At 59.5% G+C, this 110051-nt stretch carries 98 protein-coding genes, 3 tRNA genes and 1 other RNA gene; 38 read left to right on the top strand and 64 right to left on the bottom strand.

Annotated elements, in window-relative coordinates; genetic code table 11:
• Window positions 1–176 precede the first annotated feature (176 nt).
• Complete coding sequence (gene tyrS, locus MHM37_RS12110) at window positions 177–1376, bottom strand: tyrosine--tRNA ligase (protein WP_239296745.1); 1200 nt, start codon at window positions 1374–1376, stop codon at window positions 177–179.
• A gap of 116 nt (window positions 1377–1492) precedes the next feature.
• Between tyrS and MHM37_RS12105 the strand changes: the two genes are divergently transcribed.
• Window positions 1493–2635, top strand: a complete 1143-nt coding sequence (locus MHM37_RS12105; protein WP_239296795.1) for an anhydro-N-acetylmuramic acid kinase — start codon at window positions 1493–1495, stop codon at window positions 2633–2635.
• Window positions 2636–2701: 66 nt separating this feature from the next.
• Here MHM37_RS12105 and MHM37_RS12100 read toward each other — a convergent pair whose 3' ends face one another.
• Window positions 2702–3745: a type IV pilus twitching motility protein PilT gene (locus MHM37_RS12100; RefSeq protein WP_153843140.1), complete on the bottom strand. Its 1044-nt coding sequence runs from the start codon at window positions 3743–3745 to the stop codon at window positions 2702–2704.
• A 33-nt stretch (window positions 3746–3778) separates the two neighbouring features.
• On the opposite strand from MHM37_RS12100, the gene MHM37_RS12095 reads away from it, so the two are divergent.
• The 6 genes from MHM37_RS12095 to MHM37_RS12070 all read left to right on the top strand — a co-directional run bounded on the left by MHM37_RS12095 (window position 3779) and on the right by MHM37_RS12070 (window position 8396).
• Entirely contained in the window at window positions 3779–4477 is a 699-nt protein-coding gene (locus MHM37_RS12095; RefSeq protein ID WP_239296746.1) for a YggS family pyridoxal phosphate-dependent enzyme, read from the top strand.
• A 72-nt stretch (window positions 4478–4549) separates the two neighbouring features.
• Complete coding sequence (gene proC, locus MHM37_RS12090; RefSeq protein WP_239296747.1) at window positions 4550–5377, top strand: pyrroline-5-carboxylate reductase; 828 nt, start codon at window positions 4550–4552, stop codon at window positions 5375–5377.
• Between the two features lie 60 nt (window positions 5378–5437).
• Window positions 5438–6031, top strand: coding sequence for a YggT family protein (locus MHM37_RS12085; protein ID WP_153843143.1), 594 nt, complete (start codon window positions 5438–5440; stop codon window positions 6029–6031).
• 74 nt (window positions 6032–6105) lie between these two features.
• Window positions 6106–7302 (top strand): homoserine O-acetyltransferase, encoded by a 1197-nt coding sequence (locus MHM37_RS12080; protein ID WP_139527992.1) that lies wholly within the window; start codon window positions 6106–6108, stop codon window positions 7300–7302.
• Window positions 7302–7898, top strand: a complete 597-nt coding sequence (metW, locus tag MHM37_RS12075) for a methionine biosynthesis protein MetW (protein WP_139527991.1) — start codon at window positions 7302–7304, stop codon at window positions 7896–7898. The genes MHM37_RS12080 and metW overlap by 1 nt, the downstream gene beginning before the upstream one ends.
• Before the next feature lie 36 nt (window positions 7899–7934).
• Complete coding sequence (locus MHM37_RS12070) at window positions 7935–8396, top strand: DUF4426 domain-containing protein (protein WP_139527990.1); 462 nt, start codon at window positions 7935–7937, stop codon at window positions 8394–8396.
• On the opposite strand, the gene sfsA is transcribed toward MHM37_RS12070, so the two are convergent.
• Window positions 8393–9121: a DNA/RNA nuclease SfsA gene (gene sfsA / locus MHM37_RS12065; RefSeq protein ID WP_139527989.1), complete on the bottom strand. Its 729-nt coding sequence runs from the start codon at window positions 9119–9121 to the stop codon at window positions 8393–8395. The genes MHM37_RS12070 and sfsA overlap by 4 nt on opposite strands.
• Entirely contained in the window at window positions 9118–10278 is a 1161-nt protein-coding gene (locus MHM37_RS12060) for an aminotransferase class I/II-fold pyridoxal phosphate-dependent enzyme (RefSeq protein ID WP_239286465.1), read from the bottom strand. Before MHM37_RS12060 ends, sfsA begins: the two co-directional genes overlap by 4 nt.
• A 186-nt stretch (window positions 10279–10464) precedes the next feature.
• On the opposite strand from MHM37_RS12060, the gene dksA reads away from it, so the two are divergent.
• The 11 genes from dksA to MHM37_RS12005 all read left to right on the top strand — a co-directional run bounded on the left by dksA (window position 10465) and on the right by MHM37_RS12005 (window position 22786).
• Window positions 10465–10902 (top strand): RNA polymerase-binding protein DksA, encoded by a 438-nt coding sequence (gene dksA, locus MHM37_RS12055; protein WP_139527987.1) that lies wholly within the window; start codon window positions 10465–10467, stop codon window positions 10900–10902.
• A 112-nt stretch (window positions 10903–11014) separates the two neighbouring features.
• The gene (gluQRS, locus tag MHM37_RS12050; RefSeq protein WP_239296748.1) at window positions 11015–11914 is read left to right on the top strand and encodes a tRNA glutamyl-Q(34) synthetase GluQRS; all 900 of its coding nucleotides are present in this window, start codon (window positions 11015–11017) and stop codon (window positions 11912–11914) included.
• 1 nt (window position 11915) lies between these two features.
• Complete coding sequence (locus MHM37_RS12045; protein ID WP_167520868.1) at window positions 11916–12092, top strand: hypothetical protein; 177 nt, start codon at window positions 11916–11918, stop codon at window positions 12090–12092.
• Complete coding sequence (locus MHM37_RS12040; RefSeq protein ID WP_239296749.1) at window positions 12082–15027, top strand: ATP-binding protein; 2946 nt, start codon at window positions 12082–12084, stop codon at window positions 15025–15027. The genes MHM37_RS12045 and MHM37_RS12040 overlap by 11 nt, the downstream gene beginning before the upstream one ends.
• Entirely contained in the window at window positions 15005–16375 is a 1371-nt protein-coding gene (locus MHM37_RS12035) for a sigma-54 dependent transcriptional regulator (RefSeq protein ID WP_139527984.1), read from the top strand. Before MHM37_RS12040 ends, MHM37_RS12035 begins: the two co-directional genes overlap by 23 nt.
• An 865-nt stretch (window positions 16376–17240) precedes the next feature.
• Window positions 17241–18629: a polynucleotide adenylyltransferase PcnB gene (pcnB, locus tag MHM37_RS12030; RefSeq protein WP_139527983.1), complete on the top strand. Its 1389-nt coding sequence runs from the start codon at window positions 17241–17243 to the stop codon at window positions 18627–18629.
• Window positions 18622–19149 carry a 2-amino-4-hydroxy-6-hydroxymethyldihydropteridine diphosphokinase gene (gene folK / locus MHM37_RS12025; RefSeq protein WP_239286467.1) on the top strand — a complete coding sequence of 176 codons (528 nt, stop codon included), beginning with the start codon at window positions 18622–18624 and terminating at the stop codon, window positions 19147–19149. The genes pcnB and folK overlap by 8 nt, the downstream gene beginning before the upstream one ends.
• A 156-nt stretch (window positions 19150–19305) precedes the next feature.
• Window positions 19306–20097 (top strand): 3-methyl-2-oxobutanoate hydroxymethyltransferase, encoded by a 792-nt coding sequence (gene panB / locus MHM37_RS12020; protein ID WP_239296750.1) that lies wholly within the window; start codon window positions 19306–19308, stop codon window positions 20095–20097.
• Between the two features lie 35 nt (window positions 20098–20132).
• Window positions 20133–20993, top strand: a complete 861-nt coding sequence (panC, locus tag MHM37_RS12015; protein ID WP_239296751.1) for a pantoate--beta-alanine ligase — start codon at window positions 20133–20135, stop codon at window positions 20991–20993.
• Window positions 20994–21026: 33 nt separating this feature from the next.
• Window positions 21027–21407 (top strand): aspartate 1-decarboxylase, encoded by a 381-nt coding sequence (gene panD / locus MHM37_RS12010; RefSeq protein ID WP_027337660.1) that lies wholly within the window; start codon window positions 21027–21029, stop codon window positions 21405–21407.
• Between the two features lie 200 nt (window positions 21408–21607).
• A complete protein-coding gene (locus MHM37_RS12005; protein WP_239296752.1) occupies window positions 21608–22786 on the top strand; it encodes an acetyl-CoA C-acetyltransferase in 1179 nt (392 codons plus the stop codon).
• A gap of 61 nt (window positions 22787–22847) precedes the next feature.
• On the opposite strand, the gene MHM37_RS12000 is transcribed toward MHM37_RS12005, so the two are convergent.
• The 16 genes from MHM37_RS12000 to rlmE all read right to left on the bottom strand — a co-directional run bounded on the left by MHM37_RS12000 (window position 22848) and on the right by rlmE (window position 39884).
• Window positions 22848–24017: an MFS transporter gene (locus MHM37_RS12000; protein ID WP_239296754.1), complete on the bottom strand. Its 1170-nt coding sequence runs from the start codon at window positions 24015–24017 to the stop codon at window positions 22848–22850.
• A gap of 89 nt (window positions 24018–24106) precedes the next feature.
• Window positions 24107–26272: a polyribonucleotide nucleotidyltransferase gene (pnp, locus tag MHM37_RS11995; RefSeq protein ID WP_139527977.1), complete on the bottom strand. Its 2166-nt coding sequence runs from the start codon at window positions 26270–26272 to the stop codon at window positions 24107–24109.
• A 137-nt stretch (window positions 26273–26409) separates the two neighbouring features.
• Window positions 26410–26679 (bottom strand): 30S ribosomal protein S15, encoded by a 270-nt coding sequence (gene rpsO, locus MHM37_RS11990; RefSeq protein ID WP_009723734.1) that lies wholly within the window; start codon window positions 26677–26679, stop codon window positions 26410–26412.
• A gap of 117 nt (window positions 26680–26796) precedes the next feature.
• Window positions 26797–27717: a tRNA pseudouridine(55) synthase TruB gene (gene truB, locus MHM37_RS11985; protein WP_239296755.1), complete on the bottom strand. Its 921-nt coding sequence runs from the start codon at window positions 27715–27717 to the stop codon at window positions 26797–26799.
• Window positions 27717–28124 carry a 30S ribosome-binding factor RbfA gene (rbfA, locus tag MHM37_RS11980; RefSeq protein WP_219862522.1) on the bottom strand — a complete coding sequence of 136 codons (408 nt, stop codon included), beginning with the start codon at window positions 28122–28124 and terminating at the stop codon, window positions 27717–27719. The genes truB and rbfA overlap by 1 nt, the downstream gene beginning before the upstream one ends.
• 19 nt (window positions 28125–28143) lie before the next feature.
• Window positions 28144–30684: a translation initiation factor IF-2 gene (gene infB, locus MHM37_RS11975; RefSeq protein ID WP_153843153.1), complete on the bottom strand. Its 2541-nt coding sequence runs from the start codon at window positions 30682–30684 to the stop codon at window positions 28144–28146.
• Window positions 30685–30711: 27 nt separating this feature from the next.
• The gene (gene nusA / locus MHM37_RS11970; RefSeq protein WP_139527973.1) at window positions 30712–32226 is read right to left on the bottom strand and encodes a transcription termination factor NusA; all 1515 of its coding nucleotides are present in this window, start codon (window positions 32224–32226) and stop codon (window positions 30712–30714) included.
• 70 nt (window positions 32227–32296) lie between these two features.
• On the bottom strand, window positions 32297–32758 hold the full coding sequence (gene rimP, locus MHM37_RS11965) for a ribosome maturation factor RimP (protein WP_139527972.1): 462 nt from the start codon (window positions 32756–32758) through the stop codon (window positions 32297–32299).
• A 325-nt stretch (window positions 32759–33083) separates the two neighbouring features.
• Window positions 33084–33160: transfer RNA gene (locus MHM37_RS11960), tRNA-Met, on the bottom strand.
• Between the two features lie 134 nt (window positions 33161–33294).
• Window positions 33295–33381, bottom strand: a tRNA-Leu gene (locus MHM37_RS11955).
• A gap of 34 nt (window positions 33382–33415) precedes the next feature.
• Window positions 33416–33775, bottom strand: coding sequence for a preprotein translocase subunit SecG (gene secG / locus MHM37_RS11950; RefSeq protein WP_239296756.1), 360 nt, complete (start codon window positions 33773–33775; stop codon window positions 33416–33418).
• 4 nt (window positions 33776–33779) lie between these two features.
• A complete protein-coding gene (tpiA, locus tag MHM37_RS11945) occupies window positions 33780–34529 on the bottom strand; it encodes a triose-phosphate isomerase (protein WP_153843156.1) in 750 nt (249 codons plus the stop codon).
• 128 nt (window positions 34530–34657) lie between these two features.
• Window positions 34658–36007 carry a phosphoglucosamine mutase gene (glmM, locus tag MHM37_RS11940; protein WP_139527969.1) on the bottom strand — a complete coding sequence of 450 codons (1350 nt, stop codon included), beginning with the start codon at window positions 36005–36007 and terminating at the stop codon, window positions 34658–34660.
• A 2-nt stretch (window positions 36008–36009) separates the two neighbouring features.
• Complete coding sequence (gene folP / locus MHM37_RS11935; RefSeq protein ID WP_239296757.1) at window positions 36010–36921, bottom strand: dihydropteroate synthase; 912 nt, start codon at window positions 36919–36921, stop codon at window positions 36010–36012.
• 103 nt (window positions 36922–37024) lie between these two features.
• Window positions 37025–39022 (bottom strand): ATP-dependent zinc metalloprotease FtsH, encoded by a 1998-nt coding sequence (ftsH, locus tag MHM37_RS11930; protein WP_239296758.1) that lies wholly within the window; start codon window positions 39020–39022, stop codon window positions 37025–37027.
• 214 nt (window positions 39023–39236) lie between these two features.
• Complete coding sequence (gene rlmE, locus MHM37_RS11925; protein WP_239296759.1) at window positions 39237–39884, bottom strand: 23S rRNA (uridine(2552)-2'-O)-methyltransferase RlmE; 648 nt, start codon at window positions 39882–39884, stop codon at window positions 39237–39239.
• A 114-nt stretch (window positions 39885–39998) separates the two neighbouring features.
• Here rlmE and yhbY point away from each other — a divergent pair, with 114 nt between their 5' ends.
• Window positions 39999–40325, top strand: a complete 327-nt coding sequence (gene yhbY, locus MHM37_RS11920; protein WP_239296760.1) for a ribosome assembly RNA-binding protein YhbY — start codon at window positions 39999–40001, stop codon at window positions 40323–40325.
• Window positions 40326–40454: 129 nt separating this feature from the next.
• Here yhbY and greA read toward each other — a convergent pair whose 3' ends face one another.
• From greA to MHM37_RS11895, 5 genes are all read right to left on the bottom strand, one after another.
• Window positions 40455–40931, bottom strand: a complete 477-nt coding sequence (greA, locus tag MHM37_RS11915) for a transcription elongation factor GreA (protein WP_139527965.1) — start codon at window positions 40929–40931, stop codon at window positions 40455–40457.
• Complete coding sequence (carB, locus tag MHM37_RS11910; protein WP_239296761.1) at window positions 40928–44158, bottom strand: carbamoyl-phosphate synthase large subunit; 3231 nt, start codon at window positions 44156–44158, stop codon at window positions 40928–40930. The genes greA and carB overlap by 4 nt, the downstream gene beginning before the upstream one ends.
• Window positions 44159–44233: 75 nt before the next feature.
• Window positions 44234–45379 carry a glutamine-hydrolyzing carbamoyl-phosphate synthase small subunit gene (gene carA / locus MHM37_RS11905; protein WP_239296796.1) on the bottom strand — a complete coding sequence of 382 codons (1146 nt, stop codon included), beginning with the start codon at window positions 45377–45379 and terminating at the stop codon, window positions 44234–44236.
• A 415-nt stretch (window positions 45380–45794) separates the two neighbouring features.
• Window positions 45795–46601, bottom strand: a complete 807-nt coding sequence (gene dapB / locus MHM37_RS11900; protein ID WP_219862518.1) for a 4-hydroxy-tetrahydrodipicolinate reductase — start codon at window positions 46599–46601, stop codon at window positions 45795–45797.
• A 112-nt stretch (window positions 46602–46713) separates the two neighbouring features.
• Entirely contained in the window at window positions 46714–46995 is a 282-nt protein-coding gene (locus MHM37_RS11895; RefSeq protein ID WP_219862516.1) for a DUF2218 domain-containing protein, read from the bottom strand.
• Window positions 46996–47247: 252 nt separating this feature from the next.
• Here MHM37_RS11895 and MHM37_RS11890 point away from each other — a divergent pair, with 252 nt between their 5' ends.
• Genes MHM37_RS11890 through MHM37_RS11880 form a run of 3 tightly spaced genes read left to right on the top strand, consistent with a single transcriptional unit; the run spans window position 47248 to window position 50175 of the window.
• Window positions 47248–48375 (top strand): ABC transporter substrate-binding protein, encoded by a 1128-nt coding sequence (locus tag MHM37_RS11890; protein WP_219862514.1) that lies wholly within the window; start codon window positions 47248–47250, stop codon window positions 48373–48375.
• A complete protein-coding gene (locus tag MHM37_RS11885; RefSeq protein ID WP_139527959.1) occupies window positions 48365–49432 on the top strand; it encodes an iron ABC transporter permease in 1068 nt (355 codons plus the stop codon). Before MHM37_RS11890 ends, MHM37_RS11885 begins: the two co-directional genes overlap by 11 nt.
• Complete coding sequence (locus MHM37_RS11880; protein WP_239296762.1) at window positions 49426–50175, top strand: ABC transporter ATP-binding protein; 750 nt, start codon at window positions 49426–49428, stop codon at window positions 50173–50175. Before MHM37_RS11885 ends, MHM37_RS11880 begins: the two co-directional genes overlap by 7 nt.
• Here MHM37_RS11880 and MHM37_RS11875 read toward each other — a convergent pair.
• The 4 genes from MHM37_RS11875 to grpE form a co-directional block, all read right to left on the bottom strand.
• Window positions 50153–51055, bottom strand: a complete 903-nt coding sequence (locus MHM37_RS11875) for a DMT family transporter (RefSeq protein ID WP_239296763.1) — start codon at window positions 51053–51055, stop codon at window positions 50153–50155. The two genes, MHM37_RS11880 and MHM37_RS11875, sit on opposite strands and share 23 nt — an antisense overlap.
• Before the next feature lie 217 nt (window positions 51056–51272).
• Complete coding sequence (gene dnaJ / locus MHM37_RS11870; RefSeq protein ID WP_139527956.1) at window positions 51273–52427, bottom strand: molecular chaperone DnaJ; 1155 nt, start codon at window positions 52425–52427, stop codon at window positions 51273–51275.
• 109 nt (window positions 52428–52536) lie between these two features.
• Window positions 52537–54468 (bottom strand): molecular chaperone DnaK, encoded by a 1932-nt coding sequence (gene dnaK / locus MHM37_RS11865; protein WP_139527955.1) that lies wholly within the window; start codon window positions 54466–54468, stop codon window positions 52537–52539.
• A 152-nt stretch (window positions 54469–54620) separates the two neighbouring features.
• Window positions 54621–55250 (bottom strand): nucleotide exchange factor GrpE, encoded by a 630-nt coding sequence (gene grpE, locus MHM37_RS11860; RefSeq protein ID WP_239296765.1) that lies wholly within the window; start codon window positions 55248–55250, stop codon window positions 54621–54623.
• Between the two features lie 199 nt (window positions 55251–55449).
• Between grpE and recN the strand changes: the two genes are divergently transcribed.
• Window positions 55450–57123 (top strand): DNA repair protein RecN, encoded by a 1674-nt coding sequence (recN, locus tag MHM37_RS11855; RefSeq protein ID WP_239296767.1) that lies wholly within the window; start codon window positions 55450–55452, stop codon window positions 57121–57123.
• A gap of 130 nt (window positions 57124–57253) precedes the next feature.
• On the opposite strand, the gene fur is transcribed toward recN, so the two are convergent.
• Window positions 57254–57706 (bottom strand): ferric iron uptake transcriptional regulator, encoded by a 453-nt coding sequence (gene fur / locus MHM37_RS11850; protein WP_016915905.1) that lies wholly within the window; start codon window positions 57704–57706, stop codon window positions 57254–57256.
• 72 nt (window positions 57707–57778) lie between these two features.
• Between fur and bamE the strand changes: the two genes are divergently transcribed.
• A complete protein-coding gene (gene bamE / locus MHM37_RS11845; RefSeq protein ID WP_139527952.1) occupies window positions 57779–58243 on the top strand; it encodes an outer membrane protein assembly factor BamE in 465 nt (154 codons plus the stop codon).
• A gap of 7 nt (window positions 58244–58250) precedes the next feature.
• On the opposite strand, the gene MHM37_RS11840 is transcribed toward bamE, so the two are convergent.
• Window positions 58251–58562 (bottom strand): RnfH family protein, encoded by a 312-nt coding sequence (locus tag MHM37_RS11840; protein WP_139527951.1) that lies wholly within the window; start codon window positions 58560–58562, stop codon window positions 58251–58253.
• Window positions 58552–58986 (bottom strand): type II toxin-antitoxin system RatA family toxin, encoded by a 435-nt coding sequence (locus MHM37_RS11835; RefSeq protein ID WP_139527950.1) that lies wholly within the window; start codon window positions 58984–58986, stop codon window positions 58552–58554. Before MHM37_RS11835 ends, MHM37_RS11840 begins: the two co-directional genes overlap by 11 nt.
• Window positions 58987–59111: 125 nt before the next feature.
• Between MHM37_RS11835 and smpB the strand changes: the two genes are divergently transcribed.
• Together smpB and ssrA are read left to right on the top strand one after the other, a co-directional pair.
• Window positions 59112–59603, top strand: coding sequence for an SsrA-binding protein SmpB (smpB, locus tag MHM37_RS11830; RefSeq protein ID WP_062360527.1), 492 nt, complete (start codon window positions 59112–59114; stop codon window positions 59601–59603).
• A 44-nt stretch (window positions 59604–59647) separates the two neighbouring features.
• Window positions 59648–60027, top strand: a transfer-messenger RNA (tmRNA) gene (gene ssrA / locus MHM37_RS11825).
• 82 nt (window positions 60028–60109) lie between these two features.
• On the opposite strand, the gene MHM37_RS11820 is transcribed toward ssrA, so the two are convergent.
• Window positions 60110–61051: a sodium-dependent bicarbonate transport family permease gene (locus MHM37_RS11820; RefSeq protein ID WP_153843168.1), complete on the bottom strand. Its 942-nt coding sequence runs from the start codon at window positions 61049–61051 to the stop codon at window positions 60110–60112.
• A gap of 316 nt (window positions 61052–61367) precedes the next feature.
• Between MHM37_RS11820 and MHM37_RS11815 the strand changes: the two genes are divergently transcribed.
• Window positions 61368–62324, top strand: coding sequence for a calcium/sodium antiporter (locus MHM37_RS11815; protein WP_139527947.1), 957 nt, complete (start codon window positions 61368–61370; stop codon window positions 62322–62324).
• On the opposite strand, the gene MHM37_RS11810 is transcribed toward MHM37_RS11815, so the two are convergent.
• Complete coding sequence (locus MHM37_RS11810) at window positions 62321–63298, bottom strand: TAXI family TRAP transporter solute-binding subunit (RefSeq protein WP_239296769.1); 978 nt, start codon at window positions 63296–63298, stop codon at window positions 62321–62323. The two genes, MHM37_RS11815 and MHM37_RS11810, sit on opposite strands and share 4 nt — an antisense overlap.
• Before the next feature lie 303 nt (window positions 63299–63601).
• On the opposite strand from MHM37_RS11810, the gene MHM37_RS11805 reads away from it, so the two are divergent.
• From MHM37_RS11805 to nhaD, 6 genes are all read left to right on the top strand, one after another.
• A complete protein-coding gene (locus MHM37_RS11805) occupies window positions 63602–64381 on the top strand; it encodes an HAD family phosphatase (RefSeq protein ID WP_239296771.1) in 780 nt (259 codons plus the stop codon).
• Between the two features lie 21 nt (window positions 64382–64402).
• On the top strand, window positions 64403–66031 hold the full coding sequence (locus MHM37_RS11800; protein ID WP_239296773.1) for an ABC transporter substrate-binding protein: 1629 nt from the start codon (window positions 64403–64405) through the stop codon (window positions 66029–66031).
• A 13-nt stretch (window positions 66032–66044) separates the two neighbouring features.
• Window positions 66045–67004, top strand: a complete 960-nt coding sequence (locus tag MHM37_RS11795; protein ID WP_139527944.1) for an ABC transporter permease — start codon at window positions 66045–66047, stop codon at window positions 67002–67004.
• 37 nt (window positions 67005–67041) lie between these two features.
• Window positions 67042–67881 (top strand): ABC transporter permease, encoded by an 840-nt coding sequence (locus MHM37_RS11790; protein WP_153843172.1) that lies wholly within the window; start codon window positions 67042–67044, stop codon window positions 67879–67881.
• On the top strand, window positions 67874–69493 hold the full coding sequence (locus MHM37_RS11785) for an ABC transporter ATP-binding protein (protein ID WP_239296775.1): 1620 nt from the start codon (window positions 67874–67876) through the stop codon (window positions 69491–69493). The genes MHM37_RS11790 and MHM37_RS11785 overlap by 8 nt, the downstream gene beginning before the upstream one ends.
• Before the next feature lie 284 nt (window positions 69494–69777).
• Window positions 69778–71256: a sodium:proton antiporter NhaD gene (gene nhaD / locus MHM37_RS11780; protein ID WP_139527941.1), complete on the top strand. Its 1479-nt coding sequence runs from the start codon at window positions 69778–69780 to the stop codon at window positions 71254–71256.
• A gap of 90 nt (window positions 71257–71346) precedes the next feature.
• On the opposite strand, the gene MHM37_RS11775 is transcribed toward nhaD, so the two are convergent.
• The 5 genes from MHM37_RS11775 to MHM37_RS11755 all read right to left on the bottom strand — a co-directional run bounded on the left by MHM37_RS11775 (window position 71347) and on the right by MHM37_RS11755 (window position 76184).
• Window positions 71347–73866 (bottom strand): EAL domain-containing protein, encoded by a 2520-nt coding sequence (locus MHM37_RS11775; RefSeq protein ID WP_239286476.1) that lies wholly within the window; start codon window positions 73864–73866, stop codon window positions 71347–71349.
• A gap of 92 nt (window positions 73867–73958) precedes the next feature.
• Window positions 73959–74630 (bottom strand): glutathione S-transferase, encoded by a 672-nt coding sequence (locus MHM37_RS11770; protein WP_153843174.1) that lies wholly within the window; start codon window positions 74628–74630, stop codon window positions 73959–73961.
• 240 nt (window positions 74631–74870) lie between these two features.
• Entirely contained in the window at window positions 74871–75449 is a 579-nt protein-coding gene (locus MHM37_RS11765; RefSeq protein WP_139527939.1) for an antibiotic biosynthesis monooxygenase, read from the bottom strand.
• Window positions 75450–75563: 114 nt separating this feature from the next.
• A complete protein-coding gene (locus tag MHM37_RS11760) occupies window positions 75564–75926 on the bottom strand; it encodes a hypothetical protein (RefSeq protein ID WP_239296777.1) in 363 nt (120 codons plus the stop codon).
• A 30-nt stretch (window positions 75927–75956) separates the two neighbouring features.
• Window positions 75957–76184, bottom strand: coding sequence for a DUF2835 family protein (locus MHM37_RS11755; RefSeq protein ID WP_139527937.1), 228 nt, complete (start codon window positions 76182–76184; stop codon window positions 75957–75959).
• A gap of 73 nt (window positions 76185–76257) precedes the next feature.
• Here MHM37_RS11755 and MHM37_RS11750 point away from each other — a divergent pair, with 73 nt between their 5' ends.
• The gene (locus MHM37_RS11750) at window positions 76258–76893 is read left to right on the top strand and encodes a putative metalloprotease CJM1_0395 family protein (protein ID WP_239296779.1); all 636 of its coding nucleotides are present in this window, start codon (window positions 76258–76260) and stop codon (window positions 76891–76893) included.
• A 12-nt stretch (window positions 76894–76905) separates the two neighbouring features.
• Here MHM37_RS11750 and MHM37_RS11745 read toward each other — a convergent pair whose 3' ends face one another.
• The 13 genes from MHM37_RS11745 to MHM37_RS11685 all read right to left on the bottom strand — a co-directional run bounded on the left by MHM37_RS11745 (window position 76906) and on the right by MHM37_RS11685 (window position 92258).
• Window positions 76906–78708, bottom strand: coding sequence for a GGDEF domain-containing phosphodiesterase (locus MHM37_RS11745; protein WP_219862490.1), 1803 nt, complete (start codon window positions 78706–78708; stop codon window positions 76906–76908).
• Between the two features lie 191 nt (window positions 78709–78899).
• Window positions 78900–80846 (bottom strand): methyl-accepting chemotaxis protein, encoded by a 1947-nt coding sequence (locus MHM37_RS11740; RefSeq protein WP_239296780.1) that lies wholly within the window; start codon window positions 80844–80846, stop codon window positions 78900–78902.
• A gap of 196 nt (window positions 80847–81042) precedes the next feature.
• Entirely contained in the window at window positions 81043–81522 is a 480-nt protein-coding gene (locus MHM37_RS11735; RefSeq protein ID WP_139527934.1) for a C40 family peptidase, read from the bottom strand.
• A gap of 73 nt (window positions 81523–81595) precedes the next feature.
• Window positions 81596–82225: a histidine phosphatase family protein gene (locus MHM37_RS11730; RefSeq protein ID WP_239296781.1), complete on the bottom strand. Its 630-nt coding sequence runs from the start codon at window positions 82223–82225 to the stop codon at window positions 81596–81598.
• A 24-nt stretch (window positions 82226–82249) separates the two neighbouring features.
• On the bottom strand, window positions 82250–83065 hold the full coding sequence (gene phnE, locus MHM37_RS11725) for a phosphonate ABC transporter, permease protein PhnE (RefSeq protein WP_239296782.1): 816 nt from the start codon (window positions 83063–83065) through the stop codon (window positions 82250–82252).
• 60 nt (window positions 83066–83125) lie between these two features.
• The gene (gene phnE / locus MHM37_RS11720) at window positions 83126–83953 is read right to left on the bottom strand and encodes a phosphonate ABC transporter, permease protein PhnE (RefSeq protein WP_139527931.1); all 828 of its coding nucleotides are present in this window, start codon (window positions 83951–83953) and stop codon (window positions 83126–83128) included.
• The gene (phnC, locus tag MHM37_RS11715; RefSeq protein WP_239296783.1) at window positions 83950–84825 is read right to left on the bottom strand and encodes a phosphonate ABC transporter ATP-binding protein; all 876 of its coding nucleotides are present in this window, start codon (window positions 84823–84825) and stop codon (window positions 83950–83952) included. Before phnC ends, phnE (MHM37_RS11720) begins: the two co-directional genes overlap by 4 nt.
• 125 nt (window positions 84826–84950) lie before the next feature.
• Window positions 84951–85916 (bottom strand): phosphate/phosphite/phosphonate ABC transporter substrate-binding protein, encoded by a 966-nt coding sequence (gene phnD, locus MHM37_RS11710; RefSeq protein ID WP_239286502.1) that lies wholly within the window; start codon window positions 85914–85916, stop codon window positions 84951–84953.
• A 109-nt stretch (window positions 85917–86025) separates the two neighbouring features.
• Window positions 86026–87780 carry a bifunctional diguanylate cyclase/phosphodiesterase gene (locus tag MHM37_RS11705; RefSeq protein ID WP_239296784.1) on the bottom strand — a complete coding sequence of 585 codons (1755 nt, stop codon included), beginning with the start codon at window positions 87778–87780 and terminating at the stop codon, window positions 86026–86028.
• Window positions 87781–87899: 119 nt separating this feature from the next.
• Window positions 87900–89822 (bottom strand): alkaline phosphatase D family protein, encoded by a 1923-nt coding sequence (locus MHM37_RS11700; protein WP_239296785.1) that lies wholly within the window; start codon window positions 89820–89822, stop codon window positions 87900–87902.
• 47 nt (window positions 89823–89869) lie between these two features.
• Window positions 89870–91234, bottom strand: a complete 1365-nt coding sequence (locus tag MHM37_RS11695) for a HAMP domain-containing sensor histidine kinase (RefSeq protein ID WP_239296786.1) — start codon at window positions 91232–91234, stop codon at window positions 89870–89872.
• Window positions 91231–91905 carry a response regulator transcription factor gene (locus MHM37_RS11690; protein WP_239296787.1) on the bottom strand — a complete coding sequence of 225 codons (675 nt, stop codon included), beginning with the start codon at window positions 91903–91905 and terminating at the stop codon, window positions 91231–91233. Before MHM37_RS11690 ends, MHM37_RS11695 begins: the two co-directional genes overlap by 4 nt.
• 26 nt (window positions 91906–91931) lie before the next feature.
• Window positions 91932–92258 (bottom strand): hypothetical protein, encoded by a 327-nt coding sequence (locus MHM37_RS11685; protein ID WP_231125601.1) that lies wholly within the window; start codon window positions 92256–92258, stop codon window positions 91932–91934.
• A gap of 195 nt (window positions 92259–92453) precedes the next feature.
• Here MHM37_RS11685 and MHM37_RS11680 point away from each other — a divergent pair, with 195 nt between their 5' ends.
• Window positions 92454–92930 (top strand): PepSY domain-containing protein, encoded by a 477-nt coding sequence (locus tag MHM37_RS11680; RefSeq protein ID WP_139527925.1) that lies wholly within the window; start codon window positions 92454–92456, stop codon window positions 92928–92930.
• A gap of 103 nt (window positions 92931–93033) precedes the next feature.
• On the opposite strand, the gene MHM37_RS11675 is transcribed toward MHM37_RS11680, so the two are convergent.
• Window positions 93034–94383 carry a Glu/Leu/Phe/Val dehydrogenase gene (locus MHM37_RS11675; RefSeq protein WP_239286487.1) on the bottom strand — a complete coding sequence of 450 codons (1350 nt, stop codon included), beginning with the start codon at window positions 94381–94383 and terminating at the stop codon, window positions 93034–93036.
• Between the two features lie 113 nt (window positions 94384–94496).
• Here MHM37_RS11675 and MHM37_RS11670 point away from each other — a divergent pair, with 113 nt between their 5' ends.
• On the top strand, window positions 94497–95492 hold the full coding sequence (locus MHM37_RS11670) for a DUF1853 family protein (protein WP_343218252.1): 996 nt from the start codon (window positions 94497–94499) through the stop codon (window positions 95490–95492).
• A gap of 8 nt (window positions 95493–95500) precedes the next feature.
• On the opposite strand, the gene proB is transcribed toward MHM37_RS11670, so the two are convergent.
• From proB to rplU, 4 genes are all read right to left on the bottom strand, one after another.
• Window positions 95501–96661 carry a glutamate 5-kinase gene (gene proB, locus MHM37_RS11665; RefSeq protein ID WP_239296798.1) on the bottom strand — a complete coding sequence of 387 codons (1161 nt, stop codon included), beginning with the start codon at window positions 96659–96661 and terminating at the stop codon, window positions 95501–95503.
• 39 nt (window positions 96662–96700) lie between these two features.
• Window positions 96701–97891 carry an Obg family GTPase CgtA gene (gene cgtA, locus MHM37_RS11660; RefSeq protein WP_139527923.1) on the bottom strand — a complete coding sequence of 397 codons (1191 nt, stop codon included), beginning with the start codon at window positions 97889–97891 and terminating at the stop codon, window positions 96701–96703.
• Window positions 97892–98065: 174 nt separating this feature from the next.
• Window positions 98066–98323: a 50S ribosomal protein L27 gene (gene rpmA / locus MHM37_RS11655; RefSeq protein ID WP_139527922.1), complete on the bottom strand. Its 258-nt coding sequence runs from the start codon at window positions 98321–98323 to the stop codon at window positions 98066–98068.
• Between the two features lie 30 nt (window positions 98324–98353).
• A complete protein-coding gene (gene rplU / locus MHM37_RS11650) occupies window positions 98354–98665 on the bottom strand; it encodes a 50S ribosomal protein L21 (protein WP_139527921.1) in 312 nt (103 codons plus the stop codon).
• A gap of 284 nt (window positions 98666–98949) precedes the next feature.
• Here rplU and ispB point away from each other — a divergent pair, with 284 nt between their 5' ends.
• Both ispB and MHM37_RS11640 read left to right on the top strand, forming a co-directional pair.
• Window positions 98950–99954, top strand: coding sequence for an octaprenyl diphosphate synthase (ispB, locus tag MHM37_RS11645; RefSeq protein ID WP_239296789.1), 1005 nt, complete (start codon window positions 98950–98952; stop codon window positions 99952–99954).
• 104 nt (window positions 99955–100058) lie between these two features.
• Window positions 100059–100135 (top strand) — tRNA-Pro (locus MHM37_RS11640).
• Between the two features lie 99 nt (window positions 100136–100234).
• On the opposite strand, the gene MHM37_RS17130 is transcribed toward MHM37_RS11640, so the two are convergent.
• The 7 genes from MHM37_RS17130 to MHM37_RS11600 all read right to left on the bottom strand — a co-directional run bounded on the left by MHM37_RS17130 (window position 100235) and on the right by MHM37_RS11600 (window position 109958).
• Entirely contained in the window at window positions 100235–101908 is a 1674-nt protein-coding gene (locus MHM37_RS17130; protein WP_343218251.1) for a methyl-accepting chemotaxis protein, read from the bottom strand.
• Window positions 101909–102206: 298 nt separating this feature from the next.
• Window positions 102207–104468 carry an ATP-dependent DNA helicase gene (locus MHM37_RS11625; RefSeq protein WP_239296791.1) on the bottom strand — a complete coding sequence of 754 codons (2262 nt, stop codon included), beginning with the start codon at window positions 104466–104468 and terminating at the stop codon, window positions 102207–102209.
• Window positions 104465–106144, bottom strand: coding sequence for a VRR-NUC domain-containing protein (locus MHM37_RS11620; protein ID WP_139527918.1), 1680 nt, complete (start codon window positions 106142–106144; stop codon window positions 104465–104467). Before MHM37_RS11620 ends, MHM37_RS11625 begins: the two co-directional genes overlap by 4 nt.
• A gap of 32 nt (window positions 106145–106176) precedes the next feature.
• Window positions 106177–106533, bottom strand: a complete 357-nt coding sequence (locus MHM37_RS11615; protein WP_239296792.1) for a hypothetical protein — start codon at window positions 106531–106533, stop codon at window positions 106177–106179.
• A gap of 110 nt (window positions 106534–106643) precedes the next feature.
• Window positions 106644–107687: a histone deacetylase family protein gene (locus MHM37_RS11610; RefSeq protein WP_153843211.1), complete on the bottom strand. Its 1044-nt coding sequence runs from the start codon at window positions 107685–107687 to the stop codon at window positions 106644–106646.
• A 9-nt stretch (window positions 107688–107696) separates the two neighbouring features.
• Window positions 107697–107975 carry a GIY-YIG nuclease family protein gene (locus MHM37_RS11605; protein ID WP_239296793.1) on the bottom strand — a complete coding sequence of 93 codons (279 nt, stop codon included), beginning with the start codon at window positions 107973–107975 and terminating at the stop codon, window positions 107697–107699.
• Window positions 107976–107981: 6 nt separating this feature from the next.
• Complete coding sequence (locus MHM37_RS11600; protein WP_343218253.1) at window positions 107982–109958, bottom strand: EAL domain-containing protein; 1977 nt, start codon at window positions 109956–109958, stop codon at window positions 107982–107984.
• Window positions 109959–110051: the final 93 nt, after the last annotated feature.

The following is a 110051-nucleotide window of genomic DNA, read 5'->3' as shown; positions in this document are numbered from 1 at the left end:
AGCGGGCGAAGCGAGCGATCTGACCAACCTACCACAGAGCTCTAACTTCCTGACAAACAAGAGGTTTTTCAACCTCATCACCGCTGGTAACGCTGGGCGTCCCCGGCAGCGGATGCGTACTTTACGGATTCTATGCCGGGTTGGCAAGGGCTAATGTGAAAAAGTTTTCAAAAAGTTCAAGCAAGCGTCACACGGGCGTAACGCTTCTTGCCTGCCTGGATGACGTACACCTTACCGGTGGCCAGCATGGTGTCCTGAGCAACGACCTCGCCATCGACCTTGACGCTGCCATTTTTCAGCATGTCCTTGGCCTGGGCACTGTTCTTTGTCAGGCCGGAGCGATTCAGAACAGCGGCGATGGGCGCTTGCTCGCTGTCTTCGAAGTCTACCTTCACTTCCGGCAGATCTTCCGGCAGCTCACCATCGGCCAGCTGGTTACCCGCCGACTTGTGCGCATTGGCCGCTGCCTCGTCGCCGTGATAGCGGGCGATCAGCTCGCGGGCCAGTTCCATTTTCACATCGCGCGGGTTGGCGCCCTGCTCGACACTTTGCTTTAGCGCGTCGAGCTCTTCGTTCGATTTGAGCGAGAGCAGTTCGAAGTAACGCCACATCAAGCTGTCGGGCATGGAGACCAGTTTATTGAACATGGAGCCCGGTGCTTCATCCACGCCGACGTAGTTGCCAAGCGACTTTGACATTTTCTGCACGCCGTCCAAACCTTCCAGCAGCGGCATGGTAATGACCACCTGGGGCTCTTGCCCGAAGTGCTTCTGAATCTCGCGCCCCATGAGCAGATTGAATTTCTGGTCGGTACCGCCCAACTCCACGTCGGCCTCCAGTGCGACCGAGTCGTACCCCTGTACGAGCGGATAGAGGAATTCATGAATGGCGATGGATTGGTTGGCTTTATAGCGCTTTTCAAAGTCGTCGCGCTCCAGCATCCGGGCGACGGTGCTTTGCGCGGCCAGCTCGATCATCTTGGCGGCACTTAGCTCGCCAAACCATTCGGCGTTGAAGCGCACCTCGGTCTTTTCCGGATCGAGGATCTTGAACACCTGCTCTTTGTAGGTTTCCGCGTTCGCTTTGACATCCGCTTCCGTCAATGGCTTACGAGTGACGTTTTTACCGGTCGGATCGCCAATGCGGCCAGTGAAGTCACCAATCAAAAAGATGACGGTGTGGCCAAGCTCTTGGAACTGGCGCATTTTGGTCAGCAGTACGCTGTGCCCCAGGTGCAGATCAGGTGCCGTCGGATCGAACCCTGCCTTGATACGCAGTTTACGACCGGACGCGAGCTTTTTGCGCAGCTCGTCTTCTACCAGGATTTCATGCGTCCCCCGCGACAGCAGCGCTAACGCCTGATCCACCTCACTCATTGCCTCTCTCCATGTACTATGTGCCGTTAAAGGCGTTTAAATGATCGATAGTGGGCGATGTTATCACGCTCCACCGCCTTGGTTGAGCCTTCCTCCCGTTTTGGACGACACGCATGATGAAAACCTCTACCGCCACATCGACGGCCTACTATATCGGGCTCATGTCAGGCACCAGCTTGGACGGCATCGATGCCGCCTTGGTGTCACTCACTCCCGGCACGCCGCCCATACTCATAGCCACGGCCGCCGTTGCCATGCCCGATAGGCTGCATACGCAGCTCTTGCACCTATGCCACACACCCTCCGCGAGCTTTGCCGAGCTGGCCGCCGCCGAGGATGCTTTTTGCCGCCTCCAGGCCCAGGCCGTCACGGCACTATTAACGAACCAAGGGCTCGCCGCGGCTCAGATTACGGCGATTGGCAGCCACGGTCAGACGATAGAGCACGCGCCCCAAGGCCATCAGGGCGGCCCGGCCTATACGCTGCAGCTGGATAACCCAAGCCTGCTAGCCGAATTGACGGGATGCACGGTCGTCGCCGACTTTCGCCGACGGGATCTCGCCGCTGGTGGACAAGCAGCGCCTTTAGCACCCGCTTTCCACCAAGCGCTATTTGGGCAGCGGCCAGGCGAAAAGCTCGTGCTCAACCTGGGCGGCTTTGCCAATCTCACCTGGCTCCCCCAGGATCAAGAGCGCGCCGTGGTGGGCTTCGATACTGGACCGGCTAACGTGCTGCTCGATGCCTGGTTTGCCAAGCATCACACTGGACGATTCGATGAGAACGGCACGTGGGCGGCCAGCGGTCAGGTCGACCAATCGCTGCTCGCCAGCCTGCTTAAAGAACCCTTTTTTCACCAGCCGCCGCCACGCAGTACTGGACGCGAGCTATTTCACTTAGCGTGGTTGAACGACCACCTCACCGGCAACGAAGCTCCAAGCGACGTCCAGGCAACGCTGGCCGAACTGACGGCGGTGAGCGTTGCGCAAGGGGTGGCCCAACTGCCGCTAAGCCAGTCCAGCGCCACGCTGCTGGTGGGTGGCGGCGGTGCTCATAATGCCTATTTGATGGAAAGGTTAGCAGCGCATCTACCCAAGGTGACGCTGCTCTCCCCCGCCACGCTGGGCTGGCCGGAAGATTGGATCGAAGCAGGAGCCTTTGCCTGGCTCGCCCATCAGCGGCTTCACGGGTTACCCGGCAATTTGCCTTCCGTGACTGGCGCTAGCGGCCCGAGGGTGCTCGGCGGCATTTACGCTCCCTAGCGGCGCCTACACATTTATCGGTGCACCGCTGGGTAGCTCACCCATCGCACTACCCTCCCGCTGCGGTTACTCGTCTTTTAACGTCAGCGTGCCTTTTGCGCGTGCCTGGGCGTCGTCCATACTCACCACGCCCTCCTTGACCAACTTGGCGAGCGACGCATTGAGTGTCTGCATCCCCAGGGCGCCGCCAGTCTGAATGGCCGAGTAGATCTGTGCCACTTTATCTTCACGGATCAGATTACGAACCGCCGACGTGGCGATCAGGATCTCGTGGGCTGCCACGCGTCCGCCACCCTGGCGTTTCAGCAACGTTTGCGAAACGACCGCCTGGAGCGATTCGGAGAGCATCGAGCGCACCATGGATTTCTCATCGCCGGGAAACACATCGATGATCCTGTCAATGGTTTTCGCCGCAGAGGTGGTGTGCAGCGTCCCAAATACCAAGTGTCCCGTTTCAGCCGCGGTCAGCGCCAGGCGGATCGTTTCGAGATCACGAAGCTCGCCGACCAAAATCACGTCCGGATCTTCGCGCAGCGCGCTACGTAACGCCCCCGAAAAGCTATGGGTATCGCGATGAACCTCTCGCTGGTTGATCAGGCAGCGCTTGCTGGTGTGCACAAACTCCACCGGGTCTTCGATGGTCAGGATATGCTCGAAGCGGTGATCGTTGATGTAGTCGATCATTGCCGCCAGGGTCGTGCTTTTGCCCGACCCCGTCGGCCCGGTCACTAGCACCAAGCCCCTGGGCAGCATCGACAGGCGTTGAAACACCTCTCCCATGCCCAAGGCGTCCATGGAAAGCACCTTGTTGGGAATGGTACGAAAGACGGCCCCCGCCCCGCGTGCCTGGTTGAAGGCATTGACCCTAAAGCGCGCCACGCCCGGCACTTCGAAGGAAAAGTCCGCTTCTAGGTGCTCTTCGTAGTCGCGACGCTGCCGATCGTTCATGATGTCGTAGATCAGCCGCCGCACGTCGTCGTTCTCCATGGCGGGCACATTAAGCCGACGAATATCGCCATCAACACGTATCATGGGCGGCAATCCCGCCGAAAGGTGCAGGTCGGACGCATTCTGCTTTGCCGAGAATGCCAGCAGTTCGGTAATATCCATCTCTCTTTCCCAGCTGCGGTAAGGTGCTTGAGTATGACAGACAACGCGCTTCCCGAGTCACTGGCCTCTGCGCGTGAACGCCTGCGACGAGCGCTTGAAGAGGCAGGGCGCTCGCCCACCAGCGCTACTCTGTTAGCGGTGAGCAAGACCAAGCCCGCCGACATGCTGCACGAAGCGTGGCAGCACGGCCAGCGCGAGTTTGGTGAAAACTACCTGCAGGAGGCACTGGATAAACAGGTGGCGCTCGAGGATCTTGACGGCATCGTGTGGCACTTCATTGGCCCGCTGCAATCGAACAAGACCCGTGCCGTGGCCGAGCAGTTTGCCTGGGTACACAGCGTGGATCGTTTGAAAATTGCCAAACGTTTGAGCGAACAGCGCCCAGCAGCGCTACCGCCGCTGAACGTCTGCCTGCAGGTCAACATTAGCCGCGAGGCCACGAAGTCCGGCGTGCTGCCGGAAGATGCCTTGGCTTTGGCTCGAGACATTGCCGCGCTACCCGGCTTAGCCCTGCGCGGGCTGATGGCGATTCCCGCCCCAGCGGCGACGCTAGAGGCACAGCGCCAGCCGCTGGCAGCGCTGCGCCAGCTATTGGATGAGCTCAAAGCGGCACTGCCCGATGCGCCGCTGGATACGCTATCGATGGGCATGAGTGACGATTTGGAAGCGGCTGTTTTAGAGGGCGCCACGCTGGTACGTTTAGGCACCGCCATTTTTGGCGCCCGGGGCTAACGGCGGCTCGAACCACACACGGCTTACTACACACGCTGCACGACGCAGCCATTTGCGAAAAAGGATACCCCCATGGCGAGCAAGATCACCTTCATTGGCGCGGGCAACATGGCCAGCGCCATTATCGGCGGCCTGATCGAAAGCGGTGTCTCACCCAGCGATATCACCGCCACGGCCCCCAACGACAGCGAACTGGCTCCGCTGAAAGCGCGCCTGGGTATTCATACCCACACCGACAATAGCGCCGCCGTCAGCGGGGCGGACGTGGTCGTTCTGGCGGTCAAACCGCAGATCATGCGCAGCGTTTGCGAAGCGCTGCGTGACAGCGTCCAGCAACAGGCGCCGCTGGTGATGTCCATTGCGGCGGGGCTGGATGCCGGCACCATCGATCAGTGGCTGGGTGGCGGTAACGCCCTGGTGCGCTGCATGCCCAACACCCCGTCGCTGGTCGGCATCGGCGCCAGCGGCCTCTACGCCAACGCGGCGGTCAGTGACGCCCAGCGCACGCTGGCCACGCAGCTGATGGAAGCCGTTGGGATCGTCGAATGGGTCGACGAAGAGCGCCTGCTGGACGCCGTGACCGCCGTGTCCGGCAGCGCACCGGCCTATTTCTTTTTGATGTTCGAAGCCATGGAAGAGGCCGCCGTGAAGCTCGGTCTGCCTGCCGATACCGCTCGCCGCTTGGCCATTCAAACCGCCTTGGGCGCCTCCACCATGGCCCAGCGCAGTGACAAAGACCCGGCCACGCTGAAACAGAACGTCATGTCACCGGGCGGCACCACCGAGCGTGCCATTCATCATATGGAAGAGGCGAACCTGCGCACGATCATCGCCGACGCTATGAACGCCTGCGCCGAGCGCGCCGACGCCATGTCCAAAGAGCTAAGCGGTAACGCCTGAGTCGCACGCCGCCAATAGGCCGTGAACGATGCCAAACGCTATTTTCGAGGAGAAGCCGCAATGGGAAGTCAATTAGGCAGCGCCGGGTTAATGCTGGTGAACTCGCTGATCAATATTTATCTGTTTCTGTTGATGCTGCGTTTTTTGCTGCAAGCATCGCGGGCGGATTACTACAACCCGCTCAGCCAGTCGGTGGTCAAAATCACTCAGCCTGTCGTCGGGCTATTCCAAGGCTTTTTAGGGCCAGTCGCCGGTCGCTTTGACCTTGCCACTCTGGCGGCCGGTTTCGTGCTGAAAGTCGTCAGCATGGTCGCCATCTTCATGGTGATTGGCGTGGGCATGCCGCCCATTGCAGGGCTACTGATTGCTGGAGTGGCCGCGCTGGCCAACGCCATTTTGAAGATCTATTTCTTTGCCATGATCGTGATGATCATCCTGAGCTGGGTCGCCCCGAACGCGAGCCACCCCGGCGCGCTGCTGGTGATGCAACTGGTCGAGCCGATCATGGCACCGGTGAGGAAGGTGATCCCGCCGCTGGGCATGATCGATCTCTCGCCGATCGTGGTCTTCATCGCCATCAACCTGGTGGACGGCATCGTCGTGGGTTCGCTGATTCGCGCAGCAGGCATCTCGGGTGCCCTCGTAGGGCTATAACGGCCCTATCGACTCGACTAACGCCCCGAGCTCACTTTTGGCAGTGACCTATTTTTGCAGGACTAGTGCTTTCGATGCCTGATTCAGACACTCTTGCTTATGACGACCGGCCAGCGGACTCCGTTGGCCTCGTAACGCCCCAGGTGGTGAAATTCGATACGCCGCTGCCGCTTGCCTGCGGCAAGACGCTATCGGAGTACGAACTGATCTATGAGACCTACGGCACGCTGAACGCCGAACGCTCGAATGCGGTGCTGATTTGCCACGCGCTATCGGGGCACCACCACGCGGCAGGCTACCACACCGCCGAAGACCGCAAACCCGGCTGGTGGGATGCCCATATCGGTCCAGGCAAATCCATCGACACCAACCGCTTTTTCGTGGTGTCGCTGAACAACCTGGGCGGCTGCCACGGCAGTACCGGCCCGGTAAGCCATAACCCGGATACCGGCCGTCAGTGGGGACCCGACTTCCCCGTAGTGACGGTGAGTGACTGGGTCACTAGCCAAGCACGACTCGCCGACCACTTGGGCATCGAGCGCTGGGCCGCGGCCGTGGGGGGCAGTTTGGGCGGTATGCAGGTGCTGCAGTGGACGATCACTTACCCCGAACGCGTTGCCAATGCCGTCGTCATCGCCGCCACACCCCGCCTGTCGGCGCAAAACATCGCCTTCAACGAGGTCGCCCGGCAGGCGATTCGCTCGGATCCCGAGTTCTTCGACGGCTGGTACGCCGAGCACGACACCGTGCCCAAGCGAGGACTGAAACTGGCCCGCATGGTAGGTCATATCACCTATCTTTCCGAAGACGCCATGGGCAGCAAGTTTGGCCGTGACCTGCGCAGCGACGACTTGAACTTTGGCTTCGACGTCGAGTTTCAGGTGGAGTCGTACTTGCGCTACCAGGGCGACACTTTCTCGACCGCCTTCGATGCCAACACCTACCTGCTGATGACCAAAGCGCTGGACTACTTCGACCCGGCGGCCAGCTGCGACGGCGATCTCGCCTGCGCCCTGGCTCCGGCGCAGTGTCCTTTTTTGATCGTCAGCTTTACCACCGATTGGCGCTTCCCGCCGTCGCGCTCTCGAGAGCTAGTGGACGCCCTTACCCGCGCGGGTAAATCAGTCAGCTACGCCAATATCGAGTCGCCCCACGGGCACGATGCCTTCTTACTGCCCGAGCCGCGCTATCAAGCGCTGTTCAGTGCCTTCATGGGCCGCGTCGCTCGAGAGCAGCACCTCGATGCCGCCGACGCGGAGGAAACACGCTAATGCGCACAGATCTCGAACTGATTTACGACTGGGTTCCCCAAGACGCACACGTCCTTGACCTCGCCTGCGGCGACGGCGTCCTGCTAGAGCGGTTGGCTAAAGAGAAAGGCGTGACGGGTTACGGGTTGGAGATCGACCCGGACGGCATTACCCAGTGCGTGGCGCGCGGCGTCAACGTCATCGAGCACAACCTGGACGACGGCCTGGGTAGCTTCTGCGACAATAGCTACGATCAGGTGATCATGACCCAGGCGCTGCAGGCGCTGCGCCGCCCGGATAAGATGCTCGATGAAATGCTGCGGGTCGCCGAGGAGGGGATCATCACCTTCCCCAACTTCGCCTACTGGCGTCACCGCATTCACCTGGGGCTGCGCGGCTATATGCCGGTATCGAAATCGCTGCCCCACGCGTGGTACGACACCCCTAACATTCACCTCTCGACGTTCAACGACTTCGAGCACCTATGTAAAGAGAAAGGGTTGGTGATCGTCGACCGTGCCGTAGGAGTGGGCGACCACAAGGGGCACTGGACCTCGAAGTGGTGGCCTAACCTGTTTGGTGAAATCGCCATTTTCCGGGTACGCCGACGCGCCTAAGACGGCCTTTACCTCACCCATGAGAGGAGACACGCTATGGCTATCGCGACACTGCGACGCTTTCCACTGTTGATGGTGCTACTTGGCACGCTGCTCAGCGCCACCCAGGCAGCGGCAGAGCAAATGGTGCAAGTGGGCGACTACGAGATCCATTACAACGCCATCGAAACGCGCTTTCTAACGCCAGAAGTGGCGCAGGCGAACAGCATCCAGCGCAGTATCGGGCACGGCCTGGTCAACGTCAGCGTGCGCGAGCGCCAGCCGGATGGCACCACGCGACCGGTGAATGCCAGCGTGGGCGGCTATGTGAGCGACTTGACCGACACCCGCGAACCGCTCAGTTTTCGCACCGTGCACGATGGCGATGCCACCTACCACCTTGCCACGTTTACACTGCGCCACGACGAGCCAATGCGCTTCCATCTCGACGTGCGCTACGACCGCAATGAAAATTCCGAGCCGGTGAGCTTCATTCAGCGTTTCTATATCGAGCGCTAAACCCGTACCGGTAGTGCCCGCGTCAGGCGGGCCGCTATCGGTACGCTTTGCTGCCACGTCATCGTCACGCCATACGCCAGTACTTCGACCCCCGCTTGCACCGCATCACTGAGCGCCGCCGCGTAGGTGGCGTCGATATGCGCCGCCGGTGCCACGTCCGCAATCCCCTCGTGCGCCACGCAGAATAGCAGCACCGCCCGCTCGCCCTGCTGGGCAAGCGCCGCCAGCGTGGCTAAATGTTTGGTGCCCCGTGCGCTCACGGAGTCGGGAAAGTAGCCGTGCCCATCCGCCTCTTTCAGCGTGACCTGTTTGACCTCCACGTAGGCGGCGCCCTTCTCAGGGTCATCCAAACGAAAATCGAGCCGCGCTTCGCCGACCTTCACTTCACGCTTTAACGTTCGATAGTCCGCCAGCGGCGGGATATCCCCCGCCGTGATGGCACTTTCAACCCAGCGGTTTGCGCGCCCCGTATGCACCGATGCCAGCGCCGTCCCCCCCTCAGGCTGAGGCAGTGCAATCCACTCCCAGGTCCAGGCCAGCTTGCGTTTGGGGTTGTCGCTAGGCGAGAGCCATACCCGGCAGCCGGGTACGTTGACCGCCTTCATCGAGCCCGTATTCGGGCAGTGGGCCACCACGTCCTCCCCGCTGTCCAGGCGTACATCGGCTAGAAAGCGCTTGTAGCGCCGCAGCAGCGTGCCGGACACCAGTGAGGGATAGGTCATCATAAGCGGCTCACGAAGCGCGCAATGCGCACTACGGCCTCCTGCAGCCGTGCCACGTCGTTAGTGAAGGCGATGCGCACATGATGCTCGCCGCCCTGTACGGCAAAATCGATCCCCGGGGTGATGGCGACATTCTCCTCCACGAGCAGGCGCTCGCAGAAGGCTTGGCTGTCACGGCTGTAGCGGGAGATATCCAGCCAGAGATAGAACGCCCCCTGAGGCGGCAAATCCGGCGCTAACCCTAGCTCGGCCAAGCCATCCAGTAGTACTTGGCGACGCTGTTTGAGAGTAGCGCGACGGGTTTCCAGAATATCCCGGCACTCGGGAGTAAACGCCGCCAGCGCCGCGTGCTGGGAGGGCGTCGGTGCGGCGAGAAAGACGTTTTGCGCCAGCCGGGTCAGCGGCTCGACGGCCTGCTCTGGCGCCACCAGCCAACCCAAGCGCCAGCCGGTCATGCCGAAGTACTTGGAGAAGCTGTTCACCACAAAAGCGTCATCTGACAATGACGTGGCCGACAGCGGCGCGTCATCGTAATTCAGCCCCTGGTAGATCTCGTCGACGATGACGTCGCCACCCTTGGCAGCCACGGTGTCGATCACCTTGGCGAGCGCCGGGGCATCCAGCGTATGCCCGGTCGGGTTGGAGGGGCTTGCCAGCATGGCTATACGCGTCTTGGCCTGCCAGTGCTGCTCGATCAGCGGTGCGGTGAGCTGCCAGCCGCTATCACGCCCTACCGACACGGCGTCGACCTCGGCCCCTGCCAGCGCCATGAAGTGGCGGTTACACGGATAGTTTGGGTCAGCCATTAGCACTCGATCACCATTTTCGACAAGCAGCTGGCTGGCCAGCAGCAGTGCGCCAGACGCACCGGGGGTGACCAGAATACGGGCGGGGTCAACCGTGGCGTTGAAGTGCTCGGCGTAGTGCCCGGCAATGGCCTCGCGCAGCGACGCTAAACCGGCGGCGGGGGTGTAGCGTGTTCTGCCGCTGGCCAGCGCCTGCTGCCCGGCGGCGACGATCGGGGCGGGCGTTGCGAAATCCGGTTCGCCCACTTCCAGGTGAATCACGTCATGGCCTGCCGCTTCACGCGCCTGAGCCATTTCCAATAAGTGCATTACGCGAAAAGGCGCAACGTGATCGACACGCGAATTCCAGGCCATAACGGCTCCTTCACCTAGCAGTAGTTAAACCATGACGCAGGTCGTACAAGATGTGGGACCATGGTCGAAAGCGCACTATTATGCTTGCATCGCGCGCAATTTTCAGCTAAACAAGCATCCCTTTGGCGTGAGATCGTGGCACACGCTCATGGTCGATCAGCAGTCACATACGTAAGGGGCACTCCCATGCCAGTAGCGGAAAAGAAACCGGAAGCGTCCAAGTCCTTCACACCGTATGAGCCGGCACCGGGTGAAGAGTATATGAACGAGAAGCAGCTCGCGCACTTCCGCCAGCTGCTTCTGGACTGGAAACAGGACCTCATGGAAGAGGTGGATCGTACCGTACGCCACCTGCAGGAAGATGCTAACAACTATGCCGACCCCGCTGACCGCGCCACGCAGGAAGAGGGCTTTAGCCTGGAACTGCGTACCCGGGACCGCGAGCGCAAGCTGCTGAAGAAAATCAACGAAACCATCGAAAAGATCGATGATGACGACTACGGTTTTTGCGAAGCCTGCGGCGTGGAAATCGGTATTCGCCGCCTGGAAGCACGGCCCACGGCCACACTGTGCGTCGACTGCAAAACCTTGGCCGAGCTAAAAGAGAAACAGCTGGGCGGTTGAGCACCCTGCCATCCTGCTAAGATGGTCGACAGCGGGCACCCTTGAGGTGCCCGTTTTTGTTTGTCATCTTGTTCTCTACTTACTGCTTTACCGTTTTCACGCACGGATTGCCATGACCGCCACCGCTCACTACCGAGGACGCTTCGCCCCTACCCCCTCCGGGCCCCTGCATCTTGGCTCGCTGGTGGCCGCGCTCGGCAGCTATTTGGATGCCCGCGCTGCGGGGGGCCAGTGGCTGGTACGTATCGAAGACATCGACCCGCCGCGCTGCCCCGAGGGCGCGGACAGCACCATTTTGCGCCAGCTGGAGGCTTTTGGCCTGACATGGGATGAGGACGTCATGTGGCAACGCCAGCGTCATGACGCCTATCAACACGCGCTTGAGCAGCTCATCGATCGGGGGCTGGCGTACCCCTGCAGCTGCTCACGCAAGCAGTGGCAGGCCTTCGACATCTACCCCGGCTGGTGCCGAGACGGCGTGTGCGATGCCAGCCAGCCAGTCGCCTGGCGGTTGCGAAGCGACCTCGCCCAACGCCCCGTCGGTTGGAACGACCGACTGTTCGGCGAGCAGCACTTCGACCCCGCCGACCTGGGCGATGTCGTGTTGAAGCGCAAAGATCAATTATGGGCCTATCAGCTCGCGGTGGTCGTGGACGACGACCATCAGGGCATCACCGACATCGTACGGGGAGTCGACTTGCTGGATAACACGCCTTGGCAGCAGCAGTTACAAGCAGCGCTACAGGTGCCTACGCCGCGCTATCTGCATCTGCCGCTGGTGGTCACGGCGGGCGGCCAAAAGCTCTCCAAGCAAAACCTCGCCCCTGCCTTGGCCGAGGAGAGCCGCGGGATTCGTCGCCAGCTGTTTCAAGCGCTGCAGCTGCTCGATCAGGCGCCACCGCCAGCGCTCGTCGAGGAGCCCCCCGAGGTCCAGTTACGATGGGCCATCAATCACTGGTCAGTGGCACATTTGGCACCGCAGCCCCACCGCTCTGCCCCACCGGAGCCGTAAGATGTACGTCTACCGCATCATGCTATTTCTCGTCTTTGGCGGGTATCTGCTTTCCCCGCTGTTCATGGATGGCTGGGCTGACCCGAGCGTTGCCTGGTACCGCCCGTTTGCCATCTGGGGAGTGTTGATAGCTCTGACGCTCTGGCTCGAGCAGAAAAGGAAACTGGATGAACGCTGAGTTAATAAGCGTCGTATTACTGGGGCTTGGCTATCTCGGGCTGCTGTTTGGCTGCGGTTTGGCCGTCGAGCGGGGCTGGGTACCGGTGCGCATTACTCGCCACCCGATGGTGTACACCTTGGCGCTTGGCGTATACGCCAGTGCCTGGGCCATCTACGGCAGCATCGAATTAGCCGCGAATGCTGGATTCGGCTACCTCGCTTACTACCTGGGGCCAGCGGGGGCCTTTTTGCTCGCCCCCGTGCTGCTGGTACCGATTCAGCGCATCACCCGCACCTACCAACTCTCCTCGCTGGCAGATCTGTTCGCCTTTCGCTACCGCTCCCGCTGGGCAGGCACGCTGGTGACGCTATTGAGTCTGCTTGCCGTACTGCCGCTGCTGGGCATACAGGTGCAAACCTTGAGCGATGCCGTGCAGCTGCTCACCGGCAGCCGCTATAGCGCCGCCGTCGCGCTGCTGTTTTGTGGGGTCATTGCCGGCTGCGCCGTGCTGTTTGGCGCGCGCCATCACCATCGGCACCGCCACGACACGCTGCTCAGCGTGATCGCCTTCGAATCGGTGGTCAAACTGCTGGCCATGCTCGGGCTCGGTGCCATTGCACTCTGGTGGGTGTTTGATGGACCACAGGATTTACAGCGCTGGCTGGAAGGCCCCGGTGCGGCGCTCCAAGCGGCTACGCCTCAGCTCGAAGCCCCCCAGTGGCGCACGCTTCTGCTGCTGTTTTTCGCGGCGGCCTTCATGATGCCGCACCTCTTCCAAATCACCTTTGCCGAAAGCCTCTCTCGCCACACCTTACTGCAGGCGAGCTGGACCTTGCCGCTCTTTTTGCTACTGATGGCGCTACCGGTGCCGCTCATTTTATGGGCCGCGCAGTCGGCCAACGAGAGCGTGCCGCTTGCCGCCTATGCGGCGTACCTAATGACCGAGCATTGGTGGGTCGGCGCGCTGGCGTTCATAGGGGGCCTGGCGGCCGCCAGCGGCACGATGATGATGATTGCGCTCGCGCTCTCTGGCATGGTGTTGAATCACATCGTACTGGTCGCCCGTCCGCCAGAGGCGCGTAGTGACCTCTACGGCTGGCTGCTGTGGCTACGCAGGGCACTGGTCGGGGCCGTCATTGTCGGTGGCTGGCTGTTTGCCGAAAGCGTCGGGCGCTATCACTCGCTCACGAACCTAGGGTTGGCCGCATTCGTGGGCATGGCCCAGTGTTTGCCGGGCCTGCTGGCGCTGCTCTATTGGCCAGGAGCCAATCGCAAAGGCATGATTGCCGGTCTCATCGGAGGCATCGGCGTCTGGCTATGGGGGCTATGGCTGCCACTGCTGTTCGATATCCCCCTCCCCGCGCTGCCGTTCAGCCTTCTGATGCCCGCCGATGCCCCCGTATGGTACAACGCCACCCTCATCTCGCTAGCGGTGAATATCGTGCTGCTGATCGTGGTGTCGCTATTTACGCGCATTTCGGAGGGCGAGCGCTCGGCGGCGGAAGCCTGCTCGGTGGATGCGGTCATCCGCTCCAAACGCCTGCCGCTGGAAGCCGCCACCGCGGGAGATTTCCCCGCCCACCTGGCCCAAGCGCTGGGCGACGAAGCCGCGAGCCGAGAAGTGGACCGCGCCTTGAAAGCGCTCAACCTGACCCCGCAAGAGCGACGCCCCTATGCCCTGCGCCGTTTACGCGACCGCATTCAGGCCAACCTGTCGGGCCTGATGGGCCCCTCGGTGGCGCGGGACATCGTCGACCGCTATCTGCCCTACCGTCACGATGACGCCCCTGTGACCGACGACATCCATTTCGTCGAAAGCCGCTTGGAAGCCTACCGTTCGCGACTGACCGGGCTTGCCCGCGAACTGGATGGCCTTCGCCGCCACCACCGCCAGACCCTGGCCTACCTGCCGGTGGGGCTGTGCGTGCTGGGCGACGACGACGAGCTTCTGATGTGGAACCAAGCGCTCTCGCAGCTCTCGGGTATCAGCGGCGATAGCGTCATCGGCTCTCGGCGAGACAGCCTGCCGCCGCCCTGGCCCACGCTGCTGGGCAGCGTGCTGACTGCCAGCCAAACGCCGCTGTACAAACAGGCGGTCACGCTGCACGGTAAAGACTACTTTTTGACGCTGCACAAAGCGGTGCTTAGCGGCCACGACAGTCGCGGCGGCAGCGTCATTCTGGTGGAGGATCACACCGAGATGAAGTGGCTGGAGGAGGAGCTGGTGCACGCCGCGCGACTCGCTTCCATTGGCCAGCTTGCCGCCGGGGTCGCCCACGAGATTGGCAACCCGATCACCGGCATTTCATCGCTGGCGCAAAATCTGCGCTACGACACCGACGACCCGGCGCTTTTGGAAACCGCCGACCAGATCCAGCAGCTCACTCAGCGGGTGACTAAAATCGTCAATTCCCTCGTCGGTTTTGCCCATGGCGGACGACCGGAGCGACCGCTTCCCGCCGCCCGGGTGTCGCTCACCGCGGTCAGCGACGACGCCCTGCACTTGATCCATTTAGCCCGCTCAGGGGAGGATGTCACCTTTACCAACCGCTGCCCAAATGACATTGTGGTGCGCGGCGATGCTCAGCGCCTTACGCAAGTCATGGTAAATTTACTGAGCAATGCCAAAGATGCTTGCTCTCCCGAGGGAACGGTGCACATAGAGGCAGGCACCCAGGCCAGCCACGCCTGGTGGCGAGTCGTCGATGATGGCCATGGAATTGATCCCAGCGTCAAACACCGCCTGTTCGAACCGTTCACCACCACTAAACCGGCGGGTGAAGGTACTGGACTTGGGCTATCGTTGGCGTATCAAATCATCAATGAGCACCACGGCAAAATAGAGGTGGCGTCGCCCCCTCCCGGAAAGCCTCGCGGCACGGCCATCACGCTTTGGCTACCGCTTTACCAACAGGATGATCACTTGCCCCATGCCCAGGATACTGATTGTTGAAGATGAAGCGATTATTCGCAGCGCGCTAAAGCGCCTACTGGAGCGCCATGACTATCACGTCAGCGAAGCGGCCAGCGCCGAAGAGGCCAGCGCTCAGCCGCTCAGCGACTTTGATCTCATCATCAGCGACCTGCGCCTGCCTGGAGAGCCGGGTACAACGCTCATCGAACTCGCCGCCCCCGCTCCCGTTTTGATCATGACGAGCTACGCCAGCATGCGTTCGGCGGTCGATGCCCTCAAGCAGGGCGCGGTCGACTATGTCGCCAAGCCCTTCGACCACACTGAGCTTCTGGAAACCGTCGAGCGAATTTTGCACAAGCAGTCGATGCAGCAGGGTACGCCGCCAGATGTCACCGATGAGGGCGGAGGCCGCCAAACCATGATCGGTGACTGCACTGCCATGCAAGAGGTGTATACGCGTATTCGTAAAACCGCCCCTGCAGACGTCACCGTGCTGATTCAAGGCGAGTCTGGCACCGGCAAAGAGCTAGTCGCGCGCGCCATTCACCAACAGAGCAAGCGTGCCAAAGCGCCGCTGATTTGCGTCAACTGCGCGGCGATCCCCGAAACGCTGATCGAATCCGAGTTGTTTGGTCACGAAAAAGGCGCCTTTACTGGTGCCAGCGCTGCACGCACCGGCTTGGTCGAAGCTGCCGACGGCGGTACGCTCTTTCTCGATGAAATTGGCGAGCTGCCCCTGGATGCCCAAGCGAGGCTGCTACGCGTACTGCAAGAGGGCGAGATCCGCAAAATTGGCTCCGTGGAAACCCGCCATGTGGACGTTCGCTTGATTGCCGCTACTCACCGTGATCTGCGCGCGCTTTCCAAAAGCGGCGAGTTCCGGCTTGATTTGTACTATCGATTGAACGTGATGCAGATTGCCCTGCCACCGCTGCGCGAGCGCGAAGACGACGTACTCAAAATCGCCGATATCCTGCTAGAGAAGGCTTGCAAGCGCCACGAACGCCCAGGGCTACGGCTCTCAAGAGCGGCCCGCCAAGACCTACGCGACTATCCCTGGCCCGGTAACGTGCGCGAGCTGGAAAATGCGCTGGAGCGCGGCGTGATTCTTGCCGAAGGCCACCTGATTCACCCTGATGATTTGGGACTTGGTCCAGTTACCCACCGCTCCCAGCCACCTGCCACCAGCCCCTCGCCTAGCGAGGCAGTTGCCCCCGTCGATGAGGAGGACCTGTCGTTGGAAGACTATTTTCAGCACTTCGTGTTGGAACATCAGGATCAAATGAGCGAAACCGAACTGGCGCAAAAACTCGGCATTAGCCGCAAGAACTTATGGGAACGACGCCAAAGACTGGGGATTCCTCGGAAAAAAACCGCACGCCGTTAGACGTTTGGCGTAATACCAACGTCCAATAGATTGATTTGATTAAGAAATATCCGGAATTCGTTACCCGAGCACTGTTACCTTCCCACACAACGCTGCGCAAAATTGCCGCCAAAACGGGTAACACTTTCCCTTCCCAATAGTTCCCTGACCCACTCGAAAATCGCCAAACTACTGAAATTCATAACGTATTAAATGGGTGGCACGGCGAGTGCACTATTACTAGGCAAGAAGAACAAACTGGGCAGCGCGGTCAGTCACTAATAAAAACAACATGACACCGCCCCGACCTGAGCCAAAACAAAAACAACAAGGCCAGGTAGAGATAACGGCACGAACAAGAACAACAGGCTTGAGTCTCATGACTTGCACGCGCAGCACAGGGTTACCTAGCGGAGCCAAGCAAACGCGCAGCAAACAATAACAATACACAGCAAGTGCCCAAATAAGGACGCGACGTACACAAGGTCTGCACCCGAACAACAACAATAGCAGCATAGGTGTACACCCCCGGAGCCAATAACAACTCGCCGGGAGAGAAAAGTTCGCGGTTGGATTATTGTTTTGAATACGAGGCGGTCGGAATCAGAGTGGTTCTTTACGCCTGCCGACTGCGGTGCGTATTCAGGGCGATGTGCCATCATGAATAAAAACAGCAGCATGGATGCTGATTGTCTGCTTTATAGGGGAGGCTCACGTAGCCTCCCCTTTCCGCGTTTACGGGTGGCATTGACGTCAGGTTCGACGGCTCATTGCAAACCGCTCTTTGCAAGCCCCAGGGGGTCGGATACACTCAACCCTTTACCGTCCTCCATACGGTCACGTTTTTCGAAACCGTTTTCGATACACTGCGAGTCGACATCGCCGCATGTTTAAAGGATTTACCCGTTTATTACACAGTCCGGGAGAGCACTTGAAATCCCTGCTCGATTCCCCTGAGAGCGCCTCAGATGCGCCCAGCCCTCGTATTATTCCGCGCTCCGAGCATCCCGTTTCTCGCCAGCAAATCAGTGAAGCCGCGCTCAAGGTGCTTTATCGTCTCAACGGCGCCGGGTTCGATGCCTATCTCGTGGGTGGCTGCATTCGCGACGCGCTGCTGGGCAAAATGCCGAAAGACTTCGATGTGGCCACCAACGCTACACCCGAGCAGGTGCGCGATCTATTTCGCAACTCACGCCTGATTGGCCGCCGCTTTCGCATCGTGCATGTACGCTTTGGCCGCGAAGTCATCGAGGTAACGACGTTCCGCGGCAAACCTCAGGACGAGCACGGCGACCATATCGCCCACCAATCGGACGATGGCTTGCTGCTGCGGGACAACGTATGGGGCAATATCGAAGAGGACGCACTGCGCCGCGACTTCACCGTCAATGCGCTCTACTACAATATTGCCGACTTCACGATCCACGACTTTGCCAACGGAGCGCGAGATATCGAATCGCGCACGCTGCGCCTGATCGGCGACCCCGCCACCCGCTACCGTGAAGATCCGGTACGGATGCTGCGCGCGGTGCGCTTTGCGGCCAAGCTCGACTTCACTATCGAGCCCGCCACCGAAGCGCCCATGTACGATCTTGCGCCTCTGCTGCTGCAAATTCCGCCGGCTCGCCTGTTCGATGAGGTGCTCAAACTCTTCATGTCGGGCCACGGGCTGATCACTTTCCGCCTGTTGAGCCATTACAACCTGTTTGGCATGCTCTTCCCGGAAGCCGAAGAGGCCATGGCCGACGCCGCTTGGGCAGAGGAGCTCATTGAGCAGGCACTCGCCAATACCGACAAGCGTATCGCCGAAGACCGGCCCGTCACGCCCGCGTTTTTGCTGGCAGCGTTTCTGTGGGCGCCGGTCGTTCACCGCCAGGCCGAGCTCGAGCGCGAGGGCATGCCTGCCGTGCCCGCCCTGCAAACCGCAGCTCAGCAGGTCGTATCGCGCCAGCTCCAGCACACCTCCATTCCCAAGCGCTTTGGGATTCCCATGCGCGAAATTTGGGAGCTTCAGGCACGTCTGCCAATGCGGCGGGGCAAGCGCGCGTTCCAAACCCGAGAGCATCCGCGCTTTCGCGCTGCCTTCGATCTACTGATGCTACGCGAGCAGGCGGGCGAAATTCCCCGCGGCTTGGGTGACTGGTGGGAGTCGTTCCAGAAAGGCGACGATCACGAGCAGCGCCGACTCCTTCAGAAGGTCGGCAGCGATCCGGCCAGCCAAGGCGACCGCCGTCGTAAAAAACGCCGCAAATCGCGGAGGGCCAACAGTGAATAGCGCCGTGCGTTGCTATATCGGCCTCGGCAGCAATTTAGAGACCCCCATCGAGCAGGTGGAGCGGGCGCTCCAGGAATTGGACACCTTGCCACTATCGCGACGAGTGGCCAAGTCATCGCTCTACGCCACGGCGCCCATCGGCCCACAAGATCAGCCGGACTTCATCAATGCCGTCGCCTGCCTAGAGACCCACCTGTCGCCGCTGGCGCTCCTCGACCAGCTACAGGCGCTGGAGCAGCGCCATCGGCGTCGGCGGCTACGCCACTGGGGGCCACGCACGCTAGACCTAGATGTGCTGCTTTACGGAAAACATACCCTGCAGCACCCCCGCTTGACCGTACCTCATGAGCAGATGCACGCCCGCGCTTTCGTACTCGTACCGCTGGCAGAGGTCTCCACGGCGCTTCAGCAGCCCATCACGCTGCACCAGCAACCGCTCGAAACGTGGCTATCGCGCCTCAATACGAGCGATATTCGGCACTTAAGTGCTACCGATGTCACCGCCACTGCTACCATCTGACACAAATCTCGACACCACGCCCCCAATCAGGTAACAATTGCCGGTTACGCCACATCGCGCAGGCAGGGACGCTGCGATAATAATGGCCGAGCAGAGCGCAGGCGCCTCGAGCGCACTCGCCGCATCGGCCCCATCACGTTTGAATGAGAGCACGCCATGAAAACCGTCACCCTGAGCACCCTGCAGGCGTATAAACGCGCCGGTGAAACGTTCAGCTGCCTGACTGCTTACGATGCCTCCTTTGCCCATGCTGCTAGCGCGGCGGGTATCGATGTCCTGCTGGTAGGCGACTCCCTTGGGATGGTGTTACAGGGGCACAGCAGCACCTTGCCCGTGACCATCGATGACATTTGTTACCACACCCGCTGTGCTGCACGCGGCAAAGGCCACAGCCTGCTGATGGTCGACCTACCGTTCATGAGCAATGCCACCACGGAGCGCCTCTTGGAAGATGGCGCAGCGCTGATGCGAGCAGGTGCGGAATTGGTCAAGGTAGAGGGCGAAGCATGGATGGCCGATGGCATTCGCGAACTGACTCGCCGCGGCGTGCCGGTGTGTGCCCACCTGGGCCTGACGCCGCAAACCGTCTATCAACTGGGCGGATATAAGGTACAAGGCCGCGAAGCGGCGCAAGCCGAGCAAATCATTCACGATGCCAAAGTGCTAGTGGACGCCGGTGCCTCGGTGATTTTGCTGGAGTGCGTGCCCGCTAGTTTGGGCAACGCGGTGACCGAAGCGCTAGACGTACCGGTCATTGGGATCGGCGCAGGCCCAGACACCGACGGACAGATTCTCGTCATGCACGACGTGCTGGGGGTCACGCACGGCCGTACGCCGCGCTTCGTGAAAAACTTCATGGCGGAGGCCAGCTCCATCCAGGGCGCCTTCGAGCAGTACCATGACGCCGTCAAGCGCCGCGCCTTCCCCGCCCCAGAGCACTGTTTTTAAGTAACCGTTTTTCAGTGAGCGACAGCGACTTCTCTATGCGCACTTTGCGAGATATATCCGAGCTTCGCGCCACGCTGCGTGACGCTCGCCAAAAGGGCCAGCGTATTGCGCTGGTGCCGACCATGGGCAATCTTCACGCGGGCCATCTAGCGCTGGTCGCCACCGCCCGCCAGCACGCCGACGTGGTCGTCGCTAGCCTGTTCGTCAACCCGATGCAGTTCGGCCCCGGCGAAGATCTGGACGCTTATCCACGGACGTTCGACGCCGACCAGCACCACCTCACCGAAGCAGGGTGTGACCTGCTGTTTGCGCCTACGGTGAGCGCCCTTTATCCCAACGGCTTGGAGGCCCAGACCCGCGTTCACGTGCCCGTGGTCGGCGAAGGGCTCTGCGGCGGCTCACGCCCCGGCCACTTTGACGGCGTCTCCACCGTGGTCAGCATGTTGTTCAACCTAGTGCAGCCGGACATTGCCTGCTTTGGTGAAAAGGATTATCAGCAGCTTGCGGTAATTCGTAAGCTGGTGGCTGATCTGCACATGCCCATCGAGATCATCGGCGTGCCGATCGTACGCGCCGATGATGGATTGGCGCTCTCGTCGCGCAACGGCTATCTCAGCGCCCAGGAGCGCGCCACGGCGCCAACGCTCTACAAAACGCTGTGCGAACTGCGCAACGCACTGGCGCAAGGTGAATCCATCGAAAAGGTACTACAACGGGGCAAAGCGGCGCTGTATGATGCCGGCTTTACGCCAGATTACCTCGAACTACGGGATGCCACCCTCGGCCCTGTCACCGATACCACGCGCCACGCCGTGCTACTGGCCGCTGCCAAGCTTGGCCCTGCGCGTCTCATCGACAATCTCAGCGTGCAGCTACCCAGCGCTGCTCGTCGCTAGCCTGCAAGGCTTGCTCGTTACTCAGGAGTTCCCATGCACACCATCATGCTCAAAGCCAAGCTGCACATGGCCCGCGTTACCCACGCCGTTCTCAATTACGAAGGCTCGTGCGCCATCGACGGCGACCTGCTGGACATGGCCGGTATCCGCGAAAACGAACAGATCCAGATTTACAATGTCGAGAACGGCGAGCGCTTCACTACCTACGCCATTCGTGGCGAAGAGGGCTCGCGCTTGATTTCGATCAACGGCGCCGCGGCCCACCTGGCCGCGCCGGGACATCGCATCATCATCTGCAGCTACGCCCATTACTCAGAGGCCGAGCTCGACAACCACCAGCCCGCGCTGGTGTATCTACAGGAAGGCAACCACGTCAGCCATACCAGTAACGCCATTCCGGTACAGCTAGCGTAAGCCAACTAACGCGCCAAGAACGGGCCGTTGATCGGCCCGTTTTTTATTGGCGCTAAAAGCGTATTGCCGCAATGCACAACCTTCCCCTATGCTGATAGCCAAGCCTGACACGACACAAAGTCACACCACTAACAACAATGGATAGGCGGCACGCCTATCTGCCATAGGCACAATGCGACACTCACTCAAGGAGTCATTGTATGCAAGACGTGGTCATTGTGGCGGCTCGCCGCACCGCTGTAGGTAGTTTCGGGGGGTCACTCGCAGGGATTCCCGCCAGCGATTTGGGTGCGCTGGTCATCAAAGACATTATCGCTTCCACCGGCGTCGCGCCCGAGCAGATCGACGAAGTGCTGCTGGGTCAGGTGCTGACCGCAGGCGTTGGCCAAAACCCGGCGCGCCAAGCAGCCATCAAGGCAGGCCTGCCAGACACCGTACCGGCCATGACGATCAACAAAGTATGTGGCTCTGGCCTCAAAGCGCTACACCTGGCGACTCAAGCCATCCGCTGCGGCGATGCCGAGATCGTGCTGGCCGGTGGTCAGGAGAACATGTCCGCCTCTCCCCATATTCTGCCGAACTCGCGCAACGGACAGCGCATGGGCGACTGGAAGGCTATCGACTCCATGGTGCATGATGGCTTGTGGGATGCGTTCAATAACTACCACATGGGCATCACGGCCGAGAACCTGGCAGAGAAATATGGCATCACGCGAGAAGCCATGGACGAATTTGCCGCCGCTTCCCAGCAAAAAGCTGCCGCCGCCATCAAAGAGGGCAAATTCAAAAGCCAGATTGTCCCGGTCGAGGTGCCGCAGCGTAAAGGCGACCCGGTGGTCTTCGATACCGACGAAAACCCTCGTGAAGTCACGGCAGACAAGCTGGCCGGGATGCGTCCTGCGTTCAAGAAAGAGGGCACCGTGACGGCGGGTAACGCCTCGTCGCTGAACGACGGCGCGGCCGTGGTTATGCTCTGCTCGGCGGAAAAAGCCAAAGAGCTTGGCCTGGAGCCCCTAGCCCGCATTGCCGCCTACTCCAACGCAGGCGTCGACCCGGCCATCATGGGGATCGGACCGGCCCCCGCCACCCGTCGCTGCCTGGAAAAAGCGGGCTGGAGCCTGGGTGACCTGGACCTCGTCGAAGCCAACGAAGCCTTCGCTGCTCAAGCGCTGTCGGTCAATAAAGAGCTGGGCTGGGACACGTCGAAGGTGAACGTCAACGGCGGCGCCATCGCGCTAGGTCACCCCATTGGTGCGTCGGGCTGCCGCGTGCTGGTGACACTGCTCCACGAAATGATCGCCCGCGATGCCAAAAAAGGCTTGGCGACGCTATGCATTGGCGGTGGCCAAGGGGTTGCACTGGCCATCGAGCGCCCATAACGCCCGCTGTGCCCCGCTAAAGCGTGCCCCCGCCGTGGCGGGGGCTTTTACCCATCATGTATTAGCGGCGCTTTTCACCAACGATGCGCGACGGCGTGCGCCATACCAACAGTACGCCCATGAGGAACAGCCCCGAGGCGACCCACATCGCCACCGGTAGGCTGGTGCCATCGACCACTTGCCCCCCGACCATGGCCCCCAGGCCAATCGACATGTTGAAGACGAACGCCATTAACGCCGTGGCGGCTTCCGTATTGGGCGCCGTGCGTAGAATCCATGTCTGAATACTCACTGATACGCTGCCAAATACAGCACCCCACAGCATTAACAGCAGCACGCCACTGGTCGGCTCTACGCCTACCACCGGGAAGATCGCCACGACCACCAGCAGTACGCTAGGAATCGCGAGCACCGCACGGTACGGGTGACGGCCAGCAAACATCCCTGCAACGATATTGCCCAAAATCCCCGACGCACCGTACAGCAGCAGCAGGCTTCCGACATGGCGCTGCGCGACCCCGCTGATCTCTTGCAAAATGGGACTAATGAAGGTGTAGGCCGCAAAGTGACCCACCACAACAAACCCCGTGGTCAACACGGCTACCCGCACGCCACGGTTCTTTAGCTGTTGGGCCAGCACCCGAAGCCGCACCGGCTCTCGGGGCGGCAGTGGCGGTAGCCAGCGCCAAAGCGCCAACGCCGTGAGCAAACTCAAGCCCCCCAAGGCACCAAAGGCCACGCGCCAGTTACTGATATCACCCAGCAGCGTGCCCAACGGTACGCCAAGCACCGAGGCCGCCGCCACGCCGCCAAAAATGATGGTCATGGCCCGCGATACCTGATCGCTAGGCACCAGACGTGGCGCAATACTGCCCGCAATGGCCCAAAAACCGCCGATACTGATACCCACCAACACTCGCGCCGCCAACAGTAGGGAAAAGTTGCTGGCCATGGCGGAGAGCACGCTGCCCAGCACCATCACTGCCATCATCAGCGTCAGCATGATACGGCGATCGAGACGCCCTACCGCCACCGGCAGCAGCGGCGCTGAAAACGCCGCCACGACGCCGGGCACCGTCACCATCAACCCTGCCATACCTGGGGTCACGCCCATCGATTCTGCCACCTGAGAGAGCAAACCGATAGGTAGTTGCTCTGCGGTCACCAACAAAAAAATGCCGATCATCACGGCCACCACCGCCCACCAACGCGGCGATTCCTGCTGCTCCATGCTATGTCCTCATATTCCTGACCTATCAAAACGACACCGCCCCCACAGCCAAGGGCTGCGGGGGCGGTAAATCCTACGCTGAGCGCTCGTTAGCTAGCGACGTCCGCCTCGGCAGCTTCAAACGCTGCTTTCTCTTCTTCGGTGATCTCTTTGATCGAGAGCTTCACGCGGTTGCGGTTGTCGATATCCAACACCTTCACGATGACATCGTCGCCTTCGTTCAGGAAGTCGCGCACGTTATTGACGCGCTCCTGGACGATTTGCGAGATGTGCACCAGGCCATCGGTTCCCGGCATGATGTTCACGAACGCACCAAAGTCGGCGATACGTACGACCTTGCCTTTGTACAGCTTGCCGATTTCCGCTTCGGCGGTGATCGCCAGTACGGTATCGATCGCTTTCTTGGCAGCGGCTTTGTCTTCGGCGTAGATGCGAACGGTGCCATCGTCATCAAGATCGATCGATGCACCGGTGTCTTCGCAAATCTTGCGAATGGTGGCGCCGCCCTTGCCGATGACGTCGCGAATCTTGTCCGGATCGATTTTGATCGTCGCCATGGAGGGGGCGTTTTCCGACACCTCGTTACGGCTTTGGCTGATCACGGCGTTCATCTGCGCCAGGATACCGATGCGCGCATCGTGGGCCTGTTGCAGCGCAGTCTCCATGATCTCTTCGTTGATGCCCTCGATCTTGATGTCCATCTGCAGGGCAGTGACGCCCTCTTCAGAACCGGCCACTTTGAAGTCCATGTCACCCAGGTGGTCTTCGTCACCCAGGATATCGGTCAGCACCGCGTAGCCGTCTTCGTCTTTGACGAGGCCCATGGCAATACCCGCCACCGGGGCTTTCAGCGGAACGCCCGCATCCATCAACGCCAGCGAGGAGCCGCACACGGACGCCATGGAGCTTGAGCCATTGGATTCGGTGATTTCCGACACCACACGGATGGTGTAGGGGAACTCTTCTTCAGACGGCAGCATCGCTTGGACACCGCGACGCGCCAAACGGCCGTGGCCGATTTCACGGCGCTTTGGGCCACCCATGAAGCCAGCTTCACCCACCGAGTAGGGAGGGAAGTTGTAGTGCAGCATGAAGCGGTCTTTACGCTCGCCTTCCAGCGACTCGATGAGCTGCGAATCACGCAGCGTGCCGAGTGTTGCGACCGCAATGGCCTGGGTCTCACCACGGGTGAAGATGGCCGAGCCGTGAGTTTTCGGCAGCACGCCGACGTCGATGTTCAGCGGACGCACGGTAACGTTGTCGCGGCCATCGATGCGCGGCTCGCCCTTGACCACGCGGGAGCGCACCACACGCTTCTCAAGCGCTGCGAACGCGCCTTTCACGTCATCCTTGCTGAACTTGCCTTCCGCTTCCTCTTCGCCTTCCGCGGCCGCTAACTGTTCGACGGCCGCGTCTTTCAGCGCTGCGAGTGCATCTTGGCGCTGCATTTTATCGGTGATGCGGTACGCCTCACCCACTTTGGCTTCAAAGGCGTCGGCCATGGCCGTTTTCAAGGCAACGTTTTCTGCCGGCGCCTGCCACTCCCAGCGCGGCTTACCGGCCTCGGCAGTCAATTCTTTAATGGCGTCGATCGCGACCTGCATCTCCTGGTGGCCAAACAGTACGGCACCCAGCATTTCGTCTTCGAGCAGTTCTTGCGCTTCGGACTCCACCATCAGCACGGCGTTTTCGGTACCGGCCACCACCATGTCCAGCTCGGAGGTGGTCAGCTCTTCGACGGTGGGATTCAGGAAGTAGCCTTGCTCTTCGTTGAAGCCAACACGGGCGGCACCAATCGGGCCATTGAACGGAACGCCTGAGATGCTCAGCGCCGCCGAGGTGCCGAGCATGGCCGCGATGTCCGGATCGTGATTACGGTCGGTGGATAGAACGGTACAGATCACCTGCACTTCGTTCATGAAGCCTTTCGGAAACAGCGGGCGAATCGGGCGGTCGATCAAACGCGACGTGAGGGTCTCTTTCTCCGTCGGGCGGCCTTCACGCTTGAAGAAGCCACCGGGGATTTTACCCACGGCGTAGGTTTTCTCTTGGTAGTGTACCGAGAGCGGAAAGAAGGGCTGGCCTGGGTTGACGTCTTTCTTCGCCACCACCGTACACAGGACGACGGTGTCGTCCATGGTGACCATCACGGCACCAGTGGCTTGGCGAGCGATACGCCCAGTTTCGAGGGTGACGGTGCTGCGACCGTATTGGAACGTTTTTTTGACCGGATTCACGGCTACTTCCTTTAACATTAATAGCTACTTGTCTTTTCGCTTGGGTCGTTTGACTCGCCACCATTCTAGGCGTTGAGGCGCCGTACGGCTACCAGAAACAAAAAAACGGGCAGCTCACAAGGAGCTGCCCGTTTCGAATCATGGCCGTTAAAAACTTAGCGGCGCAGACCCAGACGCTGAATCAGAGACTGATAGCGTTCGAAATCTTTACGCTTCAGGTAGTCCAGCAGCTTACGACGCTGGTTTACCATGCGGATCAGACCACGACGAGAGTGGTGATCCTGCTTGTTGGTCTTGAAGTGGTCCTGCAGGCCGTTGATGTTGGCGCTCAGCAGTGCAACCTGAACTTCAGGGGAACCGGTATCGTTATCGCCGCGGCCGTATTCGTTGACGATCTCGGCCTTTTTCTCAGCGGTTAATGCCATCTGTCTCTCCAGTAAGCAATATGCCTAAAAGTGAATGGGTGAGACCACGCATATTTGCAGTCTCAGGCGACCATTTTCGCGCAAATCGCCACATCCTTGCAACGTTTTACCGCGATATTACGAACGAGCGACCGTGCTTAACAGCCGCTTGGGGGCCACTTCCTGCGGCCCTTTTACAACGCCAAGGCCGATAAACGTCTCGGCGTGATAAAGTCGTGCCAACGCATCGGGTGCCAATTCATCGACGGTGAGCTCGGCTGACTGTCCGTGGGCCAGTCGGCCAAACGAGGTGTCATCGACGCTCAGCGATGGCAGATGATCGACCAGCACATCCACGGGCATGAGTTCGGCTTCGCGGTCGGCTTGGCTAGCCAGTGCTTCCAACGCCTCCAGTGTCCACATAGCGTCGCCATCGAACGGCCCGGTTTTGAGCCGCCGTAGTTGACTGATGTGGGCACCACAGCCCAGGGCGTGACCGATGTCTTCGGCCAAGGTACGGATATACGTGCCTTTGCTACAGCTGACTTCCAGCTCGAACGCCGTGCCCTCGAACGCCAGCAGGCGCGCATCATACACGCTAACCCGCCGCGCTGCACGTTCAACCTGTTTGCCCTCACGCGCCAGCTCGTAGAGCTTTTTGCCCTGGTGCTTCAACGCCGAATACATAGGCGGTACCTGTTCGATCTCGCCACGAAAGCGGACCAGCACGGCCTCCACCTCCTCGCCGGTGAGGCTTGGCACCTCACGCCGCTCGATGACGTTACCCTCGGCATCGCCGGTGTCGGTGATCACCCCCAACTCTACCCGGGTGCGATACATCTTGTCGGCTTCCAGTAGGTGCGCGGAAAACTTGGTGGCCTCCCCCAGGCAGATAGGCAGAAGCCCTGTTGCCATGGGGTCCAGCGTGCCGGTATGTCCGGCTTTTTGCGCCTCGAACAGACGACGCACGCGCTGCAACGCGTGGTTGCTGGAGAGGCCTTTCGGCTTATCCAGCAGCACCACGCCATTGACCGGTAATCCGCGACGGCGACGGGCCATTAGCGCGTCTCCTCGCCCGCATCCGGAGTGTCGTCATCGGCTTGACGTGCGCGGTCAGAAGAGACCGCTTCGTCGATTAGCGACGAGAGGTGCTGGCCGCGCACCACGCTTTCATCGAAGTGAAAACGCAGCTCCGGCACGTGCCGGAGTTGAATACGCTTGGCGATTTGGCTTCTCAGAAACCCCGAGGCGCGCTTGAGCACCTGCAGGTTCTCCTTGATACGCTCGGGATCTTGCTCCCCCAGCAGCGTCACGTAGATATCGGCGTAGCCAAGGTCACGACTAACGGTGGCCCCGCTCACCGTGACCATGCCCAAGCGCGGATCTTTCACTTCGCGTTGGATCAGTACCGCCAGCTCCTTTTGGAGCTGGTCGGCTACTCGGTCGGTACGCTTGAATTCGCGCATGATTGCTCCTCGCGCGGCCTTACAGGCTGCGCTCGACCTTCACTTGGTCAAAGACTTCGATCTTGTCGCCGACCTGGACATCGTTGTAGTTCTTCACGCCGATGCCACACTCCATGCCGTTACGCACTTCTTGCACGTCGTCTTTGAAGCGGCGCAGCGATTCGAGCTCGCCTTCGTAGATGACCACGTTGTCACGCAGAACGCGGATGCGCTTGCTGCGCGACACGGTGCCTTCGACGACCATACAGCCAGCCACCGCACCGATCTTCGGCGCGCGGAACACGTCGCGTACTTCGGCCACACCCACGATCTCTTCTTTCCACTCGGGGGCAAGCATACCGCTCATGGCCTGTTTGACTTCGTCGATCAGGTGGTAGATGACGCTGTAGTAGCGCAGATCCAAACCTTCACGCTCGATGATCTCACGGGCTGCGGCATCAGCACGGACGTTGAAGCCGACCACGATGGCTTCCGAGGCCAGCGCCAAGTTGGCGTCGGTACCGGTGATACCACCCACACCGGAGGAGACCACGGCCACCTGTACTTCTTCGGTGGAGAGCTCTTCCAAGGCGCCTTTGATCGCTTCCAGCGAGCCCTGTACGTCGGCTTTGAGGACGATGTTGACCTTGGCCACTTCGTCTTGGCCCATCTGGCTGAACATGTTCTCCAGCTTGGCCTTCTGCTGACGCGCCAGGCGTACTTCGCGGTATTTACCCTGACGGAAGTTGGCCACTTCGCGGGCTTTCTTCTCGTCGGCCACGACCATGAAGTCGTCACCAGCATCTGGTGTGCCGTCGAGACCTTGGATCTCTACCGGCATGGCGGGGCCAGCGGTATCGACCTGCTTGCCTAGCTCGTTGGTCAGCGCGCGAACGCGACCGTAGTGCAGGCCCGCCAGGACGATGTCGCCCTTCTTGAGCGTACCGTTTTGTACCAGCACGGTCGCCACGGGACCGCGGCCTTTGTCCAAGCGTGACTCGACGACGACCCCTTTACCTGGCGCAGACGGTACGGCTTTGAGTTCGAGAACCTCGGACACGAGCTGAATCGCTTCCAGCAGGTCTTCGATGCCTTCACCACTTTTCGCCGAGACGTGAACGAACTGCGTATCGCCCCCCCACTCTTCCGAGATCACGCCGTGCTGAGAAAGCTCGTTCTTGACACGATCAGGATCGGCCTGGGGCTTATCGATCTTGTTCACGGCTACGACCATCGGTACGCCAGCGGCTTTCGAGTGCTCGACGGCCTCGATGGTCTGCGGCATGACGCCATCGTCGGCCGCCACCACCAGGATGACCACGTCGGTGGCTTTCGCACCGCGAGCACGCATGGCGGTAAACGCCGCGTGACCGGGGGTATCCAGGAAGGTCACGCCGCCGTGGTCATCTTCCACATGGTAGGCACCGATGTGCTGGGTAATACCGCCAGCTTCGCCAGTGGCGACTTTCGCACGACGGATGTAGTCCAGCAGTGAGGTCTTACCGTGGTCGACGTGACCCATGACGGTGACGACCGGTGAGCGGGTGATCTCTTCACCTTCGTAAGAGATGCCTTCCAGCATTTCCGTTTCCAGTGCGTCATCCTTCACCAGTTTGACCTTGTGGCCCATCTCTTCCACCACGATCGCCGCCGTATCTTGATCGATGGTCTGGTTGATGGTCACAGCTGCGCCCATGGTGAACATGGCCTTGATCACTTCGTTGGCCTTGATCGACATCTTGTCGGCCAGCTCAGCAACGCTGATCGACTCAGGGATCGAGACTTCACGGACGATCGGCTGCGTCGGCTTCTGGAAGCCGTGCTTGCCGTTGCCATTTTGGCTCGCCCCACCGCGACGTCCGCCACGGCGCTCGGCACGCTTCACTTTTTTGCCGCCGCCACGCTTGCGCTCTTCGCGATCACCGCGATCATCGTCGTCGTCACGACCTTTCTTCTTCGCTGCAGCCTTTTTCGGCGGTGCAGTACGACGGTCGGTACGACCCTCCTTAGGCGGCGCAGGCGGTAGATCGTCACCTGTCGACGTGTCTTCGATGTCTAGCTCAGGCACCTCGATGTCCGGCACATCAGTGGCTTTGGCCTTGGCTTGCTCTTCCGCCTCTTTACGAGCGGCATCTTCGGCTGCCTGGGCTTTCGCCGCAGCGGCTTTCTCTTCTGCAGCGCGAGCATCACGCGCTTTGCGCTCGGCTTCCGCTTCGGCCATGTCACCGACTAACTGACGCGGCCCCGAGTGCTTGGGTTCGGGCGCCTTCGGCTTCTCTTCTTCCTCACGCTTGACGTACGTTTTCTTCTTACGCACCTGCACTTCGATCGTTTTACCACGCTCGCCGGTCTTGATACGGCTACGGGTTTTACGGGTCAGCGTGATGCGATTCTTGCTCGGCTCGCTGTCACCACCGCCGTGGCTTTTCTTCAAAAAGCTCAGCAGCGTCTGTTTGTCGTCTTCAGAGACGGCGTCACTTTCCGAGCGGTGTTTCAAACCGGCTTCTTTCATCTGTTCCAAGAGGCGGGGCACATCGCGGCCCACCTTTACTGCAAAATCTTTAACTGTCATATCTGACATAGTGACCCTCCTCAGCCCGTGACCTGTTTACTGTGTGTTTGAGTCCGATGCGTCATCGACTTCAAACCAGGGCGCACGGGCAGTCATGATCAGTGCCGCTGCGCGCGCTTCGTCCAACTCCTCGATATCGACCAGATCGTCGACAGACTGCTCGGCGAGATCTTCCATTGTGACAATGCCGCGACTGGCCAGAATGAAGGCCAAATGACGCTCCATGCCGTCCATTTCCAGCAGATCGTCCGCTGGTTGAGCACCGTCTAGCGCTTCTTCCGAGGCAATGGCCATCGTCAGCAGCTCGTCTTTCGCACGTGCCCGCAGCTCTTCGACCAACTCTTCGTCGAACTCTTCGATGTCGAGCATCTCTTCGAGCGGCACGTAGGCAACTTCTTCCAGGGTGGTGAACCCTTCCTCCACCAGCAGGCGAGCGACCTCATCATCGACCCCCAGATGATGAACGAAGGAATCCACCAGGCTGTCGATCTCCTGCTCGCGCTTCGACTCGGCTTCGTCTTCGGTCATGACGTTGATCCGCCAGCCGGTCAATTCAGACGCCAAACGCACGTTCTGGCCGCTACGGCCAATGGCCTGTGCCAGGTTGTCCTGGGCCACGGCGACGTCCATAGCGTGCGCATCCTCGTCCACCAAGATCGAGGCCACGTCGGCCGGCGCCATGGCGTTGATCACCAGTTGAGCCGGGTTGTCGTCCCACAGAACGATATCCACACGCTCGTTTTGCAGCTCAGACGACACCGCCTGAACGCGGGAACCGCGCATACCCACACACGCACCCACCGGATCGATGCGGCGATCGTTGGTTTTGACGGCAATCTTGGCCCGCGAGCCGGGGTCGCGAGCGGCCCCCTTGATCTCGATCAGCTGCTCGGCGATTTCCGGCACCTCGATCTTGAACAGCTCGATGATGAACTCAGGACAGGTGCGCGAAAGCTGCAGTTGCGCGCCGCGAGCCTCCGGGTCGACCTTGACCAGCAGCGCACGTACGCGCTCGTTCATCCGGTAGCGCTCGCCGTGGATCATCTCGTTGCGCGGCAAAAACGCTTCGGCGTTCTCACCCAGATCGATGATCAGACCATCACGGGTAGTCTTCTTAACGATACCCGCGACGAGTTCGCCTTCACGGTCAGCGTACTGACGCACGACTTCGGCACGCTCGGCTTCGCGCACTTTCTGCACGATGACCTGCTTGGCAGTTTGCGCGGCGATACGCCCGAACACGGCGTTTTCGATCTTTTGCTCGACCACATCGCCCAGTTTCAGCGGCGGGTCGCGCTGCTCGGCAATGCTCTCTTTGATTTCATAGTCTGGCGTTTCGAATTCGTCGTCTTCGACCACGGTCCAGTAGCGGAACGTATCGTAGTCGCCCGTGCGGCGATCGATATGCACGCGCACGTTCGCTTCTTCATGCTCGAAACGCTTACGAGACGCGCTTGCCAGTGCGGCTTCGACCGCCTCGAAGATAACATCGCGGGGGACGCCTTTTTCATTGGAGATCGCGTCCACGACCATTAAGATTTCTTTACTCATGCGTTTGCCTCGCCAGAAAACCTGTCCTTTTGTGCATCATCCCGGCGCCTGCCGGAAGCCGCGACCCGTATTATTCGTCGAACTGCGGGACAACGTGCGCAGAATCGATGCTTTCGATAGGAAAGCAGTACTCTTCGCCTTCCAGTTGCAGTAGCACTTCATCGCCCTCGACACCTGCGAGGAGCCCTTGGTATTTGCGCCGCCCATCGAACGCGACGCGTAGCTTCAGAGCGACATGGTGGCCCTGATAGCGGATAAAGTGATCCAGGGAGTAAAGAGGACGTGCCATGCCGGGCGACGAGACTTCCAAGCGGTATTCGCCGGGAATTGGGTCTTCCACATCCATCACGGCACTGACTTGGCGGCTAATATCAGCGCAGTCTTCCACGCTGACACCGCTCTCGCGCTCGATGTAAATCACCAGCCGCGAATGCTTGCCCTGGGAAATATGGTCGATACCCCATAGCTCGAAGCCCATGGCGGCAACGACAGGTTCGATCAGCGCGTGAAGCGCAGCGTGTTTTGTGGCCACAGACAAAGCTCCTATAGCCGTTGCATCAGGCACCTGGCCAGGAGTCGTAAGAAAAGCTAGGTGGCTGATTGGCATTACCTGGGAATGTGTCTCTGGCTACTCGAACAGCATCCGCTCTTGAGACACGCTTGGCTCGCAAAAAGCTCTTCATAAAAGCTGTTTATAAAAAACCAGTTACAAAAAGCTACTAACAAAAAGCCCCTTCACAGGAAGGGGCTTTTCAAAAGAAACCTGTAGTACCATTCTAGCAACATGTCGCGAATTTTTCGCAGCTCAAAAGCACCTTAATACATGCCGTTGAGCCTAAACCATGCTACTAAATAAATGGTAGCGGGGACCGGATTTGAACCGATGACCTTCGGGTTATGAGCCCGACGAGCTACCAGACTGCTCCACCCCGCATCAATCTAGGTCGACGATAATAGACACTTGAAGGACTTACGTCAAGAACTCATTCAATAGTTCGCTTCACGTGCATCTTACGTCTCAGGTGCCAATCCTGATAGTCTGGGAAGCTGAATAATCAGCGAATCAGATGGTGCCGAAGGCGGGACTTGAACCCGCACGACCGTAAGGTCACTACCCCCTCAAGATAGCGTGTCTACCAATTCCACCACTTCGGCATCAGGGGAGGCTAAAGAAAGCGACATCAAGAAGTTACTCGCTGCTTTCCTCTAGCACTGGCGCGGTATTATCCATACTTGCAGCGGAGTCGTCAAGCGTTGGAATGTTTTGCTGCTGTTCGATCATCCGCGCATCAGGAATACCGGCTTCCGGCGCTTGGCCTGCCTGAGTGGCAAAGTATGCTAGAGCCATCGAGGTCACAAAAAAGCCAGCGGCTAAAACACCGGTGGTACGCGACAGGAAGTTACCGCTGCCCCGCGAGCCGAAAACCGTTTGCGACGCACCGCCACCAAAGGCTGCGCCTGCTTCGGCACCTTTTCCCTGCTGGAGCAGGATGAGTACAACCAAGGCGACCGCAATCACCACGTGAACCATAAGAATTGCAACTTGCATGGCGTTATCCTGCTGACTGACAAATGGCGTAGAAATCGTCGGTTTTGAGTGAAGCACCCCCCACCAAACCGCCGTCGATGTCCGGCTGAGCCAGTAGCTCAGCCGCGTTACTTGCGTTCATGCTACCGCCGTAAAGCAGTTTCAACTGCTCGGCAAGCGACGCATCAAACCCTGCCTGATAGGCGCGAATGCCTGCCATGACCTCTTGGGCCTGCTCTGGCGTGGCCGTCCGGCCCGTACCGATCGCCCAAACGGGTTCATAAGCAATGACGACCTGTGAGCGCTGCTCGGGGGCTAAGCGGGCCATGATATAGCCAACTTGGCGCAGAACGACGTCCATCGTGCGTCCCCCGTCACGCTCTTCCAGCGTTTCCCCCACGCAGAGAATCGGCGTTAGCCCTGCATCCACCGCTGCCAACAACCGATCGAACACCTGCTCATCGCTCTCGCGGTAGAGCTGGCGACGCTCAGAGTGCCCCACTAACACGTAGGTCACGCCCAACTCTTTGAGCATGCTACCGCTCACTTCTCCAGTATGCGCCCCGGAGTGATGAGGATTGAGCGTTTGAGCACCCAACTGCAGCGGCGTATCGTTGAACGCTTGGCGTGCAGCGTCTAGGTAGGGAAACGGCGGAATCACGACCACGTCAATGGACGTGGGCAGCGAAGCTGACGCGAAAGCTTGGCCGAACGCGTCGATCAACGCCTTGGAACCGTTCATTTTCCAATTGCCGGCAATCAATGGCGTACGCATGAAGAATCCTCACTCAAGGTGGAGCGAAATGGTATAGGAGCCGCCTTGTCAAGACAACCGCTGTTGCAAGGGCAATCGCAGGCACGGCGCGCTTTTCGGGTAAAAGCGACTCTCATTTTTTGAAGCTACTAACCGAGCAGCGCCTCGACTTGGGTTGCCAGCTTATTGGCCAAACGGTCGACATCCAAATGGGCACGCCCTTCGACCATGACACGAATCAGTGGCTCGGTACCCGACGGCCTCAACAGCACTCGCCCCTGATCACCCAGCTCTGTTTCCAGGGCAGCCACGGCGTCCATAAGGGGCTGGGCTGCCATCACTTCTTTGGCATTCGTCCCGGCGGGCAAGCGCACGTTGACCAGCGACTGCGGCACTTTTTCGAGCCCTTTCAGCAGTGCGGGCAAGGGTTTCTGCTCTCGCACCATCAGCGCCAGCACCTGCAACGCCGATACGACGCCGTCTCCCGTGCTCTGTACGTGCCCGCAAACGATGTGTCCGGACGCCTCACCTCCCAACTCCCAACCGTTGGCCGCCATCATCTCCATGACGAAGCGATCACCAACCTTAGCGCGTTGGAAAGGAATGCCGAGCCGGTCCAACGCCATGGCAAGCCCGAAATTACTCATCAGCGTGCCCACCACGCCACCCTCCAGCAGACCACGCTCATGACGGTCGCGGGCTATTAGATAAAGAATATCGTCGCCATCGACTTCTCGACCATCGGCATCGACGAGCAGCACGCGATCACCATCACCATCGAAGGCCACCCCGAGGTCGGCCCCTTGCTGAATGACTGCTGCGCGCAGCGCGGCCGGGTGTGTCGAGCCAACCTGATGGTTGATATTCAAGCCATCCGGTGCGGCACCGATCACGCTTACGTCCGCGCCCAGCTCACGGAACACGCTGGGGGCGATATGGTAAGTGGCTCCATGGGCGCAATCCAATACCACTTTCAGGCCGTGCAAGCTCAGCCGGTCGGGCAATGTCGATTTGCAAAATTCGATATAGCGGCCCGCCGCGTCATCGATGCGCGTCGCCTTGCCCAACTGCGCCGCATCGACGGTGGTCAGCGGCGCCTCCAGCATCGCTTCTATACGGTCTTCCACCGCGTCGGGTAACTTCTTACCTTCAGCAGAGAAGAACTTGATGCCGTTATCGTCGAACGGATTATGAGACGCCGAGATCACGATCCCGGCGTCGGCGCGGAAGGTTCGCGTGAGATAGGCGATTCCCGGCGTCGGCATCGGCCCAAGCAGCGACACGTCGACCCCTGCGGCCGATAGACCGGCCTCCAACGCCGACTCGAACATATAGCCCGAGATTCGCGTATCTTTTCCGATCAATACTCGAGTGCGCCCTTTTTCACGGCGTAATACCTGCCCGGCGGCCCAGCCCAGCTTGAGCATGAAGTCGGCCGTGATAGGCGCTTGCCCCACGGTACCGCGAATGCCGTCGGTACCAAAATAGCGTCTTGTCATACTCAAAGCTCCTTATCCATGGGTGGCTCACACCCCTCCTGCAACACCGCCCACGCCATGTTAACGGCATCCACCGTGGGCCCGACATCATGCACCCTCAGGATGCTCGCGCCTCGCTCCACCGCCATGGCCGACAGCGCCAGCCCACCGGCTAACCGCTCTTCCACTGGACGTCCCAGCACTTTCCCGATCATACTTTTCCGCGACATACCCACTAGCATAGGCAGCTCCAGCGAATGTAGCGTGTCCATGTACTTCAATAGCCGCAGGTTATGCTCGACGGTTTTGCCAAAGCCAAACCCAGGGTCGATGAGCAAGCGCTGACGGCGCAACCCAACTGCTTCACAAGCGGCGATGCGCTCGGCGAGATAGGTAGCCACTTCTTGCTCGATGGGATCTCGATAGCTAGGCGCGTGCTGCATGCTCTGCGGCTCACCTTGGCGGTGCATCAAACAGACAGGCAGGCCGCTGCTGGCGGCGGCGGCCAAAGCGCCCTCACGCTCGAGCGCCCGCACATCGTTGATCATGCCTGCGCCCAAGGCGCTCGCTTCACGAATGACCATGGCGCTACTGGTATCCACCGAGACCAGCGCATCGAGCTCGCGCACCAAGGCTTCGACCACGGGTGCGACACGATCCAACTCCTGCTGTTCCGAGACCGGCGTGGCCCCGGGACGCGTGGACTCCCCCCCCACGTCGATCATCGCGGCGCCTTCCGCCAGCATACGTTCGGCGTGGCGAAGTGCATCGTCTAGGGCAACATGCTGACCGCCATCGGAGAACGAATCTGGCGTGACGTTCAAAATCCCCATGACGCGCGGGAACGAAAGATCGAGCGTATGGCGCCCGCAGCGCAGCTGCAAAGCACTCTTTGTCGAGCGCAAAGGCGATGAAGGGTCAACGTTGGAAGTCATGCTGCCGCCTAAATCAAAAGAAATATAAATACGATTGCCCAACAGCATAACAAAAAAGGCGCCCCCATAGGGGACGCCTCTACGACTCATGGCCTTGGCTGGCTCAAGGGCCTGCAGGGCCGCCCAGCGGGTCGGAGGGACGGCGGCGCGGCTCGTCGTCGTCCTCTTCGCCATCGTCGCTCGATGCGTTCGACGCTTGATCCTCTGACTTGGTGTCAGGCTTGTCATCGCTCACACTCATACCACCACCCGATGAGTCACCGTCGCTCCAGCCCTCCGGTGGACGCGGATCACGGCCTTCCATGATGTCTTTGAGCTGGTTGGCGTCAATGGTTTCGAACTTCATCAGCGCTTCTGCCATGGCATCCAGCTTATCGCGGTTGTCATGCAGGATTTGACGCGCCTGCTCGTAGCACTCATCGATGATCTTGCGCACTTCTTTATCGAGTCGCGTGGTGGTTTCGCCCGACTTCAACTTGCCACCACCTTGTCCCGGGCCGCCGAGAAACTGGTGAGACTCGTCCTCGTCGTACATGATCGGGCCCATCTCATCCGAGAGCCCCCACTTGGCGACCATGTTATGGGCCAATTCCGTCGCACGCTTGATATCGTTGGAGGCACCGGTCGTGACACCGTTGACGCCTAACGTCATCTCCTCGGCGATACGGCCGCCAAACAGCGAACAGATCTGACTAATGATTTGCTGACGTGACAGGCTGTAGCGATCCTCCTCGGGTAGGAACATCGTCACACCGAGCGCGCGGCCACGCGGGATGATGGTCACCTTGTAGACCGGGTCGTGTTCGGGCATGACCAAACCGATAATTGCGTGGCCCGCTTCGTGGTAGGCCGTATTGAGCTTCTCTTTGTCGGTCATGACCATGGATTTGCGCTCTGCGCCCATCATGATCTTGTCTTTGGCAAGCTCAAGCTCGTCCATCCCCACCAACCGCTTGTTACGACGTGCGGCAAACAGGGCGGCTTCGTTCACTAGGTTTGCGAGGTCGGCACCCGAGAAGCCCGGTGTACCGCGCGCGATGAGCTGCGGTTTGACATCGTCCGCTAGCGGAACCTTACGCAGGTGAACGCCCAGAATGTGCTCACGGCCTCGAATATCTGGCAAGCCAACAGTGACCTGACGGTCGAAACGACCGGGGCGCAGCAGCGCGGGATCGAGTACGTCAGGGCGGTTAGTCGCGGCGATGACGATGATGCCTTCGTTCGCCTCGAAACCGTCCATTTCTACCAGTAGCTGGTTCAGCGTTTGCTCACGCTCGTCGTTACCACCACCCATGCCCGTGCCGCGAGAGCGGCCTACTGCATCGATCTCATCGATGAAGATGATGCAGGGCGCCTGCTTCTTAGCCTGCTCGAACATATCGCGAACGCGCGAAGCACCCACCCCCACGAACATCTCGACGAAGTCGGAACCCGAGATGGAGAAGAACGGCACCTTGGCTTCGCCGGCGATGGACTTGGCCAGTAGCGTCTTACCGGTACCGGGCGGGCCCACCATCAGTACGCCGCGGGGAATGGTGCCGCCCAGGCGCTGAAACTTGGTCGGGTCGCGCAGGAAGTCGACCAGCTCTTCGACCTCTTCCTTAGCTTCGTCACAGCCTGCCACGTCGGCAAAGGTGGTTTTTATCTGGTCCTGAGAGAGCAGCTTCGCTTTGGACTTGCCAAAACTCATTGGGCCGCCTTTACCGCCCCCAGCGCCGCCCTGCATTTGGCGCATGAAGAACATGAAGATAGCCAGAATCAGCAGGATCGGAAAGCTGGCGATCAGTAGACGCGTCCAGATGCTCTGCTGCTCTGGCTCCTTACCGACCACGGTGACGTTATTGCTGAGCAGATCGTCCATCAGCTTGGGATCTTCCGCTGCTGGACGAATGGTCTGGAACTGCGAACCATCCGTGCGCTCACCGGTGATGGTGTAGCCATCGATGGTGACGCTACGTACCTGTTGATTTTGCACCTGCTGCACGAACTGAGAGTAGTTCGTGGTCTGAGGTGCGCTTTCCGTACTGAAATTATTGAACACTGTCAGTAGAACGGCCGCGATGACCAACCACAGAATCAGGTTCTTCGCCATATCGTTCAAGGGGCTACCCTCATTACAAGAATCCGTCAGTTAACCGCTAATACTCTGACCTTACACCAGAGCTTAACGTTCAACCATTGCCAAAGCCCGTTGGGCGTTGGGCCATCTGTGTCACGCTCGTCCAGTGTGCATAATGTGACACATCTTGCGCCTGCCTGTCTGGCAATCGCGATGATAAATCTTGGCTATTGCGCCAGCGGCATGTCCGCGCCGGTCAACCGCGAAAGCCCTCCGCTAAAAAGTAGACTTCCCGCGAGCGCGCTCGTGAGGCGTCCGGTTTGCGGGTCACCACACGGTCAAAACTGCCGTGCAGTTCTTTAAGGTACGCATCAAAACCCTCTCCTTGAAAGACTTTCACCAAAAAGCGGCCTTTTGGAGAGAGCGTTTCTCGAGCCAGCTCCAACGCCAGCTCGACTAAATACATGGCCTGCGGCTGATCGATGGCCGCCATACCACTCATATTGGGGGCCATGTCGGACATAACAAGGTCTACCGGGCGATTTCCCAACCGGTCGAGAATCGCATCGAGCACGCTCTCCTCGGTAAAGTCACCCTGAATGAAATCGACACCTGCCAGCGCATCCATCTCCAGGATATCGGAAGCGATGACCACCCCTTCCGGCCCGACTTTTTCGGCGGCGATCTGGCTCCACCCGCCAGGGGCAGCCCCCAGGTCGATGACCGTCATGCCATTGCGAAACAGCTTATTCTTCTCGTCCAACTCTAGCAGCTTGTAACTCGCCCGTGAGCGATAGCCATCCTGCCAGCTCTGCTTCACATACTGGTCGTCGAAGTGCTCTTTCTTCCAGTTATTGCTGGTTTTGCTCACTGAATGTTTTCGGCTTGGAGGCTTTTGCTGCATGTGGGAATCTGACGCTTGGATAAGGGATGGGCGCGTTCACGCGATTGCTTTCACTTAGCGGCATTTCACCGTAAGATGGAACGTTAAGCGCTAACCGGGATACCGCAAGATACCATGAGCTTGTCACAGGCACAAAAGAAAGCATTTCGCAGCATTGGCCACCATTTGAACCCGGTGGTCACCGTTTCTGAGAACGGCGTCTCCGACAATTTGCTCGCAGAACTCAGCCGCGCGCTCAACGATCACGAGCTGATCAAAGTCAAGCTCGCCCTGCCCGAGCGGGATGATCGCGCCGCGATGATCAACGAGCTGCTGGCTGACAGCAAGGCCGAGCTGGTGCAAACCATCGGCAAGATGGCGCTGCTGTACCGTCGCAACCCCAAGGCCAACCCCAAGCTCTCCAACGTGACCCGCTTCGAGAACCACCACGGGCGGCACTGACGCAGGACCGTTTGGCTGAGCGGACGCTTGGCTGAGCGGATCTGGCGCCCATCATAAAACAGCGCCAGACGAAAAGGCCCGGTGCAGGAAACTGCACCGGGCCTTTTTCATGGCGCTAGCGGAACGTGATCAAAGGTGCTCGACGCTCTCGATTTCGTACTCCACGTCGCCACCGGGGGTTTTCACCACCACCACGTCGCCCTCTTCCTTGCCGATCAGCGCGCGGGCAATGGGCGATGTCACGGAAATGCGCCCAGCCTTGATGTCCGCTTCGTCTTCACCCACGATGCGGTACGTCACGCTGGCGTCGCTATCCAGGTTCAGCAGCGATACGGTTACCCCGAAAATCACCTTACCGGTCTTCGGCAGCTTGGTGACATCGATCACCTGCGCACCAGAAAGCTTGCTTTCGATTTCCTGGATACGGCCTTCGATGAATCCCTGCTGCTCGCGCGCCGCGTGATACTCGGCGTTCTCCTTGAGGTCGCCATGTTCACGCGCTTCGGCGATGGCGGCAATCACCCGAGGGCGCTCTTCGCCCTTCAAGTGATTGAGCTCCTCGCGAAGGCTTTTTTCTCCCGCTACCGTCATCGGGACCTTGTTCATTGACTTGCTCCTGCATGCAGATCCTGAAGGCGCCGCACCGTAATCTCCCTACCGTACTCTAGCGCCATGCAAACGGCATTAGCGCCCGCCAAGGTGGTCGCATAGGGCACCTTGCGCGCGAGAGCAGTACGGCGAATGATCGAAGAGTCGTTGATTGCCTGACGACCTTCGGTAGTGTTCACGATGTAGGCGATTTCGTCGTTCTTCAGCAGATCGACGATATGGGGACGGCCTTCGTAGACTTTATTGACGTGCTCCACGGGCAAACCGGCGGCTTCGATAGCCACTGCCGTACCACGCGTTGCACAAAGCGTGAAGCCTAATGTTAGCAGAGAACGAGCCACTTCGATAATCCCCTGCTTGTCGGGTTCGCGTACCGACAGGAAGGCTTTACGATCGCCCTCCAGCGCCGGAATTGCTTCTCCCGCGCCCAGTTGCGCCTTGAAGAACGCTTCTGCGAAGGTATCGCCCGAGCCCATGACTTCGCCGGTGGACTTCATTTCCGGCGAGAGAATCGGGTCGACGCCCTGGAACTTGTTGAACGGGAAGACCGCTTCTTTGACGCTATAGAAGTGCGGCACGATCTCACGCTCGAAGCCCTGTTCGGCTAGAGTCTTACCGGCCATGCAGCGGGCTGCCACCTGCGCCAGCGAGGTACCGATGCACTTGGACACGAACGGCACGGTACGTGAGGCGCGTGGGTTGACCTCAATCACGTAGATCTCGCCATCCTGCCAGGCCAGCTGCACGTTCATCAGGCCTTTGACGCCCAGCTCGACGGCCATTTTCTTGACCTGATCGCGCATCTCGTCCTGCACGTCGGCTGGCAGCGAGTAGGGCGGCAACGCACAGGCGGAGTCGCCGGAGTGAACGCCCGCTTGCTCGACGTGCTGCATGATACCGCCAATCACGACCTGCTGACCGTCGGAGACCGCATCGATGTCGACTTCCACCGCGGCACTCAGGAAGTGATCTAGCAGTACCGGCGAGTCGTTGGAGACTTTCACTGCGTTGGTCATGTAGTTTTCGAGCTCGGAGGCGTCGTAGACGATCTCCATCGCCCGGCCGCCCAGGACGTAGCTGGGGCGCACGACCAAGGGATAGCCAATTTTTTCGGCTTTGGCGAAGGCATCTTCGAAGCTGCGGGCCGTGGCGTTGGGCGGCTGTTTCAGACCGAGCTTGTCGATCATCACCTGGAAGCGCTCGCGGTCTTCCGCGCGATCGATGGCGTCCGGCGTGGTGCCAATGATCGGCACGCCAGCGGCTTCTAGTTCGCGGGCAAGCTTCAGCGGCGTTTGACCACCGAACTGGACGATGACGCCCACCGGCTTCTCTTTATCGGCAATTTCCAGCACGTCTTCCAGCGTGACCGGCTCGAAGTAGAGACGATCCGAGGTGTCGTAGTCGGTGGAGACGGTTTCCGGGTTGCAGTTGACCATGATGGTTTCGTAGCCGTCGTCGCGCATGGCGAAGGCGGCGTGAACGCAGCAGTAGTCGAACTCGATACCCTGGCCGATACGGTTCGGGCCACCGCCCAGCACCATGATTTTCTGGCGATCCGAGACGTCTGCTTCGCACTCCTCCTCGTAGGTGGAGTACATGTAGGCTGTGTCCGAGGCAAATTCGGCCGCGCAGGTATCCACGCGCTTGTAGACCGGGCGGATGTTGGCGGCTTGACGCGTCTTGCGGAACTCTTTTTCGGACACGCCCAATAGCTTCGCTAAACGCGCATCCGAGAAGCCCTTGCGCTTGAGCTGGAACAACTCGCGGGCGGAGAGATCCGCCAGCGCACGCTTGGAAACCGCCGCTTCGGTCAGAATCAGGTCTTCGAGCTGGACCAGGAACCAACGGTCGATGTTGGTCAGCGCGAACACGTCGTCCACGCTCATGCCCGCGCGCATGGCGTCGGCGACGAAGAAGATGCGCTCGGCACCCGCTGCCTGTAGCTCGCCCTTGATTTGGGCCATCGCGTCATCGGTAAACTCGGTAATGATCGGGTCGAGGCCGTCGTTACCGGTTTCCATGCCGCGCAGCGCTTTTTGCAGCGACTCTTGGAACGTACGGCCAATCGCCATCACCTCGCCCACCGACTTCATCTGGGTGGTCAGGCGGTCGTTCGCCTGGGGGAACTTCTCGAAGGTGAAGCGCGGGATTTTGGTCACGACATAGTCGATGGACGGCTCGAAGGACGCCGGAGTTTGGCCGCCGGTAATGTCGTTTTGCAGCTCGTCCAGGGTGTAACCCACCGCCAGCTTCGCGGCGATCTTGGCAATCGGGAAACCAGTGGCTTTGGAGGCCAGCGCCGACGAGCGAGAGACACGGGGATTCATCTCGATCACCACCATGCGGCCGGTCTTCGGGTCCATACCGAACTGCACGTTCGAGCCGCCGGTTTCTACGCCAATCTCGCGCAGCACCGCGAGGCTGGCGTCGCGCATGATCTGGTACTCTTTATCGGTCAGCGTCTGGGCCGGAGCTACGGTGATGGAGTCGCCGGTGTGCACGCCCATGGGGTCGAAGTTTTCGATCGCGCAGACGATGATGCAGTTATCGTTCTTATCGCGCACCACCTCCATTTCGTACTCTTTCCAACCCAGCAGCGACTCGTCGATGAGCAGCTCGTGGTTGTTGGACAGCTCGAAACCGCGGGTACAGATCTCTTCGAACTCTTCCTTGTTGTACGCCACGCCGCCGCCGGAGCCGCCCATGGTGTAAGAAGGACGAATGATCGTCGGAAAGCCCAGCTCCGCCTGAATCTCCCACGCCTCGTCCATGGTGTGAGCCACTTTGGCCTTGGGGCACTCCAGGCCGATGTTCTTCATCGCCTTGTCGAACAGGTCGCGGTCTTCGGCCTTGTTGATGGCATCGGCATTGGCACCGATCATCTCGACGCCGTACTTGGCCAGCACGCCGTGCTTGTCCAGGTCGAGCGCGCAGTTCAGCGCCGTCTGGCCACCCATGGTGGGCAGAATCACGTCTGGACGCTCGGCTTCGATGATCTTCTCGACCGCCTGCCAGGTGATCGGCTCGATGTAGGTGGCATCGGCCATGGCGGGATCGGTCATGATGGTGGCCGGGTTGGAGTTGACCAGAATGACCCGGTAACCCTCCTCGCGCAGCGCTTTACAGGCCTGGGCGCCGGAGTAGTCGAATTCGCAGGCCTGACCGATGACGATCGGACCAGCGCCAATGATGAGAATGCTATTGATATCGGTACGCTTAGGCATAACGGTTCCCGCAAAAAGTGGTGACGATGAGCATCAAAACGGCGTAACTAGGCACTGAGAGGCAGCGCGGCGAACCTAGCGGCGCGCCTGCATCATGGCGATAAAGCGATCGAACAGCGGCGCTACGTCGCGCGGACCTGGGCTCGCTTCCGGGTGGCCCTGGAAGCTAAACGCCGGACGATCGGTACGCTCGATGCCCTGCAGAGTGCCGTCGAACAGCGAGCGGTGCGTGGCGCGTACGTTGCTGGGTAGCGTTGCTTCATCGGCCGCGAAGCCGTGGTTCTGACTGGTGATCATCACCGTGCCGGTATCCAGGTCTTGTACCGGATGGTTGGCCCCGTGGTGACCGTGACCCATCTTGACGGTTTTGGCACCGGAGGCCAGCGCCAGCAGCTGGTGGCCCAAGCAAATGCCGAACACCGGCGTGTCGGTTTCCAGCACTTCCTGGATCGCTTTGATGGCGTAATCACAGGGCTCGGGGTCGCCGGGGCCGTTGGCCAGGAACACGCCGTCCGGGTTCATCGCCAGCACCTCTGCCGCCGGCGTTTGCGCCGGCACCACGGTCAAGCGGCAGCCCCGCGCCGCCAGCATGCGCAGGATGTTGAACTTCACGCCGTAATCGAACGCCACCACGTGGTAGGGGCGCTCGCCCTGGCTCGCATCCGCGTAGCCTTCGCCCAAGGCCCACTCGCCTTCCGACCACTCGTAAGCCTCTTTGCAGGAGACTTCCTTGGCCAAATCCATGCCCTTCAAGCCCGGAAATGCCTTCGCCGCGGCCAGCGCCCGCTCGACGGCATCGTCACCCTTTGCCTCGGCACCTGCCAGAATCGCGCCGTTTTGAGCCCCTTTGTCACGCAAAATACGCGTCAGGCGGCGGGTGTCGATATCGGCAATGCCCAGTACGTTTTGGCTTTTCAGGTAATCAGAGAGGGTTTGTTCGGAACGAAAGCTGCTGGCCAACAGGGGAAGATCGCGAATCACCAGGCCTGCTGCCGCAATGGAAGCGGATTCCACATCTTCGCTGTTGATGCCGGTATTGCCGATGTGGGGATAGGTCAGGGTAACGATTTGGCGGGTATAAGAGGGGTCGGTGAGGATTTCCTGGTAGCCGGTCATGGCTGTATTGAACACCACCTCACCGCTTGTGATTCCCTCCGCGCCAATGGCCGTGCCATGAAACACACTGCCATCTTCCAGGGCCAATATCGCGGGTTTGCTCAATGCGGGGTTATTCAAAACACGTTCTCCCATGCTGGTGGGAGCCTGTGGGCGCAGGCTCGGCGATCCGGTTGTCGGCGTTTGCGTGCAAACGTCGGGTCGTAAAAAAGCGGGACGAAGCCGACAATAAAAACATCGGTTTCATCCCGCTTGTTGTTCTCATCCATGCCACCGTAACGGTCGTGCCATGGCGCAGCAGTTCGCTGACTTTTTTCTCACACCTAACGGCCAGTGCAACAAGCGTGGTGCACTTTCCACTGACATTCTTTCCACTAACACTGACTGCCACAGGCATTCGCTGCAGGCGTTTTTTCAGCGCCTCGACAGCCACTCGGCCAAAATTTTTGGAATGTTACAGGATTTACCGACCGCAGGCTAGCCCTTTATTTTCAGCGTGGCGTTACGTTCGTTTTGCCGATCAGTGAAGCGCCAAGACATCCTGCATGTCGTAGCGGCCGTGAGGCTGGCTGGCGACCCAACGTGCGGCGCGCACGGCGCCTTTGGCAAAGGTCATCCGGCTTGAGGCCTTGTGGGTGATTTCGATCCGCTCGCCTTCGGTGGCGAACATCACGGTATGCTCTCCGACGATATCGCCTGCACGTACGGTCGCAAAGCCGATCTCTTTATCGGTACGCGGGCCGCACTGCCCTACCCGCTCGAACACGCCGTGCTCTTTTAAGGTGCGGCCGAGACTGTCGGCAACCACTTCCCCCATTTTGATGGCCGTTCCGGACGGCGCATCGACCTTGTGGCGGTGGTGAGACTCGATCACTTCGATATCGTACCCTTCATCGCCCAGGGCTTTCGCCGCCGTTTCCAGCAACTTTAGCGTCAGGTTCACGCCCACGCTCATATTGGGGGCGAACACCATGGCGACTTTATCGCGGTAGCTATCCAGCTCGGCCAGTTCGTCGTCGTTCATGCCGGTGGTGCCGATCACGATGCGCTTACCGTGCTTGGCGCAGAACGCCAGATTCGCCAACGTCACTTTCGGTGCGGTGAAGTCGATCAGCACGTCGAAGTCATCGACGATGGCGCTGAGCGAATCGACCGCCACCACGCCCCGCTTGCCTACGCCCGCCAGCTCGCCGATATCGGCACCGGCCAGGGAGCTGCCCGGCTCCACGATACCGCCCGCCAGGGAGGCATCGGCTTCTTGCTCGACGGCGTTGACTAACGTGCGGCCCATGCGGCCAGCGACGCCTACAATGGCAATTCGGGTCATGGAAACTCCTACGGATACGCTGTTGCAGCGGACTAGAAACGAAAAAGGTGGCCGCGATTATAGCAGACCACCCCGGCCGATGCGGCGCTAACGCCGACACCCAGCGATCACTTCAATTTTCCCAGACGATCTCTAGCGGTTCGTCTTTCGCCATTCGTACCAAATGGCTTTCGACCACGCCTTCGAGCTGGTCTAAGTGCTCCTCTTCGAGGGTTTCGATAGAGACCAGTAGTCGCTCTGGCTCCGCGTGCATCAGACAGGTACCGCTGGCGAACACGATTTTGGCGTCCTGCTCGGTATGCTCGACCTCCAACTTATGCGCCCAGTGTTTGCATAAGCGGTTGATCAAGCGCGCACCAGAGGGGGTGGCAATCTCAGCTCGGGATAACGGCATGGGTTCACTCCATCTTCATAGTAGTAAGTACCCACTAGCGTAATCCTCGCTGTGAAAAGAGCCAAGCAACGAATGAGAATTCCTTGCAACGGCCTGTTGCCATCATGCTAATGCTTGGCACTTACCTCGACACCTTTTCTGCTTTAAGGGATAATGCCGGATATGAGAATAGCAATTAACATCAACATCTATGTTTGATTAAACACTCATCGTTAGCGTAGACGCTAAAGAACTCAGGTACTCAATACCACTATGCTGTTACGCCTATCTCTTCCTTTTGTAGGTGCGCTGACGTCTTTCGTTTGCGCGTCGGCCATCGCGGCCCCCATTACGGTTACCGATATTGCTGGCCGACAGATCACTCTAGACGCCCCTGCCGAACGCGTCATCCTAGGTGAAGGCAGACAAATCTACCTGCTCGGCATGCTCGAACCCGATGCACCACTGGCCCACGTGGTGGGCTGGCGAGAAGACTTTTCACAAGCAGACCCTGACAACTACCAACGCTACTTAGAGCGCTTCCCCGAAATGGCGTCGATTCCCACCTTTGGGGGCTTCAAAGATGGTACCTTCGATGTCGAACAAGCAGCATCACTGAATCCCGACCTGATCCTGATGAACATCGAGGCAAAAGCAGCCACCGAGGATGCCGCCTACGATGACAAGCTCGCGGAACTGGATATTCCCATCGTGTACGTGGACTTCCGCGAAGACCCCATCGAGAACACCATTCCATCGATGCGCCTGATCGGCCAGCTGATGAACGACGAGGCCGCTGCCGAGGAGTTCATCACCTTTGCTGAAGCGCAGCTCGCCCGGGTAACGGATGTCATCGAGCAAGCCGACCCCGAACGGCCACGCGTCTTCGTCGACCGTGCAGGCGGCTATTCGGATGAGTGCTGCATGAGCTTCGGCCCTGCCAACTTTGGCGAATACGTGACGTTGGCAGGCGGCATCAATATTGCCGATGGCATCATCCCCGCCAGCTTTGGCAACCTCAACCCCGAGCAAATCATCGCCGCCAACCCGCAGCACGTGGTGGTCACGGGCGGCAGTTGGGATGCCTACGTGCCTGGCGGAGACTGGGTCGGTGTCGGTCCCGGAGCCGACCAGGCGCAGGCCCGGGAAAAACTGCAAGCGCTAACGACCCGCACCGCCATGACCGGCATCGAGGCCGTCGAGACGGGGAATGTGCACGCGATTTGGCACCAGTTCTATAACAGCCCCTACTACTTCGTTGCCGTACAGCAGCTGGCCAAGTGGTTCCATCCCGAGCTGTTTGAAGATTTAGACCCCGAAGCTACCTTGGAAGAGCTTCACGACCGGTTTCTGCCGATCGACTATCAGCCCGGCTACTGGATAACGCTTCATGATGAGTAATGCCAACGTTGCCCACCCAACCGCCGGACGCACGTTCTATCGCGCACAAGTGTGGCGTCGGCAGCTAATTCTGGTGGGCCTGACCCTCGCGCTACTGCTCAGTCTCTGCGTGGATTTAGCGCTCGGCCCCGCCCGCTTCAGCTTGGCAGAGGTGGTGGCTGCGCTGGTGACACCGGATGTCGTCAGCCAGCAGGCGCGGGTCATTTTGTGGGATATTCGTATGCCGGTCGCGCTCATGGCCATCGTCGTGGGGGCTAGCCTCTCGGTGGCGGGCGCGCAGATGCAGACCATCCTCAGCAACCCGCTCGCCAGCCCGTTCACGCTGGGGATATCCGCGGGCGCCAGCTTCGGTGCTGCCCTTGGCTTGGCCTTTGGTGTGGCCATCATCCCCACCGCCATCGAATACGTAGTGCCCATCAACGCGTTTCTGATGGCCATGTTCACCGCGTTTTTGATTCACGCGCTGAGCCTCAAGCGCGGCGTCACCGTGGAAACCATCGTGCTACTCGGCATCGCGATGGTGTTCATCTTCAACTCGCTGATGGCGCTGATTCAGTTCTTTGCCAGCCAAGAGGCCGTGGCGGCCGTCGTGTTCTGGACGATGGGCAGCCTTACCAAAGCCACTTGGCCAAAGTTTTGGATCGCACTCGGCGTGCTCGCCCTGGTAATGCCGCTTTTGGCACGCCACGGTTGGGCGCTCACCGCCATGCGCCTGGGGGATGCCAAAGCGGAGAGCATGGGCGTCAACCCTCGCGCGCTGCGCCTAGAGGTATTGGTGCTGGTGTCGCTGCTGGCCGCCATCGCCGTTGCCTTCGTCGGTACGATTGGCTTCATTGGCCTGGTGGGTCCGCACATTGCCCGTATGCTGCTGGGCGAAGATCAGCGCTTCTTCCTGCCCGGCTCGGCGCTGTGCGGTGCACTGATTCTCTCGGTGGGGTCGGTGCTGTCCAAGATCATCATTCCCGGCACCATCATTCCCATCGGCATCATCACGTCGCTCGTGGGCATTCCCTTCTTCCTTTTCCTCGTGCTCAATCACAAGAAGGCCGCATGGTAACGCTACAGCTCAAGAACGTGTGCGCCCGCTATGGGCGCAAAACCATCGTTCACGACATCACCACGCCCTGCTTTCAAGGCGGGCAAGTCGTGGCGCTGCTTGGCCCCAACGCGGCAGGCAAATCGACGCTGTTTCGTCGTATTCTAGGGTTGCTGAAAGGCGGGGGCGACGTGCTCATTTCGAATACCACCGCCGAGCGGCCCGTGGCCTACATGCCCCAGGACACCGGTGCCAAAGCCGTCTTATCGGTGTATGAGTCCGTGCTGCTGGCCCGCATGCAAGGGCGTAGCCTGACGGTACAAGCCGACGACCTTGCCCAAGTGGACAAAGCGCTTGCCGAGCTGAACATTAGCGCGCTGGCCGAGCGTGACATCGGCGATTTGAGCGGCGGCCAGCGCCAGCTAGTGAGCGCCGCCCAGGCGCTGGTGCAGGAGCCTGACATCCTCATGCTGGACGAGCCCACGTCCGCGCTCGATCTCAACCGGCAAATTAGCCTGTTGAGCGTACTGAGACGCCTAGCCGACGAGCGGCAAATGCTGATCCTGGTCGCCCTACACGACATTGGCCACGCCCTGCGCTTTACCGATCACGCCATGGTGCTGGAACAGGGTCGACTGATCGCCTGCGGCGCCACGGAGGACGTCATCACCCCGGAGCTACTGCGCGGCGTTTACCGCGTGAACGCTCGCATCGAGCCCTGTTCGAAGGGGCGGCCTCAGCTTATTGTCGAAGAGGCCATTTAAGGCGCTTACCCTCCAGCGCCGCCAATACGACACCGGCCAGCATCAAAGGCAGCGCCAAGAAGAAGTGGTACGAGGCCGGAATATCGAATAACCACCAATCTGCCAACACCGGCCAGAGCAAGGCGAGGTATTCGAACGGCGCTAACCGCGACGCCTCGGCATAGCGAAATGCCAGCGTCATCGCGATATGCGCCGCCCCGCCCAACAGCCCCGCCAGCACGAGCAGGCTCAACACCTCTGGGCGTAACGCTGACCAGCCTAGCGGCAGCGTCGCCAGCCCCGCCAGGGCCGACACCAAAATGAAGTAGAACGCGATGGCGCCCGGCGTTTCCGTGCGCGAAATGCGCCGCACGGTGAGTAACGCCCCCGCCGTCAGCACCGCGCTCAGCACCGCCAATAGATAGCCCACCAGCTGGCCCGATTGGGAAGCACCGCCCACGTTCGGCAACACCAGCACGGCCATCCCCCCAATCGCCAGCCCCATGGCCAGCGCACGCACCCACGTAAAGCGCTCGCCCAACAGCAAGACACCGCCTAGTGCCATAAAAATAGGCGTCAACTGCGCCAGCAGCGTGGTCTCGGCCACCGGCAGCACCGCCACGGCGGCAAACGAGGCAAACATCGCCGCCGCGCCCAATCCTGAACGCAAGGCATGCCCCAACGGTCGCCGGGTCGCCAATCCCTGAGGGAACTCCCGGCGTAGGGCCAGAAACACCACGATCGGCAGCAGTGCAAACAGCGAACGGAAAAACACCGACTGCCCCACCGGCACTTCATCGCTCACGGCTTTGATACACACCAGCATGCCCGTAAACAGCATACCCGACAGCACGCGCAGCCAAATCCCTACGTAGGGGCGATCAACAGCATCCAAAGGCATTAGGTGACTTCCTTCATTCGTTAGCGTCCAGAGGTTAATAAGCGGATGCTGTTATTGTGACGTAAGTCGCCTTGGCTTGTCTCACTCAAGCCCCACGTAGCATCGTCTGCCAGACCCACAGACCTTGGCGCGGCGGATGGGTCTTCAATGGCATATACATATAAAAAAGCCCCAGCACCGGGGTGCTGGGGCTGTTACTTCAGAGCGCTCTGGGCTCTTACGGCTTCATCTCTTCAAAGAACTTCTTCACGCTGTCGAAGAAACCGGTCTTCTTCGGTGAGTGGCTGTGGCTGTTGCTGCCATCGAAGCTCTCTTGCAGCTGGCGAAGCAGGTCTTTCTGCTCGTCGTTGAGGTTGACGGGCGTTTCCAGCACCACTTTGCACAGCAGGTCGCCGGGGGCGCCGCCGCGAACGGGCTTCACGCCTTTGCCGCGCAGGCGGAAGAGTTTGCCGGTTTGGGTTTCCGGCGGAATCTTCAGCTTCACGCGACCATCTAGCGTGGGCACTTCCAACTCGCCACCGAGGGCTGCATCGACGAAATTGATCGGCACGTCGCACTGCAGGTGCTTACCGTCACGCTTGAAGATGTGGTGCGGCTTGATGGAAACCTGAACGTACAGATCGCCCGCCGGGCCACCGTTCACGCCGCTCTCGCCTTCGCCGTTGAGACGAATACGGTCGCCGGTATCCACACCCGGCGGAATCTTCACCGAGAGGGTGCGGGTTTCACGCACGCGGCCTTCTCCGTTACATTTGTGGCACGGCACTTTGATGTGCTGGCCACTGCCGTGACAGGTCGGGCAGGTTTGCTGAACTGCAAAGAAGCCCTGCTGCATGCGTACTTGGCCGTGACCATGGCAGGTCGGGCAGGTCTCTTTGGTGGAGCCCGGCTCGGCGCCGCCACCGTCGCAGCGGTCACACTCAATATGACGCGGGACGCGAATATCCACCGTGGTGCCTGCCACCGCACTCTCTAGATCCAGCTCTAGGTTGTAGCGCAGGTCGGAACCCCGTGCAGGTGCGTTGGGCCCACGACGACGACCACCGCCGCCACCGAAGATATCGCCAAACACATCGCCGAAGATATCGCTGAAATCGCCAGCGCCGCCGCCACCGAAGCCACCGCCGCCAAAGCCGCCGCCCTGGCCATCCACACCGGCATGGCCGAACTGGTCGTAGGCCGCGCGCTTCTCGCCATCGCTCAGAACTTCGTAAGCTTCCGACACTTCGCGGAATTTTTCCGCTGCGGAGGTATCGTCCGGGTTTCGATCAGGGTGGAATTTTTGCGCCAGACGGCGATAGGCCTTTTTGATCTCTTTCTGATCGGCCCCTTTTTCGACACCCAGGACTTCGTAATAATCGCGTTTGGACATGGGTCCTACGCCTCCTGGTTAGCTACGCACTATAGGCGTCTCGGCCGCGGAAACAGCAACGCGGGAGTTGCCTCCCGCGTCACCGCTTTCCTTGGCAGAAAGAGGTGGGTTACTGCTTCTTCTTGTCGTCGTTGACTTCTTCGTACTCGGCGTCAACCACGTCATCGTCCTGCTTGGTGTTGGCTTCTTCAGCACCTTCACCACCCGCCTGGGCCGCTTCTGCCTGTTCGGCGTACATCTTTTGCGCCAGCTGGCCGGAGACTTCGGTCAGCGCATCCAGTTTCTTCTGGATGTCGTCCTGGTCATCGGTTTTCACCGCTTCTTCCAGTTCGGCGATAGCGTTTTCGATGGCCTGTTTCTCGTCATCGGTGGCCTTATCGCCCGCTTCTTGAACGGTCTTACGGGTGGCGTGAATCATGCCGTCCGCTTGGTTACGCAGCTGTACCAGCGCTTCGAACTTCTTGTCTTCGTCCGCGTGAGCTTCAGCGTCGCGTACCATTTGCTCGATCTCATCATCGGAGAGACCACTAGACGCCTTGATGACGATGGACTGCTCTTTGCCGGTCGCCTTGTCTTTGGCAGACACGTTCAGAATACCGTTGGCATCGAGATCGAACGCCACTTCGATCTGCGGCACACCGCGCGGTGCCGGCGGAATGTCGGCGAGGTCGAAGCGACCCAACGACTTGTTCTGCGACACTTGCTTACGCTCACCCTGAACGACGTGAATGGTCACGGCGGTCTGGTTGTCATCCGCGGTCGAGAAGGTTTGCGTCTTCTTGGTCGGGATGGTGGTGTTCTTGTCGATCAGCGGCGTCATCACGCCACCCAGGGTTTCGATACCCAGGGTCAGCGGGGTCACGTCGAGCAGCAGTACGTCTTTGACGTCGCCACCCAGGACACCGCCCTGAATCGCAGCACCCACGGCCACTGCTTCGTCCGGGTTCACGTCTTTACGCGCTTCTTTACCGAAGAAGTCTGCCGCTTTCTTCTGAACCATCGGCATACGGGTCTGACCGCCGACCAGGATCACTTCGTCGATTTCAGACGCGGACAAGCCTGCATCTTTCAGCGCCATCTTGCACGGCTCGAGCGAACGCTGAACCAGGTCTTCGACCAGCGACTCCAGCTTGGCACGGGTCACCTTCACGTTGAGGTGTTTCGGGCCAGTGTTGTCGGCGGTGATGTACGGCAGATTCACGTCGGTCTGCTGCGCGCTGGAAAGCTCGATTTTGGCTTTCTCGGCGGCTTCTTTCAGACGCTGCATGGCCAGATTGTCACCAGACAAATCGATACCGCTGTCCGACTTGAACTGATCGACCAGATAGTTGATCAGCGCGAGGTCGAAATCTTCACCACCCAGGAAGGTGTCACCGTTGGTTGCCAATACTTCGAACTGCGTTTCGCCATCCACGTCGGCGACTTCGATGATGGAAATATCGAAGGTACCACCACCCAAGTCGTAGACTGCGATGGTTTTGTCGCCACGGGCTTTGTCCATGCCGTAGGCCAGAGCAGCAGCGGTCGGCTCGTTGATGATGCGCTTCACGTCCAGACCGGCAATGCGGCCTGCATCTTTAGTAGCCTGACGCTGGCTGTCGTTGAAGTAGGCCGGTACGGTGATGACCGCTTCGGTGACCGCTTCGCCGAGATAGTCTTCGGCGGTTTTCTTCATCTTCTTCAGCACTTCCGCGCTCACCTGCGGCGGTGCCATTTTTTTGCCTTTTACTTCTACCCACGCGTCACCGTTGTCGGCTTCGGCGATTTTGTAGGGCACCATCTTGATGTCTTTTTGAACGACATCGTCTTTGAAGCGACGGCCGATCAGACGCTTGATGGCGTAAAGAGTGTTTTCCGGGTTGGTCACGGCCTGGCGCTTGGCGGCTTGGCCTACCAGGGTTTCGCCGTCGTCGGTGTAGGCAATGATGGAAGGCGTGGTACGACCGCCTTCGGCGTTTTCAATGACTTTAGCGCTGTCACCATCGAGCACGGCCACACAAGAGTTAGTGGTGCCCAGGTCGATACCAATAATGCGTCCCATAGCAAAAACCTCGAATTCGGTTGAAACAAAACTGATGTTTTACGCCGCTGTTACTTACTTGGCGTCTGCGGGCTTTCCCGCGGGTTGCCCTTTATTTGGGGGCCGCTTGCCGCATTTCAAGGGCTTTTTTTGCGGCAATGCGTCAACGCGGCTTAATTCGCTTTTTGGCTGACCACGACCATGGCAGGACGCACGAGGCGGCCGTTCAACAGATAGCCTTTCTGCATCACATCCATCACGGTGTTGGGGTCGAGCTCTGGGTTCGGCACCATCGCCATGGCTTCATGCACCTGTGGATCGAAGGGCTCGCCCTGAGGCTCGATGCTTTCGACGCCAAACTTGTTAAGCACGTCGAGCTGCATCTTGAGGGTCATGGAGACACCTTCGCGATGCGCCTCGGACGCATCGTCCTGCATGCTTTCCAGCGCTTTTTCCAAGCTATCCACCACGGGCAGCAGCTCTTTGACGAACTTCTCCAGGGCAAACTTGCGCGCCTTTTCGGCTTCTTGCTCCGCCCGGCGGCGAACGTTCTGAGCTTCGGCAGCAGCCCGCAGCGCTTGATCTTTGGCTTCCGCCAGGCTCTGCTCGAGCTCTTCTACCTGAGCGGCCAGCACGTCGGCTTCGGGGCTGCCAGCGCTATCTTCCGGCGGTGCATCGTCATCGATCAGCCCTTCCAGTTCGCCTTCCACCAACCGCTCTTCGGCAGATTGGTCGGTGACCTCTGCTTCCTGCTCTTGGCGTGCCAGCTCATCTTCCAACGGGGTTTGCGGTTCTTTTGCCATGCCTTGCTCCTGAAATAAGTAACGGTGCCGATGGCGGCAACCTGAGGTAAGTAGCGGGTGTTGACCACGTATGCAGCCTATATGGGGGCCATCAAAGCCATCTCAAGAGGGGCATTGAAGTGAGTTATCGACTACTGTATAAAACAACAATTATTGGATAAGTATCCAGCTTCTGTGCCGCACCGCCTCAGGAGGCCTTATGCTTACGCAGCTAGCGATCCAAGACTATGCGATCGTTGATCGTCTCGAACTCGACCTCACCCGTGGCATGACCGCCATTACGGGGGAAACCGGGGCGGGTAAATCCATTCTGCTGGGTGCCCTGGGGCTCTGCCTGGGCGAGCGCGCCGATGCGGGTAGCGTGCGCCACGGCTGCGAGCGAACCGACCTCTCCGCCCGTTTCGATATCCAGCACCTGCCCGCAGCAGCCGAGTGGCTCGACGCCCGCGAGCTGCCTGCCGATGAGTGTCTCTTGCGTCGCGTGGTTACTGCCAACGGCCGCTCCAAGGCGTGGATCAATGGCCACCCAGCGACCATTGCCGATTTGAAATCTCTGGGTGAACAGCTGATTCAGATTCATGGCCAGCATGCCCACCAAGCCTTGATGCGGGAAGAGACGCACTTGGCGCTACTGGATGACTACGCCGGGCTTCGCGAACGCAGCCAGCAGCTCGCCGAGACGTTCCGCGAGTGGCGCAGTGCCCGCCGTCGGCTGAAAAAACTCAGTGAAGAGGGCAGCGAAGTCGAGGCCAAACGTCAACTGCTGCGCTATCAAGTCGAGGAGCTGGACCAGCTAGGCCTTGCCGAAGGCGAGCTGCAAACCTTGGAAGAGGAGCAGCACACCCTGGCCCACGCCGAAGAGACCCTACGTGAAACCCAGTTTGCCGCCGACTGCTGCGAAAGCGATGAAGGGGGCGCGCTGTCGCTTCTCAACCAAGCCTACGCCCACTTGAGCGCGCTGCCCGGCAGCGACAAAGGCACGCTGGCCAATACGCTCACCATGTTGAGCGATGCCCGAATTCAAGTCGAAGAAGCCGCTAGCGAGCTGCACCGATTGGCCAGCACCACCGAACTGGACCCAGAGCGACTGGCGTGGGTCGAGGAGCGCATGGGCGACGTACACCGCATTGCCCGTAAGCACCACGTCGCTCCCGAAGAGATTTGCGCGCTGCATGCCCAACTCAAACAAGAGGTGGCGCAGCTCGAAGCCAGCGACGACGACCTAGAAGCCCTCAGCAGTCAAGTGGCCGAGTACCGCGAGCGTTACCGCAGCGAGGCCAAGCAGCTCACCGAAGCACGTCAGAAGGCCGCCGTGCGTCTGGGCAAAGAGGTGCAGCAGCAGTTGGCCTTCTTGGCCATGGGCAAAGCACGTTTCGACGTGGATGTCACCCCGCGCGAAACGCCTTCCCCCGAGGGCTTGGACCATGTGCAATTCCTGATCAGCGCCAACCCGGGCCAACCCGCCCGGCCGCTCACCAAAGTCGCTTCCGGCGGCGAGCTGTCGCGCATCAGCCTGGCCATTCAGGTGGTGGCGGCGTCGCATTCGACGATTCCGAGCTTGGTCTTCGATGAAGTGGACGTGGGTATTTCTGGGGCAACGGCGGAAATCGTCGGCCAACTGCTACGTAAACTAGGCGAAAACGGCCAGGTGATGACCGTGACCCACCTGCCTCAAGTGGCCGCCCAGGCGCACCAGCACCTGCACATCGAAAAGCGCGCCGAGCGAGACACCACACTCACCCACATGGCGCTGCTGGACGAACGCGGCCGGATCAGCGAGCTGGCGCGTATGCTGGGCGGCGTGACGCTGTCCGACCAAACCCTGGCCCATGCGCGGGAAATGCTCCACGCCAGCCAGCGCCCGCCGCACTGAACCTGACGGTTTTCTCTTCAACGACTCACCGAATACAAAACGCCCCCAGAGCGCCAGTGAAACATCACGTGCACTCTGGGGGCATTTATTTCACGGCGCGAGACTTAGCAAACCCGCGCCTGATGAGCCACTATTTGCGATTCGTTGGGCCGCTATCTTGGCGTGTTACGTCAGACCCACGAGGGCGAACGTACAGCACCAACGCATGGTCCACGAGTTCGTAGCCGTGCTCTTCGGCGATCTCTTGCTGGCGACGCTCGATGATGTCATCGACGAATTCGATGATCTCACCGCTTTCCAGACACACCATATGGTCATGGTGGTCCTCTTGGGTCATCTCGAAAACCGCGTGACCACCGTCGAAATTGTGACGAATCACAAGGCCCGCCGACTCGAATTGAGTTAATACGCGGTAGACGGTCGCCAAGCCAACATCCTCGCCCGCATCGATCAGTGTTTTATACACTTCTTCTGCGCTAAGGTGGTGTTGGCCCGAAGCATTTTCGAGAATCTGCAGGATCTTGACGCGCGGCAGGGTCACTTTTAGCCCGGCTTTGCGTAGTTCATGGTTCTGATCGGCCATGGTTGCTCTTCGCAGTAACAGGTTAGGTCGGGTATCATCGACCGAAACCACGATAGTGAAGAACAGGCTCAAATGCAAAAATTGACTCGTATCATTACCCTTTCCGTTGCCCTGACCGTCGTTAGTGGCTGCAGCTACGTTGGCGTTTACAAGCGCGACATTCCTCAGGGCAACCTGGTTACTCAAGAGATGGTCAGCCAGCTTCAACCAGGCATGACCCAAGAGCAGGTGACCTATGTCATGGGACGTCCGCTGCTGGAAGCGCCCTTCAATTCTCGCGAGTGGGACTACGTGTATCGCATCGATAAAGCGTACGAAGGCGTGGAACAGCGCCGCGTGACGCTGACGTTCGATAATGCAGGCCGCTTGATGAACATCGAACGAGACGGTGATTTTTCGCGCGACCTGCCGATCAGCACCGACCGGGGTATGGGCCCCGCCGTTGAAGGCGCTGACCCGTTGGATGCGCTGCCCATCCAACGCACGCCTACACCGGAGACGGCCCCCGAACCGCAGCCGATCATTACCGGCGAGTGAGGCAGGACTACTGTCCTTTGGCCTGACGTTTGGCCCGCTCTAATCGGGCCGCTTTTGGATCGATCTGCAGTGGGCGGTAGACCTCGACACGATCGCCCTCGCGTAACGCCTCTTTCTCTGGGTGGCGAATCGCCTTACCAAAAATACCCAGCGGCGCCTGTGTAAAGGTATCGCTGGGCACTTCTTGGAACAGGCTAGGCAAATCGGCCAATGACACTGCTTGCCGTGCGGTGGTCCCTTCCGGCACCGTCAGCGCGACGATACGCTGCTTGTGCGGCAACGCGAAGGCAACTTCAACGTTTAGCTGTTTAACGGCCATACATCTCGTCAGCACGCTTGGTGAACGCGTCGACCAACTGCCCGGCAATTTGTTGGAACAGCTTGCCAAAAGCCATACTGAGTAGCTTGTTGGCAAATACGAACTCCATCTCCAGACTCACCTTGCAGGCGTCCGCACCCATGGGCGTGAATAACCAGCGTCCTTTTAGCTGCTTGAACGGCCCTTTCACCAGCGACAGCTCGATCCGCTCGGGCGCATACAAGTCATTACGCGTGGTAATGGTTTGTTCCACGCCTGCGCGTCCTAGCGTCATTTCGCCAATCAGGTGATCGGCGTCGTGCTCGAGCAAACGCGCTCGACGGCACCCCGGCAGGAACTCGGGGTAGCGTTCGAAGTCATTGACCAAATCGAACATTTGCTGGGGGGTGTGCCGCACCAAGGCGGTACGATTGACGGTTGGCATTGACCTCTCCGCTGACTTCACAGTGCCCAGAGCGTATCATGGGAAACATTTTTTCAGACCTTGAATGGTATCACGCCTCCCCACATAACGAAGGGGTGCTACTGACAGATCAACGATGAGGTTCCATGGCCACGAAAAAAGGTAACAGCAAGGGCCCCGGCAGCAGTGTCATCGCCCAGAACAAGAAGGCACGGTTTGAGTACCATATCGACGAAACCTTCGAAGCGGGCTTGGCGCTGGCAGGCTGGGAAGTCAAAAGCCTGCGCGCGGGTAAAGCGCAGCTCACCGACACTTACATTTTGATTCGCAACGGCGAAGCCTTCCTGCTGGGAAGTCATATCATGCCGCTGAACACGGCCAGCACTCATGAAATCGCCGACCCCACTCGCACGCGCAAACTACTGCTGCACCGTAAAGAGATTGCCAAGATTTTCTCGGTCACACAGGACAAAGGCCACACCTGCGTGCCGCTCAAGCTCTACTGGAAGCGTAACAAGGTGAAGTGCGAGCTAGCGCTGGTGACCGGTAAGAAAATCCACGACAAGCGAGCTACCGAGAAAGACCGCGACTGGAACCGCCAAAAAGGTCGGATTATGCGGGAACATAACAAGGCATAACTGGTCAATTCGTTGTGAGCACGTTAGACTACGGCTCTGACTTAGGGGGCGACATGGTTTCGACGCCGGTGACAAACCCTGCGGTGCATGCCGAGAGCGTGATGTATCTCGTAAATACCACATCACGAAAAATAGTCGCAAACGACGAAAACTACGCTCAAGGCGCGCTGGCAGCTTAAACCCTGCTAGCTTCTTGTCTGGCCCCAAGGTGATGTGCCTATTCATCACTGCGGGGATATGAGCTAAAGCTGATAGGACCGCGGTTGGCGGTGTCTTCTCGTCAACCGTTAAACTTTAGAAGGCTCGCGTGGCTGAATCCTGACCGTCGGAGTCAGTCGCGCTAAAGCAAATGACGGAATCTAAGCATGTAGAGCCAATGGGCGCGTGCTGGCGGACGCGGGTTCAATTCCCGCCGCCTCCACCAGACACCCCACAAAAAAAGCACCTTTGGGTGCTTTTTTTGTGGCTCATCGTCAAGTGACGACGAACACTTAGCATGCGCTGGCTTACACCAGCAGCCAGTCGATCAGCTGGTGGTACAGTGGGATGCCGATCATGACGTTCAGCGGGAACGTCACCCCCAGGGATGCCAGCATCGCTAGGCCGATGTTGGCTTCCGGTATGGCCGCGCGCATGGCCGCAGGCGCGGCAATGTAGGAGGCACTGGCCGCGAGCGCTGCGAGAATCACCACCGAGCCCAGGGGCAGGCCCACCAGCGCGCCGACCAGTATCCCCAGCAGCGATAGGCAAAGCGGTGTCACGAGAGCGAAGGTGACGAGCCGCCAATGATGCCAAGGCATGGGGCGCAGCGTTTGCGCGGCGGTCAACCCCATTTCTAGTAGGAAGAGCGCCAGCACGCCTTTGAACGCCCCGGTAAAGAGCGCGGTGACTTCCGCCCCTTGAACCGGCCCGTACAGCGCGCCAATGGCCACGCCACCGGCGAGGAGAATCACCCCCCGGTTGGTCAGCGTTTCATGCCACAGCTTGCTCGTGCTCTCTTTGACCGCCGCGCCCTGATGACGCCGAAACAGCGCGATGGCGATCATGATGGCCGGTAGCTCCATCGCCACCAAGTAGAGCGTGACTTCACTGCCCACCGCTAGCTGGCGCGCTTCGACGTAGGCAAGCGCCACGGCAAAGGTCCCCGCACTGACCGAGCCGTAGTGAGCGGCGATACTGGCACTATCGGCGGCGGAGAGGCGCACGAAACGGCGCAACAGAGGCATCAGCATCAAAGGAATCAGCGCAGAGAGCAGCGCGACGCCCAGCAGCTCGGGCACTAGCCCCCAGTGCAAATTGCCGTATAGCGCCATCCCGCCTTTCAAGCCAATCGTCAGCATCAACAACAGGCTTAGCGTATCGTAAGTGGCCTTGGGCACTTGCAGGTCCGATTTCACCGCCCCCGCCAGCAGTCCCAGTAAGAAAAACATCACCACGATATCTGGCATTTTTCATGCTCCGTCATAGGTAAAAGAGTCAGCTCACTGAGCTTCGGGCGAGGCGCGCTCTGGCGACTGTACCGCGCGCATCATACGCTGCTCACGCATAATTCCCACCCTCGCATGGTTTGCTCGGCGCTCACTGCGGTGTCACTCCCCGTCACGCACTATGCTATCGAGTTGATTGGCAACCGCCTACCGTGCCTGCTGCGTTTAATTCTTTTATGATGCGTTGCCCACGGGGGCTTGCAGGCCTAACGAACTGAGCTAATGTCATAAGCCTAAGCTTGGCAAACGACCAAGCGTATCAAAAGGAAGATGACACATGCTGTATGGGTTGAGCTTACTGGCCGGTATCGTGCTGCTGTTCGGTGGAGGGGAAGCATTGATACGCGGCGCCGTCGCCGGTGCCAAGCGTATGGGGGTATCGCCGTTGCTGACGGGGCTGGTGGTCGTGGGGTTCGGCACTTCGGCCCCGGAACTGGTGGTCTCGATCGATGCCGCGATACGCGAGCAGCCCGATATCGCCGTGGGCAATATCGTCGGCAGCAATATCGGCAATATTTTACTGATTTTAGGGCTATGTGCCGCCATTTGCCCCATGACGGTTCAACCTCTGGCGCTAAGGCGAGATGGCGTCGTGGTCGTCGGCGCCAGCGTGCTATTCATCGTACTTGCCTGGAGCGGTGAACTGGCCCGCTGGGAGGCTGCACTGCTGTTGCTGGCCCTCGCCGCCTATTTGGTATGGGCTTACCGCACCGAGCGACAACAGCCGCTGCCCGAAGGCGAGATGCACGCCGCCGAAGCGGAGGAAGTCACGGCCATTCCTACGTCGACCGTCATGATCAGCGTCGCGCTGGTCGTGGGCCTTGGCATGTTGATTGGCGGTTCGCAGCTACTGCTCTATGGTGCGATTGGTCTCGCCCAGGCCATGGGCATTTCCGAGGCGGTCATCGGCTTGACCATCGTTGCGGTCGGCACGTCGCTGCCGGAGATGGCCGTCTCGGTGATTGCGGCCCTCCGCCGTCATGCCGATGTCGCCGTCGGGAATATCCTGGGCAGCAATATCTTCAACGTCCTGGGGATATTGGGGATCTCTGCCTGTTTGCAGCCACTGCCCATTGCCGAGCGAGTCAGCCAGTTCGATCAATGGGTCATGCTCGGCTCGGCCGCTCTTCTCCTGCTGTTTCTTTATACCGGCATGCGCCTGTCACGCTGGGAAGGCGCAGCGCTGCTGGGCGGCTATGCAGCCTATATTGCGCTGAGCTTTACGATTTTTTAACGCACATGGGCAGGCAGCTCCATACCCGCTTCTTCGTAGTAGCGTCGCGCGCCTGGGTGAAGCGGGGTCGTCAGGTGGGTGAGCAGATCCGGTGTGACGCTTCCCCACCAAGCGGACTGCTCTGCAAGCCAAGGCTGCTGCTCCCAGAAGAGCTTCGTGAGGCGGTAGGCCGTCTCTACATCCATCTGCTCGGTGGTGTAGGCAACTACCGGCATCGACGTCGTGTGCGTGGGCTGAGCGATGCCGGGGTAGGTGCCGCCGGGAATCACCTGAGGCACGGCGCCCGTCTGAGCGATTTGTTCAGCGGTAAAGCTCACCAGGGTAATGGGCACGAGCGAGGCCGTTTCGATGACATTCGGCGTGGGGTAGGAGCTGGCCGTGACGAACGCATCGATTCGGCCTTCCCGAAGCGCTTCAGGGCCATTGGTGATCGACGCATCCGCTAGGCGCACGCTGTCTTCCAAACCGAACAACCGGAAGTAGCGTGCGGCTTCACCTGCGCTGAAGGTGCCCCGCCCGATCAGCACGTGTTTGCCGCTCAGCGCATCGATCGAGGTCGTACCGTCATCGCCTGCCATCACGAAATGCATGGTCAACGATGGCACGGGAAACAGCCCGCGAATGGCACCGAACCGTTCGCTATCATGACTGGCAAAGACACCTTCGCCCGCCTGTGCTTGAGCGACGAGCGCAGGGGGCGCGGTAAACACATAGCGCTCCTGCCGATTCATCACTTCTTGAATGTTTTGTACCGAGCCCTGGCTCTCTTCATTGGTCAGCAAGAGCGTCTCGTCGCTTCCCTGTCGAATGGCCTGGGCAAGCTCGCTCCCCATTTGATGGTAGGCCGTCCCTGCGAGCGCCGACTTGTAAGTCATCCGTGTTTGCGCCTGGGCCACGAGCCCCAGGCTCGCCATCGTCAGCGCGAGCGCCAGTACACTACCAAAGCGAAAAAAAGAGCATATACGGGCACGCATTCAACGTCCTTTGCAATCATGGCCTTCTTGGCCTGATGGATCGACTCGTCACCCTTCGCGTGACACACAACAACGTTAGCATAGCGGCATATTCTCCCTTGCGTTAGTCGCCCTTAGCGCTAGATGGCGCTCGCCCAAATGGGCGTCTTTTGTGCGCTGTGCATCGGCTGTCATCAACTTGACATCAACGGTGGGATTACCCAGGCTAAATCACTTTTTCGATTGAACGTTCAAAAAAAATCTTGGCGATGGCTCAGTGCGCCCGCCACTAAAAGAGAAGGCGTTTCAACGTCATCAAACCACATGCCCCAACTCAACGTACAAGGTGTTACCTACCCCATCGATGCCATTTTATTCGATAAGGATGGCACGCTACTCAATTTTGGTGACCTCTGGATTGGCTGGTTCGATCAGCTCATCACCACGGTCAACCGCCGCCTCGCTACGTTTTCGTCACCGCCCGCGCCCCTCGCTTTTGCCGAGCTTTATCGTCGCGTGGGGATCTACCCCGACTCCCGGTTGTGGGACCCGACCGGGCCGCTCACCATTGGCTCGCTGGACGACATTGTCACCATCGTGGCGCTCAGCCTGTTCGAGGGCGGCTTGGCGTGGAACGACGCAACGGAAATCACTCACGACGCGCTCCAGTCGCTCGATGCATCGCTCGATTGGTCGCGCTGCGTCACCCCCGTGGCGGGACTTCTCGGCTTCGTCGCTCGCGCTCGCCATGCAGGCGTTCAATTGGCGGTGGTGACATCAGATGATCATCGCAACGCCCTGCGTCATCTCTCCCTTCTTTCGCTTGCGGACCACTTTTCCGTGGTGCTGGGGCACGACCAAGTGCCACGTGGCAAGCCCTTCCCCGACATGGCGCTCGCTGCCTGTCAGCAGCTTGGCGTCACACCCGAGCGTACGCTCATCATTGGCGACTCCAATGGCGATATGGCGATGGGAAAAGCCGCAGGCCTTCGGGCCGGTATCGGCATCTGTGCGGCGCCCCATTTGAGCGGCGAGCACCTGACACTCGCCGCTCACGTGATTCGCGATTACGACACACTGGCCTTTGGCACCTCGCCTCGTTAAACCAACCTAGGGAATCAACGCATGAAAAAAGAACACAACGCACCCACCCACATGCACCCATCGATGGCCGCTTTAGCTCGACAGGCCACCCAAGGCCAGCTGTCGCGGCGTGACTTCATGCGCCGCGCCATGGCCCTTGGCATGGCCGCCCCCTTTGCCGCCTCGCTGCTGTCAGGCCAGGCGTTTGCCAACACCGGTACGCCTCAGCGCGGCGGCATTTTGAAGGCCGGTATGCAGGGCGGCGAATCGACCGATAGCCTCGACCCGGCGAGCTGGACCAGCCAAGTGCAGCACTCGTTTGGCCAATCGTGGGGCGAGGCCCTGACCAACGTTTCACCAGAGGGCGAGCTAACGCCCCGCCTTGCGGAAAGCGTCGAGTCCTCGTCGGATGCGCGTACCTGGGTCTTCAAACTGCGTCGCGGCGTGCCGTTCCACAACGGCCAGGAGATGACCTCTGCAGACGTCGTCGCCACGCTGCAGCGCCACTCGAACGAGGACTCGCAATCGGGTGCGCTCGGCATCATGCGGGGCATCGAATCGATCCAGGCCACCGACACCTATGAAGTCACGATCGTGACGCTCGAACCCAACGCCGACCTGCCGTTTCTGCTGTCTGACTACCACCTAATGATCCAGCCCGGTGGCGGCATCGACGACCCGGCAGCGGGTATCGGCACCGGCCCTTACAAGGTCGTGGAGTTCCAACCCGGCGTGCGCCAGATCGCCGAGCGCTTCGAGGGCTACTGGAACCCCGACGAGTACGGCTTTGCCGATCAGATCGAGATCACCGTCATCAACGACCCCACCGCGCGCATTTCTGCCCTGCAGAGTGGCCAGGTTCACATGATCAACCGCGTCGAGCCCCGCGTCGTGGAGATGGTGCAGCGCCTGCCCAACATCGTCATCAACAATACGTCGGGACGCGCGCAGTACGTGTTTCCGATGCACTGCGATACGGCACCGTTCGATAACAACGATCTCCGCCTGGCACTCAAGTATGCGATCAACCGTGACGACATGGTCGAGCGCATTCTGCGCGGCTATGGCAGCGTGGGGAACGACTTTCCGATCAATGCCGCCTACCCGCTCTTCCCCGATAGCATTCCTCAGCGCGAATTCGACCCCGAACGCGCCAACTATCACTACAAAAAATCGGGCCACAGTAGCCCCATCGTCCTGCGCACCTCGGACGTTGCCTTCCCTGGCGCCGTCGATGCGGCACAGCTGTTCCAGCAAAGCTGCGCCCAGGCAGGCATCAATATGGAGATTCGCCGCGAGCCCGGCGACGGTTACTGGTCAGAGGTGTGGAATAAACAGCCTTTCTGCGCCTCTTACTGGAGCGGCCGCCCCACCCAAGACCAGATGTACTCGACGGCGTATATCTCCAGCGCCGACTGGAACGATACGCGCTTCTTCCGCGATGACTTCGATGCCCTGGCGCGTGAAGCCCGCGGCGAGCTGGACACCACCCGCCGTGCCGAGCTTTACCACGACATGGCGATGATGGTGCGCGATGAGGGTGGCTTGATATTGCCGATGTTCAACGACTACATCGAAGCGACATTAAATAGCGTCGGGGGCTGGTCAGCGCACCCCATGGGCGAGATGATGGCGGGCTTTGCACTCTCGAAGTGCTGGTTGGCTTCCTAAACCGGACCTTGCTATGAACACCTTTGTCATCAAACTGATTGCCCAGCGCTTGGCGCTGGGCCTGTTACTGCTGCTGGCCGTATCGGTGCTGATCTTCGTCGGCACGCAGCTGCTGCCAGGCGACGTGGCACAGTCCATTCTCGGCCAGAGCGCCACACCCGAAGCCGTGGACAACCTGCGCCGCGAGCTGGGTCTCGACCAGCCCGCTTGGCTACGTTACCTCGACTGGCTCGGCGGCATACTGCAAGGCGACTTGGGCACGGCGCTCTCCAATCGTCAGGATATTGGCGAGTCGCTTTGGGGCCGTGCGGGCAATACGCTATTTCTGGCCTTTTGGACGGCGGTGGTCGCCGTGCCGCTGGCGATTTTGTTAGGGCTCGTGGCGGTGCGCTACCAAAACCGCTGGCCAGATCGGGTGATTTCAGGCACCACGCTGACGGCCATTTCGCTGCCGGAGTTTTTCATCGGTTACCTGCTGATCTACCTATTTGCCGTGAAGTTCAACTGGTTCCCCAGCGTCTCCACCGTATATAGCGGCATGAGCCTGGGCGAGCGCCTACATGCCATCGCCCTACCTGCTGCGACGTTAACGCTGGTGATTCTCGCCCATATGATGCGGATGACGCGGGCGGCCATTTTAAGCGTGATGCAGTCACCTTACATCGAAACGGCGGAGCTCAAAGGCCTGGGGCTGTTTCGCATCATCGCGCGACACGCTTTTCCCAACGCCATTGCCCCGGTGGTCAACGTGGTCATGCTGAACCTCGCCTTCTTGATCGTGGGCGTCGTCGTGGTCGAGGTCATCTTCGTTTACCCGGGCATGGGGCAGTATTTGATCGACCATGTGTCCAAACGCGATGTGCCGGTGGTGCAGGCGGTCGGGCTCCTCTTCGCGGCGGTTTACATCGGGCTCAACATGCTGGCGGACATCATTGCCATCGTCACCAACCCGCGACTGCGCCACCCCAAATAAACCGCTGAACACCGTCACCAGACAGGAACGCAACACCATGTCGATATGTTTAACGCTGCTGAAACGGATGCCAGTGACCGCGCTGATCGGCCTGCTGCTCACGTTCGGCTTTTTAGTGATGGCGCTTTTTGCCCCTTGGCTCGCGCCTTACCCCATGTCCGAAAGCGTGGGCGATATGTGGATGGGGCCATCGGCCGAGTTCTGGCTAGGCACCGATAATCTGGGCCGCGACCTGCTCTCACGCCTCATACATGGCGCGCGCACCACCATGACCATTGCGGCCCTCGCCACGGCACTGGCGTTCTCCATTGGCTCGGTGCTGGGCATCCTGGCGGCGGTCTACGGGGGCTGGGTGGACCAGCTCATTTCGCGCGGCGTCGATATCGTCATGTCGATACCGACGCTCATTTTTGCCCTGGTCATTTTGTCGGTGATGCCTAGCACCGTGCTCATGCTGATCGTGATCATGGGCGTGCTGGATTCGACCCGCGTGTTCCGTATTTCCCGGGCGGTGGCCGTGAACATCAACGTGATGGACTTCGTAGAAGCCGCGCGCCTGCGCGGTGAGGGTAAAGGCTGGATCATCTTCCGCGAAATACTGCCCAACGCCCTCACACCGCTGGTGGCCGAGCTGGGACTGCGGTTCATTTTTGCGGTGCTGTTTCTCTCCTCGCTATCGTTTCTGGGTCTGGGCGTTCAGCCACCGGAAGCCGATTGGGGCAGCATGGTGCGCGAAAACCGCCAGGGCATCGTGTTCGGCGTACCCGCCGCGCTGATTCCTGCGGCGGCCATCGCGTTGCTGGCCATCTCCGTGAATTTGGTCGCGGACTGGGTGCTACGCCACACCACCGATCTAAAAGGAGGCCGCCGTGGCTGATACGCTGTTAGACATTCGCCATTTGACCATCGACGCCACGGCCTACCCACCCGGTGAGGCGCCGCAGGAGATCACCATCGTCGACGACGTCAGTTTCACCCTGGAGCGCGGCAAGGTGCTGGGCCTGATCGGCGAGTCGGGTGCGGGTAAATCGACCATTGGCCTGTCACCCGCGGGCTACGGGCGTGGCGGCATTCGCTTGAGCGGCGAAGTGTGGGTCAACGGCCGGGATATTCTGAAAGACACCCCCAAAGCGCTGCGCAAGCTGCGCGGCAAAACGGTGTGCTATGTGGCGCAGTCAGCGGCGGCGGCGTTCAACCCCGCCCAAACGCTGATGGAGCAGGTCATCGAAACCACGCTGCTGCATGGCCTGGCGACACGCCAAGAGGCCGAAGCGCGCGCCGTAGAGCTGTTCGGTCAACTCGGCTTACCCGACCCGGAACACTTTGGCAGCCGCTACCCCCACCAGGTATCGGGCGGGCAGCTACAGCGCGCCATGACCGCCATGGCGCTCTGCCCAAAACCCGACCTGATCATTTTTGACGAACCCACGACGGCACTCGACGTCACCACGCAAATCGACGTGCTGGCGGCCATCAAGCGGGCCATCCACACCACGGGGGTTGGCGCGCTCTACATTACTCACGATCTCGCCGTGGTCGCACAAGTCGCGGACGACATTCTCGTGCTGCGCCGGGGCGAGAAAGTCGAAATGGGCAGCACGGCACAGATCATCGAGTCGCCCCAGGAAGCCTATACACAAGCGCTGGTCGCGGTACGTTCCATCGCGCATACGCCAAAACCGCCTTCACCTACGCCGCTACTAGCGGTCGAGGGTGTCAGCGCGGCCTATCATCAGAGCGGCCACAATGTGTTGGAGACGATCTCTCTGTCGGTGAGCGCCGGCCAGACGCTGGCCATCGTGGGCGAGTCCGGGTCGGGTAAATCGACCTTGGCGCGGGTCATCACCGGGCTGCTGCCCCCCAATCGGGGCCAGCTGCTCTTTGCAGAGACGCCGCTGCCCCACACCCTCGCCGAGCGCAGCAAAGAGACACTGCGCGAGCTGCAGATGATCTACCAAATGGCGGACGTAGCCATGAACCCGCGCCACACGGTGGAAACCATCATTGGCCGCCCGCTCACGTTCTATTTTGGATTGAAAGGCAAAGCACGCCGTGAACGCATCATCGAGTTGCTCGACGCCATCGAGTTAGGGGAAGCCTTCATCGACCGCTATCCGGCCGAGCTCTCGGGCGGGCAGAAGCAGCGTGTGTGCATTGCCCGTGCGCTGGCCGCCAAACCCAAGCTGATCATTTGCGATGAGGTCACCAGCGCGCTCGACCCGCTGGTGGCCGATGGCATTCTCAAGCTGCTGCTACGGCTGCAGGCTCAGGAGAACGTGGCCTATCTGTTCATCACTCACGACCTAGCGACCGTCAAGGCGATTGCCGATAGCATTGCAGTCATGCATCAAGGCCAGGTGGTGCGTTACGGCAAGCGTGACACCGTGTTGAGCCCACCGTTCGATGCGTACACGCAAAAGCTGTTGGCGTCGGTGCCCCAATTGAAGCAAGGGTGGCTTGAAGAGGCACTCACGACCCACCACGATTAACCAATCATCGAACCACTCATTGAACCACGCATCGACCCAGGCAGCGCGCTTTCGTCTACTCGGTCGATGCACTATCTTCGTCTTTGGTTTAATCCGCTAAATTTCTTACACTACTGAGCATAATTTACTATTAGCAGAACGGTTAATTTCCTAAAAAAAGACGTCATCACTAAGCGATACGCCGTATTCATTCGGTTTAATTCCGTATTGCGGCGCAATATAGCTTGTTAAACTGGCGGCGCTTATTCCCCCTTCTTTTAACCCATTATAAGGATAAACACGCCATGTTGACGCTACATCATGACCCAGGCCAGCCTCGATACTCTCGTTGCTGGCCTTTTTTGTTAGCGACCTTACTATTACTGTTCACTCCAGCGGCCTTTGCGGTCACCGGTGATGTGGATTTGACCACATCAGCCGTCGGCTATATTGCCGTGGTGGTCTTCGTACTGGCCTATGCGCTCGTGATGGCCGAAGAGAAGATTCACATGCGCAAATCCAAGCCGGTGTTGGTGGCCGCGGGCATCATCTGGGGACTCATTGGCTGGGTATACGTTCAGAACGGGATGTCGGAGACGTCCGAGTACGCGTTTCGCGTGACGCTTCTGGAGTTTACCGAGCTAATGCTGTTCCTGTTGGTGGCGATGACCTATATCAACGCCATGGAAGAGCGACGTGTCTTCGATGCGTTGCGCTCTTGGATGCTACGCAAAGGGTTCAACTACCGTACGCTGTTTTGGCTGACCGGGGGATTGGCGTTCATTCTTTCGCCCATCGCCGATAACTTGACCACGGCTCTTTTGATGTGCGCGGTCATTACCAAAGTGGCCGAAGGCGATAAACGCTTTATCAACTTGGCGTGCATTAACATCGTCGTCGCGGCGAATGCGGGTGGCGCCTTTAGTCCCTTTGGCGATATCACCACACTGATGGTCTGGCAGGCCGGTATCATCCAGTTCCAGGAGTTCTTTATACTGTTCATCCCCTCGCTAGTGAACTTCCTGATTCCTGCGGCGGTAATGAGTCTGTTCATCAAGGATCAAAAGCCCAGCAGCGTGTATGAGGACGTTCAACTGAAGCGCGGCGCGCGGCGTATCATCGCGCTCTTTTTGCTCACCATCGTCACGGCCGTTCTCTGCCATACGCTGCTCCACCTGCCGCCGGTTTTGGGCATGATGACAGGGCTGGGCTATTTGCAGTTCTTTGGCTACTACCTGCGCCAAAGTCTGCCCCGCTCGTTGGAACGCAAACGTGAACGCTACAGCCGCCTGGGCGACAACAAGAAGTTGGAGCAGCTTGGCGGCGTAGTGCCCTTCGATGTATTCAGCCGTGTGGCACGTGCCGAGTGGGACACGCTGCTGTTCTTCTACGGAGTGGTGATGTGCGTCGGTGGCCTGGGGTTCATGGGCTACCTGGGTCTGCTCTCGGAAGCACTCTATACCGGCTGGAACGCTACTTGGGCCAACATTGCCCTAGGGGTGGTCTCGGCCGTAGTCGATAACATCCCAGTGATGTTTGCGGTGCTCACCATGGAGCCGGACATGTCCCACGGTCACTGGCTATTGATCACCCTTACGGCAGGGGTCGGCGGTAGCCTGCTGTCGATTGGTTCCGCCGCCGGGGTGGCGGTCATGGGGCAAGCGCGCGGCTCCTATACCTTTTTGGGCCACCTGCGCTGGTCGCCGGTGATCTTGCTTGGCTACATCGCCAGTATCGCGGTACACATGTGGCTCAACGCGGGAAGCTTCGGCGTTTTTGGCTAGCGTCCTTCTGAGTGTTCGCGTAGTGCCCACCCAGGTCACCTGGGTGGGCATTTTGTTATAGGGGCATCATGATTCGACAAGCGGTGTGTCTCAATAGCTCTCGAACAGGTACTCGATGGGCGTAGGGCGACCAAACAGGTAGCCCTGATAGCGATAGCAGCCGTGGCCTTTTAGCCAGTCTAACTGCTCTTTTTTCTCGACGCCTTCTGCGACCACCGTCAGTCCAAGGCTGACCGCCAATAGGATGGTAGTGTCCACGATGGCGGCATCGGTCTTGTCGGTGAGTAGTTCGCGAATGAAGGATTGGTCGATCTTCAGCTCGTCCAAGGGCAGGCGCTTTAGATAACTCAACGAAGAATAGCCAGTGCCAAAATCGTCCAATGCAAAACGAATGCCCTGCGCGCGCAGTTTGAGCATGGTATTGCGCACGCGCGTGGGCTCCCGCATCAATAGGCTTTCGGTCACTTCTAATACCAGCCGACCCGGCGGTGCTTGGGTTTGTGCCAGCAACCCTTCGAGGTTACGCACGAATTCAGGTTGCTGGAACTGTACCGAGCTGACGTTCACCGAAATGGTCAATCCTGCATAGGCAGGCTGATGCGACCACTTGGCCAGTTGCTCGCAGGCGCACTGCAGCACCCAATAGCCGATGGGCACGATCAAACCGTTCTCTTCCGCCAACGGAATAAACGTGCCTGGCGATACCCAACCGCGCTGCGGATGGTACCAGCGCAATAGCGCCTCTACACCGATAGTGGCGCCTTGATGGTCGACCTGCACTTGATAATGCAGCGCCAGCTCGTTACGCGACAGGGCTTGGTGCAAATCACCTTCGAGACTTGCCCGCTCCAGCACGCTGGTCTGCATGTCGACATTGAAGAAGCGTAGCGTATTCCCCCCTGCGGCCTTGGCCTGCTGCAGTGCCATGTCGGCCTGCTGCAACACGCTATTGACGCCCTGTCCTGCGCCGTCGAAAAGCGTAATACCAATACTGGCGCTAATCGGCAGGGCACGGTCGTTGCGCAACTGCGACACCGTTTCCAGCAGCTGGCGGGCCAGTCGCTCGGCGTGGGCAGCGGCCTCACTTTGCCGCTCCCCCAGCCCGTTGACCTGCACGACGAACTCATCGCTACTAAAACGTGCCAGCGTCGCATCGTCACTCAAGCGCTGTTTGAGATGCTGCGCCACATTGACCAGCAGCTGATCGCCACTTTCGTGGCCTTGGATGTCATTGACCAGACGGAAGTTATCCAGGTCTACGATCAGCACGGCGCTGTAACCGCCACCCTCCTCTTCCGGGTCGGTGGCCTTTGCCAGCGACTCGATCAACAAACGCCGATTGGGGAGTCCCGTCAGCGCATCGTAAAACGCTAGGTGATGGGTGCGCGACTGCATCTCCAAGTACTCGGTCAGCTCGGTGGAGATCCCGCACAGGCACGGCGCTTCGCCGGGAGACATCTCCAAAGGCATCTTGATCGATAAGAAGGTGCGCACCCGCTCTTCACCTTGCAGGACGTTATGCTCTTCGACCGTTATTTTTTTGCCCGACGACAGCACTTGTCGATCGTTTTCGGCCATTTCGGCCGCGCTGCCAGAATCGAAAAAAGCATCATCACGCTTACCGAGTATCTCTTGGGGAGAACGTTGGAACAGCTCACTGATTTGCCGGTTGACGTAACGATATTCGAGCGACGGCGTTTTGATATAGATGTAGGCATCGACGCTGTCGAGTATCGTCGCCAATAGGTGTTCGTTGGTGGAAAGCTTGGCGCGATTGATCGTCACACGTCGTTTGAGCGTTAACGTCGCCACCACCGCGGCCACTAGTACGATGAGTAACCCACCCAAGACCCACCAAAGCCACGTTGGGACCAGCGTATCGACTCGACTGCCCGAGCGCCAAGCACTCAGGATGTCGTAATACACCGAGTTCATATCGTCTTTCCAGGCGAGCAACGTGGCATCGATGCGCTCTAACCTATCAACGGCAAAGGAGGGCGAGGCGGCATAAAATAGCCGAGAAGGCTGGAAAATGATCGGCGTTTCGCGCAGACCATAATCTCTCGCCCGCCAGTCGCCAAAAAGGTGGTTGGAAGCCACCAAGTCCGCCTCGCCGTTGGCCACGGCTTGAAATCCCGCAGCGAAGCTATCCACCGGCATCCAGATGACGTTAATACCGAAGCGCTCGGTCACAGCAGCCAGGTAGCTCTGCTGGATCGATCCATCCACCACGGCGACGCGCTGCTGCTCTAAATCGAGGATGGCTTCCACACGAGGATTATTGGCTTGATAGAGCTGGGACCAACTATGCATGACGGGCTCATGGTGAAACGCAAAACGCCCTGCTCGCTCTTCGCTCCAGGCCACGTCGGGCAATAGATCGATCTCGCCCTGCTCCAGCAGCGTCAAACATTGCTGAAAATCACACAGGTGGCTCTCGAGCTGCCACTGCTCCTGCTGGGCCATAGCGTCCAACAGCTCACCCAACACGCCACGCAGTTGGCCCTGCTCACCCACAAACAGTTTAGGCGGATTATGGTAAACCCCGACTCGCAACGGAATATCTGCCTGCGCCGCAACGCTCCACCCTAGACACACAAGCAGTGCCATAGACCCGAAGGTAGCGCCCATCAAGCGCTTGGCAGAACGGTTGCTTGGCATCCGGTTCACCGCGAACACTCCCTTGTGCCGCATAGTAGGCGTTACTCACCCGGCATGGTTAACGGTCCCGCACGCTCCACCACGCGCTTCCATGCAGGATCGCTCTCTACTCGATCCACGAACGCCGCGATAGAGGGATAAGCGGACAGCGACTGCGTCGCTTTTAACGCCTGCAGCGGAAAACTCATTTGAATATCGGCCCCACTGGGCCACTCGCCTGCAAAATGGCCTCGGGTCTTAAGATGCTGCTCGATCATGTCCATATGCTGCGTTAGCTGAGGCTGAATGAAACGCTTACGCACCGTATCGCTAATACCTTTGGCCAGTGGCTTGACGAACCAAGGCGACTGTTTGGGCACTTGACTGAACACCAGCCCCATGACCAATAACGGCATTAACGAGCCTTCCGCGTAGTGTAGCCAATAACGATAGTTGACCCACTCCTCGCCCGCATCGGCGGTCGGCTGACGCTGGCCGTCATCGTAACGGTTCACCACGTAATCGATGATGGCTCCCGACTCCGCAATCGTTAACTCGCCATCGGTAAGGACCGGCGACTTTCCCAGAGGATGCACTTTTTTTAACGCCTCCGGCGCCTGCTGCGTCTTACTATCCCGCTGATACACTTCTAACTCATAATCGAGATTTAATGACTCCAAAAGCCATAAAATTCGATGCGAGCGAGACTTTTCAAGATGGTGAACGCGGATCATAACGGCTCCATAAGGCGACTTGATTCACTCACTATAAGTGAATGTCAGTTATCCATTGACTGCAAGCCATCTCAGCTTAGCACTATTACGGCGTTGAACCTCATGGAGAAAGCGGAAGCCACTGTGCAAATGCAACAAGAGGCGAAAATCTCTTTTCGCCTCTTGTAGGCATAACGTGATAAGCCCTTGTTTTATTGATATTTTAATATTAAAAGAGCGTCTCAGTGCGATGATCACGCCCTATGCCCTATATTGCTGTTTCAAACGGGCCAAAAGATCCAGTGGTGACCATTTACCCTGTAACCAAGGGGCCAATAAACGCGTCGAGAGTGGAATGAATACGAACACCATGACTGGCGTTAGCATTAAGGTGCTGACGAGAACGCGGGGCACTAACGCCCAATCGGCGAGTACGCCGCCGAAGAGCCACTGAAACAGCAGTGAAATCGGGAAAAAAGCCAGCCATACGGCCACGGCTTGCTTCCAGCGGGGCGGTGTAACACCCGGCCCTACGTTGAACCACGTGTCCAGTCCCGTCGCGCGGTGCTCGTGGGGTGCATCGTATAGCCCTTTGCCACGCACCAGCCACGCATGACGCGATGCCGAGTGCTCCCAAGCGGCCAGCGAGGCTTGGTTTTCGAAACGAAAGATAATCTGAAACTCATCGTCTTCTTGAGGAGGGGCTAGGACGCCTGAGCCAAGGTAGCCAGGAAAGTCCGCCGCCAACTCACGCCCTTCGTTGAGCCAACGATTGAAATCTTGGTAGCGGCCCTTCGCGACACGGCGAGCCACCATAAGTGTGACCGGTAAGGTAGACATGGGTGATCTCCTAGTGGGTGAGCAGCCATCGCCGGGTAGGCAAGCTGCAGACGATCAGGCGGGTAATCCTGATACGCGTCCCCATTATACAGGCAATATTAATGCCAGGTAGATCTATCGACGCGGCACCGGGTGACGACGCTCTCCACGTTGAAACGCACGTACATGTTGATAAATATCGATCGCGCTTTGAATGGCATCGGCCTCTAAGGCATCTGGCTGAATCCGTGGTCCTTTAACACCTCCTTGCGTACGTAACACTTCGTCCACATCGTTGCGATAACGCGAGAGGAGATGCTCGATATTCATACGAACGCGGTGAACTTCTAAATTAAACGCTTGACGCTGCTCGGTACGTTTAACGATATCGAGCGGGTTCTCTGTCGCGTTAATCAAACTATCTAGGGTGTTGCACACTAAACGCTCAGCAGTGTTTAAGTTGGGGATCACCGCGTACATCAATTCGTAAAGCGTCATCGTGGCGTCATGCTGGTGCATAAAGCAGGCTCAACTGCGGTTGATTGGAACAATATGGTGAAAGCGGCCTTGATCGGTAAACAGTATCCGAAACACACCATGCACCCCCTCTTGTCCTACTACCCGCTGTAAGGCATGAGCCGGAAACACCACCCAACGGCCATCCACACTGCGCGCCCGCACGTTGTCGTAGCGGCCTTCATAGTAAGCCAAACAGTCGGTGACACTTAGATGAAGAATGACATCGATCGAGTGCATAACGTTGCGCAATTCGGCTGGCTCACGGATACTCTATACTAACTGAATTGGCCGCAAATATCGGTAATCGCTCATGGATCTTTCCTCGATCAACGCCTATCACGCCTCATCTGCAGGCTTGACGTCCTCGACGCTGCCTGCGGCACGTGTCACGCGCAGTGGTATCGAGCGTGACGCTGGTGCCGAACGTTCGCAGAGCGCTCAATCCTCGGACGATGTGAGCCAACGTGAAGAGAGCCGTGCAAGCGATGCCCCTACCGGCCCCACCCGGCCCGATGGCACGCCGCTGGCACCGGAGGAGATTCAGCAGCTCGAACAGCTCAAGCAAACCGATCGCGAAGTACGCCAGCACGAAATGGCCCACCAAACCGTCGGCGCTCCCTACACCGGCGGCGCGACCTATGAGTACGAAGTGGGCCCGGACGGTAAACGCTACGCCGTCGCCGGTGAGGTATCGATCGATTATGGCCCCGTACCGGGCGACCCCCAAGCCACGGTAGAGAAGATGCAAACCGTGATTGCAGCAGCGCTCGCCCCTGCTGACCCTTCACCGAAAGATCTGCAAGTGGCGGCTCAAGCCCGGCAATATCTACTAGAAGCCAAGTTAGAAGCCGCGCGTGAGCAGAGCGAAATGAACCAAGCCCGCTCCGAGGAGCCAGACGACGTCGCCGTCAATGACGAACCTCAGCCTCCCGAGCAGGCCGCCTAGCGGCTTGATGCCTCATTGTAAGGTTGCCAGCCCTCTCCAATCTTGCCGTGTGGGCCAGTGGGACAGCCACTCAGCCATCGCCTCCGGTGGCATGGGGCGCGCAATGCCATAGCCTTGAGCTAGCTCGCAACCCAGCGATATGAGCGCCCTGGCATGGTCTAACGTTTCAACGCCTTCTGCCAGCATGGGCCGCTGAAACCGGTTGGCCATGTAAATCACGCTTTCCACGATCGCCATATCATCTTGATCGATGAGCATGTCACGCACGAAACTCTGGTCGATCTTGATCAGATTGACGGGGAGCTGGCGTAGATGCGTCAGCGACGAGAACCCCGTGCCAAAGTCATCGATGGCAAACCCGACGCCCAATGCCTGACAGCGCGCCATGTTTTTCAGTGCCGCCTTCACGTCGTGCATCGCCGCACTTTCGAGCACTTCGAGCTTGAGCAGCGACGGTGACACGTTGGGGTAACGTGCCAACAGCTCTGCTAGACGCTGGCTAAACGTATTCACCAACAGATGTGAAGGACTAATGTTGACGTTAACCGGCAGCGCCATCCCTTCGCTCTGCCACAGCGTGAGCTGACGCAGCGCGCGCTCCAGCACCCACTCCCCCAAGTCCACCTCTAAAGGCGTACCATCGATGATCGGTAAAAAGTCACCGGGGGAGAGAAGCCCAAGCTCGGGATGCTGCCAGCGGATAAGCGCCTCGACACCTACCACGCGGCCGCTGCGCATATCGACCTGCGGTTGATAGAACAGGCGAAGTTCGTCATGGTGAATCGCATCCATAAAACGCTGACGCTGCTCGTGACGCACCTGCAATCGACGGTCCTGCTGAGAGTCGAAAAAGTGGTAGGTATCCCGCCCGCGCTGCTTGGCCCGGTACATCGCCTGATTGGCGTGGCGCAGCAACACGTCGCCCTGGACGTGATCGTCAGGGTAGCGAGTAATGCCCAGGCTGGCGGTGAGATAAATCGTCTGCCCTTCGATCAGCAGCGGCTGACGCAATGAGGCGAGTAGCTTCTCGAAAAAGGCTTCCTCGACACCGTGATGCAGTAGCAAAACGAACTCGTCCCCACCAATTCGGGCCAGCACGTCATCCCCAAAAAGCAGGTGGCTGATACGCTGTGCAAATGCTGCCAGCAGCGCATCTCCTATGTGAGGGCCCAAACGATCGTTGATGCGCTGAAAATGGTCGATGTCCAGCGCGCACACGGCCAGCGATAGCTGACGCTGCTCGGCATGCTGAATCGACTCCTGAATCAGTTGGGTCAATAGCTGTAAGTTGGGCAGGCCGGTCAAGGCGTCAAAATAGACTTCACGATTCAGATGGCGCGCGTGTGAGGGAATGGCGGATAAGTCCGCCAGTACGATCACGTGATGATTCACCTGCCCCCGCTCATCGCGTACACGGTTGATCGACATCATGCCCGGATAATACTGACCGTCATGGCTACGATAGCGAATCTGCCCTTTGCTACGATCGCGAAGCTGCAGCTCTTCACGCATCAAACGCGTCGTACGGCTGTCATCCAAGGGCAGAATGCTAAACGCCTCGGGGGTTTTTCCTTCTACCTCGCTCAACGCCAACCCCGTCAGCTCACTAAAAGCAGGGTTGACATCGACGACGGCGTTGTCGGCATTGGTAATGATGATGGCTTCGTTGGCGTAACGAAAGGCCGACTCGGCGGGTGTCAGAGATGTATGGGAATCGAAGATCGAGATCGCCACAGCGTCGGCAGATATGGACGCCGGGCGAGGGTTTGGCTGAGGCAAAGACTGCTCCTTTATGTCATTCAAGGGCGGGCTCATGCGTCTCTGCTCTCCTCTTATAAGCGTTGTTGATTTAATGTCTTTTGGTCATATTAACACCGTCTTTTGACCCGTGTTTTAGATTCAACAGCGCTGAATCAACGCGCTTTTATTGCCCTCGTTTCGCGTCTGCATCCATTGCCTAGCGCGTACCAGGAAGTAGGAGGCCCTCTGGTACGTGCATCGTCGCGCTATCGATTATAAGCAAGCTGGCGATGATCGCTCATAACGGGCTCTGTCACTTGAAACCGGCTCACAAGTGCCGACATCTCGTCGGCCTGCTCATCCAGCGAACGACTGGCCGTGGCCACCTGCTCTACCAATGACGCATTCTGTTGCGTGACGTCCTCTAGCTGAGCCATCGCATGGCTTATTTGCTCGACCCCGGAAGACTGCTCTTGGCTCGCCGTGGCAATCTCATCGACCAACGTAGCCACTTGCTGCACACGGTCAGCAATATTGGCAAGCGTGGTGCTCGTCGTGGACACGAGTGATTCACCTTCGCTGATGCGTGCCACGTTGTTGTCGATCAAGTGGCGAATTTGGTTGGCCTCTTCGGCGCTACGACTGGCCAGTTTACGCACTTCATCGGCCACGACGGCAAACCCTCGGCCGTGCTCACCGGCGCGCGCGGCTTCAACGGACGCATTCAGGGCCAGTAAGTTGGTTTGAAACGCGATGTTGTCGATAGCAGCCACGATCGATGTGACCTGTTCGTTGGCCTGATGAATCTGCTGCATGGCTTGGCGTGCCTGCATCGCCACGGCGGTGGCCTCTTTTGCCTGCACCGCGACCTCGCCGGTCATCCGTTGGGCTTGATGAGCATTCTCCGCATTTTGGCGCACGGTAGCAGTCATTTGCTCCATGCTCGATGCGGTTTGCACCAGAGAAGCCGACTGCTCTTCGGTACGCTGCGCCAAGTCCTGATTTCCCTGAGCGATTTCATTGCTAGCCAAGGCAACCGAGTGCGCATTGCGCTTCATTTCTGCGACCAACTGCTCGGTTTGTGAAGACGCGTCGTTCACGGCTCGATAGAGCCTGGACAGCTCATCGCTACCAGGAACGGGTAAACGTTGGGTCAAGTCATCGCCACGGTCGGCAATACTCGCCAAGGCCTGCTTCAGCGGCTGCGTGATGGTACGCACGATGAGCACGGCGATCCCCACCGCAACCGCCGTGCTCAGCACGGCAACCCCCAAGTACCACCACAGCGCCTGCTGGGCCTGCTGCTTCAATGCCTCGGTCGTCGTCATGATGGCCGTTGCGGCACTATCTTCCAGGCCTTTCAAACGGCCAATTTTGACGGTTTGCCAGTCGAACCACTCCTCGGGATCAACCCCGTAATCACTGCGCTGTGCGATGGCCAGCGACCGTCGCGCCAGCACGCGCTCGATCTCGGGACCACTGAGCGCTTGGCTTAGTGCGTCACGTTGGGTGTCGTCGGAGAGCACGCGGTAGGCTTCTAAAAAGGAAGCTTCGGCACCCACCAGAGAAAGCAGACGCTGAAGCGTGCTATCGGGCATCGCATCGGCCGCAAAGACGCCTGAGAGTAGCGCCCGCTCGATGCCCGCCAAATCTTTTGCTTCGAGAAGGTTGTAGTACGCCGCCAGTTGGCGCGTGATGCTCCCCTGGCTTGTCAGCTGAGCCAATTCACCCACCAACGTCATGAGCGCACCGTTCAGCTGCGTATAGTGGGCAAGCGCATCGGGGGTGGATACGCTGAGTTGGTCGACTTGGCCGCGCAGTGCTCGAACGCCCTGCCAGCGCTGTCCGATTTCCGTCAGCAGTGCGTTCAATCTTGCACTCAGTAGCGTCGATGATAGCGCTCGTTGCTGTTGGAAAAACGCCTCCGCAGCGGCTTCGGTGCTAGGACGCTGCTGGTTCAGACGGTTACCAAATGCGCTGCCCTGACTGCCAATGAAGCCAGCCGTCATGCCCCGCTCTAACTGTACCTGATGGACCCAATTGCCTGATCGTTGCGCCAGCGCCGTCAGGGCCTGCATGCGTGATAGCTCCGTCACGGCGGCTTGCCGCTCGACGATACCGCTAATCGCAAACCAGACAAGGGCCAGCAAAGGCAAGACCAATACCAGGGCAAATTTATACCGCATGGATAAACGGTGGAGCAGCTCTTTCATCGCGTTGCTTAGCCTCGTTTCGTATCGTTCGGGGAGGTAAGCGGCGTACTCGTTTGTTATCAGTGCTTATTGGCACATTATTCTTCAAGCTTGCCGCGTTTTGCGGCAGAGGGACAAGGGGTCAGCCAGCAAAATACGGCGAGTGTATCGTGTGCTCACGAAAGGTTATTGACCTAAGTCAGGCTTGTCTCACGTCTTAGGGCGCCACCGATGCCGCGCCTAAAAAGCGTTGCTGCCAATAGTCGATATCCAGCGGTACGCTTACCACGGCGCGGCCGCTACCGGGAGCGTGAATCATCTGGCGGTTACCGCCGTAGATGCCCACATGGGTGGCTTTATTGCCATCGCCGAAAAAGAGCAGGTCGCCAGGGCGGGGAGCGTCGACTTGGGGAAGCGCACGAAACTGGCCGTCGGCGGTGCGTGGCACGCGAATACCTGCGGCGCGGTAGGTCATCTCGACGAGGCCGGAGCAGTCCAAACCGTCGGGGGAGTTGCCACCCAAGCGATAAGGCGTGCCGATCGCCTGCTGGGCATGGGAGAGTATCAACGCGCGCTCCATCGACATACCCGCTGGCGAGCTGGGCGCGGGGGCCATCGCCACGTCGTTACTGGCACACCCTGCCAAGAGCAGCAGCATGAGCAGCGCAAAAAGAGATGAACAGCGAGTCAACGGCATGGCAACGCTCCAAAAAACGTGTTGCTCTTATCATGGCCTAAGCGCCGTTGACCCGCTACTGCTTCACGCGCGCTTACCGGCCGACCCACTCGATAAACGTGCTCTCGCCCATAGCATGGCGTTCGTGACGTAGGCGGCTCATGGCGGCATAGGGCAGATCCATCACTAGACCATGGCTGAGCGGCTGCTCTAACACTTGACGGAACAGGGCATTGCAGACGAACAGATGGGCTACCACGAGCACATGGTGGCCGGGCGGATTCGCCAACAGCCGTCGCCACGCTTCGCTGACCCGAGCATCCAGCTCGGCGTAGGTTTCTCCGCCAGGCGGTGCGGCGCGGGCGGGGTCGAACCAGAAAGCACTCATCTGCTCCGTGCCCTCTTGGGCGTACACCTCGGCGTACGTTTTACCTTCCCACTCGCCCAGGTACAGCTCGGCCAAGTCCTCATCCACCTGTACCGGTAGGTCGAACTCCTCCCCTAACCAGAGCGCAAATTCGCGGCAACGGGCCAACGGCGAGCTCACAATGGCATCATAGGGCGGCCGACCCTCCCTCGTGTGACGCATGACGGCATCGGTCACCTGCTGCCAGCCTGTTTCGCTGAGAGGGTGGTCGGTACTGCCCCGTAGCATTCGCCCACCTTGGGGTTCACCGTGGCGCATCAGATCGATCGTCGTGATCTCGGCATGGGGAAAGCGCATGGCGATTCTCCTAACGGGTACGGATTAAATGATGGCGTGACGTACGCGAGCCGAGACCCATTCCGATACCAGCACCGTGGCAAAGATGAGCACGAAAATCACGCTCACCTGATTCCACGCTAAACTGTTGATCGACGCATTGAGCTGTAAGCCAATGCCGCCCGCACCGACGAGCCCGAGCACTGTGGACTCGCGGATATTGATGTCCCAGCGATACACGCTGATGCCTGCAAAGGCGGGCATGATTTGCGGCAGTACGCCATAACTCATGACCTGCAAGCGACTCGCACCGGTGGCACTGATGGCTTCCACCGGCGTGGGATGAATCTCCTCGATGGCCTCATAGAGCAGCTTGCCCACAAAGCCAATCGACCGCAGGGCAATCGCGATGATGCCCGCCAGTACGCCGGGGCCTAGAATGGTGACCAGCAGCATGGCCCAAATCAGCGAGTTGATCGAGCGCGAAGAGACGATGATCGTCAGCGCCACGCTGCGTACGAGAGGATGCGGCGTGGTATTGCGGGCGGCCAAAAACGCGACGGGAAATGCCATCATGATCCCCAGCGCAGTGCCCAAGGTAGCGATGTTGATCGTGTCCCACATGGGCTGCCAGAGCTGGCTAGCATACTCCCAGCGCGGCGGCACCATACGACTGATCAAGTCGCTGCCCTGGCGGCCCGCGTCCTCTACGAACACCCACATGGTGTTGTCGGAGATCACTTTCCAGCAGAGTAAGAACAGGCTAATGCCCGCCAGCCAAGCGACGTACCGCAGCCACTGGGCGCGGCTGGTGCGCCGCTGCCACTGCGGCACGCCTTGAGAAGAAGTGGTTACCGGCATGGAGGATTCCTCTTGCCTTTCAGATTGGATAAAGGGATAGCCCACACGCCTAACGCCATGCTACTGCGTCCAACGACGCACATGGCTAGAGGCATATTCGCTCATGAGTACGATGGCGATGATGATCAGCAGGATGGCGGCCGAGGTGCCGTACTCGTAGCGGCTAAGCGACGTATTGAGTGTCGCGCCAATCCCCCCGGCACCGACGATGCCAATCACCGACGACTCGCGGAAGTTGATATCCAGCCGGTACATTGAGAGCCCGATCAAGCGCGGCATCACCTGCGGCTGTACGGCGTGGTTCATGGTTTGCCACCAGCTGGCACCGGTGGCGCGCACGGCTTCTACCTGTTTCCAGTCGAGGTCTTCGATATCTTCCGCCAGCAGCTTGGCCATGAAGCCGATGGTGGCAAAGGCCAAGGTGAGCATGCCTGCAAAAGGACCAAAGCCGAACATCACCACGAACAGGATGGCAATGATGACCTCCTGAAAGGTGCGCGAAATCGCGATAATTGCCCGACACACCGCATACACCGGTAACGGCGCAATATTTTTGGCCGCGCCTAAGCCGACGGGAATGGCGAGTAGAACGCCGATCACCGTCGAGGTCAGCGTCATGGTGAGGCTTTCCAGCAGGCCTGCCAGAATGTCGCTTTGACGGCTGACGAAATCGGGCTGCAAAAACGCGCCGAGGAAGTTCAACGCGCGCCCGGCCCCTTCCGCCACCCGCGCCCAATTCACTTCCACCGAAGCGAGCGCCAGTACAAGGTAGACCACTCCCCCCAGCACCAACGCCCAACGCAGGCGGCGGCTCTCGATCAGCGGCAGCCGCCGCCATTGGCCCTGCCGGGCCGCCTGCTGGCGGGCTCGCGTGTCTATCGTGCTCATTGAGCGCCTCCACTCGCCAAGCGGCCCTGTTGCGGTGTTTGAGGCGCGCTGGCCGAGGGTGACGGCGCGGTACGCGGTGTCACCTTCTGGTGCTCTTCTTCGTCGTCATCGGCAGGCTCTGGTGTGGTGTCCCACTCCTCTTCACCGTAAATGGTGGTCAGCATCTCGCTGGTCAGCTCGCTCGGCTTGCCGTCGAAGACGATCTGCCCGGCACGCAGCCCAACGATACGGTCGGCAAACTGCTGGGCCAACGCTACGTCATGAATGTTGATGATAGCGGCCAGCTCGCGCTCGGCGCACAATTCACGAATCAAACGCATGATTTGGCGGGAAGTTTTCGGGTCTAGACTGGCTGTGGGCTCATCCACCAACAGCAGTTTGGGGCTTTGCAACAGCGCCCGGGCGATGCCCACCCGCTGACGCTGGCCGCCGGAGAGGGCATCGGCGCGTTTATCGATCGCGTGGGGCAAGCCAACGCGCTCCAGCAGTCGAAACGCTTCTGCCACGGCCTCCTGGGGATAGCGGCGCAAGAAACTACGCCAGAACCCCACATACCCCAATTGGCCCGACAGGACGTTTTCCATCACGCTCAGGCGGTCCACCAGCGCATACTCCTGGAAGATCATCCCCATGGCGCGGCGAGCGTGGCGCAGACGGCTACCCGAGAGTGTCGTCAGCTCCACATCGTCTAATCGAATGCTGCCTTGCGAGGGTTCTACTAGTCGGTTCACGCAGCGAATCAGAGTGCTCTTTCCCGCGCCAGATGGGCCAATCAGCGCCATGACCTGCCCTTTGGGCAGCGACAGCTGAATATCGGTCAGCGCGCGATCGCCGGTTGGGTAGCGTTTGCCAACGCCGGTGAGTGTCAACATGGGAAGTGCCTCAGTGTCTGATACTCAAGTGCTTATATGAATAAGGGCTTATGTCATTAGCTACATAGCGGCTCGGCCAGAAGGTCGCCCTCCTGGCCGAGAAAACGCACGGAATGACGGATCGATCAATCGCAGTCGTACGTCACGCCGTTGGCATCGGCGATGGTACGGATCACGGACCAGTTCTCTTGGTAGGTGATCGGAATGAACTGTGCTTCACCGGAGTTGGCAAACTCGGCTTCCAGCGGTGTGCCTTCCCAGTCGTAGCTAAAGAATGCATCCTGAATCTGCTCGGCAAGTTCAGGGTTCAGATTGTGCGCCAGACCGTAGGCCGTCGTGGGGAAGGTTTCAGAGGTATAGATGACGTTGTAATCATCTTCGCTCACCACGTCGCGCGACAGCATGCGTTTGGCGACGGAGTTGGCAATGGCGGCCGCGTCGTAATCTTTGTTCACGACGCCTAGGATGGAGTTGTCGTGAGAGCCCGAAAAGGCGGTTTCGAAGTCTTCACCCGCTTCCAGGCCGTACTCGGAGCGCAGCAGCGCGGAGGGAGCGCGAAAACCGGAGTTGGACGTTTCGGAGGTAAACGCCAGCTGACGACCGGCCAAGTCTTCCACCGACTCAATGCCACTATCGGGGTAGGTGATGATTTCCATCTCGTAGCCGAAGCTACCGTCTTCTGCCGCCATCATGGCAAAGGGACGGAAGCCACCACAGTTGACCGCCACCGGCACACCGCCAGTGTTGAAGCCCGCCACGTGCAAGCGTCCTGCGCGCAGGGCTTCCTGCTGGGCAGCGTTGGACTGCACGGGGAAGAACTGGACGTTTTTACCGGTAGCGTCGCTCAGATGGTCCAGAAAATCGGCCCAAACATCGGCATAAACGGCGGGATCTTCCACCGGCGTATAAGCAAAGACCAGCGTATCGGGATCGACCCACTGCGACTCGTCGCTGGGCACGTCGGCGATCATGTCGCCGTCGCTGTCCGTGTAGCGTGAAGAGAGGTCAGCCGAGGCAGACACCGCTGCCAGTGAAAAAGCGCCTACGACAGCGGCGCTCAACAGCGTACGAGAGAAAGAGACAGAGTGCATGTGCATGGCATCACCTAAGCGAGTTATGAAGTGTTCATGCCATAGTGGCGGGCCAATATGACAGCAGTGGGACACTCCCGTGACGCTTGGGTGACGACGACATGACGACCTACTGGGCTTCTCCGGTGCAGCAGCCCCGCCGCTCGACGAACAGACTGTTGCCCGCGATTTTTTTGGCCTGATGCTTTAGCTCTGATAGCTGCGCGGCGATATCCAGCGCCTTGCAGGGCGCTGGGTCAGTAATTGGCTTGACCGCAATCGAGACGCTGACAAAGGGGAAGAACGTCACGCCCCCTTGTCGGCTTTCAATGGAAATTCCCCCCTGCAGCCGATCACTCTCCTCATAAAACCCCGGCGCCAGCACTTCGAAAGAGTGGAGAATTTGCTCGCAGACGTTTTGCCAGTGCTCTAACGGCAGCAGCATCATGAAATCGTCGCCACCGATATGCCCAATAAAGCCCCCCGCGCTCTCCACTTGAGCCTGGAGCAGCCGTGAGAGCGAAATGATCACGTGGTCACCGCGAGCATAGCCATAGGCATCGTTGAACGCTTTGAAGTTGTCCAGATCGACGTATGCCGCCGCGAACCCACGCTCTTCGGATAAATACGCCGCCAGGGTTTCGTTGATCAAAATATTGCCGGGCAGCCCGGTAAGAGGGTTGGCATGGCGCGCTTGACGCACTTGAATCGCGGTAATCTCCCGCAGCAGATCGACGATATTGCCCATGCCCAGGTAGTGACCGTCACCGCCGACGATGACGAAATATTCCTGTTCGATATCGCGGCTGTCGGTGAGCTGTTGACTCAGGGCCTCTAAAGAGAGCTCTGCGTCCGCAACGATCATTTTAGGATCGGCGATATCTAACACGCGACGTTTGGCATACAGCGCGTGGCCGTACTGATTGGCAAACAGCGTCAAAAAAGCGTTGCGGCGGACCACTGCCACAGGGACCCTCTCTTCCACCACCGCCACGCAGCGCAGCTTAGGGTCTTCGCGAAAGCGTTCAGCCAGCGCGGGCACTAAACAACTTGCCGGGACGCTCTCGATGGGACGCAAGATGGAGTGCGCCGTGCGTCCCGCCGGGCCTTTGAGCTGGGTGGTGGCGGGCAATAGCGTATTAAGCTGCATGGGTGGCTGAGGGCTCGGTCGAGCAAAATAGAACCCTTGCAGCAGTGCCAGCCCGCGATCGAGTTCCCATAGGCAGAGATGCTCGGCCGCCGTTTCGACCCCCTCGGCAATGAGCTGGCAATCGAGGCTGCGGGCGACATCCAAAATCGAGCGCAGAAACTCGCGCTTGGCGGGTTCCTGATCGATCCCAGAAATAAAATGACGGTCAAGCTTGACGAAATCGGGCCGTAGCTCCGACCAGTGGCGAAGACTCGAGTGACCAGCCCCCAAATCGTCCAATGCCACCTGAAACCCCATGTCGCGGTAGTGATCTACCGCTTGGCGCATCAGCTCGTAGTCGTGAATCGGCACATGCTCGGTCAGCTCGATGACTACCCGCTCGGGTGGCAAGCCGCTCTCTTGGATAAAACTGAGCGTCAGCCCTTCACGAAAATCCCGCTCCACAATGGTCAGCGGCATGACATTGAGAAACAGCAGTCCCGGCAGGTCGAGCTCGGCAAAGCGGCGTATGGCAAGACGCCGGCAAAGCAGGTCCAGCTCGACCAGCAATCCCGCCTGGGTCGCCACATCGAATAACCGCAGCGGAGAGTGAAGCGGAGACGTTTTTGGCCCGCGAATCAGCGCTTCATAGCCGTAAATAGCCTGCTGATTGGCGTCCACGATCGGTTGGAACAGCACGTGCAGCTCTTCTGCCGCAATAATGTGATTTAGCCACTGCGCTTCTTGTGCGGTCATATGCCTGCTGCCCTATCAAACGTCGACTATCCCTATGATTCGTAACGCTCCATGAGGAAGGTACTAGGGCAGCAAGGGTGCGTCATTGTGATGACATTTGTATGACAACCAGCGGTTCTTTACGTGTCGGTAGGGATCGCCGGCGGTGGAAACACTGCCTCGCCACCGCTGGCATCGAGCTGGCGAATGTCCGTTGGCTTGCCCTGCTCATCCAGGCTCACCAAACCAATGCCACTGGCGTTCCACAGTCGCTCTCCGGCGCTGGCTTGGTCAGGGTCGCGGGGGTAGATGCTAAGCTTACGCCGCTTGGTGAACCAGTTCAGCGGCGACAGCGGTGCGTAGAGCCAGCGGTTCAAGCGGTCAAAGGTATTCAGCAGCTGCTTGGGAAAGGTATTTTTCACTCCGCTGGAGGTGATCTGCCATAGCTGGGGAGCGCGCTTCTGACGGCGCACGACGATGTCGTAGGCAAAGGAGTAGTGCACATCTCCCGAGAGAATCACGTAGTTACCGGGCGTTTTGGAGTGCCGCCAGATATGCAGCAGCACGTTAGCCGCGCCGCGGTGCGCCATCCAGTTCTCGGCATCGACCACCAACGGCTTGCCCGCCAGGGTAAAGAGCTTTTGAATGCCTTCGATCAGTTTGACGCCAAACATCGGCGCAGGCGAAACGATGACCGCGCTTTGGGTGCCCAGCAGCGCCTGCTGCATCTCCATCAGCGCTTCCCAATCCATCAAGCCAGACGGGCGGTTGGGGCTGCGCTCGCTGCGCCAGCGCCGGGTGCGGGTATCCAGTACGATGAGCGTGGGCGTGCCCGGCACCTGAAACTCCCAGCCCTGAAAGCGCAGCAGCCGCTCGATAAACGCGTCCTGGTGGTCAGGCTTCAGCGGGCCGACATCGTCGAACAGCGTGATCGCTTGGTGAAGCAACGGATTAAGTTTATCGGGCGCATTCCCCCACCCCTGGCAAAGCAAATACGCCACCAGCGCGTTACCAATAATGCGCTTGGAGAACGGATGCCCATAGGCGCAGCGCTCCCAGTCGGCGGTCAGGTTCCAGTCATCGGTGACATCATGATCATCGAAAATCATCAGGCTGGGCACGTGGGCCATTAACCGAGCGCACTGGGGCAGCCCCTCTACGAACGCTTCGATGATTGCCTGCTCTTCGCGATAAGCCTCGGCCTCTTTTTCGCCTAGCGCCGGTGCCTCATAGGCGATCACTTGCCACGGGGTCGGCGACCATACCAGGCAGTACATGGCGAGCATCTCGGCCAGGGTCATGAGATGATTCTGGGCGTTGGCCGATGTAAAGACGGGTTTTTTCACGCCCCCAAAAAAGCGCTCACGCAAGGCAGCATTACTGGTGACATCCGGCAGCAGTGCTTCTCGATGGTAGTAGCTCTCCGGGGCATTGTAGAGTGCCTGGCTATCCTCGACGGTCGCACCTTCCAGCCACTCATCGACCAGCCCCAATCGGGCAATCAACGCATGTACAGCGCGCAGCATAGGGCCCGCCACGTCGTCGACGTACACCTGATCACCGGTCATCAGCAGCCATGCGGGCCACTCGGAGGGCGTCTCCTGACGCTCGGCCAGCCAGCTATCGGCCCTTACTAAGCCGTCGGCGCTGTCGTGGTGGGGTTTACGGCAAGAGCCGTGCATCAAGCGGTGGTGGCGAGAGGCCAACACAAAGCCCGGAGAGTCGTAGCCATCGTGGCATAGCCACGGCGCCCATTCCGGCAGAGGCCGCCACTGCCCTTCCTGGCTTTTCACCTGAAGATCGTAGGCAATACGGGTATCAGTGGGTAGCGCGACGGGCAGCCTTAGGTCAATCGCATGAATATAGGCATGCCGCCCAATCGCTACGCATTGATGGGCATTATCGAGTGCGTAGGTCTGCTGGGCGTCTTGCCCGGAATTCAACACGAGCTGCATGGTGAGCGGCCGGGTCGCTACCAGCCATAAAACGAGCCGGGACGGCGACAGCCGCCTCAGCAAAGGCCCAACCAGAACGTCGGGTAACGTCGTAGCGATTCGCGTCATTTCACACCCTCTGTGCTGTGTGTTGCATCGCTGCTTGACGGGTCGATTCAAACAGCGACCACAGGCAGTTCAATGACCACCTCTAAACCGCCAGACGCTGCGCGCTGTAGGCGCATCTGGCCATGATAAAGCGTGACGAGGTCCGTCACGATGGCCAAGCCCAACCCGCTGCCCGAGCGCTGCTCGTCCAGCCGCTTGCCGCGCCGCACCGCCGCTTGGCACTCCTGGGCCGTCATGCCAGGACCATCGTCGCTCACCACCAACCGTAGCGTCTTGTGGTCGGCCTGCAGACGAATGTGCACATCGCTATTAGCCCAGCGCAGCGCATTGTCGAGAACGTTACCCGCCATCTCTTGTAAATCTTGACTATCCATATGCACCTCCACGCCGCTATCGACGGTTTGGCGCAACGTAATATGGCGGCGCTGCGCTAGCCGGGCGAGCCCAGTGATGAGCGGCGAGAGCGTCTCGTGTAGCGCCACCGGGGCAAAGCGTACGCCCTCACCGGCGGCAGAGGCCCGCGCCAGATGGTGACGCACGGCGCTATCGATACGCGCCAGCTCGGCCTCCCAGGCACTGCGGCTCTCGCTAGGGAGCTGTTTGGCCAGTAGCCGCATGACGCTGATCGGCGTTTTGAGGGCATGGGCCAAATTGCCCGCCGTGTGGCGGCCGCGCTCGATGAGCCGCTGATCGCGGGCCAGCACCGCGTTCATGGAAGCAGCGAGGGTCGCTAACTCCTCGGGCAGCCGGGTATCCAGTTGCTCTGCTCGCCCCTGCTCTACGTCGCGCAGGTTGGCATTCATACGCCGCAGCGGCGCGAGCCCCCACCGCACCTGCAGCGCCAACACGCCCAACAGCATCACCCCAAGGCCCAACAGTCCTAGCCATAACACCTGCTGGAAGGCCTTGATGTCCTCGCGCAAGTCATCGTCTCGCGCGGCAACGCTCACGTGTAGCGGCGCTTCCAGCGCGCCCAGGTAGATATCTCGCTCTACCACGCGCAGTTGCTGACCACGTGGGCCCAACAGAGTGCGGGCAGTCAATCGCTCGCTTTCCAGCACCGGTAAGCGCTGATCCCATAACGACCGTGACGTGACCGTGTGGTTCGCCTCATCGGTAATTTGCCAGTACCAGCCGGAGTACACGTGGTCGAAGCGAGGGTCCCCTAGCGCACGCTCGTAGCTGAGCTGCTCGCTCAAAGGATCGTAGGTCACCCCGGCGATCACCACGTTGAGCGTCGCTTCCAGCCGCTCGTCGAAGGCGCCGACGGCCGCGGTGCGGTAGTGATGCGCCAGTAGCCATCCAGCGATGGGCAGCGCCAGTAGCACCATCAATAGCACCGCCAGCAGCAGGCGTAAGTTGATCGACCGCCCGGCCCAGCGCTGACTCCAAGAAACGACACCAGCGCTCATGTGTCGCTCGGTTCGTCAGCCAGTAAGCGATAGCCTTGGCCACGCAGCGTCGCAATGCGCCATACGCCCAGCTTGCGACGCAGACGACTCACCTGCACGTCGATCACGTTGGAATCGGGCTCGTGATCGCGGTCGTAGACATGCTCTGAGAGCTCACTACGGCTAACGACTCGGGGAGCGGCGTGCATCAAATAACTCAATAGGCGGGTTTCCTGGGCGGTCAAGCTCACCGGTCTGCCCACCAACGTGACGTGCTGGGTATGCGTATCCAAGCAGAGCTCGCCGACCTTGAGGACCGGGTGCGCGTGACCGTGAGTGCGGCGCACCAGCGCCCGCAGGCGAAAGAGCACTTCAGCAGGCTCGAAAGGCTTGGTGACATAATCGTCGGCACCGGCGGTGAAGCCAGCAGCTTTATCGGCCCAGCGTTCTCGTGCAGTCAAAATCAGTACGGGAAGATCGATACCGTCTTCACGCCAGGAAGAGAGCCAGCGGGTACCGTCGCCATCGGGCAAGCCAATATCCAAAATGACCGTATCGTACGCCTCTGTTCGCACCAAAAAGTCCGCTTCCTGGCCGTTCTCAGCCCGCTCGACGATCCAATCGCCATCCTGCAGCGCTTGGCTCAGCTCACGGGCAAGCGCCTGGTCATCCTCTACCAGTAAACACTTCATCAACACACCCTTAATGGAAAAACGACTTAACGCTGCATCTCGCGAATGCGCACACCCTCGATTTGCATGAGCTGGCCACTTTGGCCATCGAACTCGAACTCCACGACTTGGCCTTGGGGTCCTAGCAGCTTGATTTCATACTCGACCAGCCCATCATCGCGCTCGACCTCGATCTCCAACACGTCACCCATGTAATGGGCGTCGAGCCAGTCGAGAATGGTCTCCAGCGGCACCACGTCGCCTCGCTGCACTTCGCTATGCAGGTCTTTCCAGTGCTGGTCCCCGGTCGCGCTACTCATCAACAAGAGTACCAGCACCAGCGCCGCACTCCCCTTCAACGGGAGCCGCCGCATAGGGGACTGCTTAAGCGAAAAAAGAGAGGTCATTTTCATGTCGCTAGAATGCCAAAGGCAACATGAACGCCAGATGAACGGCTTTGTCAGGTTTAGGAAAGAACCCCGATGATATAACTACCCTGTCGCATTCGCTGACTGACCTCGTTAGGCATCATCCAGCAATGCATTCACCAAGCAAAGAAGGAATTTGACATGAACGCGATGAAAAAAATGCTGCTGATCCCGACTTCTGCTCTTCTACTTACCGCCGCAGCGGGTAGCGCCCAAGCAGACACGCAGCCGATGGACCGGATCGATGACATTCTAACCTACGCTGCCGACTACGGGTTCACCCATATCGAGGAGATCAACGCCGACGACCGCGGCCGTGTCGAAGTGGAGGGCTGGCTGGATGACGAGTGGTACGCCGAGGTGGATTTCTCCATCGATAACGGCGACACCCTGCAGGAAGAACGTAAGCGCTTGATTACCGGTGCTTGGGGCATGAGCGAAGAGGACGTTCGCCAAGCACTCAATGCCGCGAGCCAAGAAGGCATGACCGAATTCGAAAGCATCGATATCGATAAAAGCGGCATCATCGACGTCGAAGGCCGAGAGCAGAATGGTCGCGAACTAGAGCTGAGCCTCCGCCAGGGCTCCTTTGAAGTGACCCAGATGGATCGCGACTGATCGCTCGAGTAATACACGTTCTCGTTAGCACCCCGGGGCTAACACTCCATCAGCGGCGGGCCTTTGGGCCCGCCGCTGACGTTGCGCTATGTCGCTTCGCTGACTAGCGGCAGTCCTGGCAGTTACCTCGCGCCATGATGGCTTCCGCAATCCGCTCGATGCCCTGGCGATAGGCGGCTTGTCGATACGTCACCTGCTCTTTTTCCGCCCTGAGCAGCACTCGCTTGGCTTCATCGCCAAGTCGGTCATCCAAGCGCTGATTGACCTCGCTCTCGTGCCACTTTTCACCAGCGCGGTTTTGCAGCCACTCGAAGTAGCTCACGATGACGCCGCCGGTATTCGCCAGCACGTCAGGCAGCACCGGAATGTCCCGTTTTTCCAGTGCGGTATCCGCTTCGCTAGTGAGCGGCCCGTTGGCAATTTCAAGCACCGCGCCAGCCTTCACCTCGTCGACATTGTCGCGGTGCAGCTGATTTTCCAGCGCGGCGAGCACCAGCACATCGACCTCCAGCCCCAGTAACTCATCCCCCGACATGGCTTTGCCCTGCTGGCTTTTGGACAGCTTGCCGTGCTGTTGCTTATCCTCTTTCGCCGCGTCGATATCCAGCCCGTCGGCATGGTAGATCGCGCCACTCGAATCGGAGACCGCGACCACCTTATAGCCACGCTGGCTTGCCAGACGCGCAAAATGGAAAGCCGCATTACCAAATCCTTGCACGGCGAGGGTGGTCTCTTCGGGCGTGCGCTCCTCGCGCTCAGCCCATAGGTCCAGTACGGTGAGCGCTCCGCGCCCCGTGGCTTCGACGCGCCCCGGCGAGCCACCCAGTGAGAGCGGTTTTCCGGTGATCGCTGCGGGCGCCTGGGCACGTCGAATCTGCTCGTACTCATCGATCATCCAGCCCATGACGGTGGCATCGGTGTTTACGTCCGGAGCGGGAATGTCACGGTCGGGCCCCATGATATCGGCAATAGCGCGGATATAGCCGCGCGCCAATCGCTCACGCTCCAATGACGATAGCGCCTTGGCATCCACCTGCACGCCACCTTTACCCCCGCCATAGGGCAGCCCCACTACGGCGCACTTGACGGCCATCCAAAAGCTCAGCGTAGTCACTTCATGCTGATTCACATCCGGGTGGAAGCGCACGCCGCCCTTGGCCGGGCCGAGGCTGGTGTCGTACTGCACCCGCCAAGCGGGAAACGCCTTCAAGCTACCGTCGTCCATACGGACCGGCACGCTCACTTGCAGCGAGAGGCTAGGCTGCATCAGCCGGGCCTGGGCATCGGGATGAATTTCCAGCGCTTTGAACACCGTTTCAAGCCGCGAGCGAGCATCCTCGAATAGCGCGGCGCCCGTCTCAGGGGTTAGCTGCTGTGGCGCATGATTGGCGGACGTTATCGCCGAGGACTTGTGCGTTTTAGACGTTTTCTTTTTCGACTTGCGACTGCCCATGCAACACTCCTTGGCTCGGTAGGGATTTTATTGGCATCACGAGGTATTGTGTTTAGCGTAGCAGCAAGCGGCTGACTCAGTCGCCTCTCGAGCCCCCTTGATAGGAGAGACGTTTGACGACCTCTGCCGAAGGTGTCAGCGATAGGATTCACCACGCCGTACTGCGCGATATGGCGTGGCTGCTGGCAACACCGGACCTCGTGGCGCTGGGCAACTACCCCGGCCGCCCCAGCAATGCCACATTGGGTCTCGATGGCGGGCAGCAGGCGTGGTTGCAAACACTAGCGCCCAACGTCGCCGCGCTCGATGGCCAGCTCGCCACCCGCATGGGGCACTACCATGAGCGGCTTTGGCATTTGCTGCTGGATAACGCGCCCAACACTCGCCTGCTGGCCCACAACCTGCGCATTACCCATCGACGAAACACCCTGGGTGAGCTGGACATGCTCTACCGTACTCGGGAAAACCCGGCTCCGGTTCATTTGGAAGTGGCGATCAAGTTCTATCTCGGCCTGCCTGAAGGGCCAGGAGACGCCGCGTGCCAAAGTCGTTGGATTGGCCCCGGGGGCTTGGACAGCTTAGTGCTGAAGTGCAGCCATCTTTTGCATCATCAGCTACCGCTCTCCCGTACGCCTCAGGCAAAGGCTGCCATGGCGCACTGGCTAGCGCCCCGTGACATCGCAGAGCCGACAACGCTCAGCGCACGGTTCACTCAACGGCTAGCCCTTCCTGGCGTGCTGTTTTACCCCTGGCACGCAACGCTGCCGCCCCCCGTGGGCGCCACGGCCGAGCATCGGCGTGGATGGTGGTGCCATCAGCATGCTTGGCCCAGTGTCGCCGAGCATTACAGCACGGCGCTGCAGCTCGCCAGACTTACCAAGCCCCACTGGTTAGCACCTCCACCCCTCGACGCCTTTGGCGCTGCCAAACAGCGGATGCCAGACGTGATGGCACAGGTCGACCGCTACGGACCGCAGCAAGTGATGCTGTACGATCCGCAGAAAGAGCAGGAGGGAGCGCATTACGAAGAGAGGCCGCTAACGCGGCTGATGGTGGTGCCCGACGACTGGCCGCACCAAATACCGCTGCCGCCCAAACGGCGCGGTTAACCTAACGTTTAAATCACCACGAGATTGTCGCGATGGATGAGCTCGTGGGCTTCCACGTAGCCGAGAATGGCTTCGATCTGATGGCTGGGTTGGCCTGCTAGCTGGCGCGCCTCATCGGCACCGTAGTTGATCAAGCCCTTGGCCACGCGGGCACCTTGTTCATCCACACAGAGCACCATGTCGCCACGCTTGAAACTGCCCTGAACGTCCCGTACACCCACGGCTAGCAGACTGGAGCCTTTACCGCGCAGCACGTTGACCGCGCCCGCATCCAACACTAGAGTACCGCGCACCTGTAGCTGCCCTGCTAGCCAGCGTTTACGCGCGGCCATCGGCGCCTGATCCGGGCGCAGCAACGTACCCAACGCTTCGCCGCCCATCAGGCGAGTAATGACGTCCGGCTGGCGACCGCTGGCAATCACGGTCACCGCGCCGGAGCGCGCCGCGAGCTGCGCTGCACGCACCTTGGTGCTCATTCCCCCACGACCCAGCGCGCCACCGCTGCCCGCGACGGCGGCCAAACGCGGGTCGTCGGCTCGCCCTTCGGCAATCAGCGTGGCCGACGGATCATGACGCGGGTCGGCATCGAACAGGCCTTCCTGGTCAGTGAGTAGCAGCAGCGCATCGGCCTCCAAGAGGTTGGCCACCAGCGCGCCCAGTGTGTCGTTATCGCCGAAGCGGATCTCGTCGGTGACGACGGTATCGTTTTCGTTGATCACCGGCACCACGCGCATCTCCACCAGGGTACGCAGCGCCGAGAGCGCATTGAGATAGCGCTTACGGTTAGAGAGATCGTCGTGGGTAAGCAGAATTTGCGCAGTGAGCATGCCGTGGCGAGCAAAGTGCTGCTCGTAGCACTGGGTGAGCCCGTTCTGCCCTACGGCTGCCGCCGCCTGAAGCTCGTGCACGGCGCTGGGGCGCGCCTGCCAGCCTAGGCGCACCATGCCTGCCGCCACGGCTCCCGAAGAGACCAACACCACATCGATACCCTGCTGATGCAAGGCAGCAATTTGATCCACCCACCCGCCGATGGCCGCTTCGTCCAGCCCGCGGCCATCGTTGGTGAGCAGCGCGCTGCCAATCTTGACCACTATCCGGCGGGCGCTACTCAGCGCCTCACGGCCCGGCAACTGCTCGTTGTGTTCCACGTCGCGACTCTCCCACGCCATTGCGCTCACGCGATTCATCCCGGTCGGCACGCCTGCCGTTTACGGGGCGTACTCTACTTCGACATCGTAATCATCGTCGTCGAAATCGTCATCGTCTTCGTCGTCATCGCGCTTGCGGCGACGGCCAAGGCGAGCTTCGGTGCGGGCCACCGACTCCTCTTCCATGCGGCGACGCATCTCCTGCTCGCGGGCATGGGCCTCTTCGTCTTCGTTTTCCAGACGCTGCTGCTCGGTGAGCCAGCGGTACGCCGCCTGCACCAGCTTGTCAGTGCCTTCGCTGCTGATCGCCGAAATACGGAACACCGGACCGTCCCAGTTCAACGCCTCGATGATCGCCTGGGCCCGCGCTTCGCGCTCCTCTTCCGGCAGCAGGTCGAACTTGTTCAACACCAGCCAGCGCGGCCGCTCGGAGAGCGCCGGGGAAAACTGGCCCAGCTCGTGCACGATGGCCTGGGCAGCTTCGACCGGATCGGATTCGTCGAACGGCGCCACATCCACCACGTGGAACAGCAGCCGCGTACGGGTCAGGTGCTTCAAGAAGCGCAGCCCCAGACCCGCGCCATCGGAAGCTCCTTCGATCAGTCCCGGAACGTCGGCCATCACGAAGTGCTCGTGCATCCCCAGCTTGACCACGCCCAGGTTCGGCACCAGCGTGGTGAACGGGTAGTTGGCCACCTTCGGCTTGGCCGCCGACACCGACCGAATCAGCGTCGACTTACCGGCGTTGGGCATGCCGAGCAGGCCCACGTCCGCCATTACCTTCATTTCCAGGCGCAAATTGCGGCGATCACCTTCGGTGCCTGGCGTGGTACGACGCGGTGCGCGATTGGTAGAAGACTTGAAGTGAATGTTACCCAACCCACGGCGACCACCTTCGGCCACCAGCACGACCTGACCGATTTCCGTCACGTCGGCAATCACCTCGAGGGTATCTTCATCGATCACCGTGGTGCCCACCGGCACTTTGACGTGCAGATCTTCCCCGGCTTTACCGCTCATCTGGCGACCCATACCGCCCTGACCGTTTTCAGCTTTGTAGAAACGCTGAAACTTGAAATCAATCAAGGTGTTGAGCGCATCATCACCAATCAGATAGACGCTGCCTCCGTGGCCGCCATCGCCACCATCAGGGCCCCCTTTGGGCACATATTTCTCGCGGCGAAAGCTCAGACAGCCATTGCCGCCTTTACCTGCCTCAACAATGATCGAGGCTTCATCGACGAACTGCATTGGATTCTCCCGGCCGCTTCCGCCGCCCTGACTACCACTACACTATCCCTCCCGCTTCATGCGGGCCAAAGGGATCGAAAAGACAAAAAAGCCCCGCCATGGCGGGGCTTTCTTTCGTCATCTTCACACTGCGTAAATTACCCAAGATAACTTACACACCGCGATCGTGGCTGCTTAGGCAGACACGATGCTGACGAATTTACGGTTCTTCGGACCTTTGGTCTCGAACTTCACGACGCCATCGTTCAGCGCGAACAGCGTGTAGTCGCGACCAACGCCAACGCCCGTGCCAGCATGGAAACGCGTGCCGCGCTGACGAACGATGATGTTACCGGCGGTTGCCGCTTGGCCACCGTACAGTTTCACACCAAGGCGTTTGGATTCGGAATCGCGACCGTTACGCGTGGAGCCGGCTGCCTTTTTATGTGCCATTGCAAAATCCTCCTAAAGGGAAGTGACTGCTTACGCAGAAATTCCGGTAATTTTGACTTCAGTGAACCACTGACGGTGGCCCTGACGCTTCATGTGGTGCTTCCGGCGGCGGAACTTGATGATGGTGACTTTGTCGCCACGGCCGTGGGAAACGACTTCGGCGGACACCTTGGCACCGCTTACCAGCGGAGCGCCAACGTTGACGTCGTCGCCGTCTGCAACCAGCAGCACTTCATCAAACTCAATCGTTTCGCCGGTAGCGACTTCGATTTTCTCGAGTTTGAGGGTCTGACCTTCTTGAACGCGGTACTGTTTGCCACCGCTTTTGATAACTGCGTACATGTCGCTCTCCGGACTTGTCGTTAATGCCGGTTACGCCCCGCGTAACCAACGCTCATCGCCTTCCGCTCTTATCGACCTGCTGCGAGTGGCGCCCCTTTTGGCAACCATCTGACAGGGAGCATGATGAGTGGGTCGCGGATTATAACGACTATCGCTGCATACCACAAGGCCACTGGGGTTTGTCAATCGCTCATGCGCCCTCCCCGCCGCGCTATGCCTTGACGCCTTACAGGCAGCCCCATAGCATGGCTTCAACCTTTTACCCGCCGCAATGAACGGAACCCATGACAGCCAACGTCTCCCCCACCTCGCCTGCCAGCCCTTCGCCTTCACCGCTGCACGCCGTGGTGGCGGATGACTTTGATGCCGTCAACCGCACCATCGTGGCGCAGCTCAACTCTAAAGTGCCGCTGGTCGAAACCATCGGCCAGTACATCATCGACAGCGGCGGCAAGCGCCTGCGTCCGCTGTTGGTCCTGCTGGCGGCACGTGCGTTAGGCTATGAGGGTGACAAACACATTACCCTCGCCACCCTCATCGAGTTCATGCATACCTCGACGCTACTGCATGACGACGTGGTGGATGAGTCGCACATGCGTCGAGGCAAAAAAACCGCCAACGACGCCTGGGGTAATGCGCCCTCGGTCCTGGTAGGCGACTTTCTCTACTCCCGCTCGTTTCAAATGATGGTCGACGTCGGTTCCATGCGCATCATGGCGATTCTATCGGGCGCGACCTGCGTCATCGCGGAAGGCGAGGTGCTGCAGTTGACCAACATCGGTAATCCCAGCATTTCCGAGACGGACTACTTCGAGACGATACAAGGCAAAACCGCGATGCTGTTCGAAGCCGCTTCTCATAGCGGCGCCGTGCTCGCCGACGCCACGTCCGAGCAAGAGCGCGCCCTGCAGCACTACGGCCGCTATCTGGGCCTCGCTTTCCAATTGATCGACGACCTGCTGGATTACCAGGGCGACGCTGATGCCATGGGCAAGAACGTGGGAGACGACCTCGCCGAAGGTAAACCTACCCTGCCCCTCATTCATGCCATGGAGCGCGGCACCCCTGAGCAAGCCAAGCTGATTCGCCAGGTGATCCGTAAAGGCGGCCTGGAGCAACTGGACGAGGTGCTGGCGATCATTCACGCCACCGGCGCCCTCGAATATACTCGCGCCCGGGCAGAAGAGATGGCGGACAAAGCGCTAGCAGAGCTCGACGCCTTACCCCCCAGCGTCTACCGCGATAGTATGGCGCAGCTTGCCCGCTTGGCCGTCGACCGCCAAGCCTAACCGTCGAGATCGGCCTCACGGCACAAACCACGCAAAAGGGGCTTGAAAAAAGCCCCTTCCCTGCGTATGATTCCTCCCGTTGTTGAGCATGTCTTAGCAACCTTCGGAATATAGCTCAGCTTGGTAGAGCGCTGCCTTCGGGAGGCAGAGGTCGTAGGTTCGAATCCTGCTATTCCGACCAAAGAATTCAATGAAAACGGCCACTTCGCTCTCTAAGCAAGTGGCCGTTTTTGTTGGCATCCCCCCAGCCACGCGGATAGGGGGGACGGCAGGCGCGTGCTTAAAACGCCTCCCACTCCGGTTCGACCACATCGGCACGGTTTTTCTTGGCCGATGAAACGGTGGGCTTTGCCGTAGCCTGCGCTGGCGCGCGCGCGATGGGAAGCGGGTGACGAGCTTCGTGGGCCGATAGTTTGAACGTAGCGACTGCGCGCTCCAAATGGGCAGCTTGCTCTTCTAAAGACGCTGCCGCTGAGGCGGACTCTTGAACCAACGCCGCGTTTTGCTGGGTGACTTCATCCATTTGTGCGATGGCTTGGTTCACCTGCTCGATGCCGTCACTTTGTTCGGTCGAGGCCGCGGAAATTTCGTCCATGATATCGGCGACGCGCTTCACGGACGCCATAATGGCCTCCATGGTCTGCCCGGCGCCCTCTACCAGCTGCGACCCTTGCTCCACCTGCCCTACCGATGTTTCGATCAGTGCTCTGATCTCTTTGGCAGCATCGGCACTGCGGCTGGCAAGATTACGCACTTCGGTCGCGACCACCGCGAACCCCCTGCCTTGCTCCCCTGCGCGCGCCGCTTCCACCGACGCATTGAGCGCCAAAATATTGGTTTGGAACGCAATAGAGTCAATGACGCCAATGATATCGCTGATTTTTCGGGAGCTGTCGGCAATGCCGTGCATGGTCACGACCACTTGCTCGACGGCCTCGCCACCCTGGGCAGCCGTCGCCGACGCTTCGCTTGCCAACGTACTGCCTTGACGCGCATTGTCGGAGTTTTGCTTCACCGTCGCCGTTAGCTGCTCCATGCTGGCAGCGGTCTCCTCGAGGGAAGCGGCCTGCTGCTCAGTGCGGGAAGACAGATCAGCGTTACCCCCGGCAATTTCGCGTGCGCCAATGTGGATCGAGCCACTGCTATCACGTACGGAAGAGACCGTTTGCGACAGTCCCGTTTGCATGTGTCGCATCGCCGAAAAGAGTTGGCCAATTTCGTTACGGCCACGGTCGGCAATGCTGTGCGATAGATCGCCTTGCGCAATGCGCTCGAAATGCTGCCCCGCCTCTTTGAGCGGACGCAGGACGACACGCATCATGCCCATGAGCACCAGCGCGATACACAGCGCCACAAACAGCAGCACAGCGATCTCCACATACGTATTGATGGTTCTGCTCTGTTGATAATCATCCATGAGGCTCTGGCCGCGCTGACGAGCATAGGCGATAAAGGCTTCATTTGCGGCCATGTACGCTAGGTTGAGCTGATCGCCGGTCGTTTTAGCGGCACGAAACGCAGCTTCATTACGATTGTCGAGTCCGGTATATTGCGGCTCCAAACCATTGGCAACGAGCTGTGTAAACGCTGCCTCGATAGCATCGGCATAGGGTTGGCCCTGTGCTGATTTCGGCACGGCCAAGAAATCTTCGAAATACTGTTTAGCCATCTGAAGCGTTTGATTGGCTTTTTCTAGGTGGGCGCTGGCAAGCGCGGTCTCTCCTTCGCTCAAGGCATCGAGATGATTCAAGAAAAACAGCTGGGTGTCGGCCACGTTGACCTGCGCTCGATTAAGCGCGTTCAGCTGTTTAACGTTGATTCTATTGAGCTCTTCGAGTGCGTCGGACGCTTTAGAACTACTGAGGTAGCCCAGCCCGGCCACCAGCAGTATAAAAGCCGCGAAGAGTCCTAAGATGGTGATCAGACTTGCCTTGATCGATATGTTTTTCAGCACGTTAGCGTCTTCCACGTGAGTACGGAACAACAGGCCACAAGCGCGACCTAGATAGATGTCTTGCTATCAGTAGAAGGGCGTTCTGACGATAGGGTGACTAACGTGTTTATCGGCACTCCCGCTTGGACGTTTAGAGATTGCTAGAGCAAGTGTCGAAACATTGATATAGATCAATATTTATTGCCGGGCGCACACGACGCCCCAATACACGTTTATTATAAATAACAATATTCTATCGATTTAATGATAGGTTAGCTCATTAGCGTATCAGGCAACCTGATGGTGCTTTAGGTAACGATCAGCTTAACTGCCACCAACGCGGCAGTAAGGCGCGCACTTTGTTCTGAGCGAAGCGATCATCCATTAACACAACAACCCCCTCATCTTCAGGGCTGCGGATCACGCGCCCGGCGGCTTGCACCACTTTGATCATACCGGGGATATGATAGGTATAGTCATCACCTTGACCGAACCGCGCCTGCAGCCGTGCCTTGAGCGCTTCGTTCAAGTCGTTGAAGGGGGGTAAGCCGAGCGTCGCCACAAAGGCACCAATCAATCGGTCACCGGGCAAATCGATTCCCTCCGCAAAGGCGCCGCCCAATACGGCAAAGCCAATCCCTTTCCCACCCGGTGCAAAGCGAGCTAGAAACGCATCACGCTCGGGTTCCTGCATACTGCGTGTTTGCGCCCAAGCCGGAATCTCAGGGTGCGCCAACTCGAACGCACGCATCACCTGTTCTAGGTATGCAAAACTGCTTAAAAAGGCCAAATAGTGGCCCGGCGTGCGCCGGTACTGCGCTGCCAGGGTAGCCACGATCGGCGTTACCGACGCCACACGATGGTGATAGCGCGTGGAAATGTCGGTGCGTAACTGCACCTCTAGTTGGCACGCCACGAACGGCGAGTCTACCTCACGCCAAACACTCTGTTCGGGAAGACCCAGCAGGTTCCGGTAGTAGTGAAAAGGCGTCAGCGTGGCCGAAAACAGCACCGCACAGTGGGCACGCTCAAAACGGGGGGCAAGAAAATCCGCCGGTATCACATTGCGCAGCCCAAGCACCGCACGTCCCTTACCTTGAATCTCCAAATCGCACAGCGAGTGGTCGCCGAACGATTCCGCTAAGCGACAGAACGCCAGTGCTTCGAACAGCAGTTCCTGAAGCGCCTGATTCACTTCGTCGGGATGCTCCACGAGATAGTCCGTGATGGCCCCGGCCAAGGCATGCAGCGCCCCCACCAGCTTGGTGGGCAGTGCCTCCAACACATGGTAGCGGCGCTCTGGTGCGTGCTCGGCCGTCTCTTTGTTGAGCGCCTGCCACTGCCTGCCCACTCGGGCCAACGGCTTGGCTAAGGCGGGTGAAGATTGGCGGCGCAGATAGCTCAAGCGCTGCTGGGTGAGGGCGGCGCTGTACATGCCACGAGCGCGCTCTACCAGGTTATGCGCCTCATCCACCAGTAGGCCCACCCGCCAGTCGTTGGCCTGGGCAAGCCCGTGCAGAAGCGCATGGCTATCGAACCAGTGATTGACATCCCCCACGACCACATCGGCCCAGCGGGCCAGCTCCTGGCCCAAATAGTAGGGGCAGACGTGATGTTCCAGCGCTACCTCGCGCAGTGCTTCGCGGTCTAGCCAGCTTTTCTCTACCGCGACTTGGCGAGCGACAGACAAGCGATCGTAAAACCCCCTGGCCAACGGGCAGGTATCGCCCTGGCAGGCGGTACCCGGGTACTCACACGCTTTTTCACGGGCTACCAGTTCCAGCACACGCAGCGCCTGCGTGGGAGCATCCAAGCTCGCCAAAGCATCCAACGCCAAGCGGCGGCCTGGGGTTTTCATGGTGAGAAAGGCGATGCGGTCGAGCCGCTGACGGGGCATCGCGGAGAGCATAGGGAACAGCGTGCCCAGGGTTTTGCCGATACCAGTGGGCGCCTGGGCCAGCAGGCAGCGCCTGGTGCTGGCGGCTTTGAAGACATCCTCGGCCAGTGCCCGCTGGCCGGGGCGAAAATCCGCGTGAGGAAAGGTCAGCGTGGTGAGCCACCCATCGCGACGCTCACGGTGGGCGGCCTCCTGCTCGGCCCAGGCTAAAAAGCGTTGGCACTGGTCGACAAAAAACGCTGTTAATTCCTCGTTGCTAGCCTCGAGCGTCAGCCGCGTTTCCTGGCCACTGTCGATATTCAGGTATACCAGCGCCAACGTAATGTGCGGCAAATCCCGCTCCGCGCAAAGCAGCGCCCCGTACATCTTTACCTGCGCCCAGTGGAGCGACCGCTGGTTATCGGCCATGCGCGTTAGGCTACCGCGATGGGTCTTGACCTCTTCGACACAGTTGGCCGCCACATCGAAACCATCGGCGCGGCCAGACACGTGTAGCCCCTGATACTCACCGGAGAGAGGAAGTTCGGCCTCGTAACCCGCTATGTTTTCCCGCCGTTTGGCCACCAGAGCGTGCCCCTCGATACCCGCTTGGGCGCTGGGCGAGGGAGTGAAGCGGTGGTCGAGATCACCTTCGCGCGCGGTGAAGTCGCACAGCGTGCGCACCGCCACCCGATAGCGGCTCATGGCACGGGCTGCCAGCGCACGTGGCACACTTCGACGGGTATGTCGTGGCGGCAGAAGAAGTCGATCCAGCGGCGCTGGTTATCCTGCAGCCGGTCGCCGGGGCCTTTCACTTCGATCATGCGATAGCGAAGCTCCCCATCGGGCGCATCGGGTATCAGTTGAATGAGATCGGGCAGGCCCGCTCGGTTGTGCTTTAGGTCACTCAACAAGCGGATAAAGCAGGCCCGCAGGTGCTCAGCGGGCAGACAGTCAAGTGCCGCCGTTAGCAGCGGCTCGTTCAGGAGTCCCCAGTGCACGAAGGGCGAGGTAATGCCCTGTTTGGCGTGCCAGGTGGCCCAAATCGTCTCGCGGTAACGCCCGTCGTCTAACTGCGCCAAGCAGGCGTCGATCTCGGCTTGGCGCTGGACGACGAAATCCTCGCGGTATAAATCCGCAGGGCCGCTGTGGAACGGATGAAAAAACGCGCCCGGTAGCGGTTTGAACATCACAGGCCAGAGCAGCAGACCAAACAGCCCGGTGATTAGTCCATTTTCCACATAGAACACCGGGGCAGTGGCGGTGGATAAGTGCTCGGCAACGGCGCGTTCTACTGGTTGCGGACCAGCAAGCTCCAACACATAGGTCGGCGCCTCGGCCGCCTTGACGGCCTGTGGGGAGGGCAACGCCAGCTTGCGTGCCAAGCGCGGTAGCAAGCGACTCAGCGCTTGGGCCTCACCCTCCCCTGCCTGCTCCAGCGCGACCTGGGCGAGTTCATAAGCTTCCGAGTAACGGCCAATGCGCTCCAGTACGCGCAGCCTACGTATACGCGCCTCGCTGTTATTCGCTTCGGCGTAAAGCGACAACGCCTGCTCAACGTTGCCACTGCGCTCTGCCGTGCGGCCCAGGGTCAACAGCAGCCGCGAACGGCGGGCGTCTAGCCAGCGGTTACCAAAGGCGGCGGGCACCTCTGCAGCCAGCTGCTCGGGAGATTCGCCATTTTCCAGACGCTCGCGCAGGCGGTGCAGCGTGAGGTAGGTGTCCACCTCTTCCCGGCGCTGAAACGCGCGAGACTCTGCGGTCAGCGGAACCTGTTCAAAACGCTGTAGGCCCAGCTCAGTGAGCACGAACTCAGCCCAATCTTGGCGCACGTTGCCAAAGAACATCAGCCGCAGGCGGTCGCATAGCGCCATGACGTTGAGTCGCACGATACGCGTCGACGCTTCTGGCCACCACTGGCGCAGCGGCAGTGCATCGGTGAGTACCGGCGTTAACGCCGTCTGAAGTGCGGTTTTAGTGGCATTAGACGCCAGACCGGCGGAACGAATAGAGGCTCTCAAGGCGTCGCGTAGCTCGCTCAAGCGCAGCAGCCGAAACAACTCCTCAATGGTTAACAGCGGTGCGTCACTCACCCAGCCAAGGGCTAACAGTGGCGCCAACGCCTGATGCGTATCGCCAATTTCAGGATAGCTGAGCTTATCCAAGCGAAACAGCTCGCCTTTACGCATCACCATGCGTACCAGCAGCGCTTGAGAAGCGCGTGGCAACTGCGACCACTGCTCGAGCGCGTGGTGCTCATCGGCGCTGAGTAGATCACCGTGGCGCGCCTGCACCCACGCGACCACGAAGCGAAAATTCGCTAAGTAGTAGAAGGGATCATCGAGAGAGGCGGTCGCCGGGGCGGCAGAAGCACTGTTCATTCATCCATTGTAACAGTGCAAGCGGTCGTGGGTTAACCCACGCGATGCTGGTAAAGCACTGCTAATGCCTCGTCAGCGGCTTGTTCATCGATGGATGCCGTCTCATTGGGCGGCACTTGCGGCCTGCGCCCGCCGACCAACACGTACCACTCCGCTTCCGTGAGATAGTGCTGGCACCAGCGGCTGAGGCCATCGGCCACGGCTTCCCGGGGACACTCGCCGCCGCGAAACACGGTCGCAAGGTGCAGTAAATCCTGACGGGCAGTCCGTGCACGGGCATTACCGCCGTGCACCTTGGAGAGCGGGCAGCGTCGGTCGTAGGCCGCGTTGGTGAGGGCATTGAGCCAACGCTCCACTTCATGTGCCTGAATACCGCCGTAAACTGCCACGTGCCGCTCCCACTTTGAACGATCAAATTAACAAAATAGATGTCGACCTATAGCATAGGCCAAAAAGGCATAAGACTGCCCGAATTTCGTGCAACTGTCACTTTACTGCCTCATTTCACTCTCTGGGCGACCTCTTCAAAACCCTGCAATACGTTCACCACGTTAATCCCGATATCTTCGACGGCATACCCCCCTTCCATTAGAAATACGCAGGGTAGCCCAGCGGCCGCGAGACGTTGACCGAGGGCAATGAAGTCGGCGTGCTGAAAGGTAAAGGCACTGATCGGGTCACCTTCGAAAATGTCCACGCCCAGCGACACCACCAGCAGCTCGCACTCCGCTTGATGGATGCGCGCCAAAGCTTCATCCAACGCGGCCATCCAGGTGGCAACGGAAGTGCCCGGCGGCAACGGGTAATTGATCGTGAAGCCGTCGCCTGCTCCCTCACCGGTTTCATCGGCGTAGCCAGAGAAGTAGGGGAAGGTCACGTCAGGATCGCCGTGCAGGGAAGCGAACAGCACATCGTCACGGCGATAGAAGATCTGTTGGGTGCCGTTACCGTGGTGAAAGTCCACATCCAGAATTGCCACGCGGCGCTTGCCAGCGTCCAGCGCACGTTGGGCGGCGATGCCGGCATTGTTGAAAAAGCAGTAGCCGCCAAACTGATCTATCGCCGCGTGGTGGCCTGGCGGGCGGCACAGTCCAAAGGTCGGATCGCCCGACGCCAGGGTGTGATCGACCGCTGCCAGGGCCGTATCCTTACTCGCCAGAGCCGCGGCAAAGGTGCCTGCCGTAATCGATGTTTCGGCGGCCAGAGCGTAGTAGCCCAACTGGCCGCTCACCGACTGGGGAATACGGTCGCCGCGCATCGTTCGGGCGGGCCAAATGTTGGGAATCGCCTCGCCAGCGTGGCCCGCCGCTTGCCACGCCGGCCAGCAGCGTTCCAAGAACGCGACGTAGTCGGCATCGTGCACCGCCAGCACGGGCGCCAAGCCGTAATTGCTAGGCGCGCGGACATCGAACGCGGCTTGGCGCAGGGCGGCCAGCACCAAGTCGATGCGTTCCGGGCACTCAAAGGGGGTGACCAAGGCACCATCGTGCAGCTCGCTTTGCGCTTGGCGCAGGCGGCTACCTTCGGAGAAAAACGTCAGCATCAGGGCTCCTTACTCTTCATACGTCACTGGCCACTTCGCCGCCCAGCGGCGTTTTTTGTCCGGCGACTGCTGCTTCAACCGGTACTCTGCCTGGCTTGCCGCTGCCCGATCGGCAAACGGCTGCGCGCCAAGCAGCGCCAGCGGCGGATTCGCTCGGGTATAGCGCGCTCCCTTACCCGTGGCATGGGCGCGGTAGCGCTTGGCGAGGTCGTTAGTGATGCCTACGTAGGTACCACGCTGACACTCTAGCAAGTAGAGATACCACTGCGGCGATGAACTCTTATCCATGGCGACTCATTGGTTGACGGGCGTGGTGGCCCTTTCCTGGGCAGCCAGCAAGCGTTCGAGCTCGGCAAGTGGCATGGGCCTGGCCAACCCAAAGCCTTGGAAACCATCGCAATGATAGCTTAACAGCCGCTGGTGCTGCTCGTGGGTCTCGACGCCCTCGGCCACGACGCTTAGCCCCAGGTGGTGGGCCATGGAGATGATCCCTTGCACGATGGCGGCATCGTCACTGCTGTTGGTCAGTTCGTGAATGAAACTGCGGTCGATTTTTACCGTACTGATAGGTAGATGTTTAAGGTAACTCAAGCTCGAGTAGCCAGTGCCAAAGTCATCGATGGAGACACTGACCCGCATGTTGCGCAGGGCATGTAATATCTCGATGGCGGACGCTGTGTTATCCATCAAAATGCCCTCGGTCAGCTCCAGTGACAACTGCTCGGCGGGTAGACCAGTCTCGGCGAGTGTTTGGCGAAGCGTGGCCAAAAAGTTGTCTCGGTGGAATTGTAGCGGCGAGAGGTTGACCGCCACACGCAGCGTACCAAAGCCGCAGCGCTGTAGCGCCAGCATGTCTTGGCAAGCACGCTGCAGCACCCATTCGCTGATCGGCATGATTTGCCCAGTGGCTTCCGCCAGGGGAATGAAACGTGCTGGCGAAATATAACCTTTGCTGGGGTGCGGCCAGCGTAGCAGCGCCTCCACACTGGCAATCTTGCCATGCCGGTCCATCAGTGGCTGGTAGTGAAGCTCGAAGCCTTGGTGGTCAATCGCTTCTTGCAGATCGTTACGCAGGCTTACCCTTTCGCTGGCTAGGTCATTGATGTCGCTACTGAACCAAGCGTAGGCATTGCGCCCCTGCTGCTTGGCCTTGTACATGGCCATATCGGCCTGCTGAATCAGCGTTTGCGGCAGCAGCGTATCGGGTTGGCTCATGGCAATGCCCACACTGGCGGTCAAATACAGCTCGTGCCCTTCTAGACAGTACGGCTTTGCCAGTGCAGGGAGCAGCCGCTCGACCACGTCGATGACCTGTTGGCCCTCCTCGATATCGGTAATCAACAGCACGAACTCATCGCCTCCTAGACGGGCGACCGTATCTTCCTGGCGCAGCCCGGCGCGCAGCCGCGACGCCACTTCAATCAGTACCTGATCGCCTATGGCGTGCCCTAACGTATCATTGATAGGTTTGAAGTCGTCCAAGTCGACGAACAGTACACTGATTCGTTCACCGCTGCCCTGGGCCGCTGCAAACTCCTTGTGCAGCGTCTCTTCGAACATCATGCGATTGGGCAGGCGGGTGAGGTCGTCGTGGGTCGCGTGATAGGCGAGCCGCGCTTCATAGGCTTTATGTTGCGAGATATCGTGCTGAACCCCCACGAAATGCGTCACGAGTCCTTCGCTATCGCGCACGGGGGCGATATGGAGATCGTTCCAGAACGGCGTACCATCTTTACGGTAATTGCACAGCGTAACGTGGGTTTCGCGCTGCGCCTGAATACCGCGCCTTAGTTTGGCAATCATGGCAGGATCGCTCTCGGGCCCTTGTAGGAAACGGCAGTTCTTCCCAATCACGTCGCTCTGCGTATAGCCCGTCATCGTGCTGAACGCCTGGTTGGCATAGATGATGGGTAGGTCAGGCTGGCGCGCGTCTGCAATTAGCACGCCGTTGACGCTCGCCTCTACGCTGCGCTCTAGAGTGCGCAGCCGCGTCTGCTGACGCCGCTTGTCGGTGACGTCTTGCGCAATGCAGTAGACCCCTTCGATACTACCGTTGACCGAGACGGGCAGGCTAATCAAGTCGAGAATACGGTGTTGTGCCTCTCGGTCGGTCATGGTCACTTCGTAACGACTGATGCCCCCCTGCAGCACATGCTTGAAGTGCGCTTTGATACGCTCTCGCTCAGGCGGCGCAATAAAATCGCTGAAGTGTCGCCCCACGACCTCGTCTAGCGGATAGCGATGCCTGTCAAGCTTGTTGGAACCTGGAATCAGGCGGCTTCTAATCGCTGATCGCGTTGAACCAGCGGGTCTTCCCGGTCCGGGTTCAGCCAGACCGTCCGGCGCGGTGTCCAGTTCCGAGTG

This window comes from Halomonas sp. MMH1-48, assembly GCF_022348105.1.
Taxonomy (GTDB): domain Bacteria; phylum Pseudomonadota; class Gammaproteobacteria; order Pseudomonadales; family Halomonadaceae; genus Vreelandella; species Vreelandella piezotolerans.
This window is presented reverse-complemented; position numbering and strand designations above follow the sequence as displayed.

Bases quoted from the DNA above. Each gene is read 5' to 3' on its own strand.
- tyrS (WP_239296745.1), bottom strand. From the start codon at position 1,376: ATGAGTGAGGTGGATCAGGCGTTAGCGCTGCTGTCGCGGGGGACGCAT.
- MHM37_RS12105 (WP_239296795.1), top strand. From the start codon at position 1,493: ATGAAAACCTCTACCGCCACATCGACGGCCTACTATATCGGGCTCATG.
- MHM37_RS12100 (WP_153843140.1), bottom strand. From the start codon at position 3,745: ATGGATATTACCGAACTGCTGGCATTCTCGGCAAAGCAGAATGCGTCC.
- MHM37_RS12095 (WP_239296746.1), top strand. From the start codon at position 3,779: ATGACAGACAACGCGCTTCCCGAGTCACTGGCCTCTGCGCGTGAACGC.
- proC (WP_239296747.1), top strand. From the start codon at position 4,550: ATGGCGAGCAAGATCACCTTCATTGGCGCGGGCAACATGGCCAGCGCC.
- MHM37_RS12085 (WP_153843143.1), top strand. From the start codon at position 5,438: ATGGGAAGTCAATTAGGCAGCGCCGGGTTAATGCTGGTGAACTCGCTG.
- MHM37_RS12080 (WP_139527992.1), top strand. From the start codon at position 6,106: ATGCCTGATTCAGACACTCTTGCTTATGACGACCGGCCAGCGGACTCC.
- metW (WP_139527991.1), top strand. From the start codon at position 7,302: ATGCGCACAGATCTCGAACTGATTTACGACTGGGTTCCCCAAGACGCA.
- MHM37_RS12070 (WP_139527990.1), top strand. From the start codon at position 7,935: ATGGCTATCGCGACACTGCGACGCTTTCCACTGTTGATGGTGCTACTT.
- sfsA (WP_139527989.1), bottom strand. From the start codon at position 9,121: ATGATGACCTATCCCTCACTGGTGTCCGGCACGCTGCTGCGGCGCTAC.
- MHM37_RS12060 (WP_239286465.1), bottom strand. From the start codon at position 10,278: ATGGCCTGGAATTCGCGTGTCGATCACGTTGCGCCTTTTCGCGTAATG.
- dksA (WP_139527987.1), top strand. From the start codon at position 10,465: ATGCCAGTAGCGGAAAAGAAACCGGAAGCGTCCAAGTCCTTCACACCG.
- gluQRS (WP_239296748.1), top strand. From the start codon at position 11,015: ATGACCGCCACCGCTCACTACCGAGGACGCTTCGCCCCTACCCCCTCC.
- MHM37_RS12045 (WP_167520868.1), top strand. From the start codon at position 11,916: ATGTACGTCTACCGCATCATGCTATTTCTCGTCTTTGGCGGGTATCTG.
- MHM37_RS12040 (WP_239296749.1), top strand. From the start codon at position 12,082: ATGAACGCTGAGTTAATAAGCGTCGTATTACTGGGGCTTGGCTATCTC.
- MHM37_RS12035 (WP_139527984.1), top strand. From the start codon at position 15,005: ATGCCCAGGATACTGATTGTTGAAGATGAAGCGATTATTCGCAGCGCG.
- pcnB (WP_139527983.1), top strand. From the start codon at position 17,241: ATGTTTAAAGGATTTACCCGTTTATTACACAGTCCGGGAGAGCACTTG.
- panB (WP_239296750.1), top strand. From the start codon at position 19,306: ATGAAAACCGTCACCCTGAGCACCCTGCAGGCGTATAAACGCGCCGGT.
- panC (WP_239296751.1), top strand. From the start codon at position 20,133: ATGCGCACTTTGCGAGATATATCCGAGCTTCGCGCCACGCTGCGTGAC.
- panD (WP_027337660.1), top strand. From the start codon at position 21,027: ATGCACACCATCATGCTCAAAGCCAAGCTGCACATGGCCCGCGTTACC.
- MHM37_RS12005 (WP_239296752.1), top strand. From the start codon at position 21,608: ATGCAAGACGTGGTCATTGTGGCGGCTCGCCGCACCGCTGTAGGTAGT.
- MHM37_RS12000 (WP_239296754.1), bottom strand. From the start codon at position 24,017: ATGGAGCAGCAGGAATCGCCGCGTTGGTGGGCGGTGGTGGCCGTGATG.
- pnp (WP_139527977.1), bottom strand. From the start codon at position 26,272: ATGTTAAAGGAAGTAGCCGTGAATCCGGTCAAAAAAACGTTCCAATAC.
- rpsO (WP_009723734.1), bottom strand. From the start codon at position 26,679: ATGGCATTAACCGCTGAGAAAAAGGCCGAGATCGTCAACGAATACGGC.
- truB (WP_239296755.1), bottom strand. From the start codon at position 27,717: ATGGCCCGTCGCCGTCGCGGATTACCGGTCAATGGCGTGGTGCTGCTG.
- rbfA (WP_219862522.1), bottom strand. From the start codon at position 28,124: ATGCGCGAATTCAAGCGTACCGACCGAGTAGCCGACCAGCTCCAAAAG.
- infB (WP_153843153.1), bottom strand. From the start codon at position 30,684: ATGTCAGATATGACAGTTAAAGATTTTGCAGTAAAGGTGGGCCGCGAT.
- nusA (WP_139527973.1), bottom strand. From the start codon at position 32,226: ATGAGTAAAGAAATCTTAATGGTCGTGGACGCGATCTCCAATGAAAAA.
- secG (WP_239296756.1), bottom strand. From the start codon at position 33,775: ATGCAAGTTGCAATTCTTATGGTTCACGTGGTGATTGCGGTCGCCTTG.
- tpiA (WP_153843156.1), bottom strand. From the start codon at position 34,529: ATGCGTACGCCATTGATTGCCGGCAATTGGAAAATGAACGGTTCCAAG.
- glmM (WP_139527969.1), bottom strand. From the start codon at position 36,007: ATGACAAGACGCTATTTTGGTACCGACGGCATTCGCGGTACCGTGGGG.
- folP (WP_239296757.1), bottom strand. From the start codon at position 36,921: ATGACTTCCAACGTTGACCCTTCATCGCCTTTGCGCTCGACAAAGAGT.
- rlmE (WP_239296759.1), bottom strand. From the start codon at position 39,884: ATGCAGCAAAAGCCTCCAAGCCGAAAACATTCAGTGAGCAAAACCAGC.
- yhbY (WP_239296760.1), top strand. From the start codon at position 39,999: ATGAGCTTGTCACAGGCACAAAAGAAAGCATTTCGCAGCATTGGCCAC.
- greA (WP_139527965.1), bottom strand. From the start codon at position 40,931: ATGAACAAGGTCCCGATGACGGTAGCGGGAGAAAAAAGCCTTCGCGAG.
- carB (WP_239296761.1), bottom strand. From the start codon at position 44,158: ATGCCTAAGCGTACCGATATCAATAGCATTCTCATCATTGGCGCTGGT.
- dapB (WP_219862518.1), bottom strand. From the start codon at position 46,601: ATGACCCGAATTGCCATTGTAGGCGTCGCTGGCCGCATGGGCCGCACG.
- MHM37_RS11895 (WP_219862516.1), bottom strand. From the start codon at position 46,995: ATGCCGTTATCCCGAGCTGAGATTGCCACCCCCTCTGGTGCGCGCTTG.
- MHM37_RS11890 (WP_219862514.1), top strand. From the start codon at position 47,248: ATGCTGTTACGCCTATCTCTTCCTTTTGTAGGTGCGCTGACGTCTTTC.
- MHM37_RS11885 (WP_139527959.1), top strand. From the start codon at position 48,365: ATGATGAGTAATGCCAACGTTGCCCACCCAACCGCCGGACGCACGTTC.
- MHM37_RS11880 (WP_239296762.1), top strand. From the start codon at position 49,426: ATGGTAACGCTACAGCTCAAGAACGTGTGCGCCCGCTATGGGCGCAAA.
- MHM37_RS11875 (WP_239296763.1), bottom strand. From the start codon at position 51,055: ATGCCTTTGGATGCTGTTGATCGCCCCTACGTAGGGATTTGGCTGCGC.
- dnaJ (WP_139527956.1), bottom strand. From the start codon at position 52,427: ATGTCCAAACGCGATTATTACGAAGTCCTGGGTGTCGAAAAAGGGGCC.
- dnaK (WP_139527955.1), bottom strand. From the start codon at position 54,468: ATGGGACGCATTATTGGTATCGACCTGGGCACCACTAACTCTTGTGTG.
- grpE (WP_239296765.1), bottom strand. From the start codon at position 55,250: ATGGCAAAAGAACCGCAAACCCCGTTGGAAGATGAGCTGGCACGCCAA.
- recN (WP_239296767.1), top strand. From the start codon at position 55,450: ATGCTTACGCAGCTAGCGATCCAAGACTATGCGATCGTTGATCGTCTC.
- fur (WP_016915905.1), bottom strand. From the start codon at position 57,706: ATGGCCGATCAGAACCATGAACTACGCAAAGCCGGGCTAAAAGTGACC.
- bamE (WP_139527952.1), top strand. From the start codon at position 57,779: ATGCAAAAATTGACTCGTATCATTACCCTTTCCGTTGCCCTGACCGTC.
- MHM37_RS11840 (WP_139527951.1), bottom strand. From the start codon at position 58,562: ATGGCCGTTAAACAGCTAAACGTTGAAGTTGCCTTCGCGTTGCCGCAC.
- MHM37_RS11835 (WP_139527950.1), bottom strand. From the start codon at position 58,986: ATGCCAACCGTCAATCGTACCGCCTTGGTGCGGCACACCCCCCAGCAA.
- smpB (WP_062360527.1), top strand. From the start codon at position 59,112: ATGGCCACGAAAAAAGGTAACAGCAAGGGCCCCGGCAGCAGTGTCATC.
- MHM37_RS11820 (WP_153843168.1), bottom strand. From the start codon at position 61,051: ATGCCAGATATCGTGGTGATGTTTTTCTTACTGGGACTGCTGGCGGGG.
- MHM37_RS11815 (WP_139527947.1), top strand. From the start codon at position 61,368: ATGCTGTATGGGTTGAGCTTACTGGCCGGTATCGTGCTGCTGTTCGGT.
- MHM37_RS11810 (WP_239296769.1), bottom strand. From the start codon at position 63,298: ATGCGTGCCCGTATATGCTCTTTTTTTCGCTTTGGTAGTGTACTGGCG.
- MHM37_RS11805 (WP_239296771.1), top strand. From the start codon at position 63,602: ATGCCCCAACTCAACGTACAAGGTGTTACCTACCCCATCGATGCCATT.
- MHM37_RS11800 (WP_239296773.1), top strand. From the start codon at position 64,403: ATGAAAAAAGAACACAACGCACCCACCCACATGCACCCATCGATGGCC.
- MHM37_RS11795 (WP_139527944.1), top strand. From the start codon at position 66,045: ATGAACACCTTTGTCATCAAACTGATTGCCCAGCGCTTGGCGCTGGGC.
- MHM37_RS11790 (WP_153843172.1), top strand. From the start codon at position 67,042: ATGTCGATATGTTTAACGCTGCTGAAACGGATGCCAGTGACCGCGCTG.
- nhaD (WP_139527941.1), top strand. From the start codon at position 69,778: ATGTTGACGCTACATCATGACCCAGGCCAGCCTCGATACTCTCGTTGC.
- MHM37_RS11775 (WP_239286476.1), bottom strand. From the start codon at position 73,866: ATGGCACTGCTTGTGTGTCTAGGGTGGAGCGTTGCGGCGCAGGCAGAT.
- MHM37_RS11770 (WP_153843174.1), bottom strand. From the start codon at position 74,630: ATGATCCGCGTTCACCATCTTGAAAAGTCTCGCTCGCATCGAATTTTA.
- MHM37_RS11765 (WP_139527939.1), bottom strand. From the start codon at position 75,449: ATGTCTACCTTACCGGTCACACTTATGGTGGCTCGCCGTGTCGCGAAG.
- MHM37_RS11760 (WP_239296777.1), bottom strand. From the start codon at position 75,926: ATGACGCTTTACGAATTGATGTACGCGGTGATCCCCAACTTAAACACT.
- MHM37_RS11755 (WP_139527937.1), bottom strand. From the start codon at position 76,184: ATGCACTCGATCGATGTCATTCTTCATCTAAGTGTCACCGACTGTTTG.
- MHM37_RS11750 (WP_239296779.1), top strand. From the start codon at position 76,258: ATGGATCTTTCCTCGATCAACGCCTATCACGCCTCATCTGCAGGCTTG.
- MHM37_RS11745 (WP_219862490.1), bottom strand. From the start codon at position 78,708: ATGAGCCCGCCCTTGAATGACATAAAGGAGCAGTCTTTGCCTCAGCCA.
- MHM37_RS11740 (WP_239296780.1), bottom strand. From the start codon at position 80,846: ATGAAAGAGCTGCTCCACCGTTTATCCATGCGGTATAAATTTGCCCTG.
- MHM37_RS11735 (WP_139527934.1), bottom strand. From the start codon at position 81,522: ATGCCGTTGACTCGCTGTTCATCTCTTTTTGCGCTGCTCATGCTGCTG.
- MHM37_RS11730 (WP_239296781.1), bottom strand. From the start codon at position 82,225: ATGCGCTTTCCCCATGCCGAGATCACGACGATCGATCTGATGCGCCAC.
- phnE (WP_239296782.1), bottom strand. From the start codon at position 83,065: ATGCCGGTAACCACTTCTTCTCAAGGCGTGCCGCAGTGGCAGCGGCGC.
- phnE (WP_139527931.1), bottom strand. From the start codon at position 83,953: ATGAGCACGATAGACACGCGAGCCCGCCAGCAGGCGGCCCGGCAGGGC.
- phnC (WP_239296783.1), bottom strand. From the start codon at position 84,825: ATGTTGACACTCACCGGCGTTGGCAAACGCTACCCAACCGGCGATCGC.
- phnD (WP_239286502.1), bottom strand. From the start codon at position 85,916: ATGCACTCTGTCTCTTTCTCTCGTACGCTGTTGAGCGCCGCTGTCGTA.
- MHM37_RS11705 (WP_239296784.1), bottom strand. From the start codon at position 87,780: ATGACCGCACAAGAAGCGCAGTGGCTAAATCACATTATTGCGGCAGAA.
- MHM37_RS11700 (WP_239296785.1), bottom strand. From the start codon at position 89,822: ATGACGCGAATCGCTACGACGTTACCCGACGTTCTGGTTGGGCCTTTG.
- MHM37_RS11695 (WP_239296786.1), bottom strand. From the start codon at position 91,234: ATGAGCGCTGGTGTCGTTTCTTGGAGTCAGCGCTGGGCCGGGCGGTCG.
- MHM37_RS11690 (WP_239296787.1), bottom strand. From the start codon at position 91,905: ATGAAGTGTTTACTGGTAGAGGATGACCAGGCGCTTGCCCGTGAGCTG.
- MHM37_RS11685 (WP_231125601.1), bottom strand. From the start codon at position 92,258: ATGCGGCGGCTCCCGTTGAAGGGGAGTGCGGCGCTGGTGCTGGTACTC.
- MHM37_RS11680 (WP_139527925.1), top strand. From the start codon at position 92,454: ATGAACGCGATGAAAAAAATGCTGCTGATCCCGACTTCTGCTCTTCTA.
- MHM37_RS11675 (WP_239286487.1), bottom strand. From the start codon at position 94,383: ATGGGCAGTCGCAAGTCGAAAAAGAAAACGTCTAAAACGCACAAGTCC.
- proB (WP_239296798.1), bottom strand. From the start codon at position 96,661: ATGGCGTGGGAGAGTCGCGACGTGGAACACAACGAGCAGTTGCCGGGC.
- cgtA (WP_139527923.1), bottom strand. From the start codon at position 97,891: ATGCAGTTCGTCGATGAAGCCTCGATCATTGTTGAGGCAGGTAAAGGC.
- rpmA (WP_139527922.1), bottom strand. From the start codon at position 98,323: ATGGCACATAAAAAGGCAGCCGGCTCCACGCGTAACGGTCGCGATTCC.
- rplU (WP_139527921.1), bottom strand. From the start codon at position 98,665: ATGTACGCAGTTATCAAAAGCGGTGGCAAACAGTACCGCGTTCAAGAA.
- ispB (WP_239296789.1), top strand. From the start codon at position 98,950: ATGACAGCCAACGTCTCCCCCACCTCGCCTGCCAGCCCTTCGCCTTCA.
- MHM37_RS11625 (WP_239296791.1), bottom strand. From the start codon at position 104,468: ATGAGCCGCTATCGGGTGGCGGTGCGCACGCTGTGCGACTTCACCGCG.
- MHM37_RS11620 (WP_139527918.1), bottom strand. From the start codon at position 106,144: ATGAACAGTGCTTCTGCCGCCCCGGCGACCGCCTCTCTCGATGATCCC.
- MHM37_RS11610 (WP_153843211.1), bottom strand. From the start codon at position 107,687: ATGCTGACGTTTTTCTCCGAAGGTAGCCGCCTGCGCCAAGCGCAAAGC.
- MHM37_RS11605 (WP_239296793.1), bottom strand. From the start codon at position 107,975: ATGGATAAGAGTTCATCGCCGCAGTGGTATCTCTACTTGCTAGAGTGT.